Consider the following 113,340-nt stretch of genomic DNA (forward strand, 5'->3'; position numbering starts at 1 on the left):
ATCTTGTGGACCGAATGCCCCGAGGAGATGACGGGCAATCTCCACGGATCGCGCACCCAGGTCCCCGGTCCTCTTCCACCGGTGTCTACTCAGCGAAGAATTCTCTCCGCTGAGTAGACACCGCCAGAAACGACGCCCGACCCGGCGAGCGGACCGTCCCGCCCGGCCGGTGCCGCACGCCTCCCTCGCCGTGCCACACAGCCACAGATCGACCAACACGTGATCCACCGGACACGCTCTAGCAGGTCAGGCGCGGCGGGGCTCGGGCCCCGGCGTCAGGCCGGGCGCGGACGCCGCCGCGTCAGACCCGGTCGAATTCCGGGCGCAGGTCCTTGCGCATGTGGACGGCGTTCCGGCCGTTGATGCTCTCCCGGCCCGTCTGCCGGTAGCCGAGGGACGCGTACAGGCCGATGTTGGAGGTCATCTTCTCGTTGGTGTACAGCCGCACCGCGGGCAGTCCGAGCGACCGGGCGCGGAACTCGGCGAAGGCCAGAAGCCGGTGCCCCAGCCCCCGGCCCTGGCGGTCGGGACGGACCGCGACGTTCTCCACGAGGAGCGTCCCTTCCTCGGGGACAAGGACGATCAACCCGTCGACCTCGTCGTACTCGAGCACGTACACGCGCCCCTCAGAGATCAGCTCCGCGTAGTCCGCGACGAGCGGCAGAGGTTCCACGCCTATCACCGGGATCCACGGGTCGTACGCCACCTTGACGATCGCCTCTACCGCGTCCTGGTCGACGGCTTCGGCCAGCCTGATGCCCATGCCCTTCCCTAACCGTCAGATCGACGAGAATCATCCGAATCTACCCGACGCGACTCGCAAGATCGGTGCGGACGTCTCTCCAACGGCCGGGCCAGGGCGTTCCGCCTGCGGTCCGTACATGACGAACGCCGCCGGCCCGCCCTGGGGGCGTGGCCGGCGGCGTACCGTCGGGACTTGCGGATCAGCCGGTGTTCTGCAGGCCCGCCGCGACCCCGCCGGCGGCGAGGAGCAGCAGGTCCTCGATCCGCTCGCGCTCGGCGTCGTCCTCGATGCCGGCCCGCAGCTCCTGCAGCGCGCGCAGCTGGAGGTGGGACAGCGCGTCGACGTACGGGTTGCGCAGCTCGACCGCGCGGGACAGCACCCGGCGGTTCTCCAGGAGCCGGGTGTGCCCGGTGACCTCCAGGACCAGGGAGCTCGTGCGGTCGTACTCGGCCAGCACCGTCTCGGCCAGCTCCGGCCGGTCGCCGAGGGCGAGGTAGCGTTCGGCGATCGCGCGGTCCGTCTTGGCCAGGCTCATCTCCGCGTTGTCCAGCAGCGCGGCGAACAGCGGCCACGAGCCGTACGCCTCGCGCAGGGCGTCCAGGTCCTCGGCGGCGGCCAGGCCGCTGCCCAGGCCGTACCAGCCCGGCAGGTTGACCCGCGTCTGCGTCCAGGAGAACACCCAGGGGATCGCCCGCAGGTCGTCCAGCGAGGTCGTCGCCTTGCGGCGGGACGGCCGGGAGCCGAGCCGCAGGTTGCCCAGCTCGTTCAGCGGGCTGACGTGGGCGAACCACTCCGGGAAGCCCGGCGACTCCACCAGCGACCGGAACGTCCGTTCGGCGGCCACGCTGATCTTGTCGGCGAGCGGCCGGAACCGCTCGGCGGCGGCCAGCGCGTGCTCCTGCACCGCCGGGGTGGAGGCGAGCAGGACGGCGTTCGCGACCTGCTCGACGTGGCGCTGGGCGATCTCCGCGTGGCCGTACCGCGCGAAGATGACCTCACCCTGCTCGGTCACCTTGAACCGGCCGGCGACCGAGCCCGGCGCCTGCGCCAGCACGGCGCGGTTGGCCGGGCCGCCGCCGCGCCCGAGCGCGCCACCGCGCCCGTGGAACATCGTCAGCCTCACGTCGTGCCGGTCCGCCCAGGCCGCGAGCGCGGCCTGCGTGTCGTACAGCTTGAGGGTCGCCGTCGTCGGACCGAGCTGCTTGGCCGAGTCGGAGTAGCCGAGCATGACCTCCATGCGGCGGCCGGTCTCCAGCAGGCGGCGGCGCACCGGCGCCAGGTGCAGCATGCCGTCCAGCACGGCCGGGGACCGGTCGAGGTCCTCGCCGGTCTCGAACAGCGGCACGACGTCGAGCACCGGCGCCCGGCCGCCGAGCGCGGCGGCCTCGGCCAGCTCGTACACGGCGGCCACGTCGTCGGCGGTGCGGGTGAAGGAGATGACGTAGCGGCGGCAGGCGTTCACACCGAACCGCTCCTGCACCCACGCGATCACCCGCAGGGTGTCCAGGACCTCCTCGGTCTGCTCGCTGAGCGGGCCGCCGGCGCGGACCTCGGCGAGGGCCTTCTCGTGCACCGCGGAGTGCTGGCGGACCTCCAGCTCGGCCAGGTGGAACCCGAAGGTCTCGACCTGCCAGACCAGGTGCTGCAGCTCGCCGTACGCCTGGCGCCGCGCGCCCGCCTCGACCAGGGAGTCCTGGACGACGCGCAGGTCGGCCAGCAGGTCGGCGGGGCCGCGGTACGCCAGGTCGGCGTGGCGCAGCCGGGTCGCCTGGATCCGCTCGGCGGCGTACAGCAGGAACTGGCGGTGCGGCTCGCCCGGCGAGCGCTTGGCGATCTCGGCGACCTGCTCGGGCTGGGCGGCGCGGGCGGCGGCGAGCGCGCCCCGCAGCGCCTCCGACGGCGGGGTCGTCGTCTCGTGCACGGTCAGCGTGCGGCCGATCCGGGTGCACGCGGTGGCGAGCGCGCGCAGGATGTGGTCGGCCTGGACGCCGATGGCCTCTCGGGTGATCTGCGCGGTGACGTACGGGTTGCCGTCCCGGTCACCGCCGATCCAGCTGCCGTAGTGCAGGAACGGCCGGGCCAGCGGCGGGCGCTCGCCCGTGCCGGGCGCCAGCGCGGCGTCGAGCGTGCGGTAGATCGCCGGGACCACGCGGAAGATCGTCTCGTCGAACATCGCCATGGCGGTGCGGACCTCGTCGAGCGGGTCCGGCTTCGTGCGGCGCAACTGCGAGGTGCGCCAGAGCAGGTCGATCTCCTCGACCAGCCGACGGGTGAGCTCCTCGCGCTCCCCGGCGGCCGCGCGCGGGTCGTTCAGGTCGGTGAGCAGCCCGCTGATCCGCAGGATCGCGGTGACGACCGCGCGGCGGCGCGCCTCCGTCGGGTGCGCGGTCAGGACCGGGCGCAGCTCCAGATCGTCCAGCAGCTCGCGGACGCGGTCCGCGCCGATCTCGGCGACCGCGGCGGCGACGGACTCGCGCTGCGGCGTCTCACCGGTGTCGCGCTCCCGCAGCGTGCGGATGCGCTGGTGCTCCTCGGCGAGGTTGGTCAGGTGGAAGTACACGGTGAACGCGCGGGCCACCAGCTCCGCGCGGTCGATCGTCCAGCCGCCGACGATCGCGGCGACGTCATCCACGGAGGTCTCGCCCCGGCGCGCGGCGATGACCGCGTGCCGTAGGGCCTCGACGTCGTCCAGCAGGCTCTGCCCGCCGTACTCGACGAGAACGTTGCCCAGGAGGGAACCGAGCAACCGGACGTCACGGCGCAGTGGCTCGGGCATCTCCTGCCGAGCGGAGTTTCGTGTCGACACGCACCTCAGCGTAGTTCGTCCCGCAAGGCGATCCGAGTCCGTCTCGCCTGCTGAGAAGCCGCAGCCGACGCTAAGATCGTGCCCCTCCTGGCACGCCGTTCCGGGCGCTGGCTAACCTGGCCTTCATGGCCACGCAAGCTCCTGAGCCGCTGCCCGCGGACGAGATCGACATCCACACCACGGCGGGCAAGATCGCCGACCTGGAGCGCCGCCGGTACGAGGCGGTCCACGCCGGCTCCGCGCGTGCGGTCGAGAAGCAGCACGCCAAGGGCAAGATGACCGCTCGCGAGCGGATCGACGCGTTCCTCGACGAGGGGTCCTTCGTCGAGTTCGACGAACTCGCCCAGCACCGCGCGCACGGCTTCGGCGTCGAGAAGAACCGCCCGTACGGCGACGGCGTCGTCACCGGCCACGGCACGGTCGACGGCCGGCCCGTGGCGATCTTCTCCCAGGACTTCACGGTCGCGGGCGGCTCGCTCGGCGAGGTGTTCGGCGAGAAGATCGTCAAGGTCATGGACCACGCGCTGAAGACCGGCTGCCCGGTCATCGGCATCAACGACTCCGGGGGTGCGCGCATCCAGGAGGGCGTGGTCGCGCTCGGCCTGTACGCCGAGATCTTCAAGCGCAACACCCACGCCTCCGGCGTGATCCCGCAGATCTCCCTGATCATGGGCCCCTGCGCGGGCGGCGCGGTGTACTCCCCCGCCCTCACCGACTTCATCGTCATGGTCGACCAGACCTCGCACATGTTCATCACCGGGCCGGACGTCATCAAGACGGTCACCGGCGAGGAGGTGACGTTCGAGGACCTCGGCGGCGCGCACGCCCACAACACCAAGTCCGGTGTCGCGCACTACCAGGCGTCGGACGAGCAGGACGCGCTCGAGTACGTCAAGGCGCTGCTGTCCTACCTGCCGTCGAACAACCTGTCCGACCCGCCCGCGTACGACGCCGCCGCGGCGCTGGAGATCACGGACGAGGACCTCGAGCTCGACACGCTGGTCCCGGACTCGCCGAACCAGCCGTACGACATGCACACCGTCATCGAGCACGTTCTCGACGACCGGGAGTTCCTCGAGGTCCACGCGATGTTCGCGCCGAACATCGTCTGCGGCTTCGGGCGCGTCGAGGGCCGCTCGGTCGGGATCGTCGCCAACCAGCCGATGCACTTCGCCGGCACGCTGGACATCGAGGCGTCGGAGAAGGCCGCGCGGTTCGTCCGCACCTGCGACGCGTTCAACATCCCGGTGCTGACCTTCGTCGACGTCCCCGGCTTCCTGCCCGGCACCGACCAGGAGTGGAACGGCATCATCCGGCACGGCGCCAAGCTGCTGTACGCCTACGCCGAGGCCACCGTGCCGCTCGTCACCGTGATCACCCGGAAGGCGTACGGCGGGGCGTACGACGTCATGGGCTCCAAGCACCTCGGCGCGGACATCAACCTGGCGTGGCCGACGGCGCAGATCGCCGTCATGGGCGCGCAGGGCGCGGTGAACATCCTGTACCGCCGCGAGCTGGCCGCCGCCGAGGACCCCGACACGCGGCGGGCCGAGCTCATCACCGAGTACGAGGACACCCTCGCCAACCCCTACATCGCCGCCTCACGCGGCTACATCGACGCCGTGATCAAGCCGTCCGAGACACGCGGCCAGGTCGTGAAGGCGCTGCGCGCGCTCCGCGACAAGCGCAGGACGCTGCCGCCCAAGAAGCACGGCAACATCCCCCTGTAGGAGAGGACCACATGAGCGAGCGCCCCTTCCTGCAGGTGGTGCGCGGAGACGCGACGCCGGAGGAGATCGCCGCCCTGGTGGCGGTGCTGACCGCCCGGGCCCGGGCCGCCTCGGCGGTCCGGGCGACGCCCGCGGCGCGCCGCTCGGCCTGGGCGGACCGCTCCCGGCAGCTCCGCCGCCCCCTCCCCCACGGCCCCGGCGCCTGGCGCACCAGCGCCCTGCCATAGACGCCAACACGTTCCGTGTTCGAGTGAACACGCGATCCTCCTCCTGGTCTAGACTGTCTGGACAGAGGAGGGGATCGCATGACCACAGCACACGACGGCGAGCCAGTGCAGCACTGGCAGGTCCAGGAGGCGAAGCAGCGCTTCAGTGAGGTCCTGCGTCGGGCCCACGACGAGGGCCCTCAGATCATCACGAGGCACGGGGAAGAGGTGGCCGTCGTCATCGACATGAGCGAATACCGTCACACGCAGGCGCAGAAGATGAGCTTCCACGACTACCTGCTGTCCGGACCTCCGTTCCCGGACGACTTCGATGACCTCATCAAGCGCGACAAGGACTACGGGCGCGACGTGTCGTTCCTCTTCGAGGAGTGAGGTGAGTGTCCTACCTTCTCGACACCAACGTCGTCTCCGAGCTTCGGAAGCAGCACCGATGCGACCCGCATGTACGTGCCTGGTACGACTCGATCCAAGGCTCCACCGAGTACCTCAGCTCACTGGTCATCGGTGAACTCACACGCGGCATCCATCAGCTCGGTAGGTACGACCTTCCGCAGGCGACCAGGCTGGCCGCCTGGCTGACCGGGATCAAGGAGCAGTACGCCTCACGGATCATCCCGGTCGACACCGCGACGGCGATCATCTGGGGACGATGGCAAGCCGCGTCCCCGATGCCCGTCGCCGATGGGCTGATGGCGGCGACGGCGTACCTCAACGACTGGACGTTCGTCACTCGGAACGTCAAGGACGTCGAGCGGACCGGGGTGCGGAGCCTGAACCCGTTCGAGCCGATGGCAACCTCTTCGTAATTATCCGCTCACGATCCGCCCTCGGGCGACTAGAGTCCGGCGGCTATGGAGGGGTGCAGACCGGCCTCGCGCCGCGGCTTCGCAGTCGTCGTGACGCTGGCCGTCGGATGCGTGATGCTCTGCGGGTGTCAGTCGGTGCCGTTCCGGGGCCGGCCGGGACCCGACTCGCCGGTGCTGGCGCTCGGCGGGCCGGCGCCGTACGTCCGGCCGTCCGCGACGCCGCCGCCTCCTCCGCTCAGCCGGCCCACCAGGTCGCCCGACCGGCGGCCCGGCGTCTACGGCGCGACCGGAGCCGGCATGCTCGGCCCCGTCGCCCGGCGCCTGCCGCCGCGGGTGTACGTCCCGGTCAGTGAGGGCACCGCGGTTGAGGTCGTCGACGCCCGGACGTATCGGCCCGTCCGCCGCATCGCGGTCGGCCACGCGCCACGGCAGGTCGTCCCGTCGTGGGATCTGCGGACGCTGTGGGTCACCGAGACGGCCGGCCTGGTGCCGATCGACGCGCGGACCGGCGTGGTCGGCCGTACGGTGCCGGTCCCCGATCCCGTCGACCTGTACTTCACCCTCGACGGCCGGTACGCCCTGGTCCTGGGCGCGCGGCCGGGACGCCTGCAGATCCGCGACCCGCGCACCCTGCGGCTCCGGTCGACCGTCCGTCTGCCCTGCCCCGACCCGGTCGCGGCCGACCTGTCGGCCGACGGATCGGCGATGGTCGTGGGGTGCGCCGGCGGGCGGCTGGTCCGCGTCGACCTCGCGCGGCGGTCGGCCACGGAGACGGCCCGGCTCGCCGAGGACACGCGACCTCAGGACGTCCGGCTGTCCCCGGACGGGTCGACCTTCTACGTCGCCGACGCCGGTCGCGGCGGCGTGTGGCTGGTCGGCGCGGCGAACCTCCGGCCGACCGGCTTCATCGCCACCGGACGCGGCGCGCACGGGCTGTACCTCAGCCGCGACGCCGGGACCCTCTACGTCACCGACGGCGCCGCGCGGGCCGTCTCGCTGATCTCCGTCGCCGAGCGCCGCGTGACCGACCGGTGGCGGCTCCCGGCCGTACCCGACATGGGCGGGGTGTCGGCGGACGGCCGGGTGCTGTGGCTGTCCGCCCGGCAGGCCGGCACGGTCTTCGCCGTCTCGACGGACAGCGGACGGATCATCCGGCGGCTGCCAGCCGGACCCGCCCCGCACGGCCTGTGCGTCTTCCCGCAGCCCGGCCGGTTCTCCCTGGGCCACACCGGCATCTACCGCTAGGACGCGTTCTTCCGGTCCCCGGTGCGATTCCCTGGCGTTCACTGCTCTTTAGAGCGCAGTGAACGCCAGGGATCATGGCACCTCGGTCAGCCGGCGCCCTCGGCGGCGACGCGCCACTGGGGGACCAGTTCCTCGACCAGGGCCTCGGTCTCCGGCTGCAGTTGCGCGGCGAACGGGTCGGCGCTGACGCGGTCGCTCAGCTCGTCGACGATGCCGTGGACCGCGGCCTGGTCGCCCGTGGCGTGGGTGGCGCGCAGCAGGTCACGCCACAGGCCCTCGTCGTCCACCGCCAGTCGCAGCCCGGCGCGGGCCGCCGAGACCGCGTCGCGGGCGTCGCCGTCGTCGAGGCGCATCAGCACGAGCCGGTGCGCCACGTCCGCGACGCGCGCGGTCGCCTCGTACTCCAGGTCCTCGGCGGCCAGCCAGGAGTACCGGCCGGGCGGGCGGCCGGCCAGCAGGGGGCCCCGTACGAGGTCCAGAGCGTAGGACAGGTAGGCCGTCTCGGAGGCGGGTTCGGCGGCGGACCGCCAGACGAGCCAGCGGAACATCTCCCAGTCGACCCGGACCTCCGATCCCAGCCGGATCCGGCCGCGCTCGTCGTGGTAGAGGTTCGGGCGGCCGCGCGAATCACGCCCGAGCCAGTCCGCGACGCGGGCGACGGTCGCGTCGCGCACCGGCGCCGACACCCCGCGCGGCCACACCGCGCCGCCCAGCACGGTCGGGTGCACACCCTCGGGGTGCGTGGCCAGGTAGACGAGCACCTCGGCGCACAGCGCCCGGCGGCTCTCCTCCACGACGCCGGGCGCGTCCACCTCGACGGGCCCCAGGATCCGAATGTCGACGGCCGGCCGTACCTCGCCCATCGCGGGCGGCGCCACTGGCTCCTCGTCGAGCCCGCCGTACGGGACGCCGTCCGCCCGACCGGCGGTACGGAAGAGCTCGAGGACGGCCCGGTAGTGCCGCTCGGGCACGAGCTGGGCCTCGACGTCGAAGCCGAGGACTCCGGCGCGGAGCCGCCCGTCGCGCGTGACGTCCCAGGTCCAGGTGGCGCCCGGCGTCTCGCCCGCGACGATGTACCCGGCCGCCATCCGCTGACCGGTGCGGGCCAGGGCGACCAGGCGTTCGGCCTCCTCGGGCGTCGGCGGGTCGGCCATGATCAGGTAGTGCGGCATCCACGCCTCGCCGAACACGCCGCGGCAGCGGCCGGTGAGCACCGAGTCCACGCCCGACGCGGCGAGGGCCTGCCGCACCTCCTCGGTCCGGCTCTCCAGCTCCGGCAGGGCCTCGGCGAGCGTCGCGACGGTACGGATGCGGTCCGGGGCGATCAGCGAGAGCTCCTCGCCGAAGCCGACGAGCGTGATCCGCATGTGGTCGGACCAGCGGTTGGTCGCCAGCTCGACCGCCACCGCGGCGAGTACGGCGCGGCGGGCCTCATCGGGTCCCTGCAGGGAGATCAGCCCGTGCGCGGTCTCCAGGTCGACGAGGATCCGGCCGGTGTCGTTCGTGCCGATCGAGACGAGCCCCGGGTACGGCGCCAGGACGTCGGCGAGATCGGCGGTGGCCACCTCGTCGAGGGCGCCGGCGTTCAGCCGCCAGACCTGCCCGTTGTCGTACTCCTCCCAGGGCACCGGCGGGTTACGGTCGGCGGGCGCGATCCACAGGTCGAGGCTGTCGGTGCCGAGGTGCACGCCGTACACGGTGGGCAGCGTGCGCCCCTCGGCCGCGAGAGCCTGGGACATCTGCCGGAGACCGAGGTCGAGCAGACGGGTCGCGTCGGTGTCCGCGCCGATGCGCAGCGCCTGCTCGGCGAGCGCGGCCTCGCCCTCCGGCCGGGCGATCCTGGTGCCGAACGCCCGCCGCCACAGTTGCTCGCGCCGCCGTCGGCCGAGTACGGCGAGGACTCCGGCGGCGAGCAGCGACGCCACCGCCAGCTCCTCGGGCCAGCCGAACGCCGACAGGTGGACCGGCTGCCGCTCCGCGGGCCGATGCTGCTCGGCGGGCGGCCGCTGCTGCTCGGACGGGTGCCCGGAGTGCTCCGGCCGGGCCGGCGTGGGGTGCGCGGCCCGCGGCGACGCCTGGGCGGACGGCCGTCCCGACGGAGCCGTACCGGGCGCGGTCGCGTGCGGTGACTGCGCGGCCGGCGGCCGAGCCGCCTCGGAGCCGCCCTGCCGATCGGAACCCTGGGTGCCCTGGCCGGCCTCATGACTGGCCTGGCGCTGCCGCGCCTCCTGTTCGGCCGCCCGCCGGGCCGCCTCCACGGCCTGCTTCTCGGTGTTGACGGAGCCGTGGTGGTGTACGCCTCCGGGCACCTCGGAGTGCGGCACGCCGTGCTCGTGCTGCCCGTCGTGCGGGCCCCGGTGGACCACCTCGACGTGCGTCGCGTCGGCCGGCATGTCGAGCACCCAGCCGGGCCGGATCAGACTCGCCATGGTCAGCCGGGTGCCGTCCGGCTGCACCTTGCCCTTGTTCAGCGCGTAGATCTCGCGGTAGCGGCGGCCGTCGCCGAGGCACTTCTCGGCGATCTCCCACAGGCTCTCGTGGTGCCGTCCCTCCGGTGGCCGGACCCGGTAGATCTTGCGGACGGCGTTCTGCTCCATGGGGGCCGCCGGCCCGGCGTCCTCCTCCGCAGGGGCCTGCCGGGTGGCGGGCGCCTCGGCGTGCTCGGCGGCGGGCCTCGGCTGTTGCTGCTGCCGCGGCGGGTCCTTGACCTGGACGTGCGTCGCGCGGGGCGCCGTCAGGGCGGGCACCACCACCGTGGTGGCGGTGAACAGCAGGAGCGCGGCGACGACGAGGCGGTGCGCCACCGCCTGCGGACCGCCCGCGAACGGCACCCGGGCCGGTACGCCGACGCCGCGGATCCCGGCGTACACCTCGACGAGCACGCAGGCGGCCAGTTGCAGCCAGGCCAGCCATACGACGATGACGAGGATGCGCATCAGCGCCGTGGTGTCCAGCCGCTGCGTCAGCGTCTCCATCGACGGCGGCCTGCCGGGAATCGGCGAGCCGAAGAAGGTGACCAGCGCGAACGGCACGCCGACCAACAGCGCGGCGAGGGCGGCGAGCGCGAGTACGCCGACGGCCACGTCACCGGGCCCGCGTCCGCGGTCGATCCGCACAGGCTGCCGCCGAATCGTGCTCATTCGGCCTCCTTCGTCGGAGGAGTGACCAGACACGCTGTGCCCACGGTTCGCTCGCTCACGCGTCCTCCCTCATCATCAGATCCCCTCCTGAGGGTGGGCGGTCGCCGCGGAGGTCATGGTGAAGTCGCTGAAGCCGGGGACGATGGCGAGCAGTTGCAGCCGGACCTTGATCTGTACGACAACGCGCGCGGTACGGCCGCCCTCGATCTGGCACTTGGCCCGTCCCGTCACCTCGGGGTAGGCGGCGACGAGGCGCTCGGCGCGGGTGCAGGCGGCCCGCGGGTCGGTGATCTGGGCCTGCCCCGTCTGCCGCAGGACGTCCTGGTCGATGTCGTCGGCCGCGGCGCGGGCGCCCTGTTCGGCGATGTCCGCCGCGCGCTGGCGGGCGTGGATCGCCAGCCCGCCGTCGACGACCAGCCCGGCCAGCACGATCACGAACAGGGCGAAGATCGTGGTGAACATCGCGACCGTCCCGCGGTCGCGGCCTTCGGCCACCGCCCGGTGCCACCGCGTCAATCGATCCTCCGCAGCGTGTCGAGGGGAGCGGTCGCCGTACCGACCATCGTCTTGGAGGCGCCCAGCCCGATCAGTGACAGGCCGCCCAGGTCGATGTCGCAGCGCACCGTGACCGTGACCTGGCCGCCCTGGCGCCAGTCGCGGAAGTCCGGGTCGGTGCGCGGCCCGCCCCGGCACCACTTGGTCCCGCTCATGGTGGCCTTGGCCGCGTCGTCCGCGGCGACCCGCGCGCTGCCGCGGTCGCGGGAGACCGAGGCGGACCGGGCGGCGTCACGGGCGGCGCCGTCGACCTGGCTCTGTGCCTCCACGATCCGGCCCAGCCCGACCATCAGCATCATGAACGCCACGAGGACCGGCGTGAGCAGCACGAGCTCCAGCGACATCGTGCCCGCGTCGGCCCGCCGCCCCACGGGATCGGTCGCGGTGCGCGGACTCGATGCTGCGGCCCGCGGCTCCACGGGATTCGTCGCGGTGCGCGGACTCGATGCGACGGTCGGCGGCTCCACGGGATCGGTCGCGGTGCCGGGACTCGAGGCGACGGACCGCGGCCCGGCGGGAGGCCTTGCGGTGCGCGGGCTCATGGCTGCGGCCCGCCTCCGCAGGTGGCGCCGGCGCCGACGTCGGGCCGGTAGCACTCGATGGGCCCGCCGGAGCGCTGACTGACGTGGAACGTCAGGAAGGGCACGACGCGTACGGCCGTGCCGGTCACGGTGACCCACCGTTGGTTCTGGTCGCCGTCGGCCTGCGGGGTCACCCCGTTCAGCAGCTCCGGCCCGATCTGCTGGACGTACTCCCGCGCCTTCGCCTCCGCCTGTTCCTTCCAGGTCCCGGTCCCGCTCTCCCGCGCGACCCGCGCGCCGGACTGCGCGGCGGCGAGCGCGACGTGCCGGGCGTGGTAGATCATCGCGAACTGCACCACCAGCAGGATGACGAGAAGAAGGACCGGGGTCAGCAGCGCGAGTTCCAGGGTGCTCGCGCCACGGTCCGTCCTCTTGTCCATCAGGTGGTCACTTGGTCTTGATGTCGTTCGCGGCGGACCGGACCTTGCGGTAGATGACGACGCCGACGCCGAGCGCGATCATCGCCAGCAGGCCGGTGATGATCGCCCATTCGATCGCGGACGCGCCACGGGAGCGCTCGGTGTCGTCGCGCAGCCGCTCGATGCGCAGTTGCACCGACGACCAGACATAGGCCAAGAAAGGATCGTTCATCGGGTTCATGGGACTCCTTGCGCAGAGCGGGGACTTGTGGAGATCGACGTCACGCGGCCATCACCCGCATCACCGCCGGATAGGCCAGGAAGATCAAGAAGCCCGCGCACAGCAGGAGCTGCGCCACGAGCATGGACTGGGAGCGCTCGCCGGCGCGGCCCTCGACCTCGGACAGCTCGCGGCTGCGCATGCTGGCGGCGCGGGCGGCGAGCGACTGGCGCACCTTGGCCCCGTCGTCGGCGACCAGCGCGAGGGCGGCGGACAGGTCGCGCAGCTCGTCGACGCTGACCTCCTCGCCCAGCCGGCCGAGCGCCTGCCAGGGAGTGATCCCGGTGATGCGCGCGTTGGACAGCGCGTCGCGGATGCGGCGCATGACCCAGCCGTCACCGACGTTCGCGGCGGTCATGAGCGCCTCGGGCACGCCGCGCCCGCCCGCGAGGTTCATCGCGACGAGGTCGAGGAACGCGCTGACCGCGTGCCGGAAGTCGCGCCGCCGCGCTCCCGCCTCCTGGCGCAGCTGCAGGTCCGGCAGCAGAAAGAAGATGACCGCGAAGAACAGGCCGACCCAGACCGGGACCGCCACCGCGACGCCGAGTCCCAGGATCGCGAAGTAGCCGACGAGGACGGGGATGAACACGATCGCCGCCGCGGACAGCAGGAACTTCGTCGCGAGGAACCCTTCGAAGGACCGGTCCAGCAGGGCCAGGTCCGCGCGTACCGAGCGCTGCTGCCATCCCCGCGCCTCGTAGAAGGCGGCCAGCGAGCGGCCGACCTGGGCGCGCAGCCCGGGGAACCGGCCCGAGTCGCCGGAGGGGCGGCGTTCCGGCCCGGTCTCGCCGCGCCGGCGGGCCGCGTCGAAGGCCGCGAGGCGCGCGGCCAGCCCCGGCCGGGGCGGGAACAGCGCACGGAACAGCAGGTAGCCGCCCAGCCCGAGGATCGCCCCGGCCAGCAGTGCGGTCGTCATCGGATGCCTCCCCGCGCGAGGACACGGGCGATCGAGGGTGCGGTGGTCATCGCGTACCTCCCCTGCCCGCGGACGCTTCCGGTCGGGCCGTGACCGTCACCGGGTGCCTCTCTGGGCGGACCGTGGCGGTCATCGGGTGCCTCCCTTGACCGTGGGGTTCGGGCCGGTGCCGGTCCGGCCCTGCCAGCGCGCGACCGTCTCGGGCACCTCGGCGGGGACCCCGGGCCGGTCGGTGTCGGCTCCGCCGAGGAAGCGCTGCGGCATCTCGTACTTGGCGAGCCGGCGCAGCCAGACGAACCCGAGGGCGAACAGCCCGACGACCACGGCGAGGACGAGCTGGCCGACGAACGAGTCGTACATCTTCACGTAGGACCGGTTGAAGACGGCGAGCAGCAGTGCCGTGCCGACCGAGACCCCGACGACGATCTGCACGCTGCGGCGCGTGGTGCGCCGGTTGGCCTCGACGCGACGCCGCATGTCGAGCTCGGCGCGGGCGGAGGTGGACAGCGCGCCGAGCATGTCGCGCAGGCCGGGGCCGCGCAGCCGCGCGTTCAGGATGAGCGCGGCGACCACGAGGTCGGCGGACGGGTCGTTCAGGTCGTCGCCGAACCTGCGGAGGGCGTCGGCGAGCGGCACCCGCGTGTGCAGCCGGTCGACCAGGGTCCGTACGTGCGGCTCGAGCACCGGGGCCACGGCCCGCAGCGATGAGGGGATGGCCTGTTCGAGGCCGACCGCGCCGGCGATCGTGTCGCGCAGCGACTCGGTCCACGCGGCGAGCGCCTCCAGCCGGGCCATCGCGCGGCGCTCCTCGGCGGCGCCGCCGCCGATGGTCTTCCAGCCGAGGACGAGCAGGCCGGTGCCGATGGCGGCGACCGGCCACCGCGTGACGATCAGGGTGAGGACGCCGGCGACGGCGGCCATCGCCGTCCGCGTGCTCAGCGTGCGGATGAGGTCCTCGCGGCTGCGCCCGGTCGGCCGGCCTGGCCGTGGCCGTACGCCGCGCACGGCGACGATGAGCAGGAGCACGCCGCCGCCGACCATCGCGCCCGCCACGATGGCGGGCAGCGTGGCCAGGTCGGTGAGTCCGCCCGTCACCAGGGGACCCCGGCGGCCGGATCGTAGCCGAACGGCACGAGTTCCTGGGCGCAGGCGATCGGCGCGGCGGGCACGGCGGAGCCGTCCGGGCCGGGCTCGAAGATCTCGCTGGACAGCACCCGGCCGTCGCAGCCGGTCACCTCGCGAACGCTGGAGACGAAGCGCCGCAGCCGGCCGCCCTGGGCGTAGTCGTTGCGCTTCTCGATGAAGACGACGAAGTCGATGGCACCTGCGATGAGCATGTGCGTCGCCTCGATCGGCAGTCGTTCGTCGGACTGCAGGGCGTACGTCGCGATGCGGTTGAACACCTCCCACGAGGAGTTCGCGTGGATCGTGGACAGGGAGCCGTCGTTGCCCTGCGTCATCGCGTTGAGCATCGTGACGATCTCGTCGCCGAGGACCTCGCCGACGATGACGCGGGAGGGGTTCATGCGCAGCGACCGGCGGACGAGCTCGGCCATCGTGATCGTGCCCTGGCCCTCGGAGTTCGGCAGCCGCTCCTCCAGCGCGACGACGTTCGGGTGCAGCTCGGGGAACTGGTCGAGCCCGAGCTCGAGCGCGCGCTCGACGGTGATGAGCCGCTCGGCGGCCGGGATCTCGTTGGCGATGGCCCGCAGCAGCGTCGTCTTCCCGGCGTTCGTCGCTCCGGCGATCATGATGTTCTTGCGGGCGGCGACGGCGGCCCGCAGGAACAGGCCGAGCTCGGTGCTCAGCGTGCCGTTGCCTGCGAGGTCGGACAGGAACACCTTGCCGAGCCGGGCCCGGCGGATCGACAGCGCGGGCCGTACGGTGACGTCCATGACGGCGGACAGCCGGGACCCGTCGGGCAGCCGCAGGTCGAGCTGGGGGTTGGCGGAGTCGAAGGGCCGGCTGGACAGCCCGCTGTAGGCCGCCAGGATCTGGATGAGCTCGACCAGCTCCTCGTCGGACTCGGCGACCGGCTCGCCCATGACCTCGCGGCCGTCGGCGTACCCGATGAACACCCGGTCGCAGCCGTTGATGTCGATGTTCTCGATCTCGGGGTCCTCGAGCAGGGGCTGGAGGCGTCCGACGCCGAACAGCGCGGCGTGCACGCCGGCCGCGAGCTGCTCCTCCTCTTCGGCGTTCGGCGGGCGCCGGCCCGCCGCGATCTCCGCTCGGGCGTACTCCTCGAGGACCTGCCCGATCAGGGCGCGGGCGAACTGCCGCTCGTCCTCGGGGACCATCGGCGCGAGGCCGTTCGCGGCGTCGAGCCGCCGCTGGTCGGCGAGCCGGCCGCCGACCTCCTGCCGGAGTCGCTTAACGAGACTGTGATCCACTAGCCGCTCCCTGCGCCTCGCGGCCCGTGTCCGGGCCGCCCGCGGCCCGCGCGGCGAGCCCGCCCGCGATCTGCCGGGCCGAACGAATCAGCAGCGATCTGTCAAGCCTCCCGCCCCAACGTCCCCTCAGCATTTCAGCACCCTTGGGATCCAGCGCGAAACCCCCCAGAACACTCGCGGGCAATTTGGCATTGGAAATGATGCGGCCGACCTCGGTGATGGAGCCGCGGTATTCGCGGGGATCGGCCACGACCACGACACCGATCGGCGGCGCGGCGTGACCGGCGAGTTCGGACGCGAGCGAGTTAATGCGTTCGCGCAGGTGAGCGACGTGTTCGAGGGTCGCGCGGGTGAACAGGACGATGGCGGACGCCTCGCGCAGCAGGTCGGTGAAGGCCGATCCGGCGCCCAGCCGGCCGCAGTCCGCCACCACGTCGACGGGGATCTGACTCGCGGGGCCGCCCGCTTCTGGCGCGCCGCCCTGGACGGGGAACCCGCCGCTCGGCGTCGTGCCGTTCCCGGGGTGCCCGGCGTGCGCGGTGCCGTCGGCGTACGGGCCCGGGGCGGTGAGGTTCGCGAACGCGCGGCCGAGCGGGCTCCACAGCCAGGTCAGCCCCTGGGCCTGTTCGGCGTTGGTGAGGCCGACGAGCACGTCCAGGCCGCCGACGAGCCGCTGCGTGTGCTCCCAGACCTGGTCCGCGCGCAGCCCGCGCCGCGCGGTGGCGGCCAGGCTCAGCATGCCGCGCGCGGGGTTCAGCATGCCGCCGTCCTCGGCGGGCAGGCGGTACACCAGGTCGCCGCCCGCCTGGTCGCACTCGGCCAGCAGCACCGGGCGCGGCCACACCGCCGCGATGGCGATGGCGGCGGTGGTGACGCCCGGCGCTCCCTTGTCGGCCGCGAGGACGATGAGCCCCATCAGGGCCTGCCCGTCGGGCCGCCGGGCGTCCCGGTCGTCGATCGGCGTGCCGTACGGTCCGGGGCCGGCTGCCGGTCGGTCGGCCGGCCGGTCGGCTCCTGGTCGGTCGCCGACTGCTGCGGCGTCGGGGGCACGGCGGCCGGCGCGGTGGCGGCGTGCGCCCGCTTCCCGGACGCCTGCTCGCCGGGCGCGAGGACGGCCACCGCGACCGCGCCCGCCGACGCCGCCTGGGTGACGAGCGGCGCCTCGTCGGTGGGCACGGTCACCGACACCTGGACCTGGTCGCTCTGGACGTCGTTCTGACCGGGCTCGGCGACGTCGTAGACCATCGCGGCCGGAGCGAGCACCGCGCCGGCCGCGATGCCGGTCTGGCCCTGCACGGCCACGGCGTACACCGCGACGCGGTCGCCCGGGTGCAGGCCGCCCGCCGGGAGTTGACCGGGCTTGAGCGCGAGCCCGACGACGACGGTGCCCTTGGCCGCCGAGGCGGCCGTGCTGATCATCCCGTTCGTCAGGAGCGATCCGCTGACCAGTGTGACGGTCGCGTACGTCTGCGTGACCTTCACGCGGTCCCGCCACGGAATGTAGTCCAGGCCGCCGGTCGCCGAGACCTGGACCTCCTCCAGCGCGGACGCCGGGATCCGCTGCCCCGCGGCGACCGGCTTGGCGATCCGGATGACCGGGACGCGCTGCCCGCTGGCCATCACCAGATAGGCGCTGACCAGCGCACCTCCGACGATGAGCAGAACGGCGAGCGCCGCCATCGCGGGCTTGCGCTCCCGGGGCGGCACGGGAATCCGGTGGCCGGCCGCCACTGCGAGCGACGGCCGCCCGGAGGTGTCGGCGACGCTCTTGCGATCACTGCTCGTCGTCACTGGATACTCCGCCAATTCGGGGGATTGCGGACTGTCGGCGTTGACGGGACGCGGCGAACCATCGTTCCGTCCTTACCGCTCCGCGTCAATGCGGGCTCCACAGTTTGTTTCGCCCCGGATGTCGGCCACTAGTTAAGTGATCAAGACTGCACTCCGCCGGACCGGCTGGAGACACCCCGGCACCCTCTCTATCCTGGTCCGGCAGACGGCGAATCCGGAGGGGTAATGCGAATCTCGCTCACGGTGATGACCGATCAGGGTCCCCGTGACGTCGTGGTCAACGGTGATTCCGATATGACGGTAGAAACCGTTGCGAGATCACTAATTACGGCGCTCAACACCGAGCCGGTCAAAGAGGCCCTCGCGGAAGTCGTACACCTACCAAGCGCACGCTGGGTGGCCGAACCCGCGCCTCCGCTCTGGGCGGGCGGGCGCATGCTCGATCCGGCGGTGCCCGCCGCGCGGGTCCTGCGCGACGGCGCCCTCGTGGCCCTCGACCCGGCCGGCGCCGTCGCGACCGTCCTGGCCGAGCCCACCGGAAGCGCGGAGATCCGCGTCACCGGCGGCCCCGCCGCGGGCGCGGTGCACCGCCTCGGCATCGGCGAGACGACCTTCGGCAACGGCCCTGACGTGGACGTACGGCTCGACGACCCGTCCGTGCCGCCGCACGCCCTCACCATCACGGTCGAGTCGCACCGCGTCACCGTGACCGCCGCCGTCGCCACCGTCGGCGACGCCCTCCTCGACGGGGTTCCGCTCGACGGCACCGCCACGTGGCCGCCCGGCGGGGTGCTGACGGTCGGATCGTCCGTGCTGACCCACGTCCCGGCCAGCGCTCCGGACGCCCACCTCGCACCGCTGGACGACGGCGGGCTCGCCTACAACCGGCCGCCCCGCCTGCTGCCGCCCGAGCGGCGCTCCACGCTCGAGGTCCCGCAGCAGCCACCCAAGACGCAGCGCGAACGGCTCCGGCTGCTCGGCTCGCTGCTGTTCGCCGCCACCGGCGTCGTCATGGCCGTCGTCACGCGCCAGTGGTACTGGGCGCTGATGGCGTTCGCGTACCCCGTCATCCAGGTCGGCGAGTGGATCGGCGACCGGGTGTACGGCCGCAAGTCCTACAAGAAGGCGATGAAGGACTACCGGCGCGCCAAGGAGGAGTTCGACGCCGCGCTGGAGCACCTGCGCCGCACCGACGAGCAGGACCGCCGCGCCCTCGCGCCCGACCCGGCCGAGGTGCTGCTCACCGCCACCGGCCCCCGGCGGCGGCTCTGGGAGCGCCGCCGCTCCGACGCCGACACCCTGCACCTGCGCGTCGGCCTCGCCGACCGGCCCGCGGACATCGAGCTGGTCCCCGGTCGCGGCGGCGACGCCGACCCCGTCATGCCCGAACATCCCGTCGCCCGCGCCGTCCCCGTGACACTGCCGCTCGCCGACCTCGGCGTCATCGGGCTCGCCGGGCCGCGCGACCGCTCCCGCGCGCTCGCCCGCTGGCTCGTCGCCCAGGCCGCCGCCCTGCACAGCCCCCGCGACCTCGCGATCGTCGTGCTCTGCGCCGACGCCGACGGCGCAGAGCACTGGAACTGGGTCCGCTGGCTGCCGCACTCCGCCCCCCGCGAAGGCGAGGAGTGCGTCGCGCTCATCGGCGCGGACCCCGACTCGGTCGCGCACCGCATCACCGAGCTCGCGATCCGCGTCACCGAGCGACGCCGGGCCGCCGACCGGTCCGCCGGCGGGCTCTTCGGCGGCGCCGCCCAGGGCGCCGGGCCGTACAACATCCTGCTCGTCATGGACGGCGCGCGGCGGCTCCGCCGGATGCCGGGCATGCCGCAGGTCCTGTCCAGCGGTCCGACGTACGGCCTGCACGCCATCTGCGTCGACGACGACGAGCGCCTCCTGCCCGAGGAGTGCAGCGCCGTCGCGGTCTGGGACTGGGACCGGCCGACGCACGTACGGCTGCGCGGCCACGGCCTCGACGCCGTCGGCCCGATCCTGGCCGACCAGGTCTCCACCGGCTGGTGCGACCGCATGGCCCGCGCCCTCGCCCCCGTACGGGACGTGTCCCGCGACGACGCCGAGTCCGCCGTTCCGCGCGAGTCCCGGCTCCTCGAGATCCTCGGCATGCCGAACCCCACCGCCGCCCGCGTCCAGGCGATCTGGGCGGCCGGCGGCCGTACCACCGCCGTCCCGATCGGCGTGTCGGCCGACGGTGTGTTCACCGTCGACCTGCGCGTCGACGGACCGCACGGCCTGATCGCCGGCACGACCGGCGCCGGCAAGTCCGAGCTCCTGCAGACCCTGATCGCGTCGCTCGCCGTGGCGAACCGGCCCGACGAGATGACGTTCGTGCTCATCGACTACAAGGGCGGCGCGGCGTTCAAGGACTGCGCGGCGCTGCCGCACGTCGCCGGAGTCGTCACCGACCTCGACGGCCACCTCACCGAACGCGCGCTCGAGTCCCTCGGCGCCGAGCTGCGGCGCCGCGAGGAGATCCTGCTGCACGCCGGCGCCAAGGACATCGAGGACTACTGCGAGCTGTACGACGACGGCGACCCCCGCGCCGCCGTCCGGGTGCCGCGCCTCGTCCTCGTCATCGACGAGTTCGCCACGCTCGCGACCGAGCTGCCCGACTTCGTCGAGGGCCTGGTCGACATCGGCCGCCGCGGCCGGTCCCTCGGCGTCCACCTGCTCCTCGCCACCCAGCGCCCCGCCGGCGTCGTCACGGCCGACATCCGCGCCAACGCCAACCTGCGGATCGCGCTGCGCGTCACCGCCGCCGAGGAGTCCACCGACGTCATCGATGACCCGTCCGCCGCCCGGATCTCCAAGTCCACGCCCGGCCGCTGCTACGTACGCTCCGGCGCCGCCGCCCCGCACGCCGTGCAGTCGGCCCGGATCGGCGGCCGCCGCCCCGGCGCCCTCACCGGCACGCCCGCCCAGGTCCTCCCCCTCCCCTGGCAGGGTCTGGGCCGCCCCCTCGCCGTGACCGACGCGGCCGACGACGAGGCGGCCACCGTCACCGACCTGAAGGCGCTCGTCGCCGCGATCCGCGAGGCCGCCGACCGCGCCGGCCTCGACGACCAGCCGCCCCCGTGGCTGGAGCCGCTGCCGGCCCGCCTGACGCTCGACGACCTGCCCGCCGTGTTCACCGACCACGACGACGTCCCGCCGCTCGCGTTCGGCCTGACCGACCTGCCGTCCGCCCAGTCCCGCTCCGTCCTCGCCCTCGACCTCCTGCAGGGCGGCCACCTGTACGTCGCGGGCTCGGCGCGCTCGGGCCGGTCCACGGTCCTGCGCACCCTCGCCGGCTCTCTGGCCGCCACCTGCGGCCCCGCCGACGTCCACCTCTACGGCGTCGACTGCGGCGGGAACGCCCTTCTCCCCCTCGTCGCGCTCCCGCACTGCGGCGCCGTCGTCACCCGCGACCAGACCGAACGCCTCGAACGCCTCCTCGCCCGCCTGCACGCCGAGGTCGGCCGCCGCCAGCAGATCCTCGCCGCCACCGGCTTCTCCTCCCTCGCCGAGCAGCGCACCGCCGCCGCGCCCGCCGAACGCCTGCCCTGGATGCTCCTGGTGCTCGACCGCTGGGAGGGCTACGTCGCGGCGTTCGAGAACTACGACTACGGCCGCCTCATCGACTCGCTCCTGCGCCTCCTGCGCGAGGGCGCCGCCGTCGGCCTGCGCGCCGTCTTCACCGGCGACCGTTCCGGCCTCACCGGCCAGGTCTCCACCGTCTTCGACGGCCGGCTCATCCTCCGCATGGCCGACCCGAACGACTACACCTACGCCGGCATCAACGAACGCCACGTCCCCTCGGACCTGCCGCCGGGCCGGGTGCTCGAGGCGGTCGGCCCGGACGGCGGCACCCTGCGCGAGTCCCACATCGCCCTCCTGACCGAGGTCGCCGCGGGTACCGCCCAGGTCGCCGCCCTCCAGCGCCTGGCGCGCGAGGCCGAGCGGACGTACGACCGGCCGAGCCCCGCCCAGCGGCCGCTGCACGTCGACGAGCTGCCGGTGCACGTGACCTACCGCGAGGCCCTGACCCTCGACCCCGACTTCGTCGCGCCGTCGCCGCTGTGGGCGCTCGTCGGCGCGGGCGGCGACGAACTCGGCCCGATCGGCGTCGACCTCCTCGCCGAGGGCCCCGGCTTCACCGTCGCGGGTCCGCCCCGCTCCGGGCGCTCAACGGTCCTGATGACGATGGTGGGCTCGCTGCTCGACCCGCGGATCGGTGAGGGCACCGTGCCGGTGGTCCTGATCTGCCCGCGCCGGTCGCCGCTCCGGGACCTGCGCGGTGAGCCGGGCGTGCTCGCGGTCCTGGAGGGGCCGGAGGACGCGTACCGGTTCGAGGAGGTCGTCGAGGGGCACGGCCGGTACGTCGTGGTGGTCGACGACGCCGAACTGCTCGACAACACCCCGTTCGACGACGTCCTGGTCCGCGCGCTGCGCGCGGCCCGCGACGCGGAGCAGGCCCTGATCATCGCCGGGACGACGCAGGACCTGGCCCGCGGCTACAGCGGCTTCATCTCCGAGACGCGCCGCTCCCGCACCGGCGTGCTCCTCGCCGTCACTTCACCCGACGACGGCGACGTCTTCAACCTCCGGCTCCCCCGCCAGATCTCCCTCGACGGCCCCACCGGCCGCGGTCTCTACGTCCACCTCGGCCAGGCCATGCCGATCCAGGCGGCCACGGCCACGCGACGGACCCGAGGCCGACCATGACCGAACTCTCCCCCCGCGGGCTACTTGCCGACGTTGCGGAAACCCTCGGCTCGGCTGTTGATGTCCCGGTGGGCCTCCTGGAAGGCGACGACCATCTTGTCGAACGACGGCTTCGCCTGGGCCCATGCCTCGCGGAACCGATTGGCCCCGGGCCCCTGCCAGATGCTCTGACTGCTTTCGGTGTTCGAGTTAAGGTCCCGGATGATCTGGTCGAGCTCCTGGCCGTGTTTCTGGAAGAGGCCGGCGAGCCTCTTCATGGCCTCGGGATCACCACCGTAGATACCGCCCATCAGACCTCTCCTTTCGCTGTGGATCCGGGTCGCTCGGTCGGTCCGCTGCCGCCCGTTGCGGACGGCGATGGATCTGATGCCGTCCGATGACGTGGACGGGCAGGTCATAGGGGCTCTGGCGGCGCTTGTGAACGCGGGATCCGCGGTCGCTCCAGGCCGCGGCCGCAGGGTCGGCACGGCCTGAACCCCTCCGGCCGTGGAACATTGGCCGAACGACTCTTTGTCTTTATGCCGTGCCAATTAAGCATTGACGTGAGCGCCGACGGAAGCCTTTCTCTTGTCCGCTTCCGGCCACCGACCTGCGGAAGATCGGATGACGGCACGGATGATGAACAAACTGCGGAACGCTCGGGGATGACCGGAAGCCGCGTCGCCCCAATCGGAAGAAACCGGGTGAAATTCCTGCGGCATCGGGAAGGTCGCCGAGCGTTTTACCCGAGGCGACGTACCGGCGTCCCGTACTCAGGGCTCTCGGTTCGCGGGCGTCGGCGCGTTCCCGGCTCCGGCCGGCAGGCGGCGGATCGCGGGGACGGACAGGGTGGCGAGGGCGACGAGGAACTGAAGGGTGCCCGCGAGCCAGAGCGCCGGGTGGATCCCGAGTCCGGCACCGAGGGGACCGGCCGTGGCCTGGCCGATGGGCTGGCAGGCGTAGGACCCGAACCAGTCGTAGGCGCTGACCCGGGAGAGGGCCTTGTCGGGGACGTGGTGCTGAATGGCGGTTTCCATGTAGGTGTTGAAGAGCGTCATCCCGATGCCGCCGAGCAGGGCCAGGCCCGCCATCGGGATGACGGGCAGGTGCGCGGCCAGCCCCAGGGTGGACAGGGACGAGAGGGCGAGGGCCGACACGCCGGTCCGCAGTGGGCGGCGCGGGTGCAGGCGCAACGCGATGAGGCCGCCGATCAGGGCCCCCGCACCGAGTACGGCCTGGATGGTGGCCCATGTGGCGGGGCCACCGGACGCCAGTGCGGTGGCCGCCGGGCCGAGGACGTAGAAGGCCGCGAACAGCAGGTTGGTCAGCGACGCCGCCACGACGAGCGTCCACACCCAGGTCCTGGACGTGAACTCCGTCCAGCCCTCCCGCAGGTCGCGCACGAAGGACCGGGCCGGTGGCGGCCGGTGCGCCGGCGGGCGTAGCCGGGCGAGCGTGGCCCCGCTGATCGCGAAGGTGGCCGCGTCGGCGGCGATCGCCCATCCGGGGCCGGCCGTCGCGACCAGGACACCGGCCAGGACGGGGCCGCCGATCCTGCCGATCGAGAGCGCCAGCCCCCGCAGCGCGTTGGCCTGCTGGAGGTGTTCGCCGGGGACGATCGCGGGGACGAGGCCCGTCGAGGCGGGACTGAACAGGGCGGTCGACACACCGTGCGCGGCTTGGCAGGCCGCGAGTTCCCAGATCGCCGCGTGCCCGCCGATCAGGAGTGCGGCCATCGCCCCCTGGCCGAGGAAACGCGCCAGGTCGGCGGCCACCATGATCCAGCGCCGGGGCAGCCGGTCGGCGAGCACCCCGCCGGCCGGCAGACCCACGATCATGGGGATCGTCCGGGCCGCCAGGACGTACCCGAGGTCGGCCGGTGACCCCGTGAGGTCCAGCACCGCGAACGCCAGGGCGACGCCCACCATGCCGTCGCCGAGCAGCGACGCCGACTGCCCGACGAAGAACCGCCGGAAGTCCCGCTCCCTGAGAACGGCGAGGGCCGTTCCCGACACCGGGCTCAACGCTTCGCCCTCTCGCCGTACACCGCTCGCGCCGGATCGATCACGACGACCATCTTCGTCCGGCCCCGAGTACGGGCGGATCGGAGCGAGGACGAGCGAACGGAAGTCTCGGCGAACGGACGTGAGTTCTCGCGGGAAGTGGGACGAAAGCGCACGAATGCGTCGCGGCTCGGGCGGTTATCCGAGTCCTTTGCCCGCCCGGATCGGCGAGCGCGAGCAGCGGTGATCGCGACCTGAACGCCCCAAGTCTCGGTCGCTGGAACGACCAAAAGTCTCGGCACAGAGCCGAAAGCGTCGCGCCGGCGAGGGGGGTCCGCGGCGAGGTAGCAAGTGCTCGGTTACATTGGAGATCGCGGTAACCCGGCGGTCCTTGCGGATGTTGGGAGCGGGGTTGCCTAGACTCTGGCTGATCGGCAAGAGCGAGGAGTCGTACGTGCGCAAGGTCCTGATCGCCAACCGGGGTGAGATCGCCGTTCGTATCGCGCGGGCGTGCAGGGACGCGGGAATCGGCAGTGTCGCCGTTTACTCCGAGCCGGACCTGGACGGGCTGCACGCGCGGGTGGCGGACGAGGCGTACGCGCTGGGCGGGTCGACGGCCGCGGAGAGCTACCTCGACATCGGCAAGCTGCTGCGGATCGCCAAGGAGAGCGGCGCCGACGCCGTGCACCCCGGCTACGGCTTCCTCTCCGAGAACGCGCAGTTCGCCGAGGCGGTGATCGATGCCGGTCTGACCTGGATCGGACCGCCGCCGAGCGCGATCATGGCGCTGGGCGACAAGGTGCAGGCGCGGCACATCGCGCAGAAGGTCGGCGCTCCGCTGGTGGCGGGCACCAAGGACCCGGTCGAGAACGCCGACGAGGTGGTGGAGTTCGCCCGCGAGCACGGGCTGCCCATCGCGATCAAGGCGGCGTTCGGCGGTGGCGGGCGCGGGCTGAAGGTCGCGCGCACGATGGAGGAGATCCCCGAGCTGTACGAGTCGGCCGTCCGCGAGGCCGTGGGCGCGTTCGGGCGCGGGGAGTGCTTCGTCGAGCGGTACCTCGACAAGCCGCGGCACGTGGAGACCCAGTGCGTCGCCGACCAGCACGGCAACGTGGTGGTCGTCTCGACGCGTGACTGCTCGCTGCAGCGGCGGCACCAGAAGCTCGTGGAGGAGGCGCCGGCGCCGTTCCTCAGCGAGGAGCAGCTCGCCACGCTCTACTCCAGCTCCAAGGCGATCCTGCGCGAGGCCGGGTACGTCGGGGCGGGCACGTGCGAGTTCCTGGTGGGCCAGGACGGCACGATCTCGTTCCTCGAGGTGAACACCCGGCTCCAGGTCGAGCACCCGGTGACCGAGGAGGTCGCGGGCGTGGACCTGGTCCGCGAGCAGTTCCGCGTGGCGGAGGGCGAGGAGCTCGGGTACGACGACCCGGTGCTGCGCGGCCACTCGATCGAGTTCCGCATCAACGCGGAGGACGCCGGGCGCAACTTCCTGCCTTCTCCGGGCACGATCACCCGGTGGAGTCCGCCGAGCGGTCCGGGCGTGCGACTGGACTCGGGCTTCGAGCAGGGCATGACGGTCCCGCAGATGTACGACTCGATGATCGCGAAGCTGATCGTCACCGGTGCGAACCGTACCGAGGCGCTGCAGCGGGCCCGGCGGGCGCTCGCCGAGTTCGAGATCGAGGGCATGCCGACGGTCCTCCCGTTCCACCGGACGGTGATCGAGGATCCGGCGTTCGTCGACGAGCCGTTCCGGGTGCACACGCGCTGGATCGAGACCGAGTTCGACAACACGATCGCGCCGTACGACGCGACGGTCGAGGCGACCGAGCCGGCGGAGCGGGAGCGGGTGACCGTCGAGGTCGGCGGCAAGCGCCTCGAGGTGGTGCTTCCCGCGGGCCTGGGGGCCTCCGCCGCGGGCGACCCCGACCCGGGAGGCGGCCGTGCGGCGCCGGCCCGGCGCAAGGGCGGCAAGAAGGCCGGGGCGGCGGCCGTGGGCGGGGACGCGCTGGTCAGCCCGATGCAGGGCACGATCGTGAAGATCCTCGTCGAGGACGGTACGCCGGTCGAGGCCGGGGCGACCATCGTGGTGCTCGAGGCCATGAAGATGGAGCAGCCGCTGACGGCGCACAAGGCGGGGACGGTGACGGGCCTGGCCGCGCAGGTCGGTCAGACGGTCTCGAACGGCGCCGTGATCTGCGAGATCAAGGACTCCTGAGCCGGCGACGCGGAGACGCGCCTCCCGGGCGGCGGCGTAGGAGCGGAGGGTAGCGCGGGGTTCGCCATCGGTTACCCTCGGCTCAGGGATGGCCTGGTTCAGCGTGGGGATACCTCGCGTGTACGGAACCATCTCGCCCACTGGTTCGTCGAAGCTAGTCAAAGCAACCACACTGATCACCTGAGGCGTCATGAAGATTCGCCGTTCGACGATTTTCGCCGCCGTGGCCGCCGTCGTCGCACTGCTGTTCGCGTTCGCCGCTCCGGCGAGCGCCGACCCGTTCCAGAACGTGGTCCAGGGACTGAAGAGCCAGCGGCTCTACGTGTCCCAGGACTCTGGTGCGTCGATGTCCGGCTCCGACCGGCAGACCGTGATCAACGCGCTGAAGGACGACGATTCGACCGTCCGGATGGCCGTGGTGAAGGAGAACCGCGTCACCAGCGCGAGCCTGCGCCAGCTCGACTCCGCTCTGGGCGGGAAGGGCACGCTGATCCTGCTCGACGCCAAGGGTGAGCGCATCCTCGCGGGCTCCCACGAGGGGCTGGGCAGCGGCAAGGTCAGGCAGCTGGTGACCCAGGCGCGGGGCGACTCGTCCAACCTCAAGGACCTGCTCCTCAACCTGAACAAGCGCTTCGACAAGGCCGTCTCCGACAAGAAGTCCGGTTCGGCCACGGCCGGGTTCGTGGTGCTGGGCGTCCTGGTGCTCATCGTCGTGGGCGTCGTGGGCCTGATCTTCTTCGCCCGCAAGCGGCGGAAGGAGCGGGAGGCCCGGCAGATGGCCGAGCTCAAGGAGAACGTCTACGAGGACGTCACCCGGCTCGGTGAGGACATCACCGGACTGAACCTCAACGTCATGGACTCGAATCTCAACCCGGCCACCCGGGACGACTACCAGCGGGCCATGGACTCCTACGACCGGGCCAAGGCGGCGGTCGACGAGGCGCGCCACCCGCAGGACATGAGCAAGGTCACCGAGGCACTGGCGGACGGCCGGTACTACATGACCGCGGTGCGGGCCCGGCTGGACGGCCGGCCGGTTCCCGAGCGGCGGGCGCCGTGCTTCTTCAACCCGCAGCACGGTCCGTCCGTGCAGGACGTCATGTGGGCGCCCGGCGGCGGCGCGCCGCGGTCGGTGCCGGCCTGCGCGGCCGACGCGCAGCGGGTGCTGTCGGGCATGGACCCGGACGCCCGCCTGGTCACGATCGGCGGCCAGCGGCGGCCGTACTGGGACGCCGGACCGGCGTACGCGCCGTACGCCGGCGGCTACTACTCCGGCTTCGGCGGCGGGGACATGCTCGGCGGCCTGCTGATCGGCACCGCGCTCGGCTCGATCTTCAGCGGGGGCTGGGGCGGCCACGGCGGCGGGTACGACGCGGGTTACGCGGCCGGGTACGACGCCGGCAACGACAACGGCAACGACTGGGGCTTCGGCGGTGGAGACGGCGGCGGCGGTGGCTTCGACATCGGCGGCGGCGACTTCGGGGGCTTCGACGGTGGCGGCGGCGACTTCGGGGGCGGCGGCGACTGGTGATGGAGGTCCCCGCTGACCCGGCTACCCGGTGACCCGGGCCCGCTCCGGCGGGCCCGCTACATCATGGGGTTCCGGCTTCCGCCGGAGAACCTCAGCTGGGTACGGCACGACCTGATGGACGCGGGGTGGCGTGGCCGCATGATGGTCCGCCACCTCGTTCTCATGCTCCCAGTGTGCGTGGGGCTGGCGCTGCTCCCCGCCGAGGCGGGCATCCGGGTGGCCGTCGTGGCGCTGGCGCTGCTGAGCAGCGCGTTCGTGGTCGTGATCAGCGCCGGGGACATCCGCCGGGCCCGGCTACGGCAGCACGGCCTCCCCGTACCCGACGAACCGCGCCCCGGTCCTCCGCCGTACTGACCTGGCGTTCCACGTAATCCACAGGGCTCGTCCACAGTGACCGTCCACAGTCTGTGGACAACTTTTTCCCATGGCCCGGCCGGTTCCCGGCCGGGCTTTTCGCATGCCCGGGTTCCCGGCGAACGCGTCGCCCGGACGAACGTGCTGGTGCGTTCTCCTAATCCTGTGTCACACTGAAAGAGTTATAGAACTCATCCGAGAGTTATATAACTTACGGGAGGCGAGATGGTGACGGACGTACGACCGCGCGCGGCGCGAAGGGCGGTCCCCCGGGCCACGGCGATGGGCGATCCCGGGGCGCGCGGCAGGTTCGGCGGCCACGGGGGCCGGTACGTGCCGGAGTCGCTGGTGGCGGCGTGCGGCGAAGTGGAGGACGCCTTCCGGGCTGCCTGGTCCGATCCGGCGTTCCGCGCCGACCTCGCGGCGCTGCTGGCCGAGCACGTCGGCCGTCCGACGCCGCTGACCCGGGCGCGGCGTCTGTCCGCCGAGCTGGGGGTGGAGGTCCTGCTCAAGCGCGAGGACCTGGCCCACACGGGTTCCCACAAGATCAACAACGTCCTGGGGCAGGCGCTGCTGGCCGTCCGGATGGGCCGGACCCGGTTGATCGCCGAGACGGGCGCCGGACAGCACGGGGTGGCGACCGCGACCGCCGCGGCGCTGCTGGGCCTGCGGGCCACGGTCTTCATGGGCGAGCGCGACATCGAGCGCCAGGCGCTGAACGTCTTCCGGATGCGCCTGCTCGGCGCCGAGGTGGTCCCGGTGGTGACGGGCAGCCGCACGCTCAAGGACGCGACGAGCGAGGCGATGCGCCACTGGGTGGGCGCGCTGGAGGACTCCCACTACTGCATGGGGTCCGTCGTCGGCCCGCATCCGTACCCGTGGATGGTCCGGGAGTTCCAGCGGGTGATCGGTGAGGAGGCGCGCGGCCAGTGCGCCGCCGAGCTGCCCGCCGGCGCGCCGGACCACGTCGTGGCCTGTGTGGGAGGAGGGTCGAACGCGGCGGGCACGTTCGCCGGGTTCGCCGACGGCCCCGCGCGGCTCGTCGGCGTCGAGGCCGAGGGCGGCGCCGGCGCGACCCTCGGCCGGGACGGCGTGCTGCACGGCTTCCGCTCGCGATTCCTGCAGGACGACGACGGTCAGATCACCGAGGCCCACTCGATCGCGGCCGGCCTGGACTACCCGGGGGTCGGCCCGGAACACGCCCACCTGCGCGACCTGGGCCGGGCCCGGTACGTCACGGTCACCGACGAGGAGGTCGTCGACGCGGCGGTACGCCTCGCCCGGACCGAGGGGATCGTGCCCGCGCTGGAGTCGGCGCACGCGGTCGCGTGGGTGATCCGCGCGGCGGGCGACGGCGAGCTGCCGCCCGGCGCGACCGTGCTGCTCACCCTGTCGGGCCGGGGCGACAAGGACATCTCGACGTTGATGGAGGTCGTCGCGTGAACGGCGGAACGATGACGCTCGGATCGCTGGAGCGGCGCCTGCGGGCGCGCCGCGACGCGGGCCGTACGCTGCTGATGCCCTACCTCACCGGCGGGATCACCCCGGACTGGACGGCGTATCTGCGGGCGTTCGCCGAGGCGGGCGCCGACGCGATCGAGGTCGGGCTGCCGTTCAGCGATCCGACCCTCGACGGCGCCACGATCCAGGAGGCGTCGGAGGCGGCACTGGCGCGGGGCGCGTCGGCGCGCCGGATCCTCGCCGACCTCGCCGCGCTGGGCGAACCGGCCGTGCCGCTGGTCGCCAGCACGTACTACAACCTGGTCCTGCGGGACGGGGCGGAGGCGTTCTGCGCGGCGCTTCGGGAAGCGGGAATCAGCGGGCTGATCGTCCCGGACCTGCCGGTGGACGAGGCCGGGGAGCTGACGGACGTCGCGACCGCCGCGGGCGTCGACCTGGCGCTGCTCGCCTCCCCCGCCACGCCGGGGCCCCGGCTGGAGGAGATCGGCCGGCGCAGCCGCGGGTTCGTCTACGCCGTCTCGCTGATGGGGACGACCGGTGAGCGGGCCGCGCTCGCCGCGTCGGCGAACACGACGGCCGAGCGGATCAAGCGCGGCACCGACCGTCCCGTGCTCCTCGGGTTCGGCATCTCGACCCCGGAGCAGGCGGTGGCGGCCGCGCGTGGCGCGGACGGAGTCGTGATCGGCGCGGCGCTGATGCGGCAGGTGCTGGACGGGTCCGGCCCGGACGACGTCGGAGCCTTCCTGGCTAAGATTCGCCGAGCACTCGACGAGAAGACCTGAGCGCAGGGCGAGCCGCGCGGAGGAGAGGGAGGCCGATGGCCCGGGACCCCGGCCACGAGGCGAGGTACCGCACCATCGCCGCCGATCTCGCCGCGAAGATCCGCGCGGGTCACTACGCCCCGGGTGAGGCGCTCCCGCCGCAGCGCGAGCTGAGCGCCTCGTACGGGGTGACCCTGATGACGCTCCGGCAGGCGCTGCGGCGGCTCAGCGACGAGGGGCTGATCGTGCAGCGGCACGGGCGCGGCACGTACGTCGCGCCACCGCACCTGGCGTACCAGCTCGGTTCGCTCCGGAGCCTCGCCGACGATCTGCGGGAGCAGGGACACGAGGTGCGCACGGTGGTGCTCGGGCGATCCGTGCGCGAGGTTCCGGCCGGCGTCGCCGCGCGGCTGCGCGCCCGGCCCGGCGAGACGGCGCTGCGGCTGGAGCGGCTGCGCGAGTTCGCGGGGCGCCCCGCGATCCATCAGGTGTCCTGGGTCCGGCAGCCGTACGCCGAGCGGGTTCGCGACCGTGACTTCACCGGCGTCTCGCTGTACGGCGCGCTCGCCGACGCCGGGGTGGCGGTGGCCCGGGCCGCCGAGACGATCCGTCCCGGGCTGCTGGACGCCGCCCTCGCGGAGCACCTGGAGGAGCCGGCAGGCAGCCCGGTGTTCACGAGTGAGCGGATCACCTACACGCTCGACGGCGCCGCCGTCGTCGACGACCACGCCACCATCCTCGGAAGCATGATGGAGATCAGCACCGACCGCGCCGCGACCGGCCTGTCCCTCACGTGGGGCGCCACCGGTCGTTAGGTGTTCTGTCCCGTGAGGTTGGGGACGCGGCTGGCGGGTGGGGTCCCGCCGCCGTGGGTCAGTAGGCCGACTCCTGCATCAGGCGGCGGGCGGCCTCGGTGATGCTGCCGGACACGGACGGGTACACCGCGAACGTGTGGGCGACCTGGTCGACGGTCAGGTGCTGCTGCACCGCGACGGACAGACCGAGGATCAGCTCGCCGGCGCGGGGCGCGACGATCACGCCGCCGAGCACGATGCCGGTGGCCGGGCGGCAGAAGATCTTCACGAAGCCGTCCAGGAAGCCCTGCATCTTCGCGCGCGGGTTGGTGGAGAGGGGCAGCTTCACGATCCGGGCCGGGACCTCGCCGGAGTCGATCTGCGCCTGGGACACGCCGACCGTGGCGACCTCCGGGTCGGTGAAGATGTTGGCCGCGACCCAGCCGAGCTTGAGGGGCTGCACGGCCTCGCCGAGGGCGTGCCACATCGCGATCCGGCCCTGCATGGCGGCGACCGAGGCGAGCATCAGCACGCCGGTGCAGTCCCCGGCGGCGTACACGTGCGGCGCCGACGTGCGGGAGACCTTGTCGACCTGCACGAACCCGCGCTCGTCGAGCCGTACGCCGGCCTCCTCCAGGCCCATCCCGTGCGTGTTGGGCACCATGCCGACGGTCATGAGGCAGTGCGAGCCGGTGACCGTACGGCCGTCGGTGAGCGTCACCTCGACGCCGTCGCCGGTGCGCTTCACCCCGGCGGCCCGGGAGCGGGCCAGGAGGTTCATGCCGCGCCGCTGGAAGACCTCTTCGAGGACCCGCGCGGCGTCCTCGTCCTCGTTCGGCAGCACGTGGTCGCGGGAGGAGACGAGGGTCACGCGCGAGCCGAGCGCGAGGTACGCGCCGGCGAACTCGGCGCCGGTGACGCCGGAGCCCACGACGATGAGGTCCTCGGGCAGCTCGGGCAGTTCGTACAGCTGACGCCAGTTGAGGATGCGCTCGCCGTCGGGCTCCGCGCCGGGCAGCACCCGTGGCGTCGCGCCGGTGGCGATCAGTACGACGTCCGCGTGGATCCGCTCGTCGCCGACGGCCACGATCTGCGGGTCGACGAGCCGCCCCTCGCCGCGGATGATCCGTACGCCCTCGTCCCCGACGCGGTCCTCGATGTCGGCGGACTGGGCCCAGGCCAGCTCCTTGACCCGCTTGTTGACCAGCGGAAGATCGACCTCCGGCCCGCCGACCTCGCCGTCCGCGCCGCCGGAGAACCGGACGCCGAGGGACGCCGACTCCGACAGGACGGCCATGCGGGTGGACGTCGCGATCAGGGTCTTGGACGGGACGCAGTCGGTGAGGACACAGGCCCCACCGGGCCCGTCGCGTTCCACGAGCGTGACGTCGGCGCCGAGCTGTGCGGCGACCAGGGCGGATTCGTAGCCGCCGGGGCCGCCTCCGATGATGGCTACGCGTGTCATATCGGTCATTCTCCCGCACTCCCGGGGTTGACGCGCCGTCGCGTCCGTTCAGGCCGTACGCTGGGCGACCGTGGCCTTCTACGCGGCGTACGCCTCCAACATGGATCCCGCACAGATGGCGCAGCGCGCTCCGCACTCGCCCCTGCGCACGACCGGCTGGCTCCAGGGCTGGCGGCTGACCTTCGGCGGTGAGAACGTCGGCTTCGAAGGCGCTCTCGCCACCGTGGTCGAGGACGCCGACGAGCACGTCTTCGTCGTGCTGTACGACGTCCCCGAGTTCGACGAGCAGGCCCTGGACGAGTGGGAGGGGGCGGCCCTCGGCGTCTACCGGAAGATCCGGGTGCGGATCGCCACTCTCGACGGCGACGTCCTCGCCTGGCTCTACGTGCTCGACGCCTACGAGGGCGGGCTGCCGTCGGCGCGGTATCTCGGCATCCTCGCGGACGCCGCGGAGAGGGCCGGGGCGCCCGACGACTACGTCAAGGATCTGCGCACCCGGCCGTGCAAGTCGCTCGGCGACTGAGCAGCGCGTACGGCGTGGGTAGTCTGTCCGCTTGTGAGCAATGACGCCTACGAACTGGCCCGATCGGCGGCCGACGCGCTGAAACGACGCCTGACCGCCGACTCCTTCGACGTCGCCCTCGTGATGGGGTCCGGCTGGGTCCCGGCGGCGAACGCGCTCGGCGCGCCCGCCGACGAGTTCCCCGTCACCGAGCTTCCCGGCTTCGCCGAGCCGGGCGTGCCGGGCCACGCGGGCACGATCCGCGTCATCGAGGTCGGCACGCGGCGGGCGCTGGTCTTCCTCGGCCGCACCCACCTGTACGAGGGGCGGGGCGTGCGGCCGGTCGTGCACGGCGTCCGCACGGCGCTGGCCGCCGGGGTCAAGACGGTCGTGCTCACCAACGCCGCGGGCGGCACCCGCCCGGAGTGGCAGAAGGTCGGCGACCCGGTCCTGATCAGCGACCACCTGAACCTCACCGGCCAGAACCCGATCTCCGGCCCGACCTTCATCGACATGACCGAGGCGTACTCCCCCGCCCTGCGGTCGCTCGTCAAGGAGATCGACCCGACGCTCGCCGAGGGCGTCTACGCCGCGCTGCCCGGCCCGTCGTACGAGACGCCGGCGGAGATCCGCATGCTCCGCACCATGGGCGCGGACCTGGTCGGCATGTCCACCGTCCTGGAGACGATCGCGGCGCGTGAGGGCGGCGCGGACGTACTGGGCATCTCCCTGGTGACGAACATCGCCGCCGGCCTGACCGGCGAGCCGCTGGACCATCAGGAGGTGCTGGCCGCCGGGCGGGCCGCCGCCGAACGGATGGGCGGCCTCCTCGGCAAGGCCCTGCGGGCCCTCTGAGCCTTCATCGGAATGGACGGACACGTGCGCGACGGTTACCGGCGGCAGGCCGAGGAGTGGCTGGCCCAGGACCCCGACCCCGAGACCCGCGAGGAGCTGCGGGCCCTGCTGGACGACGAGGCGGCGCTGGCCGAGCGGTTCGGGGCGAAGCTGGAGTTCGGCACGGCGGGCCTGCGCGGCGAGCTCGGGGCCGGCCCGAACCGCATGAACCGGGTGACGGTCATGCGGGCCGCGGCGGGCCTCGCCGCCGTGCTCACCTCCGAGGACGCGGCCGAACGCTTCGAGCGGCCCGGCAACGGGGCCTCCGTGGTGATCGGCTACGACGCGCGGCACAAGTCCGACGTCTTCGCCGAGGACTCCGCCGCGGTGCTCGCCGGGGCGGGCGTCACGGTGCACCTGATGCCGCGGCCGCTGCCGACGCCGGTCCTCGCGTACGCCGTCCGCTTCCTCGGCGCGGACGCGGGCGTCATGGTGACCGCCAGCCACAACCCGCCGCACGACAACGGCTACAAGGTGTACTGGGGCGACGGCGCCCAGATCATCCCGCCGCTGGACGCGGAGATCTCCCGGTCGATCGACGCGGTCGGGCGGATCGACGAGCTGCCGCGCGGCATGGAGTGGAACGCCCTCGACGACGGCATCGTCGAGGCCTACCTGCACGCGCTGTCGCGGCTCCCGCTCGGCACCGCGCGGGACGTCTCGACCGCCTACACCCCGCTGCACGGGGTGGGCGGGGAGGTGCTGGCCCGCGCGTTCGCGTGGAACGGGTTCGCGCCGCCGGACGTCGTCGCCGAACAGTCCCGGCCCGACCCGGACTTCCCGACCGTCGCCTTCCCCAACCCCGAGGAGCCGGGCGCGATGGACCTGGCCCTCGACCTGGGCAAGGGCCACGACCTGGTCATCGCGAACGACCCGGACGCCGACCGCTGCGCGGTGGCCGTGGGCGGGCGGATGCTGACCGGGGACGAGGTCGGCGGGCTGCTGGCCGAGCACGTCCTGCGGCACACGAGCGGCGCCGACCGGCTCGTCGTCACGACGATCGTGTCCTCGTCGCTGCTCGGCAGGATCGCGGCCGCGCACGGCGTGCGGTACGCCGAGTCGCTGACCGGCTTCAAGTGGATCATGAAGGCGGGCACCGTCCACGACCGGCTCGTGTACGGCTACGAGGAGGCCCTGGGCTACTGCGTCGGCGGTGACGACGGCGTCCCGGTACGCGACAAGGACGGCATCGGCGCCGCGCTGGCCGTCGCCGCGCTCGCCGCCGAGACGAAGGCCGAGGGCCGTACGCTCCTGGACCTCCTCGACGACCAGGCGCGCCGGTACGGCCTGCACGCGACCGCGCAGCTGTCGGTACGGGTGGCCGACCTGTCGCTGATCACGGACGCGATGGACCGGCTGCGCGCCACGCCGCCGGACCGGCTCGGCGGCCGTACGGTGACGGACGTCGACGACCTGTCCGCCGGGCTGGGTGGCCTCCCGCCGACGAACGGCCTGCGCTTCCGGCTGTCGGGGGGCGGCCGCGTCGTCGTCCGCCCGTCCGGCACCGAGCCCAAGCTCAAGTGCTACCTCGAGGTCGTCGAGCCGGTGACCGGTTCGGTCGCCGACGCCCGTACGACCGCCGACGCCGCGCTCGCCGCGCTCCGCGACGACCTGTCCGGAGTCCTCGGGCTCTGACACCGGTGGACGAACCCGCCCGGCGTGGCCGTACGGATCCGCGGCCTCGACCGAGGTCACGGCGGAGTCGACTTTCGGCCGATGCCGGTCCGCCGGGCGGGGATCTACCGTTGGGGACCATGAGCGGTATGGCGGTGTCCCGCCCCGACCACCCGTCCCTCCTCCCCGCCCTGCTCGCGGCCCCCGACCCGGCCGAGCGGGTCCCCCGGTCCGCCCGCGACTGGGCGGTCGACATCGCCTGCTTCGTGCTGGCGGTGCTCTTCGGGGGCTTGATGCTGTTCGCGTCGTCCCACGGGTCTGTGGAGGCCCCTCATCCGCCGCGGCTGCCCGACGTGCTGATCGGCGTGCTCGGCTGCCTCGCGCTGTGGTGGCGCCGGCGCCACCCCGTGGAGCTCGCGGTCGCCCTGGGCGTGGTGAGCCTGGTCTCGGCGAGCGTCTCCGGGGCGGGGTGCATCGCGCTGTTCACGGTGGCCGTGCACCGGCCTTTCCGTACGGTGGCGCTGGTCGCCCTGGTGCACCTCGTCACCGGCGCGATCTACACCGCCGTGTTCCCCGATCCCACGGAGTCGTACTGGGTCGGAGTCGTGTGGGGCGCCGTGGTGACCGCGGCGGTCGTGGCGTGGGGGATGTTCGTCCGCGCGCGGCGGCAGCTCATCCTGTCCCTGCGGGAGCGGGCGCTGCGGGCCGAGGCCGAGCAACAGCTCCGCGTCACGCAGGCCCGGCACCAGGAACGCGCGCGGATCGCCCGTGAGATGCACGACGTCCTCGCCCACCGCATCTCGCTGCTCAGCGTGCACGCGGGGGCGCTGGAGTTCCGTCCCGACGCTCCTCCCACCGAGATCGCCAAGGCGGCGAGCGTGATCCGGGCGAGCGCGCACCAGGCCCTCCAGGACCTGCGCGAGGTGATCGGCGTGCTCCGCGAGGACACGACCGACGACGCGCCCGAGCGCCCCCAGCCGAACCTCGCCGACCTGCCCACGCTCATCGACGAGTCGCGGCGGGCCGGGATGACCGTGACCTACGAGAACCGGCTGCACGACCTCGAGACGGTCCCCAGCGCGCTCGGGCGCAGCGCCTACCGCACCGTGCAGGAGGCGCTCACCAACGCCCGCAAGCACGCTCCGAACGCCACCGTGAGCGTCGTCGTCGACGGGTCGGCGGGCTCCGACCTCACCATCGAGGTGCGCAACCCGCTGGTCAACGCCGCGTCGGGCATTCCCGGCTCGGGCACCGGGCTGATCGGACTCGCCGAACGCGCGATGTTGTCCGGCGGCCGCCTCGAACACGGCCCGACCCCGGACGGGGAGTTCCGCGTCCGGGCGTGGCTGCCCTGGCGCGGCGAGGCCACGCCGACCGGCGCGTCGGGTGGGGCCGCCTGATCCCGAATGGGCGGTGACGCCCGGCCCTGATCGGGCGGAACGCGCCGTCGATCGGCGCGCGCCGTTAGTGTGTCACCCGTGACCATTCGCGTGCTGATCGTCGACGATGACGCATTGGTCCGTGCGGGCCTGTCGATGATGCTGGCCGGCGCCGACGACCTGCGGATCGTCGCGGAGGCCGGCGACGGCACCGAGGTCGCCGCGCTGGTCGCCGAACACTCGCCGGACGTCGTCCTCATGGACATCCGGATGCCCCGCATGGACGGCCTGGCCGCGACCGAGGCACTCCGGGCCCGCCAGGGAGCCCCGGAGATCATCATCTTGACCACGTTCGACGCCGACGAGCACGTCCTGCGGGCCCTGCGCGGCGGCGCCGCCGGGTTCCTCCTCAAGGACACCCCGCCCGGCGAGATCATCAACGCCATCCGTCGCGTCGTCGCGGGCGAGCCGATCCTCTCCCCCAGCGTCACCCGCCGCCTCATCGCCCACGTCGCCCAGACCCGGCCCAACCCGGCCCAGGAGCGTCTCGCGCGCCTCAGCGACCGCGAGCGCGAGGTGGTCGTCGCCATCGGCCAGGGCAAGTCGAACGCCGAGATCGGCTCCGAGCTCTACATGAGCGTCGCCACCGTGAAGGCCCACGTCTCCCGGCTGCTGGCCAAACTCGAACTCAACAACCGCGTCCAGGTCGCCCTCCTCGCCCACGACGCCGGGCTCATCTAGTCCTGAGATCCGCTATTCTTGAGGGGTCACGCGGACGTGGCTCAGACTGGTAGAGCATCACCTTGCCAAGGTGAGGGTCGCGGGTTCGAATCCCGTCGTCCGCTCTCGCTCAGCGTTACTCGCCGCCCTTCGGGGCGGCTTCGCTGTCTCCAGGCACCCACCCGGGGGGACGACCCCCCGGAACCCCCCGATGCCGGGCTCCGCCCGGCCTCAGCGTTACTCGCCGCCCCTCTCGAAGGCGCCCTCCGCTCAGGACGCCGGTTCCTGTCGGGGGCGTGGTCTGGCGCGGATGTGCATGCGTTCTCCTTGGCGGCCGAACAGGTTGAGGACCTCGACGGGAGAGTCGCCGGTGGGGCCGAACCAGTGGGGCAGGCGGGTGTCGAACTCGGCGGCCTCCCCTGGCCCCAGGATCAGGTCGTGATCGGCCACGATCAGCCGCAGGCGCCCGGACAGCACGTAGAGCCACTCATAGCCCTCGTGTGTGCACAACTCGGGGCGGTTCTGTTCGGCCGGAATGATCGACTTCCAGGCTTGCAGGGGGCCCGGGTGCGGGGTCAACGGGATCACCGTGCGGCCGTTGCGGATGCGAGGCTTCGAGCGGATCCGGGGATCGCCGACCTCGGGCGCCCCGACCAGTTCGTCCAGCGGCACCTGATGCGCCTGCGCGATGGGCAGCAGGAGTTCCAGGCCGGGGCGGCGCTGGCCCGTCTCAAGCCTGGAAAGCGTGCTCTTGGATATGCCGGTCGCCTCGGCCAGCGCGGACAGGCTCACGCCGCGTTCGGTGCGGATGCGTTTGAGGCGGGAGCCGACCTGGGCCAGCGTGGCGGCGATCGGGGATTGCTCGTCCATACCGCTCATTTCACCTCCTGCGTCCCAGAATCAGCAACGGAATTTGTCGGTTCACCAGCAGGGCGCACACCATCGGGCGCGGAGGTGATCGCCATGATCAAGGCGACTAACGACCCGGACGGCAGCGCACCGCGTACCGCCGACGACGGGATTTTCGACGTGGTGGTGGTCGGCGCCGGAGCGGCCGGGCTGAACGCCGCCCTGCTTCTCGGACGCGCCCGCCGCAAGGTGGTGGTGATAGACGCCGGCGAGCCGCGCAACGCACCCGCCGCACACATGCACGGCTTTTTGTCCCGCGACGGGTTGGCCCCCGCGACACTGCTCGAACTCGGCCGCGCCGAGATCTCCCGGTACGGCGTACGGCTCATCCAAGGGCGGGTGGACCAGATCGACCACGGTTACGACGTCCGCATGGTCGGCGGGCCCGTGCTCAAGGCCCGCCGCGTCCTGGTCGCGACCGGGCTGCGCGACGAGCTTCCCGACATCCCCGGCGTGCGTGAGCGGTGGGGCAAGGATCTCCTGCACTGCCCCTACTGCCACGCCTACGAAGTCCGTGACCGGCCGCTCGCCGTCCTCGGTACCCATCCGGGCGCCGTGCACCAGGCCCTGCTCCTGCGTGCGTGGAGCGACGACGTCGTCTTCTTCGCGCACACGCTGGAGTTGACGGCGCAGGATCGCGAGCGACTGGAGGCGCGCGGCCTGCGCATCGTCGAGGGCGAGGTCAAGCGTCTGGTGGTCGACGACGATCGGCTGCACGGCATCGAGCTCACCGACGGCCGCGCCGTCCCCCGCGCCGCGGCCTTCCTCTTCCCTCGCATGGTTCCGCGTGATGAGCTGCTGACCCACCTGGGCTGCGCCAAGGACGACAGCGGCTGGGTCGTGACCGACCGAACCGGGCGCACCGGCATCGCCGGCGTCTGGGCCGCCGGTAACGTCATCGATCCGCGCGCCCAGGTCATCACCGCCGCCGGCATGGGGTCAGCCGCCGCCTTCGCCATCAACACCGACCTGCTGGAGGAAGACGTCGATCACGCCGTCGACCAGCGCCGCGCCGCGGTAGCGGGTGATGGCCGGTGAGCGTCGACACCGCACAGCAGCAGGTGCCGGTCTCTCGTGGGAGGCTGCCGCTCGGCGTCTACCTGCTCGCGTTCAGCCTGTTCGCGATGGGCAGCGCGGAGTTCCTGCTGGCCGGGGTCCTGCCGGAGATCGCCGATGACCTGAAGATCAGCTTGTCCTCCGCCGGCGCGCTGATCTCGGCATTCGCCATCGGTGTCGTGATCGGCGGGCCTCCCTTCGCCATCATGACGCTGCGCTGGCCGCGACGCACCACGCTGGTGATCACTCAGGCCGTCTTCGCCGCCTCGGTGACGATCGGCCTTCTGACCGACGGTTACGCGGTGCTTCTGGCGACCCGCTTCGTCTGCGGCCTCGCCTACGCGGGGTACTGGGCGGTCGCGGCGGTCACCGCGATCGGCCTCGTCACACCCGACCGCACCGCACGCGCCTCCGGCGTCGTCGTCAGCGGCCTCAGCCTGGCGATGATCGCCGGGGGGCCGGCAGGCGCACTGCTCAGTCACTTCACCGGATGGCGGGGCGGATTCTGGGGCGTGGTCGCCCTGACCGTCGCCGGTGCGATCTCGAGCCTGCTCGCGATGCCGGCGACGGGCACGGGCCAGGAGCCGAGCGTACGGCGTGAGCTTCGGACCATGAGGCGACCACAACTGTGGGTGGTCTACGCCGCCACCGTACTGAGCACCGCCGCCTACATGATCTCGTACAACTACCTGGCGGCGTTCCTGACCGACATCACCGGTGTCCCCGGCGTCTGGGTCCCCGCCGTCCTCGCGCTGTTCGGCATCGGCGCCTTCGTCGGGCTGTCCATCGGAGGCAGGATCGCCGACAGGCGACCCTCCCAGGCGCTCCTGGCCGGAGCGCTCGGGATAGCGGCCAGTTCCGTCCTGCTCGCGGTCCTGGCCAGGCATGCGCTGGCCGTCGTCCCCCTCGTTCTTCTCCTCGGGATCGCCGGCTTCGTGCTGAACCCGGCCATCTACGGACGGGTGTTCGCCATCGCGTCAACGGCGCCGACACTCGCCGGTGCCACCACCGTCTCGGCGTTCCAACTCGGCATCAGCCTCGTTCCGGCACTCGCCGGGGTCGCCCTGAACGCCGGCGCGGGCATCACTTCTGTCACCTGGATCGGCGCCGGCCTGGCGGCGGGCATCGTGCCGGTCATCCTTCTCGACCGGGCGCTCTCTCGTCGCCGGTCGCGGATGACGGTGTAGGGGCCGAGTCGGCCGGGCCGAGCCGGGCATCTCCGCCGGCGTGCGCCGTTCCTCCGTGGGCATCCGTCCGGGGCTGGTCGCCTTTCCCGCCGGTCTCCTGTTCGAGTTCGGTGATGATCTGGCGGAGCCAGCGCATGTCGGCTCGCTTGGTCTCGGCGGCGATGCTGAGCATTCCCCGGCGGAACCGGTCGGTCATCTCGGCGGCCCGCAGCGGGCGGCTGTCGGCGTAGAAGTAGCTGGCGGGCTGGTCGTAGAAGGCCAGGCGGCGGCGCAGCACGCGGAGCTGGTCGGCGGGGTCGGGCAGTCGCCCGAGGAACGCCAGCAGGATCATGAACGAGTTCCGGTCGGTGATCTCGACCTCCGCCGGGTCGGCGAGCCTGCGGAGCAGTTCCGTGTGTCCGGCGTCGGTGAGCGTCAGCACTTGGCGCGGGGTGCCGGCCCGGCCCGGTTCCTCGTGCCGTTCCAGGAACCCGGCGGCGCGCAGGCGGTTGAGCGCCGGGTACAGCGCGCCGTCGCTCACCGGCCGGATGTGCCCGGACAGCCCGGAGATGCGCGCCCGCAGCTCGTAGGCGTGCAGCGGCTCCTCCGCCAGGAATCCGAGGATGCACAACGTCAGCATGATCGGCTCTCCCATTTGCCTCGATTAGAGACACTCTATTAGAGTCACTGCCTTGGCGACAGAGAGGGGCGGACATGGCGACCTTCGTTCTCATTCCGGGTGGTTGGCACGGCGGCTGGCACTACTCCGGTCTGGCCGACCGGCTCCGCGCCGCCGGGCACCGGGCGTTGCCCGTGACCCTGACGGGGGTCGACGACCGCGCCCACCTGGCCTCGCCCGCCGTGAACCTCGACACCCACGTCGACGACGTGCTCGCCGTCCTCGCGGCCGAGAGGGTCGCCGACGCCGTGCTCGTCGGGCACAGCTACGGCGGCATGGTCATCACCGGGGTCGCCGACCGCGCCGAGCCCGGCTCGGTGCGGCGCCTGGTCTACAGCGACGCCTACGTGCCCGAGGACGGACAGTCCTGCTGGGACCTGACGACCGAGGCGTTCCGCCGGCTGTTCCTCGACGGAGCGGCCGCGGACGGCTTCTCGGTCCGACCGCCGTCCGGCCTCGACCCCCGCGCGACCGCGCATCCCCTGGCCTCCTTCCTCCAGCGGCTCCGGCTACGTGGGAACGGCCTCGGCGAGATCAAGGCGCGGGACTACGTGTACCTGTCCGGTTGGGACGGCTCGCCGTTCACCGAGGTCCACGCGCGGCTGGCCGAGGATCCCGCCTGGCGGGTGCACACCCTTTCCAGCAGCCACAATGTGCTCCGCGACGCGCCGGACGCGTTCCTGGAGATCCTGCTGCTCGGCGAGTGAAGGCCCGATGGTGTCGTTAGGTACACCACCGTCGGCCTGCTGAGCCCATCGAGATGTCCTCCGGCCATCCCTAGTTTCGTTCTCGTACGGCGCGCAACGGCGCCTTGAGAGGCGAGGGTCATGAACGGACAGGGCACGCTCCCCACGAGCGATTCCGAGGCGCTGCGGGTCGTCTCGGTGCGGAAGGTCTACGGCGCGGAGGGCACTCAGGTGACCGCGCTGGACGGGGTCTCACTGAGTCTGCGGAAGGGGACGTTCACGGCCGTCATGGGGCCGTCCGGTTCCGGCAAGAGCACTTTGCTGCAGTGCGCGGCGGGGCTGGACCGGCCGACCGGCGGGAAGGTGTTCGTCGACGGCGCCGAGATGAGCGGTGGCTCCGAGACCGAGTTGACGAAGTTCCGCAGGCGGCGGATCGGCTTCATCTTCCAGCAGTTCAACCTGCTCCCCACCCTGGACGTCCTGCAGAACACGACGCTCCCGCTGCGGCTGGCCGGCCGGAAGGTGGACGGCCGGTACGCCCGCGAGATCCTGACGAAGGTGGGTCTCGGCGACCGGCTGCGGCACCTGCCGGCGGAGTTGTCCGGCGGTCAGCAGCAGCGGGTCGCCATCGCGCGGGCCCTGGTGACGAACCCGTCGGTGATCTTCGCCGACGAGCCGACCGGCGCGCTCGACACGCGCAGTGCGCGCGAGGTGCTGGGCCTCCTGATGCGGGCGGTGCACGAGCAGGGCCAGACCGTGGTCATGGTGACCCACGACCCGGTCGCCGCCTCGTACGCGGACTCGGTCCTGTTCCTGGCCGACGGTCGCCTCGCCGGAGAACTCGCCCGGCCGACGGCCGAGGCCGTGGCGGAGCGGATGACGCGCCTGGGCGACCGGACCGCGCGGCGCGACCGGACGGAGGTCTGACCATGTTCGGGTTGGCTCTTCGCTCGTTGCGGCATCGCGCCGGCGGGTTCCTGGCGACATTCGTCTCGATGGGGTTCGGGGCGGCGATGGTGATGGCCTTCGCCTCGCTGCTGGACACCGCCATGAGCGATGGAGTGCCCTCCGCCAGCAGGAACTCGCTCATCACCATGGCCTCGGTCGTCGGCGGCTGGGGGCTCATCATGGTGATCTTCTCGGCCACGTCCACGCTGACCCTGGTCGTGCGGCAGCGGGACGCCGAGATGGCGCTGCTGAAGCAGGTGGGCGCCACGCCGATGCAGATCGGCCGGATGATCGTCAGTGAGACCGCCGTCGTCGCACTGGTCGCCGGGCTGGTGGCGATCGCGCCGGCCGCCCTGGCCGGCCGGGCGCTGCTGTCGCTGCTGATCTCCAGCAAGCGCGTCGCCGACGGCATCGGCTACGCCTTCGGGCCGTACGCGCTGGGCATCGGGCTGGGCGTGACGCTGACGGCCGCGACCACCGCGGCGGTCATCACCGTACGAGGCGTCGTGCGGACGCGTGCGGCCGAGTCGGCTCGGAACGCCGCCACGGGCGACGCCCGGATGAGCCGCAAGCGGAAGGCCGCCGCGGTGGTCCTGCTCGTCCTGGGCGCGAGCCTGGCCGTGACCACCGCGACCGCCATGCGCGGCAAGGGCATCGACGCGATGCAGACGGCCGGGCAGACCTCCATCTGGGTCTCCATCGGCCTGGCGCTGGCGGGTCCGGTCCTGATCCGCCGGGTGACGACCGTGCTCGCCCGCCCGCTCGAGCGGGTGGCCGGGGTCCCCGCCTACCTGACGGTTCAGTACGTGCGGCGGCGGGCCGGTCGCCTCGCGGCGACGCTGATGCCGATCATCCTGTTCACGGGGATCTCCACCGGCACGCTCTACATGCAGTGGATCGAGAACGCGGCCACCGCCGCGTCCGGGGTGGTGGCGACGGCCGACCAGAAGACCACCGAGACGCTGAACTTCACGGTCATCGGGATGCTGGTGGTGTTCTCGGCGATCATGCTGATCAACACGCTGATCGCGGCGATGACGTACCGGCGCGGCGAGTTCGCGCGGCAGCGGCTCGTCGGGATCACGCCGGGGCAGGTCCTGTGGACGGTGGCGGTGGAGGGCGTCATCCTGACGGTGCTCGGCGTCGTCTCCGGGGCGGTCGCCGGGCTGTTCACGATCGTGCCCTACAGCATCGCCCGGACGGGGCACGCGCTGCCGGACGCGGGCGCCGGCACCTACCTGGCGGTCGTCGCCGTCGCGGCGGTCCTCACCCTGGGGACGGGTCTCGGCGCCGCCCTGCGCTCGATCCGGATCCCGGCGGTGGAGGCGGTGACCCGCTGAGCCGCCATACGCGGGGGCCGGGTCAGCGCAGGGCGATGACGAGGGCGACGAGGAAGGCGACCGCCGGGACGGCGACCGCGATGACGGCCGGCCAGGCCCACGTGACCGTCGGCTCGGCCGCGCCGTCCTCGCCGCGCCGGGAGCGCTCCCCGGCCATCTCACGGAGCTGTTCGACCGCGAAGTCGGTCTGGGTGCGTCCCTGGACGTAGTCGGCGACGTGGTCGGGCAGCTTCCGCTCCTGACGGCGGGCCTTCGCCTCGAACCGCGCGCGGTTGCGCGGGGAGATCTGCAGGACGAAGGCGCGGAACCGGCGGCCGCCCCCGTGCACGTAGACGGCGTCGCCGCCCTCGACCCGCTCGACCCCGCGCCAGGGCACCTCGACGTCGCGGAGCAGGTTGTGCAGGCGGACGCCCTCCTCGTCGGCGACGATCCGGGGCCGCAGCGCGCCGACGTACGCGACGCCGCAGCCGAGCAGCATGACCATCGCGGCGACCAGCGAGGCGGCGTCGCGGCCGCGCCACAGGATGTCGACGAGGTTGGCGGCGGCGAAGACCATCCAGGCCCAGCCGAAGAAGCGGGGGGCCGACGACCGGAACACCTTCGCGCCGGGCGGAGTCTTGGGGAACACGGCGGCGGTCACGAGTGCGATCGCCACTTCAGCTGCGCGAACCCCGGCTTGATGACGCCGTTGATCAGCTCGAGGCGCTCGTCGAAGCCGAGGAAGGCGGACTTCATGGCGTTGACCGTGAACCACTGCAGGTCGTCCCAGCCGTAGTCGAACGCCTCGACGAGCTTGGCGAACTCCTCCGACAGGGTCGTGCCGCTCATCAGCCGGTTGTCGGTGTTGACGGTGACCCGGAAGTAGAGGCGGCGGAGCAGCCCGATCGGGTGCTCGGCGATGGACTTGGCGGCGCCGGTCTGGACGTTGGAGCTGGGGCACATCTCCAGCGGGATGCGCTTGTCCCGGACGTACGCGGCGAGGCGCCCGAGCCGGGGGCTCTCGCCCTCACGCTCGCCGATGTCGTCGATGATGCGCACGCCGTGCCCGAGCCGGTCGGCGCCGCACCACTGGATGGCCTGCCAGATCGACGGCAGGCCGAACGCCTCGCCCGCGTGGATGGTGAAGTGGGCGTTCTCCCGCTGGAGGTACTCGAAGGCGTCGAGGTGCCGGGTGGGCGGGTAGCCCGCCTCGGCGCCGGCGATGTCGAAGCCGACGACGCCGTCGTCGCGGTACCGGACCGCCAGCTCGGCGATCTCCATGCTGCGGGCCTGGTGGCGCATGGCGGTGAGCAGCGTGCCGACGCGGATGCCGTGGTCGCGGCCGCCCTCCGCGAATCCGCGCAGCACCGCCTCGACGACCTGGTTCAGCGTCAGTCCGTTGCGGGTGTGCTGCTCCGGCGCGTACCGCACCTCCGCGTACACGACGCCGTCCTTGGCCAGGTCCTCGGCGCACTCGTACGCGACGCGGGTCAGGGCCTCGGCGGTCTGCATCACGCCGACCGTGTGGTCGAACGTCTCCAGGTAGCGCTCCAGCGATCCGGAGTCGGACGCCTCGGCGAACCAGGTGCGCAGCTCCGCCGGGTCGGTGGCGGGCAGCGCGTCGTAGCCGGTCTCACGGGCGAGGTCGACGATGGTCTCCGGCCGCAGCCCACCGTCGAGGTGATCGTGGAGGAGCACCTTGGGGGCCCGCCGGATGTCGTCGAGCACAGGACGGTTCGTCACGCCACGCACATTACCGGCCGTCCGCGCCTCACATCGCCGTCCGGGCCCTCGGCGAGGCGCTGAGGGGCCCGTACGGCGGCGATCGGCCGGTGGCCGGGCGGGCGGGGACGCGGGGTCGAGCCGCCGGGCCGTACGGAGGCCTTCGCGCCACCGCCGGATTCGTCTATGGTGCGGCCATGTACCAGTACCCGGCTCCGCCGCCCGCGCAGGACGACAGTGGAGCGACGGCCTCGATGGTCCTCGGCATCCTCGGGCTCGTGGTGTGCGGCCTGCTCGCGCCGATCGCCCTGTTCATGGGGCTGTCGGCCAAGCGGCGGATCCGCGAGAGCGGCGGGTACCTCGGCGGCGACGGTCAGGCGACGGCGGGCGTGGTGCTGGGCGCGATCGGCAGCGCCTTCATCGTCCTCGCACTGCTGATCCTCGTCGTCTTCTTCCTCGCCGCCGCCGCGTCCTCCGGCACCTGATCAGGCGATCCGCTCCAGGATGAGCGGCCGCCGGGCGTCCTCCATCTCGCCGATCTCCACGGCGCCCTCCAGGGCGGCCAGCGCGCGCTCGAAGCGCGCCGGGTCGTCGGCGTGCAGCGTCATCAGCGGCTGGCCCGCGCGGACGAGGTCGCCCGGCTTGGCGTGCAGGACGATGCCCGCGGCGTGCACCACCGGGTCCTCCTTGCGCGCCCGGCCGGCGCCGAGACGCCACGCCGCGACGCCGACGCCGTAGGCGTCGAGCCGGGACAGCACGCCGGACTCCGTCGCCACGACCTCGTGGGTCTCCTTCGCGACCGGGAGCGGGGCGTCCGGGTCGCCGCCCTGCGCGGAGATCATGGTGCGCCAGACGTCCATCGCGGAGCCGTCCCGCAGCGCGTCGGCCGGGTCCTTGGTGCCCGCGACGCCCGCCGCGGCCAGCATCTCCCGGGCCAGGGCGACGGTCAGCTCGACGATGTCCTCCGGGCCACCGCCGGCCAGGACCTCGACGGACTCGTCGACCTCCAGCGCGTTGCCGACCGTACGGCCGAGAGGGGTGTCCATGGCGGTCAGCAGCGCGACGGTCTTCACGCCGTGGTCGGTGCCGATGTCGACCATCGTGCGGGCCAGTTCGCGGGCGTGCACCACGCTCTTCATGAAGGCACCGGAGCCGGCCTTGACGTCCAGCACCAGCGCGCCGGTGCCCTCCGCGATCTTCTTCGACATGATCGAGCTGGCGATCAGCGGGATCGACTCGACCGTGCCGGTGACGTCCCGCAGGGCGTACAGCTTGCGGTCGGCGGGAGCGAGGCCGGAGCCGGCCGCGCACACCACCGCGCCCGCCCGGTCCAGGACGCCCAGCATCTCCTCGTTGGACAGCGACGCCCGCCAGCCGGGGATCGACTCGAGCTTGTCGAGGGTGCCGCCGGTGTGGCCGAGGCCGCGGCCGGAGAGCTGCGGCACGGCGGCGCCGCAGGCGGCCACGGTCGGCGCCAGCGGCAGGGTGATCTTGTCGCCGACCCCGCCGGTGGAGTGCTTGTCCGCCGTGGGGCGGCTCAGCTTGGACCAGTCCATCCGCTCGCCGGAGCGCAGCATCGCGTCGGTCCACCGGGCGACCTCGCGCCGGCTCATACCGTTCAGCAGGATCGCCATCGCGAGGGCGGACATCTGCTCCTCGGCGATGACGCCCTCGGTGTACGCGCTGATCGTCCAGTCGATCTGCTCGTCGGACAGCTCTCCGCGGTCCCGCTTCGTACGGATGACGTCGACGGCGTCGAAATTCAAGCTCGTTTCTCCAGGTCGTCGGGGCCGAAGGCGTCGGGCAGCACCTCGCGCATCGGCCGGATGCCGCTGACGGTCTCCAGCAGCATGTCGGGGCCGCCATGTTCCCACAGCAGCTGACGGCAGCGTCCACAGGGCATCAGCGGGGCGCCGTGGCGGTCCACGACGGCGACGGCCACCAGCCGGCCGCCGCCGCCCGTGCCGTGCAGCGCCGAGACCAGCCCGCACTCGGCGCACAGGCCGACGCCGTACGAGGCGTTCTCCACGTTGCAGCCAGCGATGATCCGCCCGTCGTCGGTGAGCCCGGCGGCACCCACCGGGAAGTGGGAGTACGGGACGTACGCCTTCGCCATCACCGCACGGGCGGCCGCCCGGAGGGCGTCCCAGTCGATGTCGGCCATCAGTGTCCTCCGCCGCGTCGGTAGGTGAGCCCGTCGGCGGCCGGCATGCGCAGTCGCTGCGCCGCGAACGCCAGCACGAGCAGCGTCGTGATGTGGGGGCTGTAGGTGACGATCTCCTTGGGCAGCTCGTCGGTCAGGAAGAACCAGGCGAGGAGCCCGACGGCCACGACCGCCGAGACCACGGCCGTGACCATCCGGCGCCGGTACGCGTGCCAGACCGCGAGGGCGAGCAGGCCCACGCCGAGCAGGAGCAGCATGGCGTGCACCGCGCCGGCGCCACCGCGCAGTTGCAGCGCGTCGGTGTACCCGAACAGGCCGGCGCCCGCCGCGACGCCGCCCGGCCGCCAGTTGCCGAAGATCATGGCGGCGAGGCCGATGAAGCCACGGCCGTTGACCTGGCCCTCCTGGTAGTTGGAGGACGCCACCATGGCCAGGAACGTACCCCCGACGCCGGCGAACGCCCCGGAGATCACCACCGCGGCGTACTTCATCGTGTAGACCCTCACGCCCAGCGACTCGGCGGCGAGGGGATTCTCCCCGCACGACCGCAGCCGCAGGCCGAACGGCGTGCGCCACAGCAGGAAGAACGAGATCGGGATGAGGGCGGCCGCGACCAGGGTGACCGGGGACAGGTTCGTCAGCAGCCCGCGGACCAGCCCGGCGAGGTCGGAGATCAGGATCCAGTGGTGCTTCTCGAGGTCGCCGAGCGGGCCGCCGACGCCGGGCACGCTCCACGTCGGGAAGCCCGGCAGCTGGGGCGACTGGGTGGCGCCACCACCGGGCTCGCCGTTGAACAGCAGGTCCGACAGGTAGCGCGCGACGCCCGGCGCCAGGATGTTGATCGCGACGCCCGAGACGATGTGGTCCACGCCGAACGTCACGGTGGCGACGGCGTGCAGCAGGCCGCCCAGCGCTCCGGCCGCGATCCCGCAGAGGAGACCCAGCCAGGGGCTGCCGCTGAAGTAGGCGCCGAAGGCCGCGCCCCACGTGCCGAACACCATCATGCCCTCGAGGCCGATGTTGACCACGCCGGAGCGTTCGGACCACAGGCCGCCCATCGCGGCCATCCCGATCGGCACGGCGAGCCCGAGCGTCGCGCTCATCGTCCCGCTGGAGGTGATGTCGCTCTCGCCGGTGATGAGCCGCAGCAGGATGAGGGCGACGAAGGCGCCCAGTCCGGCGGTCAGCGCCCGCCGGCCGCGGAACCCGCGAACTCCGCCGGTCCGCGGCGCCGGCGTCCGGACCTCCTGATCGATCATGCGCCCTCCTTCGCCGGAGGGGTGACCAGAGGCGCTGTGCTCATTGGTTCGCTCGCTCCGCTCACTCACGCGGCCACCTCGCCGAGCTCAGCGGCGACGCGCCGCTGGTCCATGCGCCGGCCCACCCGGTTGACGATCTCGTAGACCACGACCACCGACAGCAGCACGGCCGCCTGGGTGATGGCGACGATCTCCTTGGGGATGTCGTTGAACTCGAGGATCTGCGACGACTGGTCCAGGAACGCCCACAGCAGCGACGCGAAGGCGATGCCGACCGGGTTGTTCCGGCCGAGCAGCGCGATGCCGATGCCGGTGAAGCCGATGCCGGTCGGGAAGTCCAGCGAGTAGGAGTAGGACCCGCCGAGCAGCTGCGGCATGCCGACGAGGCCGGCGACCGCGCCGGACAGGACCATCGCGATGACGACCATGCGCTTGGCGTCCACGCCGCTCGCGACGGCGGCGCTCTCGGACAGACCCGTGGCCCGCAGGTCGAAGCCGAACCGCGTGCGGTTGATCACGAACCAGAACCCGAGGCCGGCCAGCACCGCGAGCAGGACGAGGCCGTAGATCTTCAGGTCGCTGCCCGGGTAGGAGATCCCCGGCACCCGGCCCGACGAGCCGATGGGCTTGGTGCCGACGTTGTTGCTGCCCGCGACCTTCGCCGCGAGCCGGTTCGGGCTGAGCAGGAACGCGATCACGCCGGTGCCGATGAAGTTCAGCATGATGGTCGAGATGACCTCGCTGACGCCCCGCGTCACCTTGAGGATCGCCGCGATGCCCGCCCACGCGCCGCCGACGACGGCCGCGACGACGATGATCACGATCTGGTGCAGACCCGCCGGCAGCGCCCACGCCCCGCCCGCCGCGGCGGCGAGCATGGCCGCGAGGCGGTACTGCCCGTCGACGCCGATGTTGAACAGGTTCATCCGGAACCCGATCGCGACCGCGAGCGCGGACAGGTAGTACGCCGACGCGCGGTTGACGGTGTTGACGACGCTGTCGGGCTCCTTGCCGAAGTCGAACATCGCCTGGAACGTGGACGGCGGGTTGAACCCGCTGATCGACAACACGATCGAGGTCACGACGACGGCGAAGACGAGCGCGATGAGCGCCGCGATCACGGTCCGCGCGTAGGACTTCGCGAGCAGGTTGGAGATCATGCCACGCTCCCCTCTGCGGCGCCGGTCATCAGGGAGCCGAGTTCGTCCGGAGTGATGGTCGCGGGGTCGGCCTCCCCGACCAGCCGGCCGCGCAGGATCACCCGCAGGGTGTCCGACATGCCGATCAGCTCGTCGAGGTCGGCGGAGATGAGCAGCACCGCCAGGCCCTCGGCCCGCGCCCGGCGCAGATGGTCCCAGATCGCCGACTGGGCGCCGACGTCGACCCCACGGGTCGGGTGCGCGGCGATCAGCAGCTTCGGGTTCCCGGACATCTCCCGGCCGATGATCAGCTTCTGCTGGTTGCCGCCGGACAGCGAGGCCGCGCTGACGTCGATGCCGGGGGTCCGTACGTCGTACTCCTCGACGATCCGCTCCGTGTCGCGGCGCGCGCCGGCGCGGTCGATGAGGATGCCCTTGACGTTGGGGGACCGGGTCTGGTGGCCCAGAACGCGGTTCTCCCACAGCGGGGACTCCAGCAGCAGGCCGTGCCGGTGCCGGTCCTCGGGGATGAACCCGATGCCCATCTCCCGGCGGTGCCGGGTCGACCGGCCGACCAGGTCGTCCTCGCCGAGCCGGACGACGCCGGACTCGACCGGCAGCATGCCCATGATCGCTTCGACGAGCTCGGCCTGGCCGTTGCCCTCCACGCCGGCGATGCCGAGGATCTCGCCCTCGTGGATGGTCAGGGACACCCCGTCCACGACGGCGCGGCCCGTGGCGTCGCGGACGGTCACGTCCTCGACGGTCAGCACCGGGACGTCGGTCGCCGTCGACTCGCGCAGCTTCGGGACCGGCAGTTCGCTGCCGACCATCAGCTCGGCGAGCTGCCGGGCGGAGACCTCCTTGGGATCGGCGGAGGCCACGGTCGTGCCCCGGCGGATCACGGTGATCGCGTCGGCGACCTTCAGGACCTCGTCGAGCTTGTGCGAGATGAAGATGACGGTGAGGCCCTCGCGCTTGAGCTCCTCGAGGTTGGCGAAGAGCTCGTCCACCTCCTGCGGCACGAGCACCGCGGTGGGCTCGTCGAGGATGAGGATCCGCGCTCCGCGGTAGAGGACCTTGAGGATCTCGACGCGCTGGCGGGCGCCGACGCCGAGCTCCTCGACCAGCCGGTCCGGTTCGACGCCCAGCCCGTACTGGTCGGAGATCTCCCGGATCCGGCGCCGCGCCCCGCCGCCGATGCCGTGCAGCTTCTCGGCGCCGAGGACGACGTTCTCCAGGACGGTGAGATTGTCGGCCAGCATGAAGTGCTGGTGGACCATGCCGATGCCGCGCGCGATCGCGTCGGACGGCGAATGGAGGTCGGCGACCTCTCCGTTGACCTTGATCGTTCCCTCGTCCGGCCGCTGCATGCCGTAGAGGATCTTCATCAGGGTCGACTTGCCTGCGCCGTTCTCCCCGACGATCGCGTGCACCGTGCCCGCCGCGACCGCGATGTCGATGTCGTGGTTGGCCACGACGCCGGGGAAGCGCTTGGTGATGCCGTGCAGCTCGACCGCCGGCTCAGTCGTGGACATGACCTGCTCCCGCACCAGTGGGCCCGGGAGGGAGGCCGAAGCCGTCCACCCGGGCCCGAGCCCTTACCGCCGTCACTTCTCGGGCGGTGTGATCTTTCCGGAGACGATCTGCTGCTTCAGGTCGTCGAGGGTGGCCGGCAGGTCGCCCAGCGCCGACGGGTTCGACTTGGAGTAGTCGACGCCGTCGTTCTTGAGGGTGAACCGCTGGTCGCCCTTCTGGAACTGGCCCTCGCCGACGCCCTTGACGAAGTTGAACACCGCGGTGTCGATGCGCTTGAGCATCGAGGTCAGCACGTACGGCTTCTGGTCGGCGGTCGCCGTCAGGTACTGGTCGGAGTCGACGCCGATGAACCACTTCTTGGCCGCGGCGGCCGCCTGCAGCGAGCCGGTGCCGGACAGGCCCGCCGCCGTGTAGATGACGTCGGCGCCCTGGTCGTACATGCCCTGGGCGATCGTCTTGCCCTTGGCCGGGTCCTTGAAGCCACCGAAGTCCGGCGGCTGGGAGATGTATTTGGAGTCGACCTTGATGTTCGGGTTGACCTTCTTGGCGCCCGCGATGTACCCGACCTCGAACTTCTTGATCAGCGGGGTCGCCACGCCGCCGATGAAGCCGATGTGGCCGGTCTTGGACTTCTTGGCCGCCGCCGCGCCGACGAGGTAGGAGCCCTCGTTCTCGGCGAAGAGCAGGTCCGCGACGTTCGGCTGCTGGACCGTGTCGTCGTCGATGATGGCGAACTTCACGTTCGGGAACTTCGGCGCGACCTTGCCCAGCGCGCCCGCGTACGCGAAGCCGACGGCGATCACCGGGTTGTAGCCCGACTGGGCCAGCAGCTGCAGCCGCTGGATCTTGTCGTTGTCGCTCTCGCCTTCCTTGGCCTCGATGTCCTTGACGTCGAGCTTCAGCTCGCTCTGGACCTTCTGCAGGCCGGCGTACGCGGCGTCGTTGAACGACTTGTCGCCACGGCCGCCCACGTCGTACGCGAGGCCGACCTTGACGGTCTTCTTGCCCTCACCGCCACCACCGCCGCCGGTGTTGGCCTTCTTACCGCCACAGCCGGCGGCGCTGAGTGCAAGCACCGCGCTCGCCGCGACGGCGGTCATCTTCACTGCACGGCGCAAGGTAGCTCCTCCAATTAGACCCCGCCCGAAATGTGCGTCATGGCACGAATCTCTCGGACCATAGTCCCAACCAGGGGAGGAACGAGCCAAAGCGACCGTGTCGCAACGCGTCCGTTATCAAGGCGAAAGCGCATCGTCACTGGTCAGGCCGCCGCGCGACCCACCAGGACAAGGAGGACCGCCCGGGTGCGACCGAAAACCGTCGAGCGACCCGGGCGTGCTCGTCAGGCCGCGGGCTCCCCGATGGGCTCGGCGGCGCCCGCGCGCCGGCTCTCCCACAGGGCGGTCAGGGCGGTGGCGACCATGATCCGGACACCGACGCCGATGCTCCGCTCGTCCACGTCGAAGGTGCCCCGGTGCAGGTCGTACGCGCCGGCCATGCCGGGCGTCGCGACGCCGAGCCTGGCCAGCGCCCCGGGGATCGACTCGAGGTACCAGCCGAAGTCCTCGCCGCCGAGGCTCTGGGGCGTGCCCGCCGCGCCGTCCTCACCGATGACCGCTTCGACGGCGGTGCGGAACATCTCGACGCTCGTCCGCTCGTTCACGGTCGGCGGCACGCCGCGGACGTAGTCCAGCTCGGCCTTCACGTCGTACGCGCTGGCCACCGAGTCGAGCAGGGTCTTCATGAGCTCGGGCGCGGAGTGCCACGCCTCGTCGTCGAGGCAGCGCACGGTGCCCTGGGCGATGCCGTCGTCGGGGATGGCGTTGGCCACCGACCCGGCCGACACCCGGCCCCACACGAGGCTCAGGCTTGAGCGCGGGTCCACGCGCCGCGACAGCGCGGCCGGCAGCTCCGTGACGATCTTGGCCAGGGCGTACACCAGGTCGGCGGTCAGGTGCGGACGCGCGGTGTGCCCGCCCGGACCGGCGACCCGGACGTTCACCTTGTCACAGGCCGCGGTGATCGGACCGACGCGCAGGCCGAGCCGGCCGACCTCCAGGCGAGGGTCGCAGTGCAGGGCGAAGACGCGGTCGACCCCGGCGATGCCGCCGGCGGCCAGGACGTCCAGGGCACCGCCCGGCGTCTCCTCGGCCGGCTGGAAGATCAGCCGCACCTTGCCGGGCACCAGGCCGGCGGCGGCCTGCCGCGCGAAGAACCGGCCGACTCCCAGCAGGATGGTCGTGTGCACGTCGTGGCCGCAGGCGTGGCAGACGCCCGGCACCGTGGAGCGGTAGGCGACGTCCTTCTCGTCGGTCAGCGGAAGGGCGTCGATGTCGGCGCGCAGGCCGACCACCGGGCCGTCGCCGTTGCCGACCTCGCAGATCAGGCCGGTGCCCTTGGGCAGTCGCTGCGGCCGCAGCCCCGCCGCGGTCAGCGCCTCGATCAGGCGAGCCGTCGTGCGGTGTTCGGCGAAGCCGAGCTCCGGGTGCATGTGCAGATCCCGGCGGAAGGCGATGAGATCGGTCTCGTTCTCGGCCAGAAACGAGTCGAGTTGCGGTCTCAGCCCTCCTCCCACTGGCTCATTACCGGGGAGTTCAGGCCCCCGCATGTGTCACCTCCCGTGGATTGACGAACCGGTCCTCCCGGCATTCCGTGAGAGCCGCGGTAACGACGTCCTCAAGGCTGCCGCCATCGTTGATGATGGCGCGCTGCCGCTCGTACGAAGCGCCCTGGTCGAGGACGTCGGAGAGCACCTTCAGATCTTCGGCGCAGCCGAGCCGGTCCGCTATCGGCTCCAACTCCCGGACCAGTTCGTAGAGCTCGTCGCGGAGCGGAGCGGTGGCTCCCTGATCGTCGGTGATCACGATGGCGTCGAGGCCGTACCGAGTCGCGCGCCATTTGTTGTCGCGCACGACCCACGTGGCCGGGCTGGGCAAAGTGTAACCACGATCCAGCTGATGATCGAAGAGTTCGACGAGTGATTGACACAGTGCCGCGGCCATTCCCACCTCACGAAGGGTAGGAATGCCGTCGAACATCCGAATTTCGATGGTTCCGAAGTCGGGGTGCGGCCGGATGTCCCACCAGACCTCTTTGATGCTCCTGATCGCCTGGGCGCGCAGCAGCGTGTCCATGTAGGCCTCGAACTCCGCCCAGTCCGCCAGCAGGTGCGGCGGCCCCGCGGTGGGCAGCGACCCGAAGACGATCGCCCGGCTGGAGGCCAGCCCCGTGTCCTGGCCGCACCAGAACGGACTCGACGCGGTGAGCGCGAGGAAGTGCGGCAGGTAGGCGGACAGGGCGTTGACGATCGGGATGGCCTTGTCGACGGAGCGGATGCCGACGTGGACGTGCACGCCGAACGTCTGGATGCGCCGGGCGAGCCACTGGTACTGCTCGACGAGCTCGGCGTAGCGCTGGATCGGCGCCATCTCCGCGTCGCGCCAGTCGCTGATCGGGTGGGTGCCGGTGCAGGCGAGCCCGATGCCCCGGGGCTCGGCGACGGAGCGGAGCTCGGCCATGGTGGCGGCCAGGTCGGCGCGCGCTTCGGAGACCGTGTGGCACACGTCTGTGACGATCTCCACGGTCGACTCCATGAGCTCGTGGCGAATCTTGGGGTTGCGCTCGGCCTCACTGAGCCCGGGCAGCGCCCCCAGCACCTGTCCGGCGTCCTGGCGGAGGCGCCGCGTCTGGTCGTCGACGAGTTGGAGCTCCCACTCGATGCCGAGCGTGGCACCCCGTGAAGCGTTGAACTCGATGGCCACGGCCAACCTCCGTCCCTCAATCCTTGCAGGTTAATCGCGTCCGCGTGACGTAATTCGGCCAGCACGTCGGGTGCCGAGGGTGAGCACCGAAATCGCCCCGATCGGTGACCATCATGCCGCCGACCACGCGCCGTCTCGGGAGGTCTTTGCCCCGCGATGCGTGGTTGACTCTTCTGGAGCACCCATCGGGCGACCGGTGCCATCCGATCCGGCTACGAGCAATCCTCACTAATGACCAGATTGATCATGAGCCACTGGTCCGGACATCCGCTCACGGCGTTATGGCCATGCCCGCGAGCACCCGATCGGCCAGGTCGCCGTCTCCGCTGACCTGCACCTCCACGCCGGACGGCGCCACACGGCCGCCGCCGAGCCGGAGGAACGTCTCCCAGCCCATGCGGAGCCGTACGGTCGGCCCCGACGGCTCCTCCGCGAAGCGGGCCCGGCGGTCGGCGCCCACCTCGACGCACCAGCGACGCTCCGGCGTCTCGACCACGACCGTCTGGCCCGGCTCGGGCCGCGCCCGCTTGCCGACGACGAAGGGCAGGGAGCCGCCGATGATCCTCGCACTGACCTCCGCGGCGGGACCGTCGAGATTGCCCGGACGCCCGGTCGCGCGGCGTACGTCCTGTTCGTGCATCCACACATCGAACGCCCGGTGCCCCATGAAGGCGCCGTACGCCATGTCCCGGCCGAAGGGCGTGGGGACGACCTGGGTCAGGTCGACGGCGTCGGATCGCAGCGACGCGACACGCCGCTCGATCACCCCGCGCAGCTCGCCGAGGACCTTCTCCGGGGGCCAGGAGCGGCACGCCTCGACGTCGAGAGCGGTGTTGGCCACCGTCCGCGGCTCGTCGTCCGCGGCCTCGCCGAGCAGCCACCGCTCGATTCCCAGGATATGCGCGTACTGGTCCTGGACCGACCAGCCGGGACACTCGGTCGGCCGGGTCCAGTCCGCCGCGTCCAGCTCCTCGCCCAGCGCGATCATCGACCGGGCCGTCTGTTCCAGGGCGTCGATGTTCGCCCGCCACTCGTCGCTCATCCGTGACTCCTCGCTGCCGGGGGATGGGGGCGGGGCGCCGGTGGCGGCGCTTCGCCTGGTCAGTAGGCGTCGGCGGGGACGTACACGCCCCAGACGTCGCGCAGCGCGTCACAGACCTCGCCGACCGTGGCGCGGGCCCGCAGCGCCTCCTTGAGCGGGTACAGCAGGTTGCCGTCGCCCGCGGAGACGTCGCCGGCCTCCGCCTGCGCGCCCTCCTTCTCCGCGAGGTGACGCAGGTCGTCGAGGCGCCGGCGGACCTCGTCGTTGTCGCGCTCGGCCCGCAGCCGCGCGAGCCGCTCGGCCTGGGCCTCCCCGATTGCCGGGTCGACGCGCAGCGGTTCGTACGGCTCCTCGTCCTCGGTGCGGAACCGGTTGACGCCGACCACGACCCGGTCACCACCGTCGATCTCCAGCGCCGTGCGGTACGCCGACCGCTCGATCTCGGCCTTCTGGAAGCCCTTCTCGATGGCGCTCACCGCGCCGCCCATCTCCTCGACCTGGTCGATGAGGGCGCGGGCGGCCTCCTCGATCTCGTCGGTCATCGACTCGACGGCGTACGACCCGGCGAACGGGTCGACCGTGCGCGTCAGGTCGGACTCGTGCGCGATCACCTGCTGAGTGCGCAGCGCGAGGCGCGCGGCCTTCTCGGTGGGCAGCGCGATCGCCTCGTCGTAGGAGTTGGTGTGCAGCGACTGCGTGCCGCCCAGGACCGCGCCGAGCGCCTGGATCGCGACGCGAACGAGGTTGACCTCGGGCTGCTGGGCGGTGAGCTGGACGCCCGCGGTCTGGGTGTGGAACCGCAGCATCTGGGACTTGGGGTTCTTCGCGCCGAACTCCTCGCGCATGAGGTGCGCCCAGATCCGGCGGGCCGCGCGGAACTTCGCGACCTCCTCCAGCAGGGTGGTCCGAGCGACGAAGAAGAACGACAGGCGGGGCGCGAACGCGTCGACGTCCAGCCCCGACTCGACGGCCGCCCGGACGTACTCCTTGGCGTTGGCGAGGGTGAACGCGATCTCCTGTACGGGCGTCGCCCCGGCCTCGGCCATGTGGTAGCCGGAGATCGAGATCGTGTTCCACTTGGGGATCTCGTTCTTGCAGTACCGGAACGTGTCGGCGACGAGCCGCAGGCTGGGCTTCGGCGGGAAGATGTAGGTGCCCCGCGCGATGTACTCCTTGAGGATGTCGTTCTGGATCGTCCCGGTCAGGCGGTCGGCGGGGACGCCCTGCTCCTCGGCGACGAGCTGGTAGAGCAGCAGGAGCACGGCCGCGGGCGCGTTGATCGTCATCGACGTCGACACCTCGCCCAGCGGGATGCCGCCGAACAGCACGCGCATGTCCTCGATCGAGTCGATCGCGACGCCGACCTTGCCGACCTCACCGCGGGCCAGGTCGGCGTCCGAGTCGTACCCCATCTGGGTGGGCAGGTCGAACGCCACCGACAGGCCCGCGGTGCCGGCCTCGATGAGCTGGTGGTAGCGCCGGTTGGACTCGGCCGCGGTGCCGAACCCGGCGTACTGCCGCATCGTCCAGGGCCGCCCGGTGTACATGGTCGGGTAGACGCCGCGCGTGAACGGGAACGCGCCCGGCTCCCCCAGCCGGTCGGCGGCGTCGAATCCCTCCAGCGCCGCGGGCCCGTAGACGGGTTCGATCGGCAGCCCCGACTCCGAACGCATACCGACCATCACCTTCCCGATCCAACCGTTGACCTGCGGAAACACTCTCGGTCGCCCATGGCGCGCGACTCATCCGCACCCTTGTGCGATCGTACGACCGATCGTCGCCGCGATACACGGCGGCCACAAGGTGGCCTACTTCACACCGCGGCCGGCCCGCCCGAAGCGGCGCGGAAAGCGGTAGATCGGGGGGGATCGCCGCCCAAATTCTTGGTCGGCATCCAACGCCCAAAGAACACGAATAGGGCAAGGCCGATCAAGAAACCGGAGGCGCCCCGGGAGGGCTTCGTCAGGCCTCATTATTGGGGGTACACCCGCTGTGTCGTTCCCGTACCCGTCCTCTACCGTTGGGGCGCCATGCGAACGTTGATCGCCTTCATCGCCATTTCTGGGGTTGTCGCGCCGCTGTACGCCGTTCCGGCCCACGCCGACACGGTCGTCGGCGGGCCCGAGCTGAGCCAGCATGGCTACATCTGGGACCACTCCGCCGGGGTGTCCGCCCCGCCGCACATCCAGGCGTCGTCGTACGTCATCGCCGACCTGGAGACCGGGCGGATCCTGGCGGCGAAGGACCCGCACGGTGAGTACCGGCCCGCCAGCACGCTGAAGACCCTGACCGCGATCACGCTCATCCCGCGCCTGAGCCCGACCCAGAAGATGAAGCCGTCACAGAACGCGGTGAACGCGTCCGGGTCGGCGGTCGGCATGGACACCAAGTGGACCTACACGGTGCGCGACCTTTTCCACGGCCTGCTGATGCAGTCGGGCAACGACACCGCCATCGCGCTGTGCGAGGCGAACGGCGGACTCCAGCCGTCCCTCGATCAGATGAACGCCGAGGCCCACCGCATCCAGGCCCTGGACACGGTCGCCCGTACGCCCAACGGCCTCGACGACGACCCGCCGCTCACGCTCGCCCAGCAGCACAGCTCCGCGTACGACCTCGCGCTGATCATGAAACAGGGCCTGACACTGCCCGACTTCCGCAAGTACGTCGGCGCGACGCTGTACCACTGGCCGGCCCCGCCGGACAAGAAGGAGCGGGAGAAGGGCAAGAAGACCGGCGGCTACGAGATCGGCACGCACGACCACCTGCTGATCGGCAGCAGGCCCTACCGCGGCATGATCGGCGGGAAGAACGGCTGGACCAGCCACGCGCTCGGCAGCTTCGTCGGCGCGGCCACCCGCGACGGCCACACGATCATCATCGCGCTGATGCACGCCCAGTCCGACTTCTGGGACGACGCGCGCGCCCTGCTCGACTGGGGCTTCGAGGAGCGCGCGAAGGCGGGCTCGGTCGGGACGCTCGTCGACCCGATCCCGCCGCCGCAGCCGAAGAAGCCCGCGGCGGCGGCGAAGCGGCCGAACACGGTGCGTCTGTCCCCGGCCGACGGTCCCGACTGGCGCAAGCTGGGCGCCGCCGGCGGTGGCGGCCTGGCCCTGTTGGCGATCGTCGCCGGGTTCCTGTTCGGCCTGCGCCGGCGCCGGCGGGCGGCGCTCGCCGAGGCTGCGGCCGCGCCCGGCGGTCACGTCCGCACCATCGGCCCGGAGCGGCCGCCGTCCGGCGCCGCGTCCGAGACCCGCGACGAGGCGACGCGGACCGGTCCCGGGTCCGGGTCGCCGCACCCCGGCGACGTGAAGGTCGCGGGCACCCCGCCGTCCTTCGGCGCGGCGGAACCGTCCGCCCGGGAGACCGCCCCGAACCCGGTGCGACGCGTGGAGGACGAGCAGGCCGGCGAGGAGTAGCGCCTTTCCTCCGGGTGCGACGCGGTCTCAGATGGTCAGGCGGCGGATGGTGGCGAAGCCGCCGGCGAGCATGACGGCGACGGCGGCGGCGAGGACACCGGTGACGCCGGTGGCGGTGATGGTGGTGAAGAAACGGCCGATGTCCGCCCAGCCGTGCGCCCACGTCGCGATGATCGCGGCGAGGGCCAGCACGCCGAGTTGTGTCGCGCCGAAGATCATGGTGCCGGGCAGCCCGGCACGGCGGTAGATCAGGCCGTACCACATCCCGTAGACGAACAAGAGGACGAACGCCGTCGCCGCAGTGAGCCACGACAGGTACCAGGGGCCGTCGAGGAGGTAGGGGACGCGGAAGTAGCCCATGTCCATGCCCCATCCGCCGGTCGCGCGTTCGAGGGTCTGGCCGGCCGCGACCACGAGCCCGAAGCTCACGGCCAGGGCGAGGGCCAGCGCGGTGACGCCGAGGAAGTAGGTGCGGCGGCTGACCCCGAGGGCGAGGGCGAACGGCAGGGCGCGGGCGACGGACTGCACGCCCGCACTGAACACGACGAGGAAGACCGCGGCCAGGCCACCGACCCAGCGGTGATCGGTGTGTCCGACCGGGGTGAGTTTCAGGACCACCACGTCGAGGAGGAAGCCGAAGGCCGCCCAGACCCAGGGCAGTACGAGGTAGGTGACGCGGTCGAGGAGCAGGTAGCGGACGACGGTGACGATCGGGGTGTGGCGCATCAGGATGTCCTCGCTGCCGAGAGGCCGGACTGGTCGTGGCGCTCGGCCGCGTAGACCGCGAGCTGCTGAAGGGTGGCCCCCTCCAGGCGCAGACGCAGGTGGTCGGCGAGTTCGCGATCGCGTTCGTCGAGCCGGCCGATCATCACCGCCGTGGTCTGCGCGCCCATCGTGCGCCGGTTCAGCGTCGTGCGGCCGGCGACGAACCGGTCCACGCCGCCGGCCGGGCCGGAGACGATCGTGGCGGCGCCGCGCAGGTCGTCGGTGAGCGCGTCGAGGACCAGCCAGCCGTGGTCGATGACCAGGACGCGGTCGAGGAGTTCGGCGGCCTCGTCGATGAGGTGGGTGGAGAGCATGATGCACCGCGGATGGGCGGTGTAGTCGGCCAGCAGCTGGTCGTAGAAGAACGTGCGGGCGACCGCGTCCAGGCCCGCGTACGGCTCGTCGAACAGGGTGAGCTCGGCGCGGGCGGCCAGCCCGATGATGATGCCGAGCGCGGTCCGCATGCCGCGCGACAGCTTCTTGATCGCCCGGGCCGGGGGCAGCTCGTACGCGTCGAGCAGCGTGCCGGCCAGCTCTGCGTCCCAGTTCGGGTACAGCAGCGACGCCGCCCTGATCGCGTGCCGGACCCGCAGGTCGGGGTACGTCTGGTCCTCCCGTATGAGGATCATCCGGCGCAGCACCGCGTCGTTCTCCAGCGGCCCTCCCCCGAACACGTGCACGCGCCCGGAGGTGGTGAACTCCTGGCCGGCCAGGATGCGCAGCAGGGTGGTCTTCCCGGCGCCGTTGCGGCCCAGCAGTCCGGCGATGCACGGCGTGTCGATCTCGAAGGTGACATCGGTCAGCGCCCGGTGGTCGCGGTAGTGGCGCGTGACCCCGGCCACCGAGATCGCCGGCGTCATGCCCGTTCTCCCGCCGTCACCTCGGCGGAGGCCAGCTCCTCGCGGACCAGCCCGAGCAGCTCGTCCAGCCCGATCCCGAGCCGTGCCGCCTCGACCACCAGCGGCCGACCAGTTGACTGAACAACAGGGCGGGGGTGCGGCGCCAGGTCGCGTTTCGCGGACACGGGAAACACCAAGGCTCAGGCAGGGAACGCACTCCCGACCTGGACCTTGTGACGCTCTGCTGCGGCCGCCCAGCCGCCCGCGCAGGGCGGCTCAGCGAAGCTCGCCGGTGATGATCCACAGGTGGCCGAACGGATCGCGGATGCGGCCCGAGCGTTTTCCGTAGGGCCGGTTCTCGATTGGCACGACCACCTCGGCGTCGTGGGCGACCATGCGCTCGCCGACTCCGTCCGGGTCATCGACCTCGATTTCGAGTAGGACCGCGGAGCCGCCGAGATCACGGGGAGAGAGCCATCCCCACGCGGCAACAGCCGGTGAGAGCTGGAAGGACCAGTCACCGATGCGGTGATCGATCATAGTGGGCCGGCCATCGTCGCCCAGAGGGGCACGGAACACCTGCTGGGCTCCAAGCGCGGCCTGATAGAACGCCGAAGCACCATCCGGGTCGGGAACGATGAGACGGGGAGAGAAGCGAATATCCGATGCCATGTGCTCCACTATGGGATCGGGTCCCGCTGCCGTCTTGGACGTTTGGGAACTGTCCGCGTCTCGGATGGGCGCCAAACGCTGGCCACCAACCACTTCGCAACACGCGCTAGGCCCCTTCGGCCCGGGCCGGGGGTTCCTCGTCGACGTTGAGCACCGCCCGGCGCGTGGCGGTCCAGGCCGCGGTGAACAGGATGAAGCGCGACACGACGTTGATCCAGATGAGCAGTCCGACGATCACGGCGAACGACGCGTACAGCGGATTGCGCATGACGTGCCCGATGAGGTAGGTGCCGAGCAGCTTCAGCCCCTCGAAGCCCACGGCCCCGAACACGCAGCCCCGCAGCAGCCGCCGCCAGGACGCGCGGGTGCCCGAGAGGCGGGCGAACAGCACCAGGAAGATGAAGGTGTTGGCCACGATGGCGACGCCGATCGCCACCAGCCGCAGGACGGTGCCGGCACCCGGCACGTCGGACAGCCCGGTCCCGTGGAGGACGGCGTGGGTGGCCGAGGTGGCCAGGCTCGACAGCGTGACGGAGGCGAGCAGCGTCAGGCCCAGGACCACCAGGACGGCGAGGTCCGACAGCTTCTTGATCACCGGGTTGGCGTCGTGCTCGGGGTCGCCCTTCCACATGGTGCGCAGGGACTCGCGCCAGACGCCGACCCAGCCCAGGCCGCTCCACGACAGGCCGAGCAGCGCGAACACGCTGGCCCCCGCCTTGGCGGCGGCGATCTGCTGGACGGGCAGCTTGTCGGCGAGGCCGGGCAGCAGTTCGAAGATCGCCTTGGTGACGTACTCGCGGGCGCCGGGGCTGATCGCGACGACGTACCCCATCACGGCGAAGGCCAGGGCGACCAGCGGGAAGAACGACAGGAACCCGTAAAAGGTCAGGGCCGCGGCCATCCGGTCGCCGCGGTACCGCTGGTAGCGCTCGTAGGCCCGGCCCAGATGGTCGAACCACCGCCAGCGCGCCCGAAGCGCGCGCAGGAACCCTTTGACATGCTCCTCCACGGAGGAGACCCCGCGCTGCACCCCGCTGATCACCGGCGCCATGGTGGGGCACTACCCCGGTGCGGCGAGAAGATTCACCCGGAGTGAGCAATCATGAACGGTATGCGTGGTCGCCGAACGGGAAGTGCCACCGCGGCCGCCACACGCCGTCCAGCCCGTGCTCGTACAGCCAGAAACCGTCCACGGGGAACTCCGCCTCGTACCCGGCGAGCTCCTTGAACGCCTGGTCGAGCAGGTCGTCCGGGAGATGGTGGGCGACGGTGACGTGCGGGTGGTACGGGAACGGGCGCTCGGCGGCGAGCGGACCGCGGCGGATCTTGTACTCCAGGCGCTCGCAGTCGCCGATGCCCTCGGCGAGCGCGACGAACACCACCGGTGACACCGGCCGGAACGTGCCGGTCCCCCGCAGGTGGATGTGGAACGGGCGTTCGCCCAGGGCGACGCCGCGCAGGTGCCGGTCGATGCCGTCGAGGGCCGGGACCGGCACCCGCGTCGGCGGTACGAGCGTGATGTGCGCGGGGATCGACGTGGCGAGCGGATCGCCCAGCGAGGCGCGGCGGCTCTGCAGCTCGGGACCGTACGGCTCGGGGATGGCGACGGCCACCCCGATCGTGCGCTCCTCGGCGTCAGGCACGGCCCAGGAACCCCACCCGGTCGCGGACCGTCTCCATCGTCTCGCGGGCCACCTCGCGGGCGCGGGCGCCGCCGACCGCGAGCATCCGGTCCAGTTGCGCCTCGTCGGCGAGCAGTTTGCCGGTGCGCTCCCGGATCGGCTCGAAGGTGTCCAGGAGGATCTGGGCGAGCTCCTTCTTCAGCGTGCCGTAACCCTGGCCCTCGAAGTGCCGCTCGAGGTCCTCGATGGAGGTGCCGGACAGCGCGGAGTGGATCCGCAGCAGGTTGGTGATGCCCGGCTTGTTCTCCTCGTCGGCCTTGATCTCGGTGCCGGTGTCGGTGACCGCCCGCATGACCTTTTTGCGCAGCGGGCCCGGCTCGTCGAGCAGGTCGACGATGCCCTGCGGCGAGGAGGAGGACTTGCTCATCTTCGCCGTCGGGTCCTGCAGGTCGGTGATCTTCGCTGCGGCCTTCGGGATGTACGCCTCGGGGGCGACGAAGGTCTCCCCGAACCGGTGGTTGAACCGCTGCGCGAGCGTGCGGGTCAGCTCCAGGTGCTGCCGCTGGTCCTCCCCGACCGGCACCTGGTCCGCCTGGTAGAGCAGGATGTCGGCGGCCTGCAGGATCGGGTACGTGAACAGGCCCACCGAGGTGCTCGACGCGCCCTGCTTGGCGGACTTGTCCTTGAACTGCGTCATCCGGCCGGCCTCGCCGAACCCGGTGATGCAGGACAGCACCCACTGCAGCTCCGCGTGCTCGGGCACCTGGCTCTGCACGAACACCGTGCTGCGCTCCGGGTCCAGCCCGATCGCGAACAGCTGCGCGGCCGCCACCCGCGTACGCCGCCGCAGCACCTCCGGGTCGGTCTCCACCGTGATCGCGTGCAGGTCGACGATGCAGTAGAACGCGTCGTGGGTGTCCTGCAGGGCGACCCACTGCCGGAGCGCGCCGAGGTAGTTGCCGAGGTGGAAGGAGTCGGCGGTCGGCTGGATGCCGGACAGGACCCGCGGACGCGGGGCGGACGGGCTGGACTCGATGGGCATAGCTGGATTCTCTCAGGCTTCCTCGGCGTCCGCCGGTGGGGTCGGCGGCGGGCTGAGGCGGACGCGTGACACACGGCGGCCGTCCACCTCGGTGACGGTGAGGCGATGACCGTTCACCTCGACGTTCTCCCCCACCTGCGGCAGGTGTCCGAGAACGGCCATCAGGTAGCCCGCGACCGTCTCGTACGGCCCTTCGGGCAGCTCCAGGCCGGTCTCGTCGGCGAACGCGTCCAGGTTGAGCAGGCCGTCGACCTCGAGCACGCCGCCGTGCAGGCGACGGGCGTGGGCGTCCTCGACGTCGTACTCGTCGCGGATCTCCCCGATGAGCTCCTCGACCAGGTCCTCGAGGGTGACGATCCCCGCGGTCCCGCCGTACTCGTCGACGACGATCGCCAGGTGGTGACCCTCGCGCCGCATCTCCGACAGCGCGGCCAGCACCCGCTTGCTCGCCGGCAGGTACAGGACCGGCCGGACCAGCTCGCCGACCGGGGTGGACCGGCCCGCGAGCTGCGGATCGAGCAGGTCGCGCACGTGCACGAACCCGATGACGTCGTCGTGGGAGTCGCGGTAGACGGGATACCGGGAGTGCGGGCTGCCGGTGGTGGTGCGCGCGGCCTTCGCCAGCGGCGTCGAGGCGTCGAGGAACTCCACCTCCGTGCGGGGCACCAGCACCTCGCGCAGCTGGCGCTCCCCGGCGTCGAACACCTCCTCGATCAGGTTCCGCTCGTCCAGGGCGATCTCCGTCGTGCCTGCCACCAGCGAGCGGATCTCCTCCGCCGTGATGGCCTCACGGGAGGTCTCCGGGTCGCCGCCGAGCAGCCGCACGACGAGGTTGGTCGACCGCGACAGCAGCCAGATCACCGGCCGCGACACCTTCGCCATCCGGTCGAGGAACGGCGCCACCATCATCGCGGTGCCCTCGGCCCGCTGCAGGCCGAGCCGCTTGGGCGCGAGCTCGCCGATGACGAGCGTGACGTACGAGATGATCAGGGTCACGCCGACGACGCCGATGAACCCGGCGAGCCCCTCCGACATGCCTTCTCGGATCAGGGCCTTCTTGGCGGTCTCGGACAACGTGATGGCGCCGTACGCGGAGGACAGCAGCGCGGTCAGCGTGACGCCGATCTGCACGACCGCGAGGAAGCGATTGGGGTCGCTGACGAGCCGCGCCACCGCGGTGCCGCGCCGACCGTGCTCGCCCATACGGCGGACCTGACTGTCGCGCAGCGACACGAGAGCGATTTCGGAGGCCACGAACAGCGCCTCGACGAGAATGAGCGCGAGGACGATCGCGGCGCTCACCAGCGTTTCTCTCATGAGAAACGCCTGTAACTATGTGGGTCGTCCATGTCCAGGTGGGTTGTTCGGAAAGACTAGAGCTGAAAGCGTACCCGCAAAGCTTGGAGGTCAAATGAAACTTCTCGTCACCGGGGGCGCCGGGTACATCGGCAGCGTCGTGTCGGCCCGGCTGCTGGAGGCGGGGCACGAGGTCGTCGTGCTGGACGACTGCTCGACCGGCCACGCCGACGCCGTGCCGGAGGGCGCGCGGCTCGTCCGGGGCACGCTCCGGGAGGCGGCCCACGAGACGCTGGCCGCCGGGTTCGACGGCGTACTGCACTTCGCGGCCAAGTCCCTCGTCGGCGAGTCGGTGGAGAAGCCCGGCCTCTACTGGGACAAGAACCTCGGTGAGTCGCTGGCGCTGCTCGACGCGATGCGGACCCACGGGACGCCGCGCATCGTGTTCTCCTCCACCGCCGCGACGTACGGCGAGCCCGAGCGGACGCCGATCCTGGAGACCGACCCGACCCGTCCGACCAACCCGTACGGCGCCTCGAAGCTGGCGATCGACACGACGCTGGCGGAGTACGCCCGGATTCACGGCCTCGGCGGGGTGAGCCTGCGCTACTTCAACGTCGCGGGCGCGTACGGGCGTTACGGCGAGCGGCACACCGTCGAGACGCACATCATCCCCAACGTGCTGAAGGTGCCGCTCGGCGAGCGCGAGTCGGTCGCGGTCTTCGGCACCGACTATCCGACGGCGGACGGCACCTGCGTCCGCGACTACATCCACGTCGTCGATCTGGCCGAGGCGCACCTGCTGGCCCTCGACGCCTGCGCGCCGGGCGAGCACGAGATCTTCAACCTGGGCAGTGGCTCGGGCTACTCGGTCCGCGAGGTCATCGACGTGTGCCGCGAGGTCACCGGGCACGAGATCCCGGCGGTGGAGAGCCCCCGGCGGGCCGGCGACCCCGCCGTGCTGATCGCCTCCTCCGCCAAGATCTCCGATCGGCTCGGCTGGAAGCCCGAGCGCGACCTGCGGTCGATGGTCACGGACGCCTGGGCGTTCGCGCGGCGGTAGGCCGGGACGCCCCGTCCAGGCCCCCGAGAACGGCCCGTCCCGGCCGGAGCGGCACGCTCCTCCCGAAACGGCGCCTCCCGGTGGAGCCGCACGTCCCGCCCCGAAGCGGCACGCTCCTCCCGGAGCGGCGCCTCCCTCCGGGAGTGGCGTGCCTCGTCCGGGAGGGCCTCAGTGGGCGGTGAGCGGGCCGAGCTTGGCCTGGAGGCCGGACAGGGCCTGTTCGGGGCTCTGCTGCCCGCGCAGCGCCGCGTAGGCCGCCTCCTGGATCGCGGTCGTGACGTCGCCGTAGCGGACGGCCTCGGGACGCGGCACGGCGTTCTGGATGGAGGTGGCCAGAGTCGGCAGGTACGGCTGCGCCGTGACCACCGCGCGGTCGGAGTACAGCGCGAGCCGGGACATCGGGTAGGCGCTGCCCAGCCCGAAGATCTTCTCGGCGTCGGCGCCGGTGACGTACCGGATGAAGTCCAGGGCCGTCTTCTTGTGCTTGGAGAAGGCGGAGATCGCGACGTTGTTCCCGCCGAGGGTGGAGGTGCCCGGGCCGATGCGCCCGGGCAGCGGTGCCACGTCGAACCTGCCCGCGACCTTGCTGGAGCCGTCGGTCTTGCCGGCCAGGGCGTAGACGTAGCCCCAGTTGCGGTGGAACAGCAGGTCGCCGGCTTCGAAGGCCCGCCGCCCGTTCTCCTCCTGGTAGGTCAGGGCGGCCTTGGGGATCAGGCCGTCCTTCAGGCCGTCGGTCAGGAACCGCAGCCCGGCGAGGGCCTCCGGTGTGTTCAACGCCGGCCGTCCGGAGGCGTCCAGGACGTGCCCGCCCGCGCTGTCGATCGCCTCGGTGACGTTGACGGTGAGACCCTCGTACTTGTCGTACTGCCCGGCGTAACAGCCGATGTCGACCGACTTGCGCACCTTGGCGCAGTCGTCGGTGAGCTCCTGCCAGGTCTTCGGCGGCCGGGCGACGCCGGCCTTCTTCAGCAGGTCGGTCCGGTAGTACAGCAGCCCGGCGCCGGTGAGCCACGGCGCGGCGTACAGCTTTCCGCGGTACTGCCCGGTCCGCAGCGACGGAGTGAGGAACCCGCTCGTGTCCAGGCCGGTGATCGGCTCGACCCACCGGTTCGCGGCGAACTCGGCGGTCCAGACGGCGTCCAGCGTGACGACGTCGAACGCCGTCGACTTGATCTGGGCGTTCTGGACGAGTTGCTGACGCTGCGCGTCGGCCGCCTCGGGCAGGTCGACGAGCGTGACCTTCGCGTCCGGGTGCGCGGCGTTCCAGCCGTCGACGACCTTCCGGAGCGTGCCGGTCGGCTCTTTGAAGCTCGCCCAGGTGATCGGTCCGCTGCCGGCCGAGGCGCCGGAGGTCCCGGAGGATCCACAGGCGCACAGCCCGAGGGCCAGGACGGCGCCGATGAGGCTCCGGCGCGGGAAACGGTGCTTCATGGTCACTCCGCGGGTCGGATCGGGTGCTCGGGGGTCAGGGGGGGGGGGGCGCGCCGTCCGGGAGGGAGATGACGGTGCCGGTGTGCCGGGCCCGTTCGGCCGCCCACACGAGCCGGTGGCTCGCCAGCGACGTACGGGCGTCCGAGAGGAGCAGCGACGGGTCGCCGGTGGCCAGCGCGGCGACGAACGCCTCGGCGAGGGCCTGGTCCGCCCCGCCGTGGTCGCCGGCCAGTGAGACCTCCTCCCCTTCGTCGGTCTCGATGACCTCCCGGGTGCCGGAGACGAAGTCGTCGACCGTGAGCCGGACGCCGTCACCCTCGATGAAGCCGTGCGAGCCGAAGATCCGCGTCTTGCGGAACCCCATGGGCGTGAAGGCGGTCGCGGTGAACGACGCGGTCACCCCGCCCTCGTACTCGATCGTGACGACCTGCTGGTCGACGGCGTCGTTGTCGCAGGCGTACACGCACCTGCCGTACGGCCCGTCGCGCAGGGCCGCGCGCACCCCTTCCGGCGAGGGATCGAAGGTCAGGGCGCTCAGCGGCCAGTGCGTCCGCGCCGGGTCGCCGACGAAGCCGAGGTAGGTGCGCGGCGCGGAGTACGGGCAGGACGGCTCCACCGCGCAGTCGAGGCACCGGTCGGCGGCGCCCTCGGGGCGGTTCTCGGGCCGGAAGTGGGTGAGCGCGCCGAAGGAGGACACGCGCACCGCGGGCCGGCCGATGATGTGGGCCAGCCAGTCGATGTCGTGGCAGCACTTGGCCAGCAGCATCGGGGAGGACTCGTCCGCGCGCCGCCAGTTGCCGCGGACGTAGGAGTGGGCGAAGTGCCACCAGCCGATCGGCTCCAGGTGCTGCACGCCGGCGACGGCGCCGATCCGCCCCGCGTCGAGCAGCCCCTTCAGCGTGCGGGTGTAGGCGGAGTAGCGCATCACGTGGCACACCGCGAGCATCACCCCGGCGCGCTCGGCGGCCGCCGCGATCGCCGCCGACCCGGCCTCGGTGGGCGCCATCGGCTTCTCGAGCAGCAGGTGGTAGCCGCGCTCGGCGAAGGCGACGGCGGGCTCGACGTGCTCGCCGTCCCGGGTGGCGACGATGACGCCGTCGGCCCGCCGGGGCAGCGCCGCCAGCTCGCGCCAGTCGGTGAACACCTGGTCCGGCCCGAGCCCGTGCTCGGCCGCGGCTCGCTCGCGACGCTCCGCGACGGGATCGGCCACCGCCACGACGCGGGCACGGCCGTCGCGGACCGCGCGGCGGCCGTAGTCCGAGCCGCGCATCCCCGCTCCGACGAGGGCCAAGGTCACCGACATCGACACCTCCGAGATTTATTAATGGAAGGTTGTTTAATATTGCTGAGGATCCGTCGCGCGGGCGGCGGATGTCAAGGGGGTCATGGTGAGACGAGGCGGCGACCCGTCCCGGCTGCGGCGGCTCAACTCCGCGGACGTGCTCGCGGTCCTCTACGCCCAGGGCCCTCGCACGCTCACCGAGATCAGCGCGGTGACCGGCCTGTCCCGCCCGACCGTCGAGGACGTCGTCGAGGGCTTCGTGCGGGACCGGATCGTCCGCGAGCTGCCGCCCGAGCCCGGCGGCGCCGGGCGGCCCGCGCGGCGCTTCCGTTTCGGCGCCGACGAGGGATTCGTCGCCGGGGTCGACATCGGGGTCCACAAGGTCCTCGTCATCCTCGCCGACCTCGAGGGCGAGGTCCGGCACGTGTGCCGCAGTGTGGTCGAACCCGAGTCCGGCCGCGCCGAACGCCTCGAGGCCGCGCGCACCGCCCTCGCCCGCGCCCTCGACGAAGGCGGGGTCGCGCCGGACCGCCTGCGCGCCATCGGCCTCGGCACCCCCGGCGTCGTCCGGGACGGCGCCGTCACCCTGTGCACCGTGCTGCCCGACTGGACCGGCCTGGACCTCGGTCACGCGCTGACCACCGGCGCCGCGCCGGTGGTCGTGGAGAACGACGCCAACCTCGCGACCATCGCCGAGCACTGGCGTGGGGCGGCCCGGGACGTACGGGACGCCGTCTGCGTCCTCGCCGGCAACCGCGTCGCGGCGGGCGTCCTCATCGGCGGCCGGCTCCACCGCGGGCACCGGGGCGGCGCCGGCGAGGTCGGCCGGTTGCGCGCCCTGCGCTGGGAGGACGCGCCGGACCGCCTTCTGGCGGCCTGTCCCGGAAACCGTGACCTGGCCGCCGTCTTCGCGGCCGCCCGGTCCGGCGACGCGCGGGCCACGGCCGCCGTCGGCGAGTTCACCGCCGACCTGGCCACCGGCACCGCCGCCCTGCTCCTCGCCGTCGATCCCGCCGTCGTCGTCGTGGGCGGCGGCCTGTCCCGCGCCGGCGACCTGATCGTCGATGGACTGCGCGAGCGGCTGGCCGCACTGTGCCCGCCTCCGCCCGAGGTCAGGGTGTCCGCGCTGGGCGACGAGGCGGTCGCCACCGGCGCCGTCCGCATCGCCCTCGAACGAGCGACCGCGGGCCTCTTCCCCGAGGGGCTGCCGATAGGATCAGCGCCCACACGATAGGCACGGTGATCATGGATTTTCGCGACTGCTTCGGGCGTGATCCGGAAGGAGTCTGGCGCGCCCCGGGTCGCGTCAACCTCATCGGCGAGCACACCGACTACAACGACGGCTTCGTGCTGCCCTTCGCGCTGGCCCAGGGCGTCTCGGTCGCGGCGGCCCGCCGCGACGACGGCGACCTCGAACTCCGTTCCCTGCAGTCGCCGGACCCCGTACGCGTCACCGAGGCGAAGCCGGGCCAGGTCACCGGCTGGGCCGCCTACGCCGCCGGGGTGGCCTGGGCGCTCCGCGAGGCCGGCCACGAGGTCGGCGGCGCGTCCGTGCTCATCGACTCCGACCTGCCCCAGGGAGCCGGCCTGTCATCGTCTGCGGCGCTGGAATGCGCCGTCGCGCTGGCCCTGTGCGACCTGTACGAGATCGAGGTGCCCCGGCCGGAGCTGGCCCGCATCGCCCAGCGCGCCGAGAACGACTTCGTCGGGATGCCCTGCGGCATCATGGACCAGTCCGCCTCGCTCCTGTGCACCGAGGGCCACGCCCTCCTGCTCGACTGCCGCAGCGGGCTGTCCGCCCAGGTCCCGCTCGACCTCACCGGCCTGTCCCTCCTGGTCATCGACACCCGCGCCGAGCACGAGCTGGTCGACGGCGGGTACGCCGCCCGCCGCGCCGCCTGCGAGAAGGCCGCGCGGATGCTCGGCGTCCCGGCGCTGCGCGACGTCGAGGACCTCGCCGCCGCGCTGCGCATCCTCGACGACCCGGTCCTGCGCCGCCGTACCCAGCACGTCGTCACCGACGACCACCGCGTGCAGGCGGCGGTGGGCCTGCTGCGGGCCGGCGCCGTCGCCGAGGTCGGCGCGCTGCTGACCGCCTCGCACCTGTCGCTGCGCGACCAGTTCGAGGTCTCCTGGCCGGAGGCCGACGTCGCCGTCGAGGAGGCCGTACGCGCGGGCGCGCGCGGCGCCCGGATGGTCGGCGGCGGCTTCGGCGGCTCGGTGATCGCCCTGGTCCCGGCGGACCGCGACGAGCGGGTGCGCGCGGCCGTCACCGAGGCGTACGCCGACCGCGGCTGGGAGGCGCCCCGTTTCATCGACGCCGTCCCGTCGGCCGGCGCCCGCCGCGTGTCCTGACACATCGGGATCGCCCGCACCGCCATCCTTGGTGGCATGCGGCGGTATGAGGCGATAACGGTGTTCCTGCTCCTCGTCGGAGGAGTGCTGCTCCCGGTGGCCGGCTGGCTGATCGGGGCGGTGATGCTCCTCGGCTCGTCGCGCTGGACGCTCCGCGACAAGCTGGCCGGCCTGCTGATCTGGCCCGGCGGGCTGGCCCTGGCCACGGCGCTCGTCGTGTTCGCCCCGACCCGGGAATGCGTGTACGTGGACGACGCGGGCGGCCACCGGCACGGCGGCCAGTGCACGGGCACCGCCCTGCCCGGCTGGCTCGGCGTCCCCCTCCTGCTCGTCGCGGTCGCCGGGCCGCTGCTGACGGCCGGATACCTCACCTGGCGCGCCCGCCGGTCGGCCTGACCCGCGCGGAAGGACCGCGGACCCACGACGGCGGTGGGCCCGCGCCGGATGATCCACCGGGGACCCGCGGCGCGGCGGCCCGCGCCGATCGCGGGCACTGACGGCGAAGGCCGCCGGATCCCGATCCGGGACCCGGCGGCCTTCACCGCCGTTCGGCAGACCGCGTCAGGAGCGGCCGCCCGCCTCGGACCGCGCGAGCAGCTTCGCGACCATCTCCCGCAGCTCGACCTGCCCGGCCATCAGCTCCGGGATGACCGCGACCCGTGCTCGGATCTCGCCCAGGTCCGCCGTGTTCGCCTTGACCTGCGCCATGTCCGTCTTCAGCTCGGCCACGTCGCCTTTGAGCTCGGCCACGTCGCCTTTGAGCTCGGCCACGTCGCCTTTGAGCTCGGCCACGTCGCCCTTGAGCTCGGCCACGTCGCCCGCGAGCTGGTCGAGTCGCCGCTCGATCCGGATGTGCGTGGTGTCATGGTCGTCCATGCGCCGCTCCAGGGTCGTGACCCGGGTCTGGATGTCCTCGATGACTCCCATGGTGCTTACCGCCTCCTCGGCTGGGGGGTTGGAATGAACCGAAGGGCGACCGCTGGGTGCGGTGAGTTCTTCCCTCCAAGCCCCTATCTCCGCCTGTCAGCCCTGAACAGACGGCCTGCGCGGAACCGACCAAGCTTTTGGGCCGGCTCTTTGGCCTGATGAGGTTCCTCCTGGCGGCAAGACTCACAGAGGTGACTCTCGGTGTCAACTCGATTACGGAGAGGATCATCGAGGATGGGCGGGACCGGTCAGATCAGGCCGAGGCCGCGGACGGCGTCGCGCTCCTCCTCCAGCTCGCGCACCGAGGCGTCGATGCGCTCGCGCGAGAAGTCGTCGATCTCCAGGCCCTGGACGATCTCCCACTTACCGTCCTTGACCACGACCGGGAAGGACGAGATCAGACCCTCGGGCACGCCGTACGAGCCGTCGGAGACCACGGCCATGGAGGTCCAGTCACCCTCGGGGGTGCCGTTCACCCAGGTGTGGACGTGGTCGATGGCCGCGCTGGCCGCCGAGGCCGCCGAGGACGCACCGCGCGCCTCGATGATGGCGGCGCCGCGCTTGGCGACCGTCGGGATGAAGGTGTCGCGCAGCCAGGCCTCGTCGTTGACGACCTCGGCGGCGTTCCGGCCGGCGACCTCGGCGTGGAAGATGTCGGGGTACTGCGTCGCGGAGTGGTTGCCCCAGATGGCGACCTTCTTGATGTCCGCGACCGGCGTCTGGACCTTCTTCGACAACTGCGCGATCGCACGGTTGTGGTCGAGTCGGGTCATCGCGGTGAAGCGGTCGGCCGGGACGTCCGGGGCGTGCGACTTGGCGATCAGCGCGTTGGTGTTGGCCGGGTTGCCGACCACGAGCACCCGCACGTCGTCGGCGGCGCCGGCGTTGATCGCCTCGCCCTGCGGCTTGAAGATGCCGCCGTTGGCCTCCAGGAGGTCACCGCGCTCCATGCCCTTCGTACGCGGGCGGGCGCCGACCAGGAGGGCGACGTTGGTCCCGTCGAACGCCCGCTTGGCGTCGTCGGTGACGTCGATGCCCGCCAGCAGCGGGAAGGCGGCGTCGTCGAGCTCCATCGCGGTGCCCTCGGCGGCCTTGACGGCCTGCGGGATCTCCAGCAGGCGCAGGTGCACGGGTACGTCGGCGCCGAGCAACTGCCCGGAGGCGATGCGGAAGAGCAGGGCGTAGCCGATCTGACCGGCGGCACCGGTGACGGTCACATTGACGGGAGTGCGAGTCATCGTGGTCTCCAGCTGGTACGAGGCCCGGGTCGAGCACCGAGCGGAGCTCCGATCGGGTCTCTCGTCGTCGAGATAGTCCAGGCGTCAGGCTATCGCGCGCCCGATCCCGCCCCCGCACCGCCTATCGCGGCCCCCGCGCCAGCAGCCCGGGCACCCGACTGTGCTTCGCGACCATGTTCTCGAGCCCACCACCGAGATACCCGAGAACCCGCAACGCCGACTCGTGATCCGCTTCCAGATGCCGATGGTAGATCGGCAGGTGATGCGCGACCCGGTTCCGGAGCGTCCGGAGTAGATCCAACTCTCGATGAAGAGGATCGCGCCGACGCACCCGGTAACCCGGAACGACCGATCGGAGCCCTCGGTACCAGAGCGCGTGTTCGTGAGAGCGCCCGAAGAGGGCGACCCAGAACCCGAAAGGGAGCTTGGCGACCGCGTCATCGGCCGACCAGCCCGGCTTGATGCGTGTGAGCTTGTCCGTTACAGCGACGATCATGTCCTGGGTGACGTGGTGCAGGGAAAGGTCTCGCGCCTCCCACCACTCGTCTCGCCCGTACTTCTCGCAGAGGTGAAGATGCACGGCGTTGCGGAGACCGACCTCGACGTACTGCAGAACTTCGTACATCGCGCCGGAGAGTTCCGTGTTCCAACAGTGCATCCGGAACGCTGCTTGCAGGTCGCCGGAAGAACCCGCCTGGTACTCCCCGAGCCTCGCCGGCGATAGAAGCCGCCTGAGACCCTCGTCCCCCGAATCCGCCACGTTCGCCTTCCACCCGTCGTTCCAATGACCTACACTCAGTGACGTACGCCCCGGATCCGCTTCCACCGCAAGGTGCGCGCCCGGGGCAGACCCTTTTCTGGGCTCAGCACAGCGGCCAGGCCGAAACCTTCGACACGACCCAGTGTGACGAAGATATTACTGCCCGTCTGGCATGTGGTGGTCGAATACGGCGCAGGCCGCCCGCCGGGTGCGGCGGACGGCCTACGGGTGGTCCGGAAGATCGGGCGTTGACCTTCTTCTGGGGGTTCTCGGTCAGGGCGGCGAGGAACTCCTGGTCGCCGCCGGCGAGCAGCGCCAGGTCACGCCGGTGATGCGGCGAGCGTCTCGAGGGCCTGGTTGAGCGTCTGCGACGGGCGCATGACGGCGGCGGCCTTGGCCGGGTCGGGGTTGTAGTAGCCGCCGATGTCGACCGGGGAGCCCTGGACCGCGAGCAGCTCGTCGACGATCTTGCCCTCCTGCGAGGTCAGCGTCTCGGCGAGCGGGACGAAGGCCTTGGCCAGGTCGGCGTCGTCGGTCTGCTTGGCCAGCTCCTGCGCCCAGTAGAGGGCCAGGTAGAAGTGGCTGCCGCGGTTGTCGATGCCACCGACGCGGCGGGTCGGGGACTTGTCCTCGTTGAGGAAGGTCTCCGTGGCCCGGTCGAGGGTGTCGGCGAGGACCTGGGCGCGGGCGTTGCCCGTCGTCTGCGCGAGCTGCTCGAAGCTGACCGCGAGCGCGAGGAACTCGCCGAGGCTGTCCCAGCGCAGGTAGTTCTCCTTGACGAGCTGCTGCACGTGCTTGGGTGCCGAGCCGCCGGCGCCCGTCTCGAACAGACCGCCGCCGTTGATGAGCGGCACGACCGACAGCATCTTGGCGCTGGTGCCCAGCTCCAGGATCGGGAACAGGTCGGTCAGGTAGTCCCGCAGCACGTTGCCGGTGACGGAGATGGTGTTCTCGCCACGGCGGATCCGTTCCAGGGAGAAGGCGGTCGCCTCGACCGGGGACTTGATCTCGATCCGCAGGCCCGCGGTGTCGTGCTCGGGCAGATACCGCTCGACCTTGGCGATCAGGGAGGCGTCGTGCGCGCGGTCCCGGTCGAGCCAGAACACGGCCGGGTCGCCGGTCGCGCGGGCGCGGGTGACGGCGAGCTTGACCCAGTCCTTGATCGCGGCGTCCTTGGTCTGGCACATGCGGAAGATGTCGCCGGCGCCCACCGTCTGCTCGAGGACGACGTCGCCCGCCTCGTCGATGACCCGCACCGTACCGGTGACCGGGATCTCGAAGGTCTTGTCGTGGCTGCCGTACTCCTCGGCCTGCTGTGCCATCAGGCCGACGTTCGGAACCGAGCCCATCGTCGCCGGGTCGAAGGCGCCGTTCGCCCGGCAGTCGTCGATGACGACCTGGTAGACACCGGCGTAGCTGCTGTCCGGGATGACGGCGAGCGTGTCGTGCTCCTGGCCGTCCGGGCCCCACATGTGGCCGGAGGTCCGGATCATCGCCGGCATCGAGGCGTCGACGATGACGTCGCTGGGGACGTGCAGGTTGGTGATCCCCCGGTCGGAGTCGACCATCGCGAGGTCCGGGCCCGCGGCGAGCTCGGCGTCGAAGGACGCCTTGATCTCCTCGCCGTCGGGAAGCGACTCCAGGCCACGGAAGATCCCGCCGAGGCCGTCGTTCGGCGTCAGGCCGGCCCCCGCGAGCGTCTCGCCGTACTTGGCGAACGTGTTGGGGAAGAAGGCGCGCACCACGTGGCCGAAGACGATCGGGTCGGAGACCTTCATCATCGTGGCCTTGAGGTGGACCGAGAACAGCACGCCCTCGGCCTTGGCGCGCGCGACCTGCGCGGTGAGGAACTCGCGCAGCGCCGCGACGCGCATGACGGACGCGTCGACGACCTCGCCCGCCAGGACGGGTACCGACTCGCGCAGGACGGTGGTGGAGCCGTCGTCGCCCGCCAGCTCGATCCGCAGCGAGCCCGCCTCGGCGATCACCGTGGACTTCTCGGTGGACCGGAAGTCGTCGGCCGTCATGTGCGCGACGTTCGTCTGCGATTCCGGCATCCAGGCGCCCATGCGATGCGGGTGGGTCTTGGCGTAGTTCTTGACCGACGCGGGGGCCCGGCGGTCGGAGTTGCCCTGGCGCAGCACCGGGTTCACCGCGCTGCCCTTGATCCGGTCGTACCGGGCTCGGATCTCGCGCTGCTCATCGGTCTTCGGCTCGTCCGGGTAGTCCGGCAGCGCGTAGCCCTGCTCCCGCAGCTCGGCGATCGCGGCCTTCAGCTGGGGGATCGAGGCCGAGATGTTCGGCAGCTTGATGACGTTCGCACCGGGGGTGTCGACCAACTCGCCCAGTTCGGCGAGCGCGTCCGGGATGCGCTGGTCCTCCGTGAGGTACTCCGGGAAGGCGGCGATGATGCGCCCGGCCAGGGAGATGTCACGGGTCTCCACGGTGACGCCGGCGGTCGAGGCGTATGCCTGGATCACAGGCAGGAACGAATACGTCGCCAGGGCGGGTGCCTCGTCCGTGTGGGTGTAGATGATGGTCGAATCAGTCACCGGGTGCTCCGCTTCACGCTCAACAACATTCGTCAGCAACTCTCATACGAGACAGATGGGCGGGGTCGGCCGCCCTCAGCAGGTCTCAGTCGATCCCTCACGTTTCCTATCGACCAGACGGTCTTCGCGGAGCCCCAGGTGTACGGGGGACTGGAATGCGAACCACCCCGGCGCGGGGAGACACCCCGCGACGTCCAGCGACCGCGATGGGGGGACATTCCGATCAGCATGAGTGACCTGGCGCACATTTTCCAGTATCGCGACGGGCTCCTTACCTGCAGCCTGCATCATCCCACTGCCCATCCGCGGGTCGAGCAAAGAGGTCGGGCTTCCGGGAGGAGGCGCCGTCGGACGAGCGTCAACGCACCGCGCCGCCGGGCGGGCGTCAACGCACGGCGCCGAGCCGGGCGCACGGTGCCGGCGCCCTCGACTCCGGCAGTTCACTGCCCCTTCGCGACGAATGCTACGAGCGTGACACCGACCGCGGCGACCGTCATGAGCATGACGTCGACCCACCGGCGCCGTACCGCGAGCATGCCGGTCTGGCTCTCCGGGAGGACCAGCCGGGCGAGCGCGCCGATGAACACGGAGGCGGCGATCAGCATGCTGCCCCGCCGGAAGTGGTTGGTCGCGACCACGGCCAGGCCGGCGGCGACGCCGCAGAGGACGAAGATGTACGGCAGTTGCCCGAGCCATCGTGGCACCGCCGGACGGGCCGGCGCGCGCTCCGCACGCCGTGGGGACGGTGGCGTCTTCGGCCCCGGGGCGGGTTGCGCCGCGGCGGGAACGTCCCCCAGGGACGTGTCGTAGGACTCCGGTGGCCCGTACTGCTCCGACATACCCCCTATCTTGGCAGCGCCCGCGCGTGACCCGCTCACCTATGGCGCGGACGGCGGGCGCACCGCGAGATCCGGCGCGGCCCGTCGTTCATCCGGCGCGCGCCCGTCGCGCTCACCGGTGGCCACGCGGACACCGCCACCGAGCGCTCCCGTGGTGCTTCTCGGAGGGTCGAATGTCCCGTAATCTCCGGTGTACTCGGCCTTACCCACCGGTAGGCGGGTGTGACCATGGCCGGTCCGGGTAACCAGGCAGACAGGGGTCGCTAACTACTGGAGGGACCGCTGTGGAGGGCCCGTACATACGGATCGAAGAAACCGGCACGGTACTGCCACTGCGCTCTGAGGTCATGACCGTCGGGCGAGGTCGGGGCGTGGACATACGACTCGACGATCCCAGCGTGTCCCGGTTGCACGCCGAACTGGTCCGCCGCGGTCCGTACGTCTACGTCGTGGACCTCGGCCTGTCGCGCAACGGCACGCGCGTGAACGGACGGCCGATCGCCCGGCGCGTGCTCGAGGACGGTGACGTGGTCAGCTTCGGCGCCGCGCGCTGCCGGATGGGCGGCATACCGCGCGAGGACGTCGATCCGGACGTCGAGCTGCGCCGTGCCGTCGCTCCGGAGCTCACCCGCCGCGAGATCGACGTGCTGACGTCGCTGTGCCGGCCCGCCCTGTCCGACGAGGCGTTCGTCGCGCCCGCCACGGCCCGGGAGATCGCCACCGACCTGGTGGTGACCGAGGCGGCGGTCAAGCAGCACCTGCTGCGGCTGTACCAGAAGTTCCGCATCCCGGAGGGCGCCAACCGGCGGACCCGGCTGGCCAACGAGGTCATCGCGCTCGGGCTCGTCCGCCCGCTGCCGCCCGTGCACGTGCCGCCCCAGGGCGGCCGTCCGCCCGAGCCGGCCCGTCGCCCCGACGGCACCCGGCCGGGCACGCCGCCACAGCCCCGTCAGCCGACGGCGTCCGGTCAGCCCACCGCTCCGGGGCGGCGCGCGAGCTGACGCGGCCGGCCTTACCGGGACAGCGGCCGACGGCACCGCCGCGCCGACGGCCCACGACAGGCCGCGGCGCCCCGGCGGTGCCCTGGGGCCGTTCGGCTCAGGCCGTGGCCTTCTCCGCGGCCTCGACGACGTTCGCCAGCAGCATGGCGCGGGTCATGGGGCCGACGCCGCCCGGCATGGGCGCGACCCAGCCGGCGACCTCGCGGACGCCGGGGTGGACGTCGCCGACGAGGCCCTCGTCGGTGCGCGTGATCCCGACGTCGAGCACGGCCGCACCGGGCTTGACCATGTCCGCGGTGAGCAGGCCGGGCACGCCGGCGGCCACGACGACGATGTCCGCCTCGCGGGTGTGCGCGGCGAGGTCCTTCGTCCCGGTGTGGCAGGTGGTGACGGTGGCGTTCTCGGAGCGGCGGGTGAGCAGCAGGCCGAGCGCCCGGCCCACCGTGATGCCGCGGCCGATGACGGTGACGTCGGCGCCCCGGATCGGCACGTCGTACCGGCGCAGCAGCTCGACGATGCCGCGCGGCGTGCACGGCAGCACACCGGGCTGCATGAGCACCAGGCGCCCGAGGTTGACCGGGTGCAGGCCGTCGGCGTCCTTGGCCGGGTCGATGCGTTCGAGGACCCGCTGCTCGTCCAGGCCCTTCGGCAGGGGCAGCTGGACGATGTAGCCGGTGCAGGCCGGGTCGGCGTTCAGCTCGTCCACGGCCGCCTCGACCTCCGCCTGGGTGGCGGTGGCCGGGAGGTCGCGCCGGATGCTGGCGATCCCCACCTCGGCGCAGTCGCGGTGCTTGCCCGCGACGTACGCCTGGCTCCCCGGGTCGTCGCCCACGAGCACGGTGCCCAGCCCGGGGACGATGCCCTGCTCGCGCAGCGCGTCGACGCGCTGCTTCAGTTCCGCGCGGATCGCCGCCGCGGTCGCCTTGCCGTCGAGAATTCGTGCGGTCACCGTTTAATCCTCTCAGGCGGGGAAGGCTGAGGCTCGTCCGACCCGAGGGAGGTTACAGCTCGTCCTGATTCGCCCGCTGACGCCAGGCGACGAGGCGGTCGGTCAGGTGCCAGCTCGCGGATCCCGCGAGAACGGCGGCCAGCACGGCGGCGATGAGGCCGATCAAGGGGCGGACCTGGTCGGTGAGTGCCGCGCTGCGGATGACCGTTGCCACGCCGAACTCGAGGAATCCGTTCGCCACGAGGTGTCTCCCTGGGGGGTCGGTCGCCGGGGCGGAGGCCCCGGCGACCCTGCTGGGGTCAGTGGAAGAAGTGGCGGACCCCCGTGAAGTAGAGGGTGATGCCCGCCTTGGCGGCCGCTTCGATCACCTCGTCGTCATGAATCGACCCGCCGGGTTCGACAATAGCCCTGACTCCGGAGTCCGCGAGCACCTGAAGCCCGTCGGGGAAGGGAAAGAAGGCGTCCGAGGCACCCACCGAGCCGGTGGTGCGGTCCCCCGCGCGGGACACCGCGAGACGGGCGGAGTCGACCCGGTTGACCTGTCCCATGCCGACGCCGACGGTCGCGCCATCGGCGGCCAGCAGGATGGCGTTCGACTTCACCGAACGGCAGGCGCGCCAGGCGAACGCCAGGTCGCGGAGGGTCGCCTCGTCGGCCGGCTCACCCGTCTTGAGCTGCCAGTTCGCCGGGTCGTCGCCCGGGGCGTCGATCCGGTCCCGCGTCTGGGCGAGCAGTCCGCCGTCGATCTGCCGGGTGTCCACCTCGGCGGCCGGGCCCTCCGGGCAGACGAGCAGCCGGAGGTTCTTCTTCTTGGCCGTGAGGAGCGTCAGGGCCTCCTCCTCGAAGCCCGGAGCGACGATCACCTCGGTGAAGATGTCGGCGAGCTGACGCGCCATGTCGGCCGATACCGGCCGGTTGGTGGCGATGACGCCGCCGTACGCCGACACCGGGTCGCAGGCGTGCGCCTTGCGGTGCGCCTCGGCGATGTCGGCGCCGATCGCGATGCCGCACGGGTTCGCGTGCTTGATGATCGCGACGCACGGCTCGGCGAAGTCGTACGCGGCGCGGCGGGCCGCGTCGGCGTCGACGTAGTTGTTGTAGGACATCTCCTTGCCGTGCAGCTGCTGCGCCCCGGCCAGGCCGCCCTGGTCATCGGTGTAGAGCGCCGCCTCCTGGTGGGGGTTCTCCCCGTAGCGCAGGACGCTCTTGCGGGTGCGGACCGCGCCGATGACGTCCGGCCAGCGGGTGTCGGAGTCGGGCGCGTACGCGCTCGCGAACCACGACGCCACCGCGACGTCGTACGCGGCGGTGTGGGCGTAGGCCTGCGCCGCGAGCCGCTTGCGCTCCCGCAGCTCGAAGCCGCCGCGGCGCACGGCGTCGAGGACCTGGTCGTACGCGGACGGGTCGACGACGACGGCCACGGTCTGGTGGTTCTTGGCGGCGGCGCGCACCATCGCCGGGCCGCCGATGTCGATCTGCTCGACGATCTCGTCCGGGGTCGCGCCGGAGGCGACGGTCTCCCGGAACGGGTAGAGGTTGGAGATCAGCAGGTCGAACGGCTCGACGTGCAGGTCCTCCAACTGCTGGACGTGGTCGGGGTTGCGGCGGTCGGCCAGGAGCCCCGCGTGCACCTTCGGGTGCAGGGTCTTGACCCGGCCGTCGAGGCACTCGGGAAAGCCGGTGAGCTTCTCGACCTTCATGACCGGGACGCCCGCCTCGGCGATGCGCGCGGCGGTCGACCCGGTGGAAACGATCTCTACACCGGCCTCGTGCAGGCCCCTGGCGAGGCCTTCGAGACCGGTCTTGTCGTAGACGCTGATCAGCGCCCGCTTGATCGCGATACGGGTCACCCGATCCTCACTCTCCTGTTCTCGATGGTCCATCCCTCGCGGACCAGACGGCCCACGGTGCCGACGAGCAGCGGGCGTTCGACCGCCTTGATCCGCTCGTGCAGCGAGTCCTCGTCATCGTCGTCCAGGACCGGCACGGTCTCCTGGGCGATGATGGGTCCGGTGTCGACGCCGGCGTCCACGAAGTGCGCCGTGCAGCCGGACACCTTGACGCCGTATTCCAGCGCCTCGCGCGCCCCATGGGTGCCGGGGAAGGCGGGCAGCAGCGCGGGGTGCGTATTGATCACCCGGCCGGCGAACCGGTCGAGGAACCGCTTGCCGAGGATCTTCATGAAACCCGCGGAGACGACCAGGTCAGGGTCGTACGCGGCGACCGCGTCGGTCAGCGCGGCGTCCCACGCGTCCCGCGTCGGATGGTCCTTCACCCGGACGACGAAGGTCGGCACGCCGGCGCGTTCGGCGCGGCGCAGGCCTTCGATGTCGTCGCGGTCGGCGCCCACGGCAGTGATCCGAGCGCCATAAGCTGGATCGACACACGCGTCGAGCAGCGCTTGTAGGTTGGTCCCCGCACCGGATACGAGGACGACGAGCCGGGCGGACACCGTAACTCCCAGGAACGACTGGTGGGCGGGCCGTACCAGCCTATCGGCCGCCGCTCGGCTCGGCTCAGCCGACACCAGGAGGACCAGTGAGTGACGCGCCAGGCCACGACCAGGCCGGGCCGCAGACGCAGCTCCCCGAACCACCCCGTCCGCCGCTGCCGCCGACCGCACCCGAGCGCGGCGGCCCCCGCGCGCGGATTCTCGGTATCGCCGGGCTCGTCATGACGTTGCTGTTCCTTCCCGCCGGGGTGGCGCTGTCCACCTGGGCGGTCGTGGCGGGCCTGCGCTCCCGCAAGCAGGCCCGACGGGTCCTCGCCCCGGCGCCCGGCGCGGTCGCCGGGGTGGTGCTGGGCACGATCAGCCTGGTCCTGGCGCTCTCCCAGATCGGGCTGTACGCGGTGATGTGGGACGAGTTCAACGGCTACGTCAAGTGCCGTGAGTCGGCCCTCACGATCGAGGACAAGAATGCCTGCCAGGACGAGTACCTGCCGCGCATCGAGCGCAAGCTGCACCTGCCGAAGGACTCCCTGCGCAAGCAGCCCCCCGCCTGGCCCTGATCGGCCGGTCAGCCCCTGATCAGCCGGTCAGCCCCGGTCGCCCGGCGGCCGTCTCCGGATCGGTGAGCGCCCGCCGGGGCCGCCGTCCTCGCGCGACCGCGACGCCGCGCCCCGCGGGCCCGTCCAGTCCCCGATCGGGATGACGCCCTCGGGCAGCGGCTCGTCGACGGAGGCCAGCACCGGGTCCGGCTCCTCGAACTCGAGCTCCTCGGTGTCCGGTTCGTCGTCCGGGGGCTCCGGGGCGGCGGGCCTACGACGCAGCAGCCGCCAGTTGGCGATCCACGCGGCGATCGCCGCCGCCACGCCCACCTCCAGCGCGGCCAGCAGCCCGACCTGCCACGCGGACGGCCCCATCACGGCCATCCGGCCGCCGCCGAGCGGACCTCCGGACAACGCGGCGAGGAAGGCGATCACGCCGCCGGTGACCACGCCGGACACGAACCCCCACAGCGGCGCCGCCTCGGTCGCCTCGGTCGGCTGGTACCGGATCGTGAAGACGCCGCCGACGGCGCCGGCGACGAACGGCACCCCCAGCGCGAGCAGCGACACCGCCGGCGCCGGTCCCGGCTCCGGCAGCGCCGCGAACGGCGGGAACGCCGGGATCATGCCGACGAACACCCCGGACGGCGACACGCTCGTGCCGGCCCCGACCGCGAACCCGGGCCCCACGGCGTACGCGACCGCCCACAGCGCGGCGTTCGGCAGGTACACCACCCCGATCAGGACCAGCAGGATCCCGCCGACGACGCCCGGCTTGAGCACGTCGTAGAGGTTCTCGGCCTCGGAGAAGTGGAACAGCAGCGAGATGAGGAAGATCAGGACGCCGGCGCCGAGCAGGACGGCCGTCGCGCCGGTGACCCCGGCGGCCACCGAACGGGCCCGCCGGGGCAGCAGCCCCAGCATCGCGACCCAGGGCGCGCGGTTCGTCGTCGAGACGAGCGTCCGCGCCGCCCCGAGACCTCCGGCGAACATCGCCAGCAGGAAGCACAGCAGCAGACCCTGCCACGCGGAGGGCTGGATGGCCGATGAGCGCGCCAGGAGCGCGAGCAGGCCGGACAGCACCGCGTACGGGATGGCCAGCGCGAACGCGGCGTGCGTCACGCCGATCCGGTAGCGGCCCCGCACCCGGCCGGTCCGCGCGATCCACCCGCCGGCGCGGAACAGCAGCGCGCCCGGCAGGACGATCAGCCCGAGCGGCAGCAGGCCGACCCGGCCGTGCGGCACCGTGAAGCCGGCGTGGTGCGCCACGAGCCAGAACCCGACCGCCGTGCGGAAGACACCGGGCAGGCCGGTGCCGAGCGCGCTGCGCGGCGCGGCGATCCAGCCGATCAGCGTGATCGTGACGAGCACGGTCAGGCCGATGCCCGCCGCCCAGACGGCGGCCACGATGCCGGTGACGGCGAGCGGCCGCGTCACGGTCTCGGCCACCGGGGACGGGCCGGTGTCCTCGAGCTCCGCGTCGTCGTGATCGGTCGTGGTCATGGGGACTCCTCATTCGGTCCGGGGCCTGACCATGCTGGCAGCGCCGAACCGGCGATGCGATTCCGCGCACCCGCCCGGCGTGTCGCCCTTCCCCTACCGGGCGCACCGTGCAAGAAGCCCCGCCAGGCACCGGCGGTGCCTCGCCTGCCACTGCCTTAGGCGTACCGAATGCTCGGCAACCGCGATTCAGGAAAGGGTCAAAGCCTCCATGCCAGACCCCGGGCGAACGTTCTCCGAGCATTCGGCACCGGCCCGTACGCGAGCCACCAGGGATACAACGGACAACAGCCGCAGATCGAGCAATCTGACACGAGCGAACCCGACGATCATGCCCGACCTTCGGCTTCAGCGAGCGCTCTGCGGTACTCCCGGGTCCACTCGGCGTCTTGCTGATCCGCCGGAAGAGAGCCCAGACCAGCCGCGAGATGCTCCGCCGCGTCGGGAAACTCGCCGAGGGCCAGCAGCGCCAGGCCGATGTTGACGTGGTGGAAGTCGGGCGTCAGCCAGTATGCGGTTCCGGGCGGCAACTGCCGGATCGCTTCATCTTCTAAGGCACCCGCTTCGTTGAGGAGACGCCGTGCGGCCGCCTGCTCGCCGAGCAGGGCGTACCCCTGGGCCGCCTGGACAGCATCACCCAGCCGTTGCGCGGGGTGCGCGCCGGACGTGTGGTAGGCGGCCAGGAAGTGGCGGACGATCGCCCTCGGTCGACCCTGCTGGCGGGCGAGGTAGCCCTTGAAGTTCGCGGCCTGTGCGGCGAGTATGCCGTCTTCGGCGTCGTCGGCCATCTCTTCCGCTTCGGTCAGCGTGTGGGCAGCCGAGGTGTCGTTCCGTAGTTCGGCATGTAGCCATCCGCTGAACTGGACCCATTCGGCGGCGACAGGAGCAAGCGAGTCGCGCACCTTGCCGCGGGTCTCGCGAAGCAGCTGCGTGACAGTACGGGTTTGGGCGAGCGTGGCCGACAGGATCGCGGAAGGGCCGAGCGTGTCATCCAGACGGCGCTGCATGGCCAGGATGGTTGCGAGAGAGTCGACGACCGTCATGTCGACCCGTACCGGCTGTTGGATGGCGAGCGTGAGGCGTTCATGGTCATCGATAGTGAACGTGCCGTTCAAATCGACGCCCGGAACTGGCCAGGTGGACGCCCCTGCGCTCTCTGCGTCGTAGTCGCCGAACAATGCCTCCTCCGTCATCTCGAACACGGCGGTGTACAGCATCCGGTAACGGGGGCCAGGCGGATGCTCCCCGGCCTCATGGCCGCGGATCGTCCGGCATAGGTCTTTGAGCTTCGGCATGCTGCGGCGATCACGTTCGCTCGCGGCGTCGCGGAACGTTTCGGCGAGCGCGGCGATGGTCATATTGCGCTTCAGTCGTTCTGAGCGCAGGCGCGCACCGATGGCTTTCGGGTCGGCTGGCATGTTGCGTCCACCTCGGCCGATATCAGGGACCGCGGATACGCAGCGTTTTCGTATCCTCTCTGTCCCCCAGTATCACGCTTACAGCGGCGAATCCGCAGGTCTTCACCGTCAGTGACACATTCGGAACAGGCGCTGGGAGGTCAGGCACGCGGGGCGTGGCCGTAAAGGGAATGACCCGCACGATCCGGGCCAAAGCCCGGCAGCAACGCCAGCCGTGATCGAGCTTGTCGATGACCTGGACGTGTTGTTTGAGTCGACGCGGTCATCTGTGCCGAGGATTTCCGTCGCTCCAGCGACGAAAATCCTCGGCACAGGCGCGCGGGCACGCACCCGGGAGGTCGCGGACGCGAAGACGCCCGGCCGGGGTGGGCCCGGCCGGGCGTCTTCGGAGGCTGCCTCGCGTGGATCAGGCGGACATGATCTCGCGCATGAGGCGGGCGGTCTCGCTCGGGGTCTTGCCGACCCGGACGCCGACCTTCTCCAGGGCCTCCTTCTTGGCCTGGGCGGTGCCGGAGGAGCCGGAGACGATCGCGCCGGCGTGGCCCATCGTCTTGCCCTCGGGGGCGGTGAAGCCCGCGACGTACCCGACGACCGGCTTGGTGACGTGCTGCTCGATGTACGCGGCGGCGCGCTCCTCGGCGTCACCGCCGATCTCACCGATCATCACGATCGCGTCGGTCTCGGGGTCGGCCTGGAAGGCCTCGAGCGCGTCGATGTGGGTGGTGCCGATGACCGGGTCGCCACCGATGCCGACGCAGGTGGAGAAGCCGATGTCGCGCAGCTCGTACATCATCTGGTAGGTCAGCGTGCCCGACTTGCTCACGAGGCCGATGCGGCCCGGGGAGGTGATGTCGGCCGGGATGATGCCGGCGTTGGACTTGCCCGGGGAGGCGATGCCGGGGCAGTTCGGGCCGATGATGCGGGTCTTGCCGCCCTTCTCGACCGCGTGCTTCCAGAACCAGGTGCTGTCGTGCACCGGGATGCCCTCGGTGATCACGACGCACAGCGGGATCTCCGCGTCGATGGCCTCGACGACGGCGTCCTTGGTGAACTTCGGCGGCACGAAGACCACCGACACGTCGGCGCCGGTCTGCTCCATCGCCTCGGCGACGGTGCCGAACACCGGGAGGTTCCGGCCCTCGTGCGTGACGGTCTGCCCGGCCTTGCGGGCGTTGACGCCGCCGACGACGTTCGTGCCGGCGCGCAGCATGCGGGCGGTGTGCTTGGAACCCTCGCCGCCGGTCATCCCCTGGACGATGACCTTGCTGTTCTCGGTCAGCCAGATCGCCATCTCATGCCCCCTGCGCGGCCAGCTCGGCGGCACGGCGCGCCGCTTCGTCCATCGTCTCTACCTGTTGGATGACCGGGATCGCGGCCTCGTTGAGGATGCGCCGGCCCTCTTCGGCGTTGTTGCCGTCGAGCCGGACGACGATCGGCCGGTCGACGGTCTCGCCGCGGTCGCCCAGCAGCTTGACGGCCTGGACGATGCCGTTCGCGACGGCGTCCCCGGAGGTGATGCCGCCGAACACGTTGATGAAGACGCTCTTGACGTCGGGGTCGCCCAGCACGATCTCCATGCCGTTGGCCATGACCTCGGCCGAGGCGCCGCCGCCGATGTCGAGGAAGTTGGCCGGCTTCTGGCCGCCGAACTCCTCACCGGCGTACGCGACGACGTCGAGGGTGGACATGACCAGGCCCGCGCCGTTGCCGATGATGCCGACGGAGCCGTCGAGCTTGACGTAGTTGAGGTCCTTCTCCTTGGCCTTGGCCTCGAGCGGGTCGGCCGCGGCCTTGTCCTCGAGGGCCTCGTGCTCGGCCTGGCGGAAGGTGGCGTTGTCGTCGAGGGTGACCTTGCCGTCCAGGGCCACGACCCGGCCGTCCTGCGTGAGGATCAGCGGGTTGACCTCGACGAGGAGCGCGTCCTCGTCGACGAAGACGGCCCAGAGCCGCTCGATGAGCTCGGCCGCGCCGTCCAGGGCCTCGGCCGGCAGCCGGCCGGCGGTCGCGATCTCCCGGGCCTTGGCCCGGTCGACGCCGGCCAGGGCCGAGATCGGCACCTTGGCCACCGCGTCCGGGTTGGTCGCGGCGACCTCCTCGATCTCCATGCCGCCCTCGACCGAACAGATGGACAGGAACGTCCGGTTCGCGCGGTCGAGGAGGAACGAGAAGTAGTACTCCTGGGCGATGGCGCTGGCCTCTTCGACGAGGACCTTGTGGACCGTGTGGCCCTTGATGTCCATGCCGAGGATCTGCCGCGCCTTCTCCTCGGCGTCGGCGGGTGAGTCGGCGACCTTCACGCCACCGGCCTTGCCCCGGCCGCCGGTCTTCACCTGCGCCTTGACGACGACGCGCGAGGTGCCGGCCGCGGCGAACTCCTCGGCGATCGCGCGGGCCTCCTCCGGCGTCTTGGCGATCTTGCCGGTGGGGACCGGGACGCCGTACTCCGCGAAGAGCTCCTTCGCCTGATGTTCGAACAGGTCCACGGGGGTCCGTCCTTAACGGGATCGACAGATAACGACCGCGTCCAGCGGTCCGCTCCGACCAGGCAGCCTAGTCCTTCTACGACACGTCGGGGGCCGGTGGGTCCGCCGGAACGCGTCGCGCGCATGGCGGCAGGGTAAGGAGTCGAAGTCGTCAAAGTGCCCTGCGCGGTTTGATGTACTGGAACGTCATCGACGGCGGAAGCCGCTGGTACGGGTCGGAGACGGCACGGGAGGTGCGCGAGTGACGCGGAAGACCGCACGGAGCGTTCGCCGCGTCGCCCTGCTGCTCCTCGTGGCCTCGCTCAGCGCGACCTGCGCCGCGGCCCTCCCGCGGCCCGGCGACTCCCCGTGGCGCAGCCCCGGCCTCCTCGGCAACGGCGGCTGGCCGTTCGCGCGGGTCCCGATCGCGCCGGAGGAGGCGGCCGGCGGCTCGTACGCCCCGGACAGCAACGTCCTGCTGCTCCCCGACGGCCGGGCGCGGCTCGTCCCGTTCGGCGGCGACGAACCGGTGACCCTCCCCCGCGACGACTCACGGGTGACCGACGCGATCCACTCCGACCAGGCGTGGCTGGCCGCCGGCACGGTTCCCGGCGGCACGCCCGAACAGCGCGAGGCGGCCGGCCGTGCCCTGCTCGACCTGCGCATCCTGACCCTGCCGAACGGTGCCTCGACCGCGTCCTGGTACGGCGCGTGGAACTACGTCTGGCCGCGCGACGCGGCGTTCACGGTCGCGGCGTTCGCGGCGACCGGGCACGGCGGCGACGCCCAGCGGGTGCTGTACTTCCTCGCCCGCGCCCAGGCGCCGACGGGCCTGTGGGCCGCCCGCTACCTGCCCGACGGCACGGCCGTCGCGGACGGCCGGGAAGTGCAGCTCGACAGCCTCGGCTGGGTGCTGTGGGCGACCTGGTTCCTGCGCGCGAAGGACCCCCGTGCGGTCGACCTGGACACGCTGTGGCCGATGGTCCGCCGGGCCGCCGACCGGTCCGCGACCGCGCTGCGCGGCGACGGCCTGCCGCCGCCGTCCCCGGACTACTGGGAGCGCAGCCCGGCACGGGAGCAGGCGCCCCAGGCGCCGACGCTCGGCGTCTGCGCGCCCATGCTGGCCGGGCTGCGGGCCGCCGCCGCGCTGGCCGCCGACCACGGCGACGCCGGGGCGGCGCAGCGCTGGGACCGGGCCGCCGACCGGCTGGCCGCGGCCATCGAGCGGCGCTTCGGGCCGTACGGCTATCCGCGTTCGCCGATCCCCGGCGGGGCCGTGGACGCCTCCGTCACCTTCCTGGCCCCGCCGTTCGCGGCCCCCGCGCCCGGTGTGCTGGCCGCCGTCGCCCGGATCCGGGACCGGCTGCGGCTGCCGAAGGGCGGCGCGGTGCCCGGCGAGAGGTACGGCGCCGGCGCCGCGTGGACCCCGGAGACGGGCCTGTTCGCGCTGGAGGCGGCGGCGATCGGTGACAGGTTCGGGAAGCGCGACTGGCTCGACTGGCTGATCGCGCACCGCTCGTCACTCGGGTCGTTCCCGGAGAAGGTGGACGACGACGGCCGGCAGGCCGGGGTCGCCCCGCTCGGCTGGACGTCCGCCCTGGTCGTGCTGGCCCTCAGCGCCGAACGCTCCCCGCTGCCGGTCCCTCCGAGCTGACGCTCAGTCCTCGCCGCCGACGTTGCCGCGGACCCACTCGGCGATCTCCTGGGTGGTGGCGCCGGGCGTGAAGATCTTCGCGACACCGAGCTTCTCCAGCTCGGGGATGTCGGCGTCCGGGATGATGCCGCCGACGAAGACCGTGATGTCGAGCGCGTCGCGCTCCTTCAGCAGCTCGACCACCTTGGCGCAGAGCGTCATGTGCGCGCCGGACAGGATGGACAGCCCGATGCCGTCGGCGTCCTCCTGCAGCGCCGCCTCGACGATCTGCTCGGGAGTCTGGTGCAGCCCCGTGTAGATGACCTCCATGCCGGCGTCGCGCAGCGCGCGGGCGACGACCTTCGCGCCGCGATCATGGCCGTCGAGACCGGGCTTGGCGATGACGACGCGGATCGGACCCGCCATTACTGCCTCCTACCGGGGTGCGTGGACTGTTCCGCAGACTAGTCGTTACGCGCGGGAACGGCGCCGACCGGCCCCGCGCGCGGCACCGCGGGTCAGGCCGCGGGCCTGCCCGGCGCGGTGAACCAGGTGCAGCCCGCGGGCTGCCGGCGGCCGGGGGCGTAGCCGGCGCAGGCGGTGACGACCGCGGTCTTGGCGGGGTTGCCCTGCTGGGCGTACGGCCCGCCGGAGGAGGGGTGGTCGCAGTCGGGCAGCGCCGCCGGGTCGCTGCGCGGCCGGCCCCACGAGGAGGCGTTGTTCTGCCAGCAGTTGCCGTCGCCCTGCTCGTCCCACCAGAAGTCGACGCCGTTCGGCGCGGACGCCCCGAACGGCGTCACGCCCATCAGGTTGCCGACGTAGCGGTTGCCGTGCGAGGTGTCCCGCTGCTTGGCGGGGTCGGTCTCGCCGCGCCGGCTCGCCGGGATCCAGTACTGGGCGATGCCGTAGCGCCAGTTGTCGTAGACGAAGTTGCTCGCGTAGGTGTTCTCGTCGCCGCCCGCCAGGAGCATGCCGGTGCCGACGGGGACCGCGCGCGCCGGGCAGTGCGAGCCGCAGTCGCGGTAGGGGTCGGCGTTGTTGCCGAACACGCGGTTCGCCACGAACATCGCGTGGTTCTGCGGCATGCCGACCGCCTGCACGCTGCTGTCGAGCACCGCGCCGGTGGCGTTGCCGGAGAACTCGTTGTCGTGGACGTACACCGAGTCGCCGGCCGTCCCGGAGTAGCCGATCAGGTTGCCGTGCGATCGGCAGCCGCGGATCTCCACGGACAGCCGGTCGCCGCGCTGGTCGGAGGCCGAGGCCGTGGCGATGCCCGCGTCGCCGTTGCCGGACGCCTCGCAGTCGGCGATCACGCCGTGGTCGGTGGCGTACGCCGCGAGCCCGTGCTGGCCGTCGTCGCGCGCGACGACGCGGTCGAGGGCGAACCCGTCGGTCTCGACGACCGCCACGCCGTCCTCTTTGAACCCTTGGACCGTGACGCCCCGCAGGTAGAAGCCGTCGGCGTGGTCGGCGCGGACGCCGACCGGCCGGTCCCCCTGGACGACGACTCCGGCGCCGACGCCCTCGATCTGCAGATCCTCCAGGCCGGAGACGCTGATCAGGTTGCGCAGGTGGGGGCAGGCGCGCTGCTGGTCGTACGTCAGGGTGGCCGCGTCGGCGAGCGCGCGGCAGGCCCCGGACGGCGCGGCCAGGCTCGGCCGCTCGCGGTAGGTGCCGGGCAGGACGTAGATGGTGGTGCCGCGCTGCCGGACGGCGTCGACGGCCGCCTGGATGTCGTGGTAGCCGCACTCGGCGGCCAACTGCTGCGCGAGGCCGGTCAGGTGGGCGCCGGGCTTGCAGACCACCAGTCGCTGCGTCGCCGGCGCCGGGCGGTAGGCGGGGATGTGGTAGCCGCCGGCCGGCGGCGTCACCGGCCGTCCCGGGGAGGCCACGGCGGGCGGCGCGAGAACCGATGACGTGATTACGGTCGTGCTCAGCGCGGACACGACCGCGACGAGGAGACGCCGCGCGAACCGCCCCATTTTCCTCCCAACGGGCCGCAGGTGCTCCCAGGTGCATCATGACGGTCCGCGCGCCACATGTCGACGCCCGCATCCGGCCATATCGGCCGTGCAACCTTTTCGGCTGCTTGACGTACGTGTACCGGACGTCAGAGCTTTTCGATCGGCGCGTACCGGAGGACGAAGCGCTTCACCCCGTAGTCGCCGCCGAAGTCGACCGTCGCGGCGGCCTTCTCCCCGGCCCCGTCGACCGAGACGACGGTGCCGAGGCCGAACGAGTCGTGGACGACCCGGTCACCGGGGGACAGCGCGGGCACCACGCGGTTGCCCGGGGACCGCACGCCCGGCCGCTGCGACAGCGACGCCATCGCCGGGGTGGCCTGCGCGCCCTGGCCGCCGCCCTTCCACTCGACGAGCTTGTCGGGGATCTCGCCGAGGAACCGGGACGGCGGGTTGTACGAGGGGGCGCCCCAGGAGCTGCGCATCGTCGCGCGGGAGACGTAGAGCCGCTGCCGGGCGCGGGTGATGCCGACGTAGGCGAGCCGCCGCTCCTCCTCCAGTTGCTTGGCGTCGCCGAGCGAGCGCAGGTGCGGGAAGACCCCGTCCTCCATGCCGCTGAGGAACACGACCGGGAACTCCAGGCCCTTGGCCGTGTGCAGGGTCATCAGCGTGACGACGCCCTCCTGGCCGCGGTCGCTCGGCGGCACGACGCCCGCCTCACCGCCGGGGATCTGGTCGGCGTCGGCGACCAGCGCGACCTGCTCCAGGAACTCCACGAGCCGCCCTTCCGCACTGGCCGGCGCCGGCTCCTCCTCCTCGTCGGCCGGGCCAGCCGCCGGCGGGGCCACGCCGGCGGCGAGGCGCTCCTCGAACTCGGCCGCCACGGACTCCAGCTCGCGGAGGTTCTCGATGCGGGTCTCGTCCTGCGGGTCGCGGGAAGCCTCCAGCTCCGCGAGGTAGCCGCTCCGGGTCAGGATCGCCTCGATCAGCTCGGTGGGCGTCGCGGTCTCGACCATGTCCTGCAGTTCGTCGAGCAGTGCGACGAAGTCCTTGATCTGGTTCAGCGAGCGGGTGGCGATGCCGGGCGCCTCCTCGGCGCGGCGCAGCGCCTGCCAGAACGAGATCCGCTCGCGGCCGGCGAGGGCCTCCACGCACGCCTCGGCCCGGTCACCGATCCCCCGCTTGGGAACGTTGAGGATGCGGCGGAGGCTGACGGTGTCCTCGGGGTTGGCGAGCACCCGGAGGTAGGCGAGCAGGTCGCGGATCTCCTTGCGCTCGTAGAACCGGACGCCGCCGACGACCTTGTACGGCAGGCCGACCCGGATGAAGACCTCTTCGAACACCCGCGACTGGGCGTTGGTGCGGTAGAAGACCGCCACGTCACCGGGCGCGACGTCCTCCTCGTCGCTGAGCCGGTCGATCTCCTGGGCGACGAACGCGGCCTCGTCGTGCTCGTTGTCGGCGACGTACCCGCTGACCTTGGGGCCATCGCCCTGGTCGGACCACAGCCGCTTGGGCTTGCGGTCGGCGTTGCGCTCGATCACCGCGTTGGCCGCCGACAGGATCGTCTGGGTGGACCGGTAGTTCTGCTCGAGCAGGATGACCGCCGCGTCGGGGTAGTCGCGCTCGAACTCCAGGATGTTGCGGATCGTGGCGCCCCGGAAGGCGTAGATCGACTGGTCGGCGTCACCGACCACGCAGAGCTCGGCGGGCGGCACCTCGTCGTCACCGGACTGCCCGACCAGCTCGCGGACCAGGACGTACTGAGCGTGGTTGGTGTCCTGGTACTCGTCGACGAGGACGTGCCGGAACCGCCGCCGGTAGTGCTCGGCCACGTCGGGGAAGGCCTGCAGCAGGTTGACCGTCGTCATGATCAGGTCGTCGAAGTCCATCGCGCCGGCCTGCCGCAGCCGCGTCTGGTACATCGTGTACGCCTCGGCGAGGGTCTTCTCCATGTGCGTCGCGGCCTGGTCGCGGAAGGTCTCGTAGTCGATCAGCTCGTTCTTGAGGTTGGAGACCTGGGCGGAGAAGCTCCGCGGCGGGTAGCGCTTCGCGTCGAGGTCGAGCTCCCGGCAGACCAGCGCCATCAGCCGCTGCGAGTCGGCCTGGTCGTAGATCGAGAAGCTCGACGGGAAGCCGAGGCGCTTCGCCTCGCGGCGCAGGATGCGCACGCACGCGGAGTGGAACGTCATGACCCACATCGCGCGGGAGCGCGGCCCCACGAGCGCGTCGACGCGCTCCTTCATCTCTCCGGCGGCCTTGTTGGTGAACGTGATCGCGAGGATCTCGCCGGGCTGCGCGCCCCGCTCGGCGAGGAGGTAGGCGATCCGGTGGGTGAGGACCCGGGTCTTGCCCGAGCCCGCGCCCGCGACGATCAGCAGCGGACCGCCCTGGTGGGCGACCGCCGCGCGCTGGGCGTCATTGAGGCCGTCGAGGAGAGGATGGCTTACGAGCGTCGACACTCAATGAAGAGTATTGGGTGTCGGCGACAGCCGCGCGCCGCTCTCAGGTCTTGCGGAAGGCGTACGCCTCGTTCGCGGCGCGGACGACGGCGGTCATGTCGGCGCCGCCGGCCGAGGCCGAGGCGGCCGCGACGGCGCCCTCGACGAACGGCGCGTCGGCCAGCACGACCCTCGTCTCCGGCTCGCCCGGGCGGCCGGCACGGGCGTCCTCGAGCTCCTCCAGGTACGTCCGGGCGGTCAGCACGGAGGAGCCGAGGTCGGCGATCAGCACGACGCCGGCCCCGCCGTCGGCCTCCCGGACGGCCTGCTCGACGAGGTCGATGCTCGTGCCCAGGCCGCCCTCGCCGTCACCCCCGGCGGGCCGTACGGCGACCTCGCCGACACCCATCTGGGCGGCGAGTTCGGCGGCTCCCTCGGCGAGGGCCCGGCTGTGCGAGATCAGCACGATTCCCACGGTGCTCATGCACCAGATGGTGCCGCATTTCGGGACATCTGATGCATCCCACCTCATCCTGCTCGCGACCGATCGGGCGCGCGGCCGGTCCGGTTCGCAGGAGTTCGACGAGTTCGTCGACCGATGGCCCGGCCCCCTCGGCGTTCCGGGCCGACGCGTCGATGACGGCCAGCAGCGTGCGGCGCAGCCGCTCGGCCGCCGCGATCCGCTCCTCGGTCTGCTCGAGCTGCCGGCGCAACAGCCCCCGCAGATCGGTCCCCGCACCGTCCAGAACCTCGGCGATCTCGGCGAGGGACAGCCCGAACCCCCGCAGCGCGAGGATCCGATGCAGCCGGCGAACCTCGGCCGGGCCGTAGCACCGCCGCCCCACCGAGTCCCGGGCGGGCGACAGCAGACCGAGCCGGTCGTAGTGGTGGAGAGTCCGTACGGTCAGCCCGCAGGTCCGGGCGAGTTCTCCGACCGCCAGCGTCCGGCCGGCGTCCGTGTCCGGCGTGATGACGGCGACGCCAAGTCCTGACGTCGGGTCAGGCGCAAGCCGCCGATCACGACTCATCGGCGAGGTCGACGCCGTCGGGAAGGAGCGCCCGCCGCCGCCGGCTCATCTCCTCGAGCTCCTCGGGGCTGAGCCGGGACGCCGCCTCGGCGCGCCGCCGCTGTAGCCCGGCGACCTCCTCCGGGCTCAACCGGTCCATCGTCTCCTGGCGCCGCCGGTTCATCTCCTCGAATTCCTCGCGCGTGAGCTTGCGGTCCATCGTCATCATCACCTCGATGAGTTCGACGAGTTCGTCGAGCGACGGGCCGGTCCCCTCGTCGTTCCGGGCCGACGCGTCGATGACGGCCAGCAGCGTGCGGCGCAGCCGCTGCGCCGCCGCGATCCGCTCCTCGGTCTGCTCGAGCTGCCGGCGCAGCAGCGCCCGCAGGTCGGTGCCCGCACCGTCCAGGACCTTCGCGATCTCCGTGAGGGACAGCCCGAACCCGCGCAGCGCGAGGATCCGGTGGAGGCGGCGGACCTCGGCGGGGCCGTAACACCGCCGACCGGCCGAATCTCGGGCGGGCGACAGCAGACCGAGCCGGTCGTAGTGGTGGAGGGTCCGTACGGTCAGCCCGGTCAGCCGGGCCAGCTCCCCCACCGCCAGCGTCCGGCCGGCGTCCGCGTGTGGCGTCATGTCCGGGACGGTAGGTCCTGACGCCGCGTCAGGCGCAAGCCGCGAGATCACCCAACGCCCGCGGCGTCGGCGAGGGCGCGGAACAGCAGGACGGTCGAGGCGGCCCCGGGGTCCAGGTGGCCGACGCTGCGGGGCCCGAGATAGCTGGCGCGGCCCTTGCGCGCCTGCAGCGGCACGGTGGCCTCGGCGCCCTTCTCCGCCGCGTCCAGGGCGGCCCGAGCGGCGATGGCCGGTCCGTCACCGGCCGCGGCCGCGTACGCGGCGACCGCCGGCGCGAGGGCGTCGACCATCGTCTTGTCCCCCTCGACGGCCTTGCCGAGGTCCTGTACGGCGTCGAGCGCGGCGCGCAGGGCGCCGGCCAGCGCGGCGGCGTCCACGTCGGCGGCGTCGCCGAGGGCCTTGCCCGCCCTGCGCAGCGCGCCGCCGTACAGCGGTCCGGACGCGCCGCCCGTCTTGGACACCAGCGCCCGGCCGGCGGCCATCAGCACCTTGCCGGGCGGCAGGTCCGGCCCGACGGCCTCGACCGCCGCCCGCAGCCCGCGGTTCAGGTTGACGCCGTGGTCGGCGTCCCCGATCGCGGCGTCGAGCCCGGTCAGGCGGTCGGCGTCCGCCGCGACCAGCTCGGCGAAGCGTTCGATCCAGCGACGAGTGTCCATCAGCGCCCCCACCGCAGGCCGGGCGTGTCCACCGGCGCGTCCCACAGCTCGGTGAGCCGCGGCGTGAGGCGCAGGACCGAGATCATCACGCCCGCCATCTCCAGGCTGGTCACGTAGTTGCCGACGAGCGAGCGCGCGACCGTCACGCCGTGCCCGCCGAGCCAGTCCGCCACGGCGGCGTACGCGCCGTACAGCTCCATGAGCGGGGTGCCGCCCATGCCGTTCACCAGGACGAGGACCTCCGATCCGGACAGCGGCATGTCCTCGTCGATCGCCGACAGCGCCACGTCGACGATCTCCGGGGCGGGGCGCAGCTTCGTACGCTCGCGGCCGGGCTCGCCGTGGATGCCGATGCCGAGCTCCATCTCGTCCGCGCCCAGCTCGAAGGTCGGGCGCCCGGCGGCCGGGACGGTGCAGGCGGTGAGCGCGACGCCGAAGGAGCGGGTCCGCTCGTTGACCTCGCGGGCCACGGCGGCGACGTCCTGAAGCGTCCCGCCGGCTTCGGCCAGCGCGCCGGCGGTCTTCTCGGCGAAGAGGGTCGCGCCGGTGCCCCGCCGCCCGGCGGTGAAGGTGCTGTCCTGGACGGCGACGTCGTCGTCGATCACGACGGGCACGACCTCGATGTCCTCGTCCTCGGCCAGTTCGGCGGCCATCTGGAAGTTCAGCACGTCGCCGGTGTAGTTCTTCACGATGTGCACGACCCCGGCCCCGCCGGACGCCGCGGTGGTCGCGGCGAGGATCTGGTCGGGCACCGGTGAGGTGAAGACCTCGCCGGGACAGGCGGCGTCGAGCATGCCGTACCCGACGAAGCCGCCGTGCAGCGGCTCGTGCCCGGAGCCACCGCCGGATACGAGCCCGACCTTGCCCGTACGCGGGGCGTCGGCGCGGACGATGACGCGCCGGTCCAGGTCCACCCGCAGGGACGGATGGGCGGCCGCCATGCCACGCAGGGTGTCGAGGACGACGTCGTCGACCTCACCGATCAGTTTCTTCATGGACTCGGAATACCCCCGTGGACCCCTCTGGCGCCAGAGTTGTGGCTGATTGGTGGGTTAAAGCGGTTGATTTCCTATGATGACCACCGTGATCGACGACGTTCAGCGCGCCCTCGTGGTGATGGCCCATCCCGACGACATCGACTTCTCCTGTGCCGGCACGGTCGCCACCTGGGTGGACGCGGGCATCGAGGTCTCCTACCTCCTCGTCACCGACGGCGACGCGGGCGGCTTCGACGACGACGTCCCGCGCGAGGAGATGGGCCCGCTGCGCCGCGCCGAGCAGACCGCGGCCGCCAAGTGCGTCGGCGTCACCGACCTGCGCTTCCTCGGCTACCCCGACGGACGCGTCGAGGCCGACCTCGACCTGCGCCGCGACATCGCGCGGGTGATCCGGCAGGTCCGGCCCGACCGGGTCGTCATCCCCAGCCCCGAGCGGAACTACGAGCGCGTCTACGCCGGGCACCCGGACCACCGGGCGGTCGGCTCGGCCGCGTTCGACGCCGTCTACCCCGACGCCCGCAACCCGTACGCCTTCCCGGAGCTGCGGGCCGAGGGGCTGGAGGCCTGGACCGCCCGGGAGATCTGGATCACCGGCGGGCCGTCGCCGAACCAGTACGTCGACGTCACCGACGTCTTCGACCGCAAGCTCGCGGCGCTGCGCGCGCACGCCAGCCAGGTCTCCCACCGCGACGACCTGGAACAGATGCTGCGCACCTGGATGGGCGCGAGCGCCCGCCTCGGCGGCCTGCCCGAAGGCCGCCTGGCCGAGGTCTTCCAGGTCGTCCCGGCCGAGTGACCTTCCCCTATTCAAGATCTCCCCGAGGAACGGACGACGTGGCACCGAAGATCCTGCTCGACTGTGACACCGGCGTCGATGACGCGATCACCCTGCTCTACCTGGCCAGCCTCGTGAAGGCCGGGGAGGCGGAGCTGGTCGCCGTCGGCACCGTGCACGGCAACGTCGCCCCGGAGGTCGGCGCGCTCAACACCCTCCGGGTCCTCGAACGCGCCGGGCTGCCCGACGTTCCGGTCGCCGTGGGCGCCGTCCGCCCGATGGCCCAGGACGTGGACTACGCGCCGGACTGGCACGGCGCGGACGGCCTGGGCGACACGAACCTGCCCGCCCCGGCGGGCCGCCCGGTCGAGATCTCCGCGCCTGAGCAGATCATCCGGCTCGGCCGGGAACGCCCCGGCGAGCTGACGCTGGTGGCCGTCGGCCCGCTGACCAACCTCGCCATCGCGCTGCTGCTGGAGCCGTCGCTGCCGACGATGTTCCGCGAGGTCGTGGTGATGGGCGGGGCGTTCGACCACCAGGGCAACGTCACCAGCCACGCCGAGGCCAACATCTGGCACGACCCGGAGGCCGCCGAACTGGTGCTGAGCGCGGGCTGGCCGGTCACGCTGGTCCCGCTCGACGCCACCCACCCGACCGCGCTGGACGGCGTGTGGCTGGACCGGCTCGCCGAGGCGGACTCCGACCTCGCCCGGTTCGCCGCGCGGATCCTGGAGTTCTACACGGCCGCCTACACGGCCTCGCTCGGCACCCGGGGCGTGGTGATCCACGACGCGCTGGCCGCGATGCTGGCCGTCGACCCGTCCCTCGGCGAGTACGCCGAGCGGCCCGTACGCGTCGAGCTGCGCGGCGAGCGGACCCGCGGCACGACCCTGTGGGACCGCCGCTCGTACGCCGACGAGGGCGACCGCCCGGTCGTCAAGGTCGCCGTCGCCAGCGACGTGCCGGCCTTCCAGGAACGCCTGCTCGCCGCCCTGCTGTGAGGAGCGGGCCCGCCCGCTTTCTAGGATCGTCGGTCATGGGTGACACCGAACCGCGGGTGGCGTCGTTCGCGGAGCTGGACGCCGGCACTCTGTACGCGCTGCTGAAGCTCCGGGTGGACGTCTTCGTCGTCGAGCAGAACTGCCCGTACCCGGAGCTGGACGGGCGGGACACCGAGCCCGGCACCCGGCACGTCTGGCTGCCCGGCGACTCGGGCGCGCCGGAGGCGTACCTGCGCGTGCTGGACGACCCGGACGGCGCGCGGATCGGCCGGGTCGTGACGGCACCGCACGCGCGCGGGGCGGGGCTGGCAGGGCGGCTCATGGAGGCGGCACTGGAGGCCGTCGGCGACCGTACGGTGCGGCTCGACGCGCAGACGCAGGTCGCGGGCTTCTACGCGAAGTACGGCTTCGTCGTCGACGGCCCGGAGTACGTCGAGGACGGCATCCCCCACGTCCCCATGCTCCGCCGCTGACCGGAACCGTCCCGCGTGTCTCGGCGGCTCAGGGGAGGCGGCGAATTCCGGAAACAGACTTCGTGATGGAATGTAGTGATCCACTTTGAGTAGAGGAGCCGTCACCCATGTCCGTCACCGATGAACTCCTGCAGAACGCCCGGCGCTACCGCGAGGGCTTCGACGCCGAGGGCATGTCGGCCGCACCGTCGCGACACCTGACGATCGTGGCGTGCATGGACGCCCGCCTCGACATGTTCGGCCTGCTGGGCCTGGAGATCGGCGACGCGCACATCATCCGCAACGCCGGCGGGGTGGTCACCCCGGATGTGATCCGCTCGGTGTCGATCAGCCAGCGGATGCTCGGCACCCGCGAGATCGTGCTGATCCACCACACCGGCTGCGGGATGCAGGGCATCACCGACGACGGGTTCCGCGAGCAGCTGTTCGCCGACACCGGCCTCAGGCCGGACTGGGCGGTCGAGTCGTTCACCGACGTCGACGAGGACGTGCGCCAGTCGATCGCGAGGATCAAAGCGAACCCGTTCGTCCCGCACAAGGACGCCGTGCGCGGGTTCGTCTTCGACGTCGAGTCCGGTGAGCTGCGCGAGGTCACCGGCTAGACGAGGCGGCGGGCGGCGGCCCAGCGGGACAGCTCATGGCGGTTGGACAGCTGCAGCTTGCGGAGCACCGAGGACACGTGCGTCTCGACGGTCTTCACCGAGATGAACAGCTCCTTGGCGATCTCCTTGTAGGCGTAGCCGCGGGCGATCAGCCGGAGCACCTCGCGCTCGCGCTGGGTGAGCTGGTCCAGCTCGGGGTCGATGGACGGCGCGTCCGTCGCGGCGAAGGCGTCCAGCACGAACCCCGCCAGGCGGGGCGAGAAGACGGCGTCGCCCTCGGCCACCCGGCCGATCGCGCCGGTCAGCTCCGGCCCGGAGATCGTCTTGGTGACGTAGCCGCGGGCGCCGCCGCGGATCACGCCGATGACGTCCTCGGCCGCGTCGGACACCGACAGCGCCAGGAAGCGCGTCGTCGCGCCGCGGTCGGCGGTCGCGTGCTCGGCCGGGCCGCTCCGGGCCCCGCCGAGCACACGGCGCAGCACCTCGACGCCTCCGCCGCCAGGCAGGTGGACGTCGAGCAGCACGACGTCGGGCCGGGTCGCCGCGATCACCGCCACGGCCTCGTCGACGTCCCCCGCCTCGCCGACGATCTCCACGGAGTCGCCCAGCTCGGCCTTCACGCCGCTGCGGAACATCTGGTGATCGTCGACCAGCACGACACGGGTCATGAGCGCTTCAACTCCAGTCTCACTTCGGTTCCCTCGCCCGGAGCCGTACGGATCTCCGCCTTGCCGCCGTTGCGCTCCATGCGTCCGATGATGGACTCCCGGACGCCCATGCGATCCGCCGGTACCCCGTCGAGGTCGAATCCCCGGCCCCGGTCCCGTACGAAGATCATCACCTCGTCGCCGTCCACCTCGGCGTAGACCGAGACGGAGGGCGTCTCTCCGTCCGGCCCGCCGCCGTACTTGGCGGCGTTCACCATGGCCTCGCGGGCGGCCTGCAGCATCGCGCCGAGCCGCTCGTCCAGCGGGCAGTCGCCGACGCACACGACCTCGATGGGCACGCCGTGGTAGTCCTCCACCTCCGCGGAGATCTTGCGTACGGCGGGGGCGAGCGCCTGCTCGGCGTCGGCCTTCGGCTGGTACAGCCAGGCGCGCAGCTCCCGCTCCTGGGCGCGCGCCAGCCGCTGGACCTCTTTCGGGTCGTGCGCGTTGCGCTGGATCAGCGTGAGCGTGTGCAGCACCGAGTCGTGTACGTGTGCGGCCACTTCGGCCCTCTCTTGTGATCGGATCCGCTCCCGGCGCTCGTCGTCGAGGTCGTGCCACATGCGCAGCAGCCAGGGCGCCACGATGACGCCCACCCCGACGAGCACGATGGTCGAGCCCACCAGGACCTGGCCGAGGTGCTGGATGTTCTGCAACAGGAAGGCGGCCAGGCCCGCGATGACGAGGGCGGCGCCGACGACGCTGCGGATCCACAGGGAACGGGTGTTGCGGACCCAGCGCCGCCGATGCTCGGGGTCGGCCTGCTGCCAGATGAGGCCGACGCCGATGCCGCCCGCCACGAGGGGCCACAGCGCCCGGCGTTCGGTGACCGAGGTGAACGTGAACGCCGACAGCACGCAGACGACCACGCCGTACCCGAACAGCTGGGCCCAGTCACGGCGCGGCCGCACGTCGGCCCGCGGCGGGACGAGCAGCCACAGCGCGACGTACGGGATGACGCCCACGCCGACGCCGATGAGCACGGCGAACCCCACGCGGACGATGACGAGGTCGAGCCCCAGGTGGTCGGCCAGGCCACGGCAGACACCGGCGGCCACCCGGCCGTCGGCGCGTCGTTCGAGGCGCGGAGGAGCGTCGGCGGCCTCACCAGGGTTTTCGGGCACACCTCGATCGTCACACGTTCCGCGCGTGATCGCATCGGGGCTGTCCCTGGGCCGACCCCGAGATGCTCAGGGACGGGTCAGGGGTGTCCCGGATGGTGATCGGCGACGGCGTTCGCGACGATATCCCCATGACCGAGGACAGCGGCGCGCCGCCACGGCGGCTCACCCGGGCGCAGGAGGGCCGGCTCATCACGGGGGTGTGCGCCGGCCTGGCGCGTTACACGCGCATCGACCCGGTGGTGTTCCGGGTGGGGTTCGCGCTGCTCGTCCTGACGACGGGGGTCGGTGTCCTGCTGTACATCGGCGCGTACCTGCTGATGGGCGCGCCCGACGGCGGGCCTTCGAAGATCGAGCGGGTCGGCCGCCGGCTGTTCGACGGCGACGGGGCGCTGGCGCTGCTCGGCGCCGCGCTGGGCGCCGCGACGGTGCTCGCGGCCGTGGGCGACTGGGGGTCGCCGGACGCGCTCTCGGCGTTCGTGGTGTTCGCGCTGACGCTCCTGGTCGCGCGCTCCCGCGGCGTCGACCTGGTGGGGATGGCGCGCGGCCTGCCGGAGGCCGTGAAGGGCCGGCCGCTGTCGTCGTGGACTCCCCCGGCCGCCCCCACCCCTCCCCCGTATCGAGCGCCCGACGGTATGATCGATCTCGCTCGTCTGGCGCGCACGGAACCGCTCGAAACGCAACCGCTCGAAACGGAACCGTTCACGACGGAACCGTTCACGACGGAACCGCCTCCCCCCTCGCCGCCGAGACCCTCGCCGGTCGTTCCCCGTCGGCGCAGGTCCTACCTGACGGTGTGCACGCTGGTGACCGCGGTCCTGGTGGCGGGCGTGCTGTACGCCGTCGGCGACCGGCGACCGGATCTCGGCCGCCTTCAGATCATCATCGCCGGCGCACTCGTCGTGGTCGCGGCCGGTCTTCTCATCGGCTCCTGGTTCGGCCGGGACCGCAAGCTGATCATCGTTGGAGCGATCATGTCTTTGGCACTGGCATCGAGCTCGATCGCCGGCGACCCGGCCGTCGCGCGAAGGACGCACACCATGGCCTGGCGACCCGCCGACGTGTCGAGTGCCGAGCAGTCCCACAAGGTCGTCATCGGGGAGGGCACGGTCGACCTGACCACGGTGCCGCTCGCCCCCGGGCAGTTCGTCAGCGTCACCGCGACCGTGACGCTCGGCGTGCTCACGGTCCGGCTGCCCGCCACGGCGCGGGTCGAGCTGGACGCGCAGTCGTTCCTCGGCGACATCACCGTGGACCGGCAGATCACGAGCGGCCCGCGGGCCAGGGTGAAGCGCGTGCTCGACCCGGAGGTGCCCCCGGTGGGCGCCGCGCCGGTCATCGCGCTGCGGCTGCGCGGAAAGGTCGGGGACATGGAGGTCACCCGTGTTCCGGCATAGGTTCGACCCGTCGTCGCTGGTCGCGGGGGTGGTGTTCCTCGGCGTCGCCGTGCGCTACCTCGACGGGCGTCCCCCCGACTGGGTGGTCCCCGGCGTCGCCGTCGCGCTGGGCGTCGTGCTCGTGCTCCGGGGGCTGTTCCGCTCCCGGCGCCGCGAACCCTGACGAGCCGCCGCGCATCGAGGAGAACGATCGCGACGACGACACTGGAACTACACACGCCGTGTATAGCCTGTGTGTATAGTCGCGGTCATGTCAGTCGCACAGACTCTGCTCGGCCTTCTGGAGTCGGGCCCGAGGTACGGCTACGACCTCAAGCGCGCGTACGACGACCGGTTCGGACGGGATCGTCCGCTGCACTACGGGCAGGTCTACTCCACCCTGGCCCGGCTGTTGAAGAACGGCCTCGTGGCGGTGGAGAGCGTCGAGCCGGGCGGCGGGCCGGAGCGCAAGTGCTACACCATCACCGACGCCGGCGTCACCGACGTCGAACGCTGGCTCACGCAGCCGGAGAAGCCCGAGCCGTACCTCCAGAGCACCCTGTACACGAAGGTGGTGCTGGCCCTGCTGACCGGCCGCGCCGCCGCCGAGGTCCTCGACACCCAGCGGGCGGAGCACCTGCGCCTCATGCGCGAGCTCACCCGCCGCAAGACGCAGGGGGACCTCGCCGACAAGCTCATCTGCGACCACGCGCTCTTCCACCTCGACGCGGACCTGCGCTGGCTGGAGCTGACCGCCGCACGACTCGACGAGCTCGCGCGGGAGGTGCGCCGATGAGCTACGCGATCTCCGCGGAGGCGCCGATGGCGGGCGACCGGGCCGACGGCCCGCCGCTGCTGTACGGCGTCGACCTGTACAAGGCGTTCGGTCCGAGCAGGGCGCTCGACGGCGCCTCGCTGCACATCCGGGCCGGCGAGGTGGTGGCGCTCATGGGCCCGTCCGGGTCCGGGAAGTCCACGCTGATGCACTGCCTGGCCGGCATCCTGCGACCGGACTCCGGACGCGTCGTCTACCGGAACGATGACCTGACGACCCTGTCCGACGCGGACCGCAGCGCGCTCCGCCGCACGGAGTTCGGGTTCATCTTCCAGTTCGGGCAACTCGTACCGGAGTTGTCGTGCCTGGAGAACGTCGCGCTGGCACTGCGCCTCGGCGGCGCCCGGCGCCGTGTCGCCGAGGCGAAGGCCGTGGAATGGCTGGAGGTGCTGGAGGTGGCCGACGTCGCCGCCAACCGGCCCGGGGAGATCTCCGGCGGCCAGGGCCAGCGGGTCGCGGTGGCCCGAGCGCTGGCGGCCGGCCCCAGCGTGATCTTCGCGGACGAGCCGACGGGCGCGCTGGACTCGCTGAACGGCGAGAGGGTGATGGACCTGCTCACCGCATCCGCCCGGAGGACGGGCACCGCCGTCCTGCTGGTGACCCACGACTCGCGGATCGCCGCTTACTCGGACCGCGAGGTCGTGGTACGCGACGGCCGGACGCAGGGAGGCGAGCCCGCGTGAGCCGTCCGCACCGCAGCGCGCCGTCCGCGGGTTCGCGACCGGCGGCGCGCCCCTGGTACGCGCGGTGGTCCGGCGACCTCGCGCTCGGTGTCCGGCTGGCGTTCGCGGGCGGACGCTCCGGGTGGAGCAGGATCGCGATGACCGCGGTCGGCGTCGGGCTCGGCGTGATGATGCTCCTGGTCGCCGCCTCGATGCCGACGATGTTCCAGGCACGTCACGAGCGGACCTCGGCGCGCGACTACGCGACGACGGCTGAGCCGTCGGCCCCTTCGGACCGCTCGCTCCTCATCGGTGTGCAGGACACGGACTTCTACCGCAAATCGATCAGAGGCCGGATCCTCAGGCCGGAGGGGCCGCGGGCACCGCTCCCGCCCGGCGTGACGGCGTTCCCGAAGCCGGGCGAGATGGTGGTGTCACCGGCGCTGGCGGACCTGCTGTCCTCGCGCGAGGGGGCCCTGCTGCGGCCGCGTCTCGGCTACCGCGTCGTCGGCACGATCGGCCAGGCCGGCCTCGGAGGCGCGCAGGAGTACGCCTTCTACGCCGGCAGCGATCGGCTCACGAAGCGGTCGGGCGTCGTGCGCGTCACGTCGTTCGGCAGCCGCTCCCCCGGCGAGGGCCTCGGCCCGGTGCTGCTGCTCCTCGTGGTGATCGCCTTCGTCGTCCTGCTGCTGCCGATCGCGGTGTTCATCGGCACGGCCATGCGCTTCGGCGGCGAATCCCGCGACCGCAGGCTCGCCGCGTTGCGCCTGATGGGCGCCGACCAGCGCATGGCGCGGCGCTTCGCCGCGGCGGAGGCGCTGCTGGCGTCGGTGATCGGGCTGCTGGCCGGCGCGCTGATGTTCCTGGTCGTACGGGTGTTCGTCGCGCAGGTCACGCTGTTCGGCGTCGGCTTCTTCGCCGCCGACCTCCGGCCCGCGCTCCTGCCCGCGGTGCTGATCGCACTGGCCGTTCCCGTCTCGTCGGTGCTCGTCACCCTCTTCTCCCTGCGGAAGGTGATGATCGAGCCGCTCGGTGTCGTCCGCAGCGCGACTCGTGCCCGGCGTCGGCTCTGGTGGCGCCTGATCGTCCCCGTCCTCGGCCTCGCCCTGCTGTATCCGCTGTTCGGCGGGGTTCGCCGACTGGGACGCTTCAACGAGTACCAGGTCGCGGCGGGGGTGACGCTGCTGCTCATCGGCATCGCGGCCCTGCTGCCGTGGATCGTCGAGGCGGTCGTCGGCCGCCTCGGGAGCGGCGGTGGGCTGTCCTGGCAGCTCGCGGTACGCCGGCTGCAACTGGACGGCGGGACCTCCGTGCGCGCCGTCAGCGGCATCGTCGTCGCGGCCGCGGGAGCGATCGCGCTGCAGACGATGTTCACCGGCGTGCGCGGCGACTACGTGCAGCAGACCGGCCAGGACACCTCGCGCGCGCAGGCTGAGGTGACGTTCCGGCAGACCGTCGACGGTACGCGCGCCGCCGGGGCCGCCGCACGGCTGGGCTCCGCGCCCGACGTACGCGGGGCCCTGGCCAGGGCCACGACGAGCCTGCTCCTCCCGGGCTCGGGAAAGGACGCGTCCTCGGTGATGCTGACCGTCGCCGACTGCCCCGCTCTCCGGGAGGTGATCCGGATCGACCGCTGCGCCGACGGTGACGTCTTCCTCGCCGGTCTCCGGGGGCCCGACGCCCCACGCCCGGGCGAGACCGGCCGGGTCGACGCCGACGAGGACACCGGCGGAGGCCGTGGCCCGTCGTGGCGGATCCCCAGGTCCGCGCGCCCGGCGGAGCAGCGGACCGACCCCCTCGGCGAGACCGAGGAAGGCATCTTCGCCACCCCCGCCGCCGTCGGCCCCCGCGTCCTCCGGATGACGGACGTCACCATGCTCGTACGGATGAACACCGCCGACAGGGACGCCGTGGAGCGGATGCGCAACGCCGTGGCGGCCATCGATCCGATGGCCGACGTGATGATGATGACCGGGACCCGGGAGGACGACGGGTTCGGCGCGGTCCGCCGAGGCCTGTTCATCGGCGCGGTCGCCGCCCTGCTGGTGATCGGGGCGGTCCTGCTGGTGACCGTGTTGGAACAGATGAAGGAGCGGCGCCGCCTGCTGGCGATGCTCGTCGCCTTCGGCACCCGGCGCTCCGTCCTGAACCGGTCGGTGCTGTGGCAGACCACCGTGCCGATGCTGCTGGGCCTGCTGCTGGCGATCCCGGCCGGGACCGGTCTCGGCGCGCTGCTGCTGAAGATCGCCGAGGAGCCGGTCTCCATCAACTGGACGGCCGTCGCGGGCATCTGCGGCGTCGCCGCCGGCGTGGTGCTCCTGGTGACGGCGCTCAGCCTCCCGACCGTACGGCGCCTGATGGACCCGGAAGGCCTGCGGACCGAGTGAGCCGCCCGTACCACCCGCCGGGACGCGGTCAGGCCGGAGCCGGGGATGACGACGGCGGCGACACCGACGACGGCGACGTGAGTCCCGGCGAATCGGCGGGCGGTCCGGCGGCGGCGCGGCGGGTCCCCCACCAGACGACGACGATGAAGACGGCCAGCCAGACGAGGTTGGCCCAGCGTACATAGAAGTGCTGGTAGCCGTTCACCCGCACGCCGGGGAGCGTGCACAGCGCGAGCATGACCCCCCGGGCGATCAGCGTCCGGTCCAGGCGGCGGTACGGCAGCAACGCCAGGATCGGCAGCAGCATGGCGTCGTACCAGGGGTACTGCAGCGGCGAGACCAGTGTGGTGCCGAACGCCAGCACCGCCACGGGCAGCACGTCCAGCGGCAGCCGCCGGGTCGCTTCGGACGGCCGTCGCCACAGCGCGAAGGGCAGGCCGGACCGCCACCACAGGAATGCGGTCAGCGCGACCGCGAGCGCGCCCATCCACACCACGTACAGGCCGTGGTGGGTCAGGATGTACTCCGGAACCGGCAGGTACCGGTCCTTCTTGCGGCCGAGCCGCGCGCCCAGCGAATGCAGCGCCGCCGGCCCGGCCAGCAGGTAGCCGCCCCCGCCGACCAGCAGGAGGCCGGCCACGGCGGCCGACGCGCGCCGGAACCGCGCCGGGGACAGCCACGCGGCGATGACGAGGCCGGCGGCGGGGAAGAGGAACGACGCCTTGACGGCGACCGCCGCGCCGCCCAGCAGACCGCCCGCGAAGGCCGAGCGCCGCGCCGCGTACAGGGCCGCGACCAGGAAGAAGACCGCGAAGGCGTCCGCGTGCCCGCTGCCGACCATCCAGAACAGGATCAGCGGGTTGGCCGTCCAGAGCAGGCAGGCCCGGAGCCGGCGGACCGGGTCGGGGCCGGTCATCCGGTGCAGGATCACCCCGGTGCCGATGAACGCCGCCGCGTTGGCCCACTTGAGCAGGAAGATGATCCGCGCCATCGAGTTGCCGCCGAAGTGCGCGGCGAGCCACTGGATGAACGTCATCACCGGCCCGTACACCGTCGGCACCCGCTGCCAGCCGCTGGGCAGGAGCAGGCCGACCGGGTCACCGGTGTGGGCGAGGCGCAGGGGCGTCGTGACGTACGGGTCCCGGCCCAGGTCGGCGATCCGTCCGTAGATGGCGTAGTTCATCATGTCGACGGAGCCGGTGGGCGGCAGCAGCGCGTAGACGCAGGCGGCGACCGCCCCGGCGATGAGCAGCCGCCGGGGGCTCACCCACGCGCCCCGGCGCAGGGCGTACAGCCCCGCGAGCACCCCCGCTCCCGCGGCCACCGCCGCGGTCCACGTCAGGGTCGTGACCGTCGTCGAGGACGGAGATCCGCCGAAGGTCAGGAACGGCCAGGTCGGCCCGAAGTACGGCACGGCCGCCGAGGTGCCGAGCGTCATCGCCGCGCCCATCGCGACGATGCTCACCCCCAGCATCACCCAGGAAAAGACGCGGGACATGTGACATGACCGTAAGGGCGGAATATCGGAGTTGCAGCGGGTCAGAGACGGTGTTCACCGAACGCTCACCTGACGGTCGCGTGCGGGCCGACGTCGTACGCGGTCGCCGCACGGATCAGACGGTGGCGTGCAGGCTGACCGCGTACGCCGGGCCGGGGTTCAGGAGCTCTCGCGGGTGCCCGGCGCCGTACACGCGGATCCGGTTCGCCCGTAGCGCGCGCTCGGCGACCCCGTGATCGGTGATCGTGCGTTCGGACAGCTCTCCGGCGAGCACCGCGAGCACGTCGGCGGCGGGAGCGGCGCGGTACCCGGGCGGCCACGCGGACAGCCAGATCTCCGCCTCGCCCGGCAGCCGTACGGGCACGCCGTCGAAACGGGCGAGGTGCCACCAGTCGACGGGACTGGCGGCGAGCGTGCGGACGAGCCCGGCCAGGCGGCCGATCGTGACGGTCGGACGGGTGGCGTACGGGCTGTCGGCGCCCTGCAGGGTCAGATCCGGGATGACGGAAAGATTCACCGGGAAGTCCTTCGGTGGCGCGGCGCATGCCGCAGGCTGACGGTCGGTCTGAGCGGGGTCAGCGACAACAACACGAAGGACACAGCGCGGCGACCGCGTGGCAAGGGGCCACGTGGGCGGTCGGCATGAGGCGCGCTGGCATGACACCAAGTGTGCAGGCCGCTACCGCGCCGCGTCAAACGCCGCGCCGTCCCGACAAGATCCGCTACGCCGTCGCCCGCGATGCGCAATAATGATCACCATTGGTGGTAATGGCCGATTATTGCCATACCGAAAACCGATTTAAATTCTGCGCCAATATCGAATTTTCACACAGAGCCACCTTCACATCTTCCGACCGCGCTCCCGCAAGGTAAAATTTGCGAAAAGCGGGGCGCGTGGGGGTGCTGCCGTGGGCGAGCAACTGGACGTCACACCGGCCGGGATCCGACGGATCGCCGGTGAGCTGGAAAAAGCCGTCGACAAACTGGACTCGGAGCTCGAGGCGCTGGCCAACGACATGACCGGCCAGAGCGACCCCTTCGGCGGGGACGACATCGGCAGCCTCATCGGCATGTGCTACCAGGCGATCCACGACATGGCGATGGACAGCTACTCGTCGAATGTCGAGGAGCTCGACGCGCACGTCGAGGCCCTGCACGGCCTGGCGAACGGCTACGAGACGGCCGAGTACGCCGGCAAGGACGCCGCCACCGACGCGGGCAAGACCGTCCAGGCGGCCGGACTCGAGATCAACCGCGTCCGCCAGGTCCTCGGGTAGCCGCGCATGGGCCTGCAACTACCGGGAGAGCTGGTCTCCCTCTTAGGAATGCTCGGCTACAACTGGCCCGAATCCGATGAGACCAGGCTCTTCGAGATGGGTCAGCGCTGGCTCGGTTTCAACAGCACGCTCACCAGCGCGGTCGGCGAGTTCAACAGTGTCGCGCAACGGGTCTGGTCCGACAACAAGGGCGACGGCATGGCGGCCTTCCAGAACAGGTGGGGCGCCGAAGGATCGCCGGCCCCCAACCTGGACACCGGAAGCCTCGGCGCCGCCGCGATCGGCGGGGGCCTCATGCTCACCGCGGGCGTGGTCCTCGTCTTGAAGATCAATGTGATCGTGCAACTGGTCCAGCTCGCGATAGAGATCTTCGAGGCCGTCGCCACGGCGATCGAGACCTTCGGCGCCTCGCTCCTGGAGATCCCGATCTTCAAGGAGATCACCAGCCTCCTACTCGACCAGCTGATCAACCTGGCACTCAACCAGCTGATGGGCGGGTAGCACACGTGGGCAGAGGCAAGAAGGGCCGCTACAAGGCCGCCGTGAAGGCGGGCGAGGGCGCGGCGAAGGGCGTCTACAAGAAGCTCGGCGTCGACCGGATGCTCCCGAAACCGCGAGGCGGCCCCCGCGGCCACGGCCCGCTGAGCGTCCGCCACGGCAAGAGCGACAATCCCCGCTTCAAAAACCTCGTCGAGCGCAACAAGGAGCTCCGATCGAGGCTGCCGAACTCCAAGAAAGAGTCCAACGTCGCAACGTCCGATTTTCACGTGTACGACAAGAATGGGCGCAGCCATACCGGGACAATCGACGCGGTCAGCGGGAAGAAGAACTACGCCGACAGGGGATTTACCGACGTCGACCGGAGTGGACCCGACATATTCCCGAATCGCAATGCCGGCCGCCATTCTCGAGAGTACGACTCCGAGAAGAAGATCTACGAGGATTTCGCCCGTAAGTTCCCGGACACCAACACCCGGGGTCGTATCACCCTCTACACGGAGCGACATCCCTGTCCGGCCTGTGCCCGGTCAACTCAGGACTTCTTACAACGGTATCCCAATATGAAAGTGGACATCGCCTACACTTACCGCGAGGGAGCCGGCCCGCTCACGGAGGGCCGACAGAACAATTTCGTCTCTGATCCGGCGAACAGCAGGATCAACGTCAGTCATCACAAGCGAGCGCGGACGTGAACCCGAAAACCTTCTCGATCGAAGAGTTCAGAGACCATCTGCTCGACGAGGGACTGGTCCGTTCGAAGGATGTGGTCGGCTGCTCCGAGGCGGAGATCGACGAGCTGATGCGGGTACAGCGGGTCTCCCGCATTCCAGGCCTGTATCGCGACTTCCTCCGCGTCATGGGCAAGAGCCCCTACCCGCTGCTGAGCGGCACCGACTGGTCCTACGAGGATCTCCTGCGGATCAAGGAGTCGGCACGGGAGATCCTCGCCGAGGACGGGGCCGACCCGGGGATCCTCGATGACGCCCTGGTCATCGCGATGCATCAGGGCTACGTCATC

Annotated in this window: 108 protein-coding genes and 1 tRNA gene (1 of these 109 only partly in view); 45 read left to right on the forward strand and 64 right to left on the reverse strand. The window is 71.9% G+C overall.

What is annotated here, in order from left to right:
* Window positions 1-301: 301 nt before the first annotated feature.
* Together AB0K82_RS15875 and AB0K82_RS15880 are read right to left on the reverse strand one after the other, a co-directional pair.
* Window positions 302-763: a GNAT family N-acetyltransferase gene (locus AB0K82_RS15875; protein ID WP_364397428.1), complete on the reverse strand. Its 462-nt coding sequence runs from the start codon at window positions 761-763 to the stop codon at window positions 302-304.
* A gap of 181 nt (window positions 764-944) precedes the next feature.
* Window positions 945-3,521, reverse strand: coding sequence for a phosphoenolpyruvate carboxylase (locus AB0K82_RS15880; protein ID WP_364397700.1), 2,577 nt, complete (start codon window positions 3,519-3,521; stop codon window positions 945-947).
* A 155-nt stretch (window positions 3,522-3,676) separates the two neighbouring features.
* On the opposite strand from AB0K82_RS15880, the gene AB0K82_RS15885 reads away from it, so the two are divergent.
* From AB0K82_RS15885 to AB0K82_RS15905, 5 genes are all read left to right on the forward strand, one after another.
* Entirely contained in the window at window positions 3,677-5,281 is a 1,605-nt protein-coding gene (locus AB0K82_RS15885; protein ID WP_364397431.1) for an acyl-CoA carboxylase subunit beta, read from the forward strand.
* Window positions 5,282-5,292: 11 nt separating this feature from the next.
* Complete coding sequence (locus AB0K82_RS15890) at window positions 5,293-5,508, forward strand: acyl-CoA carboxylase subunit epsilon (RefSeq protein WP_364397433.1); 216 nt, start codon at window positions 5,293-5,295, stop codon at window positions 5,506-5,508.
* A gap of 78 nt (window positions 5,509-5,586) precedes the next feature.
* Window positions 5,587-5,880 (forward strand): type II toxin-antitoxin system Phd/YefM family antitoxin, encoded by a 294-nt coding sequence (locus tag AB0K82_RS15895; RefSeq protein ID WP_364397436.1) that lies wholly within the window; start codon window positions 5,587-5,589, stop codon window positions 5,878-5,880.
* A gap of 5 nt (window positions 5,881-5,885) precedes the next feature.
* Complete coding sequence (locus AB0K82_RS15900) at window positions 5,886-6,314, forward strand: type II toxin-antitoxin system VapC family toxin (protein ID WP_364397439.1); 429 nt, start codon at window positions 5,886-5,888, stop codon at window positions 6,312-6,314.
* A 135-nt stretch (window positions 6,315-6,449) separates the two neighbouring features.
* Entirely contained in the window at window positions 6,450-7,559 is a 1,110-nt protein-coding gene (locus AB0K82_RS15905; RefSeq protein WP_364397442.1) for a hypothetical protein, read from the forward strand.
* 86 nt (window positions 7,560-7,645) lie between these two features.
* Here the strand turns inward: AB0K82_RS15905 and AB0K82_RS15910 are convergent, their stop codons facing one another.
* From AB0K82_RS15910 to AB0K82_RS15955, 10 genes are all read right to left on the reverse strand, one after another.
* A complete protein-coding gene (locus AB0K82_RS15910) occupies window positions 7,646-10,699 on the reverse strand; it encodes a BTAD domain-containing putative transcriptional regulator (protein ID WP_364397445.1) in 3,054 nt (1,017 codons plus the stop codon).
* A gap of 75 nt (window positions 10,700-10,774) precedes the next feature.
* The gene (locus tag AB0K82_RS15915; protein ID WP_364397447.1) at window positions 10,775-11,215 is read right to left on the reverse strand and encodes a pilus assembly protein TadG-related protein; all 441 of its coding nucleotides are present in this window, start codon (window positions 11,213-11,215) and stop codon (window positions 10,775-10,777) included.
* On the reverse strand, window positions 11,212-11,598 hold the full coding sequence (locus AB0K82_RS15920; protein ID WP_364397449.1) for a TadE/TadG family type IV pilus assembly protein: 387 nt from the start codon (window positions 11,596-11,598) through the stop codon (window positions 11,212-11,214). Before AB0K82_RS15920 ends, AB0K82_RS15915 begins: the two co-directional genes overlap by 4 nt.
* A 194-nt stretch (window positions 11,599-11,792) precedes the next feature.
* Window positions 11,793-12,215, reverse strand: coding sequence for a TadE/TadG family type IV pilus assembly protein (locus tag AB0K82_RS15925; RefSeq protein WP_364397452.1), 423 nt, complete (start codon window positions 12,213-12,215; stop codon window positions 11,793-11,795).
* 7 nt (window positions 12,216-12,222) lie between these two features.
* The gene (locus tag AB0K82_RS15930) at window positions 12,223-12,426 is read right to left on the reverse strand and encodes a hypothetical protein (RefSeq protein WP_364397454.1); all 204 of its coding nucleotides are present in this window, start codon (window positions 12,424-12,426) and stop codon (window positions 12,223-12,225) included.
* A 49-nt stretch (window positions 12,427-12,475) separates the two neighbouring features.
* Entirely contained in the window at window positions 12,476-13,390 is a 915-nt protein-coding gene (locus tag AB0K82_RS15935; protein ID WP_364397457.1) for a type II secretion system F family protein, read from the reverse strand.
* A 129-nt stretch (window positions 13,391-13,519) separates the two neighbouring features.
* Window positions 13,520-14,485 carry a type II secretion system F family protein gene (locus AB0K82_RS15940; RefSeq protein WP_364397460.1) on the reverse strand — a complete coding sequence of 322 codons (966 nt, stop codon included), beginning with the start codon at window positions 14,483-14,485 and terminating at the stop codon, window positions 13,520-13,522.
* Window positions 14,482-15,783, reverse strand: a complete 1,302-nt coding sequence (locus tag AB0K82_RS15945; RefSeq protein WP_364397462.1) for an ATPase, T2SS/T4P/T4SS family — start codon at window positions 15,781-15,783, stop codon at window positions 14,482-14,484. Before AB0K82_RS15945 ends, AB0K82_RS15940 begins: the two co-directional genes overlap by 4 nt.
* Window positions 15,764-16,699 (reverse strand): hypothetical protein, encoded by a 936-nt coding sequence (locus tag AB0K82_RS15950; protein WP_364397465.1) that lies wholly within the window; start codon window positions 16,697-16,699, stop codon window positions 15,764-15,766. The genes AB0K82_RS15945 and AB0K82_RS15950 overlap by 20 nt, the downstream gene beginning before the upstream one ends.
* Complete coding sequence (locus tag AB0K82_RS15955; protein WP_364397468.1) at window positions 16,699-17,574, reverse strand: hypothetical protein; 876 nt, start codon at window positions 17,572-17,574, stop codon at window positions 16,699-16,701. The genes AB0K82_RS15950 and AB0K82_RS15955 overlap by 1 nt, the downstream gene beginning before the upstream one ends.
* A gap of 396 nt (window positions 17,575-17,970) precedes the next feature.
* Here AB0K82_RS15955 and AB0K82_RS15960 point away from each other — a divergent pair, with 396 nt between their 5' ends.
* Entirely contained in the window at window positions 17,971-22,293 is a 4,323-nt protein-coding gene (locus AB0K82_RS15960) for an FtsK/SpoIIIE domain-containing protein (protein ID WP_364397471.1), read from the forward strand.
* A 20-nt stretch (window positions 22,294-22,313) separates the two neighbouring features.
* On the opposite strand, the gene AB0K82_RS15965 is transcribed toward AB0K82_RS15960, so the two are convergent.
* Both AB0K82_RS15965 and AB0K82_RS15970 read right to left on the reverse strand, forming a co-directional pair.
* On the reverse strand, window positions 22,314-22,583 hold the full coding sequence (locus tag AB0K82_RS15965) for a WXG100 family type VII secretion target (RefSeq protein ID WP_364397474.1): 270 nt from the start codon (window positions 22,581-22,583) through the stop codon (window positions 22,314-22,316).
* Window positions 22,584-23,045: 462 nt separating this feature from the next.
* Complete coding sequence (locus AB0K82_RS15970) at window positions 23,046-24,287, reverse strand: MFS transporter (RefSeq protein ID WP_364397477.1); 1,242 nt, start codon at window positions 24,285-24,287, stop codon at window positions 23,046-23,048.
* A 442-nt stretch (window positions 24,288-24,729) separates the two neighbouring features.
* On the opposite strand from AB0K82_RS15970, the gene AB0K82_RS15975 reads away from it, so the two are divergent.
* The 6 genes from AB0K82_RS15975 to AB0K82_RS16000 all read left to right on the forward strand — a co-directional run bounded on the left by AB0K82_RS15975 (window position 24,730) and on the right by AB0K82_RS16000 (window position 31,415).
* Entirely contained in the window at window positions 24,730-26,493 is a 1,764-nt protein-coding gene (locus AB0K82_RS15975) for a biotin carboxylase N-terminal domain-containing protein (RefSeq protein WP_364397702.1), read from the forward strand.
* Window positions 26,494-26,683: 190 nt separating this feature from the next.
* Window positions 26,684-28,024, forward strand: coding sequence for a hypothetical protein (locus AB0K82_RS15980; protein WP_364397479.1), 1,341 nt, complete (start codon window positions 26,684-26,686; stop codon window positions 28,022-28,024).
* A gap of 12 nt (window positions 28,025-28,036) precedes the next feature.
* Window positions 28,037-28,378: a DUF5313 family protein gene (locus AB0K82_RS15985; protein WP_364397704.1), complete on the forward strand. Its 342-nt coding sequence runs from the start codon at window positions 28,037-28,039 to the stop codon at window positions 28,376-28,378.
* 282 nt (window positions 28,379-28,660) lie between these two features.
* Complete coding sequence (gene trpB / locus AB0K82_RS15990; protein ID WP_364397706.1) at window positions 28,661-29,821, forward strand: tryptophan synthase subunit beta; 1,161 nt, start codon at window positions 28,661-28,663, stop codon at window positions 29,819-29,821.
* The gene (gene trpA / locus AB0K82_RS15995; RefSeq protein ID WP_364397481.1) at window positions 29,818-30,621 is read left to right on the forward strand and encodes a tryptophan synthase subunit alpha; all 804 of its coding nucleotides are present in this window, start codon (window positions 29,818-29,820) and stop codon (window positions 30,619-30,621) included. The genes trpB and trpA overlap by 4 nt, the downstream gene beginning before the upstream one ends.
* Window positions 30,622-30,656: 35 nt before the next feature.
* A complete protein-coding gene (locus tag AB0K82_RS16000) occupies window positions 30,657-31,415 on the forward strand; it encodes a GntR family transcriptional regulator (RefSeq protein ID WP_364397484.1) in 759 nt (252 codons plus the stop codon).
* Window positions 31,416-31,473: 58 nt separating this feature from the next.
* Here AB0K82_RS16000 and AB0K82_RS16005 read toward each other — a convergent pair whose 3' ends face one another.
* Window positions 31,474-32,859, reverse strand: coding sequence for an NAD(P)H-quinone dehydrogenase (locus AB0K82_RS16005; protein WP_364397486.1), 1,386 nt, complete (start codon window positions 32,857-32,859; stop codon window positions 31,474-31,476).
* A 70-nt stretch (window positions 32,860-32,929) separates the two neighbouring features.
* Here AB0K82_RS16005 and AB0K82_RS16010 point away from each other — a divergent pair, with 70 nt between their 5' ends.
* The 6 genes from AB0K82_RS16010 (at window position 32,930) to AB0K82_RS16035 (ending at window position 38,093) form a co-directional block, all read left to right on the forward strand.
* A complete protein-coding gene (locus tag AB0K82_RS16010) occupies window positions 32,930-33,382 on the forward strand; it encodes a gamma-glutamylcyclotransferase (RefSeq protein WP_364397488.1) in 453 nt (150 codons plus the stop codon).
* A 33-nt stretch (window positions 33,383-33,415) separates the two neighbouring features.
* On the forward strand, window positions 33,416-34,216 hold the full coding sequence (locus AB0K82_RS16015; RefSeq protein ID WP_364397491.1) for a purine-nucleoside phosphorylase: 801 nt from the start codon (window positions 33,416-33,418) through the stop codon (window positions 34,214-34,216).
* A gap of 12 nt (window positions 34,217-34,228) precedes the next feature.
* Window positions 34,229-35,890 carry a phospho-sugar mutase gene (locus AB0K82_RS16020; RefSeq protein ID WP_364397494.1) on the forward strand — a complete coding sequence of 554 codons (1,662 nt, stop codon included), beginning with the start codon at window positions 34,229-34,231 and terminating at the stop codon, window positions 35,888-35,890.
* 119 nt (window positions 35,891-36,009) lie between these two features.
* Window positions 36,010-37,269: a histidine kinase gene (locus tag AB0K82_RS16025; protein ID WP_364397496.1), complete on the forward strand. Its 1,260-nt coding sequence runs from the start codon at window positions 36,010-36,012 to the stop codon at window positions 37,267-37,269.
* Between the two features lie 78 nt (window positions 37,270-37,347).
* Window positions 37,348-37,989: a response regulator transcription factor gene (locus AB0K82_RS16030; protein ID WP_364397498.1), complete on the forward strand. Its 642-nt coding sequence runs from the start codon at window positions 37,348-37,350 to the stop codon at window positions 37,987-37,989.
* 30 nt (window positions 37,990-38,019) lie between these two features.
* Window positions 38,020-38,093 (forward strand) — tRNA-Gly (locus AB0K82_RS16035).
* A gap of 145 nt (window positions 38,094-38,238) precedes the next feature.
* Here the strand turns inward: AB0K82_RS16035 and AB0K82_RS16040 are convergent.
* Entirely contained in the window at window positions 38,239-38,838 is a 600-nt protein-coding gene (locus AB0K82_RS16040; RefSeq protein WP_364397708.1) for an XRE family transcriptional regulator, read from the reverse strand.
* Between the two features lie 93 nt (window positions 38,839-38,931).
* Between AB0K82_RS16040 and AB0K82_RS16045 the strand changes: the two genes are divergently transcribed.
* Window positions 38,932-39,915 (forward strand): NAD(P)/FAD-dependent oxidoreductase, encoded by a 984-nt coding sequence (locus tag AB0K82_RS16045; RefSeq protein ID WP_364397501.1) that lies wholly within the window; start codon window positions 38,932-38,934, stop codon window positions 39,913-39,915.
* Window positions 39,912-41,120 carry a Cmx/CmrA family chloramphenicol efflux MFS transporter gene (locus AB0K82_RS16050; RefSeq protein ID WP_364397504.1) on the forward strand — a complete coding sequence of 403 codons (1,209 nt, stop codon included), beginning with the start codon at window positions 39,912-39,914 and terminating at the stop codon, window positions 41,118-41,120. Before AB0K82_RS16045 ends, AB0K82_RS16050 begins: the two co-directional genes overlap by 4 nt.
* Here the strand turns inward: AB0K82_RS16050 and AB0K82_RS16055 are convergent.
* Window positions 41,068-41,754 carry a PadR family transcriptional regulator gene (locus tag AB0K82_RS16055; protein WP_364397507.1) on the reverse strand — a complete coding sequence of 229 codons (687 nt, stop codon included), beginning with the start codon at window positions 41,752-41,754 and terminating at the stop codon, window positions 41,068-41,070. The two genes, AB0K82_RS16050 and AB0K82_RS16055, sit on opposite strands and share 53 nt — an antisense overlap.
* A 59-nt stretch (window positions 41,755-41,813) precedes the next feature.
* Here AB0K82_RS16055 and AB0K82_RS16060 point away from each other — a divergent pair, with 59 nt between their 5' ends.
* From AB0K82_RS16060 to AB0K82_RS16070, 3 genes are all read left to right on the forward strand, one after another.
* Window positions 41,814-42,485 (forward strand): alpha/beta hydrolase, encoded by a 672-nt coding sequence (locus tag AB0K82_RS16060; protein ID WP_364397510.1) that lies wholly within the window; start codon window positions 41,814-41,816, stop codon window positions 42,483-42,485.
* A gap of 120 nt (window positions 42,486-42,605) precedes the next feature.
* Entirely contained in the window at window positions 42,606-43,391 is a 786-nt protein-coding gene (locus AB0K82_RS16065) for an ABC transporter ATP-binding protein (RefSeq protein WP_364397513.1), read from the forward strand.
* 2 nt (window positions 43,392-43,393) lie between these two features.
* Entirely contained in the window at window positions 43,394-44,752 is a 1,359-nt protein-coding gene (locus AB0K82_RS16070; protein ID WP_364397516.1) for an FtsX-like permease family protein, read from the forward strand.
* A 22-nt stretch (window positions 44,753-44,774) separates the two neighbouring features.
* Here AB0K82_RS16070 and AB0K82_RS16075 read toward each other — a convergent pair whose 3' ends face one another.
* Window positions 44,775-45,407 (reverse strand): PH domain-containing protein, encoded by a 633-nt coding sequence (locus AB0K82_RS16075; RefSeq protein ID WP_364397518.1) that lies wholly within the window; start codon window positions 45,405-45,407, stop codon window positions 44,775-44,777.
* Complete coding sequence (locus tag AB0K82_RS16080) at window positions 45,389-46,474, reverse strand: adenosine deaminase (protein WP_364397520.1); 1,086 nt, start codon at window positions 46,472-46,474, stop codon at window positions 45,389-45,391. Before AB0K82_RS16080 ends, AB0K82_RS16075 begins: the two co-directional genes overlap by 19 nt.
* 176 nt (window positions 46,475-46,650) lie before the next feature.
* Here AB0K82_RS16080 and AB0K82_RS16085 point away from each other — a divergent pair, with 176 nt between their 5' ends.
* Window positions 46,651-46,938, forward strand: coding sequence for a DUF4190 domain-containing protein (locus AB0K82_RS16085; protein WP_364397523.1), 288 nt, complete (start codon window positions 46,651-46,653; stop codon window positions 46,936-46,938).
* On the opposite strand, the gene AB0K82_RS16090 is transcribed toward AB0K82_RS16085, so the two are convergent.
* From AB0K82_RS16090 to AB0K82_RS16135, 10 genes are all read right to left on the reverse strand, one after another.
* Window positions 46,939-48,219 carry a thymidine phosphorylase gene (locus tag AB0K82_RS16090; RefSeq protein ID WP_364397526.1) on the reverse strand — a complete coding sequence of 427 codons (1,281 nt, stop codon included), beginning with the start codon at window positions 48,217-48,219 and terminating at the stop codon, window positions 46,939-46,941.
* Window positions 48,216-48,617, reverse strand: coding sequence for a cytidine deaminase (locus tag AB0K82_RS16095; RefSeq protein WP_364397528.1), 402 nt, complete (start codon window positions 48,615-48,617; stop codon window positions 48,216-48,218). The genes AB0K82_RS16090 and AB0K82_RS16095 overlap by 4 nt, the downstream gene beginning before the upstream one ends.
* Window positions 48,617-49,876, reverse strand: coding sequence for an ABC transporter permease (locus AB0K82_RS16100; protein ID WP_364397530.1), 1,260 nt, complete (start codon window positions 49,874-49,876; stop codon window positions 48,617-48,619). Before AB0K82_RS16100 ends, AB0K82_RS16095 begins: the two co-directional genes overlap by 1 nt.
* A 65-nt stretch (window positions 49,877-49,941) precedes the next feature.
* Complete coding sequence (locus AB0K82_RS16105) at window positions 49,942-51,036, reverse strand: ABC transporter permease (protein ID WP_364397533.1); 1,095 nt, start codon at window positions 51,034-51,036, stop codon at window positions 49,942-49,944.
* A complete protein-coding gene (locus AB0K82_RS16110) occupies window positions 51,033-52,553 on the reverse strand; it encodes an ABC transporter ATP-binding protein (RefSeq protein ID WP_364397535.1) in 1,521 nt (506 codons plus the stop codon). The genes AB0K82_RS16105 and AB0K82_RS16110 overlap by 4 nt, the downstream gene beginning before the upstream one ends.
* A gap of 72 nt (window positions 52,554-52,625) precedes the next feature.
* Window positions 52,626-53,672 (reverse strand): BMP family ABC transporter substrate-binding protein, encoded by a 1,047-nt coding sequence (locus tag AB0K82_RS16115; protein ID WP_364397538.1) that lies wholly within the window; start codon window positions 53,670-53,672, stop codon window positions 52,626-52,628.
* 224 nt (window positions 53,673-53,896) lie between these two features.
* Window positions 53,897-55,129: an amidohydrolase gene (locus AB0K82_RS16120; protein WP_364397539.1), complete on the reverse strand. Its 1,233-nt coding sequence runs from the start codon at window positions 55,127-55,129 to the stop codon at window positions 53,897-53,899.
* 19 nt (window positions 55,130-55,148) lie between these two features.
* Window positions 55,149-56,315 (reverse strand): glutamate--cysteine ligase, encoded by a 1,167-nt coding sequence (locus AB0K82_RS16125; protein WP_364397540.1) that lies wholly within the window; start codon window positions 56,313-56,315, stop codon window positions 55,149-55,151.
* Between the two features lie 271 nt (window positions 56,316-56,586).
* A complete protein-coding gene (locus AB0K82_RS16130) occupies window positions 56,587-57,357 on the reverse strand; it encodes a maleylpyruvate isomerase family mycothiol-dependent enzyme (protein WP_364397542.1) in 771 nt (256 codons plus the stop codon).
* A 59-nt stretch (window positions 57,358-57,416) separates the two neighbouring features.
* Window positions 57,417-59,030, reverse strand: a complete 1,614-nt coding sequence (locus AB0K82_RS16135; RefSeq protein ID WP_364397544.1) for a methylmalonyl-CoA mutase family protein — start codon at window positions 59,028-59,030, stop codon at window positions 57,417-57,419.
* Window positions 59,031-59,387: 357 nt separating this feature from the next.
* On the opposite strand from AB0K82_RS16135, the gene AB0K82_RS16140 reads away from it, so the two are divergent.
* Entirely contained in the window at window positions 59,388-60,776 is a 1,389-nt protein-coding gene (locus AB0K82_RS16140) for a D-alanyl-D-alanine carboxypeptidase (RefSeq protein WP_364397545.1), read from the forward strand.
* A 27-nt stretch (window positions 60,777-60,803) separates the two neighbouring features.
* On the opposite strand, the gene AB0K82_RS16145 is transcribed toward AB0K82_RS16140, so the two are convergent.
* From AB0K82_RS16145 to AB0K82_RS16180, 8 genes are all read right to left on the reverse strand, one after another.
* Window positions 60,804-61,502 carry a hypothetical protein gene (locus AB0K82_RS16145; RefSeq protein WP_364397547.1) on the reverse strand — a complete coding sequence of 233 codons (699 nt, stop codon included), beginning with the start codon at window positions 61,500-61,502 and terminating at the stop codon, window positions 60,804-60,806.
* On the reverse strand, window positions 61,502-62,401 hold the full coding sequence (locus AB0K82_RS16150; RefSeq protein ID WP_364397548.1) for an ABC transporter ATP-binding protein: 900 nt from the start codon (window positions 62,399-62,401) through the stop codon (window positions 61,502-61,504). Before AB0K82_RS16150 ends, AB0K82_RS16145 begins: the two co-directional genes overlap by 1 nt.
* Entirely contained in the window at window positions 62,398-62,565 is a 168-nt protein-coding gene (locus AB0K82_RS16155; protein ID WP_364397549.1) for a hypothetical protein, read from the reverse strand. Before AB0K82_RS16155 ends, AB0K82_RS16150 begins: the two co-directional genes overlap by 4 nt.
* A gap of 91 nt (window positions 62,566-62,656) precedes the next feature.
* Window positions 62,657-63,052, reverse strand: coding sequence for a VOC family protein (locus AB0K82_RS16160; RefSeq protein ID WP_364397551.1), 396 nt, complete (start codon window positions 63,050-63,052; stop codon window positions 62,657-62,659).
* Between the two features lie 106 nt (window positions 63,053-63,158).
* Window positions 63,159-64,094 carry a YhjD/YihY/BrkB family envelope integrity protein gene (locus tag AB0K82_RS16165; RefSeq protein WP_364397553.1) on the reverse strand — a complete coding sequence of 312 codons (936 nt, stop codon included), beginning with the start codon at window positions 64,092-64,094 and terminating at the stop codon, window positions 63,159-63,161.
* Between the two features lie 58 nt (window positions 64,095-64,152).
* Window positions 64,153-64,695 (reverse strand): 2'-5' RNA ligase family protein, encoded by a 543-nt coding sequence (locus AB0K82_RS16170; protein WP_364397554.1) that lies wholly within the window; start codon window positions 64,693-64,695, stop codon window positions 64,153-64,155.
* Window positions 64,688-65,716: a tryptophan--tRNA ligase gene (gene trpS / locus AB0K82_RS16175; protein WP_364397555.1), complete on the reverse strand. Its 1,029-nt coding sequence runs from the start codon at window positions 65,714-65,716 to the stop codon at window positions 64,688-64,690. Before trpS ends, AB0K82_RS16170 begins: the two co-directional genes overlap by 8 nt.
* 12 nt (window positions 65,717-65,728) lie before the next feature.
* A complete protein-coding gene (locus AB0K82_RS16180; RefSeq protein ID WP_364397557.1) occupies window positions 65,729-67,033 on the reverse strand; it encodes a hemolysin family protein in 1,305 nt (434 codons plus the stop codon).
* Between the two features lie 94 nt (window positions 67,034-67,127).
* Between AB0K82_RS16180 and galE the strand changes: the two genes are divergently transcribed.
* On the forward strand, window positions 67,128-68,075 hold the full coding sequence (gene galE, locus AB0K82_RS16185) for a UDP-glucose 4-epimerase GalE (protein ID WP_364397559.1): 948 nt from the start codon (window positions 67,128-67,130) through the stop codon (window positions 68,073-68,075).
* Between the two features lie 168 nt (window positions 68,076-68,243).
* On the opposite strand, the gene AB0K82_RS16190 is transcribed toward galE, so the two are convergent.
* Window positions 68,244-69,506: an ABC transporter substrate-binding protein gene (locus AB0K82_RS16190; RefSeq protein ID WP_364397561.1), complete on the reverse strand. Its 1,263-nt coding sequence runs from the start codon at window positions 69,504-69,506 to the stop codon at window positions 68,244-68,246.
* Between the two features lie 34 nt (window positions 69,507-69,540).
* The gene (locus tag AB0K82_RS16195; protein WP_364397562.1) at window positions 69,541-70,809 is read right to left on the reverse strand and encodes a Gfo/Idh/MocA family oxidoreductase; all 1,269 of its coding nucleotides are present in this window, start codon (window positions 70,807-70,809) and stop codon (window positions 69,541-69,543) included.
* 82 nt (window positions 70,810-70,891) lie between these two features.
* On the opposite strand from AB0K82_RS16195, the gene AB0K82_RS16200 reads away from it, so the two are divergent.
* From AB0K82_RS16200 to AB0K82_RS16210, 3 genes are read left to right on the forward strand one after another with little or no spacing between them, the layout of a single operon-like run.
* Window positions 70,892-72,022: an ROK family protein gene (locus AB0K82_RS16200; protein ID WP_364397563.1), complete on the forward strand. Its 1,131-nt coding sequence runs from the start codon at window positions 70,892-70,894 to the stop codon at window positions 72,020-72,022.
* Between the two features lie 11 nt (window positions 72,023-72,033).
* Window positions 72,034-73,143 carry a galactokinase gene (gene galK, locus AB0K82_RS16205; RefSeq protein ID WP_364397710.1) on the forward strand — a complete coding sequence of 370 codons (1,110 nt, stop codon included), beginning with the start codon at window positions 72,034-72,036 and terminating at the stop codon, window positions 73,141-73,143.
* 36 nt (window positions 73,144-73,179) lie between these two features.
* On the forward strand, window positions 73,180-73,539 hold the full coding sequence (locus AB0K82_RS16210) for a hypothetical protein (RefSeq protein ID WP_364397565.1): 360 nt from the start codon (window positions 73,180-73,182) through the stop codon (window positions 73,537-73,539).
* Between the two features lie 165 nt (window positions 73,540-73,704).
* On the opposite strand, the gene AB0K82_RS16215 is transcribed toward AB0K82_RS16210, so the two are convergent.
* From AB0K82_RS16215 to AB0K82_RS16235, 5 genes are all read right to left on the reverse strand, one after another.
* Window positions 73,705-74,070: a hypothetical protein gene (locus AB0K82_RS16215; protein WP_364397567.1), complete on the reverse strand. Its 366-nt coding sequence runs from the start codon at window positions 74,068-74,070 to the stop codon at window positions 73,705-73,707.
* A gap of 248 nt (window positions 74,071-74,318) precedes the next feature.
* Window positions 74,319-75,308, reverse strand: a complete 990-nt coding sequence (locus tag AB0K82_RS16220) for a malate dehydrogenase (RefSeq protein WP_364397569.1) — start codon at window positions 75,306-75,308, stop codon at window positions 74,319-74,321.
* A 121-nt stretch (window positions 75,309-75,429) separates the two neighbouring features.
* Window positions 75,430-76,068, reverse strand: coding sequence for a hypothetical protein (locus AB0K82_RS16225; RefSeq protein ID WP_364397570.1), 639 nt, complete (start codon window positions 76,066-76,068; stop codon window positions 75,430-75,432).
* A gap of 320 nt (window positions 76,069-76,388) precedes the next feature.
* Complete coding sequence (locus tag AB0K82_RS16230) at window positions 76,389-78,620, reverse strand: NADP-dependent isocitrate dehydrogenase (protein ID WP_364397572.1); 2,232 nt, start codon at window positions 78,618-78,620, stop codon at window positions 76,389-76,391.
* Window positions 78,621-79,060: 440 nt separating this feature from the next.
* Window positions 79,061-79,459, reverse strand: a complete 399-nt coding sequence (locus AB0K82_RS16235) for a DUF3017 domain-containing protein (RefSeq protein ID WP_364397574.1) — start codon at window positions 79,457-79,459, stop codon at window positions 79,061-79,063.
* A 284-nt stretch (window positions 79,460-79,743) separates the two neighbouring features.
* Here AB0K82_RS16235 and AB0K82_RS16240 point away from each other — a divergent pair, with 284 nt between their 5' ends.
* A complete protein-coding gene (locus AB0K82_RS16240) occupies window positions 79,744-80,460 on the forward strand; it encodes an FHA domain-containing protein (protein ID WP_364397575.1) in 717 nt (238 codons plus the stop codon).
* A gap of 97 nt (window positions 80,461-80,557) precedes the next feature.
* Here the strand turns inward: AB0K82_RS16240 and AB0K82_RS16245 are convergent, their stop codons facing one another.
* From AB0K82_RS16245 to purN, 4 genes are read right to left on the reverse strand one after another with little or no spacing between them, the layout of a single operon-like run.
* A complete protein-coding gene (locus AB0K82_RS16245; protein ID WP_364397577.1) occupies window positions 80,558-81,409 on the reverse strand; it encodes a bifunctional methylenetetrahydrofolate dehydrogenase/methenyltetrahydrofolate cyclohydrolase in 852 nt (283 codons plus the stop codon).
* Window positions 81,410-81,461: 52 nt separating this feature from the next.
* On the reverse strand, window positions 81,462-81,650 hold the full coding sequence (locus tag AB0K82_RS16250; RefSeq protein ID WP_364397579.1) for a hypothetical protein: 189 nt from the start codon (window positions 81,648-81,650) through the stop codon (window positions 81,462-81,464).
* Between the two features lie 58 nt (window positions 81,651-81,708).
* Entirely contained in the window at window positions 81,709-83,259 is a 1,551-nt protein-coding gene (gene purH / locus AB0K82_RS16255; RefSeq protein ID WP_364397581.1) for a bifunctional phosphoribosylaminoimidazolecarboxamide formyltransferase/IMP cyclohydrolase, read from the reverse strand.
* The gene (gene purN / locus AB0K82_RS16260) at window positions 83,256-83,861 is read right to left on the reverse strand and encodes a phosphoribosylglycinamide formyltransferase (RefSeq protein ID WP_364397582.1); all 606 of its coding nucleotides are present in this window, start codon (window positions 83,859-83,861) and stop codon (window positions 83,256-83,258) included. The genes purH and purN overlap by 4 nt, the downstream gene beginning before the upstream one ends.
* Before the next feature lie 86 nt (window positions 83,862-83,947).
* On the opposite strand from purN, the gene AB0K82_RS16265 reads away from it, so the two are divergent.
* The gene (locus tag AB0K82_RS16265) at window positions 83,948-84,418 is read left to right on the forward strand and encodes a DUF4190 domain-containing protein (RefSeq protein WP_364397583.1); all 471 of its coding nucleotides are present in this window, start codon (window positions 83,948-83,950) and stop codon (window positions 84,416-84,418) included.
* Window positions 84,419-84,445: 27 nt separating this feature from the next.
* Here AB0K82_RS16265 and AB0K82_RS16270 read toward each other — a convergent pair whose 3' ends face one another.
* The 4 genes from AB0K82_RS16270 to sucC all read right to left on the reverse strand — a co-directional run bounded on the left by AB0K82_RS16270 (window position 84,446) and on the right by sucC (window position 89,798).
* Window positions 84,446-85,900: a DUF6350 family protein gene (locus tag AB0K82_RS16270; RefSeq protein WP_364397585.1), complete on the reverse strand. Its 1,455-nt coding sequence runs from the start codon at window positions 85,898-85,900 to the stop codon at window positions 84,446-84,448.
* Between the two features lie 326 nt (window positions 85,901-86,226).
* Window positions 86,227-87,315 (reverse strand): transcriptional regulator, encoded by a 1,089-nt coding sequence (locus tag AB0K82_RS16275; RefSeq protein ID WP_364397586.1) that lies wholly within the window; start codon window positions 87,313-87,315, stop codon window positions 86,227-86,229.
* 406 nt (window positions 87,316-87,721) lie between these two features.
* Window positions 87,722-88,606: a succinate--CoA ligase subunit alpha gene (sucD, locus tag AB0K82_RS16280; protein WP_345353084.1), complete on the reverse strand. Its 885-nt coding sequence runs from the start codon at window positions 88,604-88,606 to the stop codon at window positions 87,722-87,724.
* A gap of 1 nt (window position 88,607) precedes the next feature.
* Window positions 88,608-89,798 (reverse strand): ADP-forming succinate--CoA ligase subunit beta, encoded by a 1,191-nt coding sequence (gene sucC / locus AB0K82_RS16285; protein ID WP_364397588.1) that lies wholly within the window; start codon window positions 89,796-89,798, stop codon window positions 88,608-88,610.
* A 241-nt stretch (window positions 89,799-90,039) separates the two neighbouring features.
* Here sucC and AB0K82_RS16290 point away from each other — a divergent pair, with 241 nt between their 5' ends.
* A complete protein-coding gene (locus AB0K82_RS16290) occupies window positions 90,040-91,431 on the forward strand; it encodes a glycoside hydrolase family 15 protein (protein ID WP_364397590.1) in 1,392 nt (463 codons plus the stop codon).
* A 3-nt stretch (window positions 91,432-91,434) separates the two neighbouring features.
* Here AB0K82_RS16290 and AB0K82_RS16295 read toward each other — a convergent pair whose 3' ends face one another.
* The 8 genes from AB0K82_RS16295 to dhaK form a co-directional block, all read right to left on the reverse strand.
* Window positions 91,435-91,836: a cobalamin B12-binding domain-containing protein gene (locus tag AB0K82_RS16295; protein ID WP_364397591.1), complete on the reverse strand. Its 402-nt coding sequence runs from the start codon at window positions 91,834-91,836 to the stop codon at window positions 91,435-91,437.
* A 92-nt stretch (window positions 91,837-91,928) separates the two neighbouring features.
* Window positions 91,929-93,392: a right-handed parallel beta-helix repeat-containing protein gene (locus AB0K82_RS16300; RefSeq protein ID WP_364397593.1), complete on the reverse strand. Its 1,464-nt coding sequence runs from the start codon at window positions 93,390-93,392 to the stop codon at window positions 91,929-91,931.
* Between the two features lie 128 nt (window positions 93,393-93,520).
* The gene (gene pcrA / locus AB0K82_RS16305; RefSeq protein ID WP_364397595.1) at window positions 93,521-95,833 is read right to left on the reverse strand and encodes a DNA helicase PcrA; all 2,313 of its coding nucleotides are present in this window, start codon (window positions 95,831-95,833) and stop codon (window positions 93,521-93,523) included.
* Window positions 95,834-95,876: 43 nt separating this feature from the next.
* Window positions 95,877-96,296, reverse strand: coding sequence for a dihydroxyacetone kinase phosphoryl donor subunit DhaM (gene dhaM / locus AB0K82_RS16310; protein WP_364397597.1), 420 nt, complete (start codon window positions 96,294-96,296; stop codon window positions 95,877-95,879).
* Window positions 96,181-96,840, reverse strand: a complete 660-nt coding sequence (locus tag AB0K82_RS16315; protein WP_364397599.1) for a MerR family transcriptional regulator — start codon at window positions 96,838-96,840, stop codon at window positions 96,181-96,183. The genes dhaM and AB0K82_RS16315 overlap by 116 nt, the downstream gene beginning before the upstream one ends.
* Complete coding sequence (locus tag AB0K82_RS16320) at window positions 96,830-97,453, reverse strand: MerR family transcriptional regulator (protein ID WP_364397601.1); 624 nt, start codon at window positions 97,451-97,453, stop codon at window positions 96,830-96,832. Before AB0K82_RS16320 ends, AB0K82_RS16315 begins: the two co-directional genes overlap by 11 nt.
* A gap of 47 nt (window positions 97,454-97,500) precedes the next feature.
* Window positions 97,501-98,109, reverse strand: coding sequence for a dihydroxyacetone kinase subunit DhaL (dhaL, locus tag AB0K82_RS16325; RefSeq protein ID WP_364397602.1), 609 nt, complete (start codon window positions 98,107-98,109; stop codon window positions 97,501-97,503).
* Window positions 98,109-99,104 carry a dihydroxyacetone kinase subunit DhaK gene (gene dhaK, locus AB0K82_RS16330; protein WP_364397603.1) on the reverse strand — a complete coding sequence of 332 codons (996 nt, stop codon included), beginning with the start codon at window positions 99,102-99,104 and terminating at the stop codon, window positions 98,109-98,111. The genes dhaL and dhaK overlap by 1 nt, the downstream gene beginning before the upstream one ends.
* 88 nt (window positions 99,105-99,192) lie before the next feature.
* On the opposite strand from dhaK, the gene AB0K82_RS16335 reads away from it, so the two are divergent.
* The 4 genes from AB0K82_RS16335 to AB0K82_RS16350 all read left to right on the forward strand — a co-directional run bounded on the left by AB0K82_RS16335 (window position 99,193) and on the right by AB0K82_RS16350 (window position 101,958).
* Complete coding sequence (locus tag AB0K82_RS16335) at window positions 99,193-99,903, forward strand: PIG-L deacetylase family protein (protein WP_364397604.1); 711 nt, start codon at window positions 99,193-99,195, stop codon at window positions 99,901-99,903.
* Window positions 99,904-99,941: 38 nt separating this feature from the next.
* Window positions 99,942-100,883 (forward strand): nucleoside hydrolase, encoded by a 942-nt coding sequence (locus tag AB0K82_RS16340; protein ID WP_364397606.1) that lies wholly within the window; start codon window positions 99,942-99,944, stop codon window positions 100,881-100,883.
* A 35-nt stretch (window positions 100,884-100,918) separates the two neighbouring features.
* Entirely contained in the window at window positions 100,919-101,356 is a 438-nt protein-coding gene (locus tag AB0K82_RS16345) for a GNAT family N-acetyltransferase (RefSeq protein WP_364397608.1), read from the forward strand.
* 107 nt (window positions 101,357-101,463) lie between these two features.
* Window positions 101,464-101,958: a carbonic anhydrase gene (locus AB0K82_RS16350; protein ID WP_364397609.1), complete on the forward strand. Its 495-nt coding sequence runs from the start codon at window positions 101,464-101,466 to the stop codon at window positions 101,956-101,958.
* Here AB0K82_RS16350 and AB0K82_RS16355 read toward each other — a convergent pair.
* Entirely contained in the window at window positions 101,955-102,626 is a 672-nt protein-coding gene (locus AB0K82_RS16355; protein ID WP_364397610.1) for a response regulator transcription factor, read from the reverse strand. The genes AB0K82_RS16350 and AB0K82_RS16355 overlap by 4 nt on opposite strands.
* A complete protein-coding gene (locus AB0K82_RS16360) occupies window positions 102,623-103,789 on the reverse strand; it encodes a PspC domain-containing protein (protein ID WP_364397612.1) in 1,167 nt (388 codons plus the stop codon). Before AB0K82_RS16360 ends, AB0K82_RS16355 begins: the two co-directional genes overlap by 4 nt.
* Before the next feature lie 128 nt (window positions 103,790-103,917).
* On the opposite strand from AB0K82_RS16360, the gene AB0K82_RS16365 reads away from it, so the two are divergent.
* The 5 genes from AB0K82_RS16365 to AB0K82_RS16385 all read left to right on the forward strand — a co-directional run bounded on the left by AB0K82_RS16365 (window position 103,918) and on the right by AB0K82_RS16385 (window position 109,046).
* Window positions 103,918-105,183 carry a PspC domain-containing protein gene (locus AB0K82_RS16365; protein ID WP_364397614.1) on the forward strand — a complete coding sequence of 422 codons (1,266 nt, stop codon included), beginning with the start codon at window positions 103,918-103,920 and terminating at the stop codon, window positions 105,181-105,183.
* A complete protein-coding gene (locus tag AB0K82_RS16370; protein WP_364397616.1) occupies window positions 105,170-105,346 on the forward strand; it encodes a hypothetical protein in 177 nt (58 codons plus the stop codon). Before AB0K82_RS16365 ends, AB0K82_RS16370 begins: the two co-directional genes overlap by 14 nt.
* Window positions 105,347-105,433: 87 nt before the next feature.
* Window positions 105,434-105,958 carry a PadR family transcriptional regulator gene (locus tag AB0K82_RS16375; RefSeq protein ID WP_364397618.1) on the forward strand — a complete coding sequence of 175 codons (525 nt, stop codon included), beginning with the start codon at window positions 105,434-105,436 and terminating at the stop codon, window positions 105,956-105,958.
* A 26-nt stretch (window positions 105,959-105,984) separates the two neighbouring features.
* Complete coding sequence (locus AB0K82_RS16380) at window positions 105,985-106,680, forward strand: ABC transporter ATP-binding protein (RefSeq protein WP_364397712.1); 696 nt, start codon at window positions 105,985-105,987, stop codon at window positions 106,678-106,680.
* Window positions 106,677-109,046, forward strand: coding sequence for an ABC transporter permease (locus AB0K82_RS16385; protein WP_364397620.1), 2,370 nt, complete (start codon window positions 106,677-106,679; stop codon window positions 109,044-109,046). The genes AB0K82_RS16380 and AB0K82_RS16385 overlap by 4 nt, the downstream gene beginning before the upstream one ends.
* A gap of 28 nt (window positions 109,047-109,074) precedes the next feature.
* Here AB0K82_RS16385 and AB0K82_RS16390 read toward each other — a convergent pair whose 3' ends face one another.
* Both AB0K82_RS16390 and AB0K82_RS16395 read right to left on the reverse strand, forming a co-directional pair.
* Window positions 109,075-110,544, reverse strand: coding sequence for a hypothetical protein (locus AB0K82_RS16390; RefSeq protein ID WP_364397622.1), 1,470 nt, complete (start codon window positions 110,542-110,544; stop codon window positions 109,075-109,077).
* A 115-nt stretch (window positions 110,545-110,659) separates the two neighbouring features.
* Window positions 110,660-111,061: a cysteine dioxygenase gene (locus AB0K82_RS16395; RefSeq protein WP_345353037.1), complete on the reverse strand. Its 402-nt coding sequence runs from the start codon at window positions 111,059-111,061 to the stop codon at window positions 110,660-110,662.
* Between the two features lie 391 nt (window positions 111,062-111,452).
* Between AB0K82_RS16395 and AB0K82_RS16400 the strand changes: the two genes are divergently transcribed.
* The 4 genes in view from AB0K82_RS16400 to AB0K82_RS16415 are tightly spaced (at most 6 nt apart) and all read left to right on the forward strand, a layout consistent with a single transcriptional unit that may run on beyond the window.
* On the forward strand, window positions 111,453-111,821 hold the full coding sequence (locus AB0K82_RS16400) for a hypothetical protein (RefSeq protein WP_364397623.1): 369 nt from the start codon (window positions 111,453-111,455) through the stop codon (window positions 111,819-111,821).
* 6 nt (window positions 111,822-111,827) lie between these two features.
* Window positions 111,828-112,322 carry a hypothetical protein gene (locus AB0K82_RS16405; RefSeq protein WP_364397625.1) on the forward strand — a complete coding sequence of 165 codons (495 nt, stop codon included), beginning with the start codon at window positions 111,828-111,830 and terminating at the stop codon, window positions 112,320-112,322.
* A 5-nt stretch (window positions 112,323-112,327) separates the two neighbouring features.
* A complete protein-coding gene (locus AB0K82_RS16410; protein WP_364397627.1) occupies window positions 112,328-113,014 on the forward strand; it encodes a deaminase domain-containing protein in 687 nt (228 codons plus the stop codon).
* Window positions 113,011-113,340, forward strand: partial view of an SMI1/KNR4 family protein gene (locus tag AB0K82_RS16415; protein WP_364397628.1) — the 5' portion only. Its footprint extends 216 nt past the window's final position; only the first 330 of its 546 coding nucleotides appear in the window; its start codon is at window positions 113,011-113,013; its stop codon lies beyond the right edge, outside the window. Before AB0K82_RS16410 ends, AB0K82_RS16415 begins: the two co-directional genes overlap by 4 nt.

Source organism: Actinoallomurus sp. NPDC052274 (assembly GCF_040679475.1).
In the GTDB taxonomy this organism is placed as follows: Bacteria; Actinomycetota; Actinomycetes; order Streptosporangiales; family Streptosporangiaceae; genus Actinoallomurus; species Actinoallomurus liliacearum.

What these genes read in the sequence shown, in the direction of transcription:
- AB0K82_RS15875 (WP_364397428.1), bottom strand. Translation starts at nt 763, where the DNA reads ATGGGCATCAGGCTGGCCGAAGCCGTCGACCAGGACGCGGTAGAGGCG.
- AB0K82_RS15880 (WP_364397700.1), bottom strand. Translation starts at nt 3,521, where the DNA reads ATGCCCGAGCCACTGCGCCGTGACGTCCGGTTGCTCGGTTCCCTCCTG.
- AB0K82_RS15885 (WP_364397431.1), top strand. Translation starts at nt 3,677, where the DNA reads ATGGCCACGCAAGCTCCTGAGCCGCTGCCCGCGGACGAGATCGACATC.
- AB0K82_RS15890 (WP_364397433.1), top strand. Translation starts at nt 5,293, where the DNA reads ATGAGCGAGCGCCCCTTCCTGCAGGTGGTGCGCGGAGACGCGACGCCG.
- AB0K82_RS15895 (WP_364397436.1), top strand. Translation starts at nt 5,587, where the DNA reads ATGACCACAGCACACGACGGCGAGCCAGTGCAGCACTGGCAGGTCCAG.
- AB0K82_RS15910 (WP_364397445.1), bottom strand. Translation starts at nt 10,699, where the DNA reads ATGAGCACGATTCGGCGGCAGCCTGTGCGGATCGACCGCGGACGCGGG.
- AB0K82_RS15920 (WP_364397449.1), bottom strand. Translation starts at nt 11,598, where the DNA reads ATGTCGCTGGAGCTCGTGCTGCTCACGCCGGTCCTCGTGGCGTTCATG.
- AB0K82_RS15925 (WP_364397452.1), bottom strand. Translation starts at nt 12,215, where the DNA reads ATGGACAAGAGGACGGACCGTGGCGCGAGCACCCTGGAACTCGCGCTG.
- AB0K82_RS15930 (WP_364397454.1), bottom strand. Translation starts at nt 12,426, where the DNA reads ATGAACGATCCTTTCTTGGCCTATGTCTGGTCGTCGGTGCAACTGCGC.
- AB0K82_RS15935 (WP_364397457.1), bottom strand. Translation starts at nt 13,390, where the DNA reads ATGACGACCGCACTGCTGGCCGGGGCGATCCTCGGGCTGGGCGGCTAC.
- AB0K82_RS15950 (WP_364397465.1), bottom strand. Translation starts at nt 16,699, where the DNA reads ATGGGGCTCATCGTCCTCGCGGCCGACAAGGGAGCGCCGGGCGTCACC.
- AB0K82_RS15965 (WP_364397474.1), bottom strand. Translation starts at nt 22,583, where the DNA reads ATGGGCGGTATCTACGGTGGTGATCCCGAGGCCATGAAGAGGCTCGCC.
- AB0K82_RS15980 (WP_364397479.1), top strand. Translation starts at nt 26,684, where the DNA reads ATGAAGATTCGCCGTTCGACGATTTTCGCCGCCGTGGCCGCCGTCGTC.
- trpB (WP_364397706.1), top strand. Translation starts at nt 28,661, where the DNA reads ATGGGCGATCCCGGGGCGCGCGGCAGGTTCGGCGGCCACGGGGGCCGG.
- AB0K82_RS16000 (WP_364397484.1), top strand. Translation starts at nt 30,657, where the DNA reads ATGGCCCGGGACCCCGGCCACGAGGCGAGGTACCGCACCATCGCCGCC.
- AB0K82_RS16005 (WP_364397486.1), bottom strand. Translation starts at nt 32,859, where the DNA reads ATGACACGCGTAGCCATCATCGGAGGCGGCCCCGGCGGCTACGAATCC.
- AB0K82_RS16020 (WP_364397494.1), top strand. Translation starts at nt 34,229, where the DNA reads ATGGACGGACACGTGCGCGACGGTTACCGGCGGCAGGCCGAGGAGTGG.
- AB0K82_RS16025 (WP_364397496.1), top strand. Translation starts at nt 36,010, where the DNA reads ATGAGCGGTATGGCGGTGTCCCGCCCCGACCACCCGTCCCTCCTCCCC.
- AB0K82_RS16040 (WP_364397708.1), bottom strand. Translation starts at nt 38,838, where the DNA reads ATGGACGAGCAATCCCCGATCGCCGCCACGCTGGCCCAGGTCGGCTCC.
- AB0K82_RS16045 (WP_364397501.1), top strand. Translation starts at nt 38,932, where the DNA reads ATGATCAAGGCGACTAACGACCCGGACGGCAGCGCACCGCGTACCGCC.
- AB0K82_RS16055 (WP_364397507.1), bottom strand. Translation starts at nt 41,754, where the DNA reads ATGGGAGAGCCGATCATGCTGACGTTGTGCATCCTCGGATTCCTGGCG.
- AB0K82_RS16060 (WP_364397510.1), top strand. Translation starts at nt 41,814, where the DNA reads ATGGCGACCTTCGTTCTCATTCCGGGTGGTTGGCACGGCGGCTGGCAC.
- AB0K82_RS16065 (WP_364397513.1), top strand. Translation starts at nt 42,606, where the DNA reads ATGAACGGACAGGGCACGCTCCCCACGAGCGATTCCGAGGCGCTGCGG.
- AB0K82_RS16070 (WP_364397516.1), top strand. Translation starts at nt 43,394, where the DNA reads ATGTTCGGGTTGGCTCTTCGCTCGTTGCGGCATCGCGCCGGCGGGTTC.
- AB0K82_RS16085 (WP_364397523.1), top strand. Translation starts at nt 46,651, where the DNA reads ATGTACCAGTACCCGGCTCCGCCGCCCGCGCAGGACGACAGTGGAGCG.
- AB0K82_RS16095 (WP_364397528.1), bottom strand. Translation starts at nt 48,617, where the DNA reads ATGGCCGACATCGACTGGGACGCCCTCCGGGCGGCCGCCCGTGCGGTG.
- AB0K82_RS16100 (WP_364397530.1), bottom strand. Translation starts at nt 49,876, where the DNA reads ATGATCGATCAGGAGGTCCGGACGCCGGCGCCGCGGACCGGCGGAGTT.
- AB0K82_RS16105 (WP_364397533.1), bottom strand. Translation starts at nt 51,036, where the DNA reads ATGATCTCCAACCTGCTCGCGAAGTCCTACGCGCGGACCGTGATCGCG.
- AB0K82_RS16110 (WP_364397535.1), bottom strand. Translation starts at nt 52,553, where the DNA reads ATGTCCACGACTGAGCCGGCGGTCGAGCTGCACGGCATCACCAAGCGC.
- AB0K82_RS16130 (WP_364397542.1), bottom strand. Translation starts at nt 57,357, where the DNA reads ATGAGCGACGAGTGGCGGGCGAACATCGACGCCCTGGAACAGACGGCC.
- AB0K82_RS16135 (WP_364397544.1), bottom strand. Translation starts at nt 59,030, where the DNA reads ATGCGTTCGGAGTCGGGGCTGCCGATCGAACCCGTCTACGGGCCCGCG.
- AB0K82_RS16140 (WP_364397545.1), top strand. Translation starts at nt 59,388, where the DNA reads ATGCGAACGTTGATCGCCTTCATCGCCATTTCTGGGGTTGTCGCGCCG.
- AB0K82_RS16145 (WP_364397547.1), bottom strand. Translation starts at nt 61,502, where the DNA reads ATGCGCCACACCCCGATCGTCACCGTCGTCCGCTACCTGCTCCTCGAC.
- AB0K82_RS16150 (WP_364397548.1), bottom strand. Translation starts at nt 62,401, where the DNA reads ATGACGCCGGCGATCTCGGTGGCCGGGGTCACGCGCCACTACCGCGAC.
- AB0K82_RS16160 (WP_364397551.1), bottom strand. Translation starts at nt 63,052, where the DNA reads ATGGCATCGGATATTCGCTTCTCTCCCCGTCTCATCGTTCCCGACCCG.
- trpS (WP_364397555.1), bottom strand. Translation starts at nt 65,716, where the DNA reads ATGCCCATCGAGTCCAGCCCGTCCGCCCCGCGTCCGCGGGTCCTGTCC.
- AB0K82_RS16180 (WP_364397557.1), bottom strand. Translation starts at nt 67,033, where the DNA reads ATGAGAGAAACGCTGGTGAGCGCCGCGATCGTCCTCGCGCTCATTCTC.
- galE (WP_364397559.1), top strand. Translation starts at nt 67,128, where the DNA reads ATGAAACTTCTCGTCACCGGGGGCGCCGGGTACATCGGCAGCGTCGTG.
- AB0K82_RS16190 (WP_364397561.1), bottom strand. Translation starts at nt 69,506, where the DNA reads ATGAAGCACCGTTTCCCGCGCCGGAGCCTCATCGGCGCCGTCCTGGCC.
- AB0K82_RS16195 (WP_364397562.1), bottom strand. Translation starts at nt 70,809, where the DNA reads ATGTCGGTGACCTTGGCCCTCGTCGGAGCGGGGATGCGCGGCTCGGAC.
- AB0K82_RS16200 (WP_364397563.1), top strand. Translation starts at nt 70,892, where the DNA reads ATGGTGAGACGAGGCGGCGACCCGTCCCGGCTGCGGCGGCTCAACTCC.
- galK (WP_364397710.1), top strand. Translation starts at nt 72,034, where the DNA reads ATGGATTTTCGCGACTGCTTCGGGCGTGATCCGGAAGGAGTCTGGCGC.
- AB0K82_RS16210 (WP_364397565.1), top strand. Translation starts at nt 73,180, where the DNA reads ATGCGGCGGTATGAGGCGATAACGGTGTTCCTGCTCCTCGTCGGAGGA.
- AB0K82_RS16215 (WP_364397567.1), bottom strand. Translation starts at nt 74,070, where the DNA reads ATGGGAGTCATCGAGGACATCCAGACCCGGGTCACGACCCTGGAGCGG.
- AB0K82_RS16220 (WP_364397569.1), bottom strand. Translation starts at nt 75,308, where the DNA reads ATGACTCGCACTCCCGTCAATGTGACCGTCACCGGTGCCGCCGGTCAG.
- AB0K82_RS16235 (WP_364397574.1), bottom strand. Translation starts at nt 79,459, where the DNA reads ATGTCGGAGCAGTACGGGCCACCGGAGTCCTACGACACGTCCCTGGGG.
- AB0K82_RS16270 (WP_364397585.1), bottom strand. Translation starts at nt 85,900, where the DNA reads ATGACCACGACCGATCACGACGACGCGGAGCTCGAGGACACCGGCCCG.
- AB0K82_RS16275 (WP_364397586.1), bottom strand. Translation starts at nt 87,315, where the DNA reads ATGCCAGCCGACCCGAAAGCCATCGGTGCGCGCCTGCGCTCAGAACGA.
- sucD (WP_345353084.1), bottom strand. Translation starts at nt 88,606, where the DNA reads ATGGCGATCTGGCTGACCGAGAACAGCAAGGTCATCGTCCAGGGGATG.
- AB0K82_RS16295 (WP_364397591.1), bottom strand. Translation starts at nt 91,836, where the DNA reads ATGGCGGGTCCGATCCGCGTCGTCATCGCCAAGCCCGGTCTCGACGGC.
- AB0K82_RS16300 (WP_364397593.1), bottom strand. Translation starts at nt 93,392, where the DNA reads ATGGGGCGGTTCGCGCGGCGTCTCCTCGTCGCGGTCGTGTCCGCGCTG.
- dhaM (WP_364397597.1), bottom strand. Translation starts at nt 96,296, where the DNA reads ATGAGCACCGTGGGAATCGTGCTGATCTCGCACAGCCGGGCCCTCGCC.
- AB0K82_RS16315 (WP_364397599.1), bottom strand. Translation starts at nt 96,840, where the DNA reads ATGAGTCGTGATCGGCGGCTTGCGCCTGACCCGACGTCAGGACTTGGC.
- AB0K82_RS16320 (WP_364397601.1), bottom strand. Translation starts at nt 97,453, where the DNA reads ATGACGCCACACGCGGACGCCGGCCGGACGCTGGCGGTGGGGGAGCTG.
- dhaL (WP_364397602.1), bottom strand. Translation starts at nt 98,109, where the DNA reads ATGGACACTCGTCGCTGGATCGAACGCTTCGCCGAGCTGGTCGCGGCG.
- dhaK (WP_364397603.1), bottom strand. Translation starts at nt 99,104, where the DNA reads ATGAAGAAACTGATCGGTGAGGTCGACGACGTCGTCCTCGACACCCTG.
- AB0K82_RS16345 (WP_364397608.1), top strand. Translation starts at nt 100,919, where the DNA reads ATGGGTGACACCGAACCGCGGGTGGCGTCGTTCGCGGAGCTGGACGCC.
- AB0K82_RS16350 (WP_364397609.1), top strand. Translation starts at nt 101,464, where the DNA reads ATGTCCGTCACCGATGAACTCCTGCAGAACGCCCGGCGCTACCGCGAG.
- AB0K82_RS16355 (WP_364397610.1), bottom strand. Translation starts at nt 102,626, where the DNA reads ATGACCCGTGTCGTGCTGGTCGACGATCACCAGATGTTCCGCAGCGGC.
- AB0K82_RS16365 (WP_364397614.1), top strand. Translation starts at nt 103,918, where the DNA reads ATGACCGAGGACAGCGGCGCGCCGCCACGGCGGCTCACCCGGGCGCAG.
- AB0K82_RS16375 (WP_364397618.1), top strand. Translation starts at nt 105,434, where the DNA reads ATGTCAGTCGCACAGACTCTGCTCGGCCTTCTGGAGTCGGGCCCGAGG.
- AB0K82_RS16380 (WP_364397712.1), top strand. Translation starts at nt 105,985, where the DNA reads ATGGCGGGCGACCGGGCCGACGGCCCGCCGCTGCTGTACGGCGTCGAC.
- AB0K82_RS16390 (WP_364397622.1), bottom strand. Translation starts at nt 110,544, where the DNA reads ATGTCCCGCGTCTTTTCCTGGGTGATGCTGGGGGTGAGCATCGTCGCG.
- AB0K82_RS16405 (WP_364397625.1), top strand. Translation starts at nt 111,828, where the DNA reads ATGGGCCTGCAACTACCGGGAGAGCTGGTCTCCCTCTTAGGAATGCTC.